The following is a 115343-nucleotide window of genomic DNA, read 5'->3' as shown; positions in this document are numbered from 1 at the left end:
AAGTTCATTTACGGTATGACGAATACATTCTCGTATGCCGGTTTCGACCTGTCGGTATTCTTGCAGGGAAGTCAGGGCAATAAGATTTTTAATGCATCGCGTATTGATATGGAAGGCATGACAGACTTTAGAAACCAGTCGGTTCGTGTGTTGGATCGTTGGAAACGACCGGGTATGATTACCAATGTCCCCCGCGTTGGTAATACAGAGAATAATCATAACTCCTCCCGTTTTGTAGAAGATGGATCTTATCTGCGCCTGAAAACAGTCACTTTATCCTATAATTTTCCTAAGAAATGGTTGAATAAGATACATCTGTCCAGATTGCAGGCTTACGTCACCGGACAGAATCTCTTCACACTGACAAAATACAAAGGATACGATCCTGAAGTAAATGCTTTTGGCGGAGACTCCGTTGCTCAAGGAGTGGACTATGGTACTTATCCTCAATCGAGGGCGGTAATTTTTGGTTTGAATGTTGAATTTTAATAGCTGCGAAAATGAAAAACATAATAAAGTTAGCGTATGTCGTACTCTGTACATTAGTCGTTTCATGCAGTAGTTTCCTGGATGAGAAACCGCAATCGGATTTTATGCAGGAAGGTACCGGAACGGAAGATCAGGAGTCTAAATATGGAAGTCTGGCAGATGCACAGGCCGAGTTGCAGGGTGCGTATGAGAGTTTTAAAGCAGATATATTCCAGTCGGAAAATTATACTATTGGAGATGTGCAGTCCGATAATTGTTATATCGGCGGAGACGGTGTGGCCGAACAGGAGTTTGATTTGTTGAAACTGACCTCTACCAATTATAAAGTAGAACTGGTCTGGGCACAGTATTATTCGATGGCGGGCACTGCAACCAGTGTGATTGAAAATACGAAGATGATGGACCCTGCTTCTACCGTGGCAGAAGAACGCAATCGTGTCATTGCAGAAGCCAAGTTCTTGCGGGCATGGGCGTATTTTGATATTGTCCGTTTATGGGGTGATGCCCCGATGGTGCTGGACTTGATTCCGACCATTACAGCCGAAAACCTCGATAAATGGTATCCGGTGATGTATCCGGAACGTTCTGCCACAGATAAAATATATGACCAGATTCTGGATGACCTGAGTGAAGAAAATACCATTCGTTACCTGGTAAGTAAGAATAAAGGAATTTTCCAGGCAACCAAGGGAGCAGCCTATGCTTTACGTGCCAAAGTGTTAGCAACGAGAGGGGAGAAATCAACACGCGACTATACCAAAGTGGTTGAGGCTTGTGACAAAGTAATAGCAGAAGGCTATACGCTGGTCAGCAATTTTGACGAGTTGTGGCAACCCGACAAGAAATTTTCTTCAGAAAGCATCTTCGAAGTCTATTACACCTCCGATGCACCCAATTGGGCTTACTGGGTATTGCTGAAAGAAGATGACGGATCAGTAACCTGGCGACGTTATTGTACACCTACTCATGATCTGGTTGCTAAATTCGACAAAGAGAAAGATACCCGTTATGCATCCAGTATTCTTTGGAAATCAGTGCCTTATGATACCTATTGGCCGGCAGATAGTTACCCGTTGTCTTATAAGATTCGCGAGAAGACTTCCAATATCATTTTGATGCGGTTGGCAGATATACTGCTGTTGAAAGCCGAAGCACTGGTAGAGTTGGATCGCACCCCGGAAGCCATCCGGATTGTAAACAGCATTAGAGAACGTGCCGGTTTTGCTCCTTCTTCTTTAGATGAAAATATGGGGCGGGCCAGAGGACGCCTGGCGGTAGAGAACGAACGTCAATTAGAGTTGTATATGGAAGGTCAGCGCTGGTTCGACCTGGTACGCAATAATCGTTTGCTGGAAGTGATGCAGAAGCATAAAGACAAAGACGGCAGATTGCTGTTTGCAGGTTTGCAGGCTTTTCGGCAGTTGTGGCCGATTCCTCAAGGAGAGAAAGATAAGAACACCAATCTGACTCAAAATGAAGGCTATTAATGAAAAGAGGAACGTAAAACTTTAAAAGAAAAAATGATGAAACACAATAATCTGTTTTTATGGCTGCTGGGGCTGACTGTTTGTTGGCTGGTTTCATGCAGCGAAGAAGATGGCCGGGTGACGTATCCATATTCGTGTCCCGAAATATCGGAACTGCAATTCTCAACTACCGATCAGACACCTGCTGCCGATTCTCTTTATTTTTCTGTGAAGATTCACGATCCGCAGACTCCTTTGTCTACGCTGGAAGTGAAATTGATGACAGGTGAAACTTTGGTCAGTTCGCAGTCGATCCGTACGAAAGGCACTGATGTCTCGATTGTTGAAAAAGGGATTTATATCCCGTTTGAAGCCGGACTTGAAGAGAATCAGGAAGCGAAGGTGATTCTGACAGCCATTAATGTGGAAGGTAGTGAAGTCACTCAAACATTTGATTTCCATATAACCCGTCCGCAGATTCCCGAAGTGCTTTATCTTCACTATAACGGTGAGGTGGTAGAAATGAACCGGAGTGAGGACAATCCTTACCTGTATCTAACGGAAGTTTCCGATTTGGAAGAGGGGTATCCGATGGAACTATCCGGAAAGATCTCTACCGCAGCATCATTGGATGATGCAAAACTGATCTGGGGAGCTGCCGAAGCAAGCAATACGGCAGTCCTTATTGAAGCGTCGGGACCCAGCTTTGCTTTTGATTACCGGGATTGGTTTGTCGAACAAATCACTTTCAATGTGATGACTTTTGAATTGGGAGTAGTCGGCTACCAAAAGAACCTGAAAATTAAAGAAACCGAGTTGATAGCCAGTGAGGGATTTTTCCGTGCACAGATTAGCTTTACGCAGGGGGAAGAGTTCGAAATGAGTGGATTTGAAGATGTGGAACACGCTTACAATCGCGACTTCTTTAGCTATAATCCGGATAATGGCAAGTTTACCTTCTTGCGCAAATCAGGAACCTGGGAGATTTATTATTCTTCTAAGTATAATTATATCTGGGTGGCACGAATGGGTGATACGGCTCCCACTTGCTTCTGGCTGATAGGACACGGATTTACATGCGCACCCGTCTGGAATGAAGCATATAATAGTGGAGGCTGGAATTTGGAAGACATATCACAGTTAGGATATATTGTGCCAATCGGTGAACAGAAGTACCAGACCACTGTGTATTTGAGTAACACTCATGAATGGGAATCCTTCGAAATCGAAATTTACAGCGGTTTGGAATGGGATAATAAAGATCAAGGCATGCTGCTGCAAGAAGGTTCATTGTCCGGCGACACGGATGGAATCGAACTGTCTACTTCCAATGGAATAACAAGTGGCGACGGTTTCGTTCCCGGTTATTATCGTCTGACTTTCGACGCCTCGCAGGGAGTAGGCAAAGAAACTTTGCACATCGAACGATTGAGTGATTAATACCTAAAAGAATGATATATAGAAAAACAGGAAAGCCTATGAGAAATATGCTATATACAATATGGGGAAGTCTGTGCCTTCTGCTGGTCATTTCCGGTTGTAAATTGACTGACGGGGCGAAAGCCCCCGTGTCATTGACCTGGGAGATGGGAGCTGTGGAAGTACAGCCCGGTTACTATGAGAATTCATTTGTCCTGAAGAACATCTCAGATGTTCCTTTAGGAAAGGATTGGATCATCTATTATTCGCAGCTGCCTCGTGAGATTCTGCAGGAAGAGTCTGCTCCGGTCAAAGTGGAAGTGGTGAATGCGAACTTCTTCCGGATGTATCCGGCAGAAAATTTTCAATCACTGGCTCCGGGAGATTCGCTGACCGTCAAATTCTGTTGTACCAACGGATTGAAAAAAATGTCACATGCTCCCGAAGGCACTTACTGGGTGAGTCAGTCAGGCAGTAAACAAGGTATTCCTTTGCCTGTCGGACTGACCATACAGCCGTTGAAAGGAATGGAGATAGAAGACTGGTATCCCGCACCTGATAAGATATATACTTCGAATTTGGCGTTGGAGACTACAGCCCAGTTGCAGCAAACAGATATTTTTCCGTCAGTGAAAGAAGCGGTACCGGCTATCGGCAAAGAGGGTTTTGCTATAGGAAATAAAGTAAAACTGACTTTCCATCCCGATTTTGCTAACGAAGCTGAATTACTGAAAGAAAAGCTGGCAGCCATCCATGGTCTGGAAGTTGTATCCGAAGCACCGGTAACAGTTCATCTGGATTATTTGCCGGAACGGGAAACAGCAGTGAACGGCGAATATTATCGGATTGATACGGGAAACGGGCTGATAAATATTTCAGCTTCCACTTCACATGGCATTTTCAATGGGACGCAAACCTTGCTCTCCCTGTTGAAAGGTCAGGAAAAGCCGTTTCGTTTGGAAGCTCTCTCCATCCGTGATTATCCCGATTTGCCGTATCGTGGGCAAATGCTCGATATTGCCAGGAACTTTACGACTGTTGAACATCTGAAAAAGCTGGTAGATGTAATATCTTCTTATAAACTGAACGTACTGCATTTCCATTTTTCGGATGATGAAGGCTGGCGTCTGGAGATTCCCGGCTTGGAAGAATTGACCTCGGTTGGCGCACGCCGGGGACATACCACGGATGAACTGGAATGTTTATATCCGGGCTACGATGGCAACTATGATCCGTCTGCAGCTACCTCCGGTAACGGATATTACACCCGTGAAGAATTTATCGATTTACTGCGTTATGCAGCTCAAAGACATGTGCGCGTGATTCCGGAGATTGAGTCTCCGGGGCATGCCCGTGCGGCAATCGTGTCCATGAAAGCGCGCTATCATAAGTATGTGAATACTGCCCCTGAAAAGGCCAACGAATATTTATTAAGTGACGCACAAGACACTTCCCGCTATGTTTCCGCGCAGTCTTATACGGATAATGTCATGAATGTAGCATTGCCTTCTACATACCGGTTTATGGAAAAAGTGATTCGTGAGTTGATAGCCATGTATGAGGAAGCGGAGGTACCTTTGACTACGATTCATTTAGGTGGCGATGAAGTACCCGAAGGAGCCTGGATGGGTTCTCCTGTCTGCCGGACGTTTATGGATGAAAACGGGATGACAAGTGCCCACGAACTGTCTGAATACTATATTACGAAGATGGCAGACTATCTGCAACAACATCATTTGCAATTCAGCGGCTGGCAGGAAGTAGCGTTGGGACATCCGGAAACAACCGATCGGCATTTGAACCAACTTGCAGCAGGAGTGTATTGCTGGAATACGGTTCCTGAATGGGAAGCGGATGAAATACCTTACCAGATAGCCAACAAAGGATATCCGGTGATTCTCTGCAACGTGAACAATTTCTATCTGGATTTGGCCTATGACGCTCATCCCGACGAAAGAGGTCTTTCGTGGGCGGGATATGTCGACGAGTCCAAAGGTTTCTCCATGCTTCCATATAGCATTTATCGTTCTTCGCGTACCGATATGGCAGGCAATCCGGTCGATCCGGACATCGCAGGAAAGGGAAAAACTACTTTGACCGCTTTCGGAAAGGAACATATCCAGGGAGTACAGGCACAATTATTTGCCGAAACCATCCGTGATTTTGAATGGGTGGAATATTACATCTTCCCCAAAATCCTCGGATTGGTGGAACGCGGTTGGAACGCTTTTCCTGCCTGGAGCACTTTAACAGGAGAGAAAGAACGTCAGGCTTTCAATAAAGAACTGGGCCTGTTCTACTCCAAAGTGAGTGAGAAAGAAATGCCTCACTGGGCGTCCCGAAGTATCAATTTTCGTTTACCTCATCCCGGACTTTGCATCAAAGAAGGGCAACTCCACGCCAGTACCCCTATCCGGGGAGGCGAAATACGCTATACGACCGATGGCACGGAACCGACCCTTCGTTCGGAGCTTTGGAAAGCTCCCGTAGCCTGTGATGCTTCTGTTGTGAAAGCGAAACTGTTTTATTTAAATAAAGAGAGTGTAACAAGCACTCTCAAAGTAGATTAATCCACAAAAGTAGATAAGTTATGAACTATGATAAAATAAAAAGAACCGGAATATTGTTCTTGTTGGGAATAGGTGCGATCACATCGTTGTCGTGCAATGATAATGATAACGCGAACTACCCGGAGCGAGTGCCCACCCGCCTGTCGGTGATGCCTTTGCCGGAAAGAGTCGATTATAAAGAATCGGTTGTCTCTCTTCCGCAGAATGTGACTGTCAGCCAGAACATTCCGGCTTCCACGTCGCAACTGTTGAAATCCACCCTGGAAGAGAAACTTTCTCTTTCCGTCAGTGATGCTTCCAACGATCGTGCCTTTATCCGTGTGAAACAGGAATCGGATCTGGCAAAAGAGGCTTACCGGCTCACCGTTACCAAAGAGGGAGCCTGCGTTTATTATTCAACGGAAACCGGACTTCTCTGGGGAATCCAGACATTGAGACAAGCGCTCGAACAAGCAAATTTCTTCACTTCCGGGAGTGCTAAATATCTTCCGATGGTCGATATAAAAGATGCTCCCAAATATGATTGGCGCGGATTTCATATCGATGTAGTCCGCCACATGTTTACGGTTGATTATCTGAAAAAGGTGATAGACTGTTTGTCTTTCTACAAGATAAACAAGCTTCACTTGCATCTGACGGACGATCAGGGTTGGCGCATTGAAGTGAAAAAATACCCGTTGCTGACGCAGGAAGGCAGTTGGCGCGACTTTGACGAATATGACAAGAGATGCGTAGAACTTTCCCAACAGGATTATAACTATGAGATAGATCCCCGTTTCGTGAGAAACGGTTCTCAATATGGCGGTCATTATACGCAGGAAGAGATGAAAGGTTTGGTAAGTTATGCGTTGGAAAGAGGGATCGATATTGTACCCGAAATTGACATGCCAGGTCATTTCTCGGCGGCTATCAAAGTCTATCCCGAGTTGTCGTGCACGGGAGAAGCCGGATGGGGAGAAGAATTCTCTTATCCTATCTGTCCCTCGCGTCCGGAGAACTATCAGTTTGTGCAGTCCATCATTGATGAGATGGTCGAGATTTTCCCTTCGGAATATTTCCATATCGGAGCTGATGAAGTGGAGAAAGATAACTGGGAACAGTGTGAAGTTTGTCAGCGATTGATGCAGCAGGAAGGTTATCAGAAAGTGGATGAACTGCAAAACCGTTTTGTGAAGATCATGACAAGCTATGTGAAAGGTAAAGGCAAGAAAGTGATGGGATGGGACGATGCTTTTCTTGAAAAAGAGCCGCAGGATTTGATTTATACCTATTGGCGTGACTGGCTGCCCGATCAGCCGGGAAAGATTACCCAGAAAGGTTATCCGATTATATTCATGGAATGGTCCCGTTTCTATTTGAGTGCAACGCCTTCAGACGAAGGATTAAGCTCTTTGTATAACTTCGAGTTCGAACCCCAGTTTCCCGGCATCGTGAAGCAAAATGTATTAGGTTTCCAAGCTTGTGTATGGACGGAGATGATTCCTAATGAACGGAAGTTTGGCCAGCACGTGTTTCCCTCTCTTCAAGCATTTTCGGAGTTGGCGTGGGGAAGTAGCCGTAACTGGATTGATTTTACCAATCGCCTGAAATGGCATGTTAAATGGTTGAATGCGAATGGATTCTATTTCACCAAACCGGGATTTCTTTAATCCCGGTACACTAAGAACAATATGAAATCAGAACGTTTACTTTCATTAGATATACTCCGGGGAATCACCATTGTCGGAATGATTTTGGTGAACAACCCCGGAACATGGGAATCCATTTACGCACCCTTGCGACATGCCGAATGGAACGGACTGACTCCGACTGATTTGGTCTTCCCGTTCTTCATGTTTATAATGGGCGTTTCCATGAGTTTTGCCTTATCCCGGTTCGATCATCATTTCAGTCGCAGTTTTATCATCAAACTGGTACGGCGCACGGTGATCTTGTTTTTATTGGGACTTTTTCTTTCCTGGTTCTCGTTGGTGTGCACAGGAGTAGAACAACCTTTCTCGCACATACGTATTCTGGGAGTGCTGCAGCGGTTGGCATTGGCTTATTTCTTTGGTTCCTTGCTGATTGTAGGTGTCCGGCGTCCGGCAAATCTGGCATGGATCTCCGGGATCATTCTGGCAGGTTATTCCATCTTGCTGGCTTTGGGACACGGATTTGAACTTTCTGAACAGAATATTATTGCCGTTACAGATCGCACACTATTCGGAGAAGCCCATTTGTATCGGGAGTGGTTGTCGGACGGCGGGCGTGTCTTTTTCGATCCGGAAGGCCTGTTGAGTACCTTGCCGTGCATTGCGCAAGTGATTATCGGTTATTTCTGCGGAAATATTTTGCGGGAGAAGACTGAAATCCATCACCGGCTGTTGCAGATCTCCATACTGGGTATTGCCCTTTTGTTTACAGGATGGTTGTTGAGTTACGGCTGTCCGTTGAATAAGAAAGTATGGAGTTCGACTTTTGTTCTGGTGACTTGTGGTTTTGCTTCTTTGTTTCTTGTATTTCTCACTTGGCTGATTGATATTCGTAAAAAGCAGAAATGGGGATATCCTTTCCATGTTTTTGGTACGAATCCATTGTTTATTTATATAGTGGCCGGTGTGTTAGCTACTTTGCTGGAAGTTATTACGGTTGGGGGGAGTAGCTTGCAGGAGAAGATTTACACTTCCATTTGGAGCGTTCTTCCCGATGCTCATCTGGCTTCTCTGATTTACGCCCTTCTGTTTATCGGATTCAATTATCTAATTGTATGGGTGCTGTACAAAAAGCAAATATTTATAAAGATATAGATTGGATGAGATAGAATCTATATTGATAATATCAATGAAAAGAGGTGGGTACGGATGAGGTGTTCACCTCTTTATTTTTATTGAGTATGTTTTTGAAATACATCTTATTTCAGAGATAGCGGTATTTAAAAGCCGTCAAATGTTAGGTTAAAAATGTTTTTTTTGTACTTTTGACCATTACAAATCAGATGTAGCATGTTCATAGCAGACGACAATATATTAGGCAGACTGGAAAATGATGAAAAAGCATTTAAAGAATTGGTGGATGCCTACTATACTCCTCTCTGTGTTTATTCGGTACAGTTTACGGATTCTTTGGAAGTTTCGGAAGATCTTGTGCAGGATTTTTTCGTGCGTTTTTGGGAGAAGAAACTTTATCGTACAGTCAATGGCAAATTGAAGCAATATCTGTTTAATTCCATCCGTAATGCTTCTATTGATTATCTGCGTAAACATCAGTCTTTCGTATTTACGGAGATAGAAGAACACGCCTATATTATGGATGTAAATCCGGACGACGAAGTGCCGGAAGAGCAACTTGCACGGTTGCGTCATTATTTGCTGCAACTTTCTCCACAGGAATATAGAATATTGATGGAAGTTGTCGTACATAATAAAAAGTATAAAGAAGTAGCTGCAGAATTGGGGATATCTGTCAATACCGTTAAAACTCATCTTTCTCATGCGTTGAAATATTTGAGAAGTTGCAAGTTTATTACTCTATTTTCACTTTTTTCTCTTTAAAGGCTAAAGTTTTTCACTTTTCCCTCACCCATTTTACAGTCTTTTACGTCATGGTTGTAAAAGAATGAATAAATATGTTATCAGAAGAAGAATTTATAGAATTATGCAGTAAGTACAAGACACACGAATTGACTGAGGCGGAATACCGGAAACTTCGGATGTGGGTGGATGGTTCGGAGGAAAATTATCGCTTCTTTTCGAACTATGTGAAATTATACAAGGCTGAGATGCGTGCGGAAACGTACCGACAGGCGGATTCGTCCAAAGGCTGGCAAGCTATCGAGCGTAAAAGAAGAGCTTATCGTTTGCGGCAACGTCTTTACAGGGTGGTTGTTGCCGCTTGTCTGCTTACTGCTGTTATACTAGGTGCATTCTATTTCAATTCCTACGATGAGACTCCCGTTGTGGAGAAGCCTGTAACTTTGGCGGAGGTTTTTCCCGATCTGCCTAAGAATAAGGTAACATTGACCTTAAGTTCCGGTCAACAGATTGTGCTGGATAAGGATAGTGTGCAGGCTATTTCTGATAACGGTTTGGCAATAGCCAGCGGTAGTAATACCTCTCTTAACTATCAAAAAGTAGCTGCTAATGATGTATCAGTACCCCAATACAATACAGTGACCGTTCCCGAAGGGAGTACCTTTACGCTGACTCTTTCCGATGGAACGCAGGTTACGTTAAATTCCTCTTCTGTCTTTCGCTATCCTGTTGCTTTCAAGGGAGACCGTTGTGTGGAGTTGATAGGAGAGGCCTATTTCGATGTGACACATGACGGAACTTCTTTTGTGGTGAAAGTAGATAATAAAGAAGTGGAAGTACTGGGTACCAGTTTTAATGTTTCCGGATATAGCAAGAAGAGTATGATTACTACTTTGGTGAAAGGAAAAGTAGAGGTGAAAAGTGGCGGGCGTAGGAGACTGTTGTTGCCCGGAGAACAAGCTACGGTGGATGATGAGAAGGGAGTGATTGATATAGCCAGCGTGGATACGGAACTTTACACATCATGGGTGTCCGGTAAATATGACTTTACAGAAACTCCATTGAGCAAGATTCTGAGACAGTTGGAGTTGTGGTACGGAGTGAGAATCGTATATAAAGATCCGCAAGTTCGTGATTTACATTTTGACGGAACTGTATTTCGCAATAAACCTTTGGGCTTCTCGTTAGAAATTATCCGGCAAGTTTCCGATGTTCGGTTTGACAGAGAAGACGGAGTTGTTTTTGTTAGCCTGCACAAATAGCTTCCTTATAAGAAAATACACATAGATATGTTTCACTTATACAATATAGAATAGTATGCAAAAGAATGAGAAAAGAGGTTTTCTGCTATCTGAACAAATCCGGATTCCGGTTGTCGTTTTAGCATTGTTGTTTGCATTTGTATTGCCTTCTGTGGCAAATGTTTTTGATGATGCAAAGCTGATAACCATTGTCAATCGTGACATTTCGGTAAGGGAAGCTTTGGAACAGGTGAAAAAACAGAGTGGAGTGTCATTGATGTTCCAGTCCGGTATTGTGGAGAACAAACCGCATTTGAGTTTGGATTTGCGGAAGGTAACTTTGCAAAAAGCGTTGGATGTGATTTGTCCCGCAGCGGGTTTACAGTATGTGCTGAAGGATGATTACGTACTGATAACGAAAGTGAGAACGGAGAAGCAGGCATTACCCAAACAGAAGATAACCGGTATCGTTACGGATGAGGCGGGAGAACCGTTGATTGGTGCTACCGTTTATGTTGAAAACGGGAATCATGCGAAAGGAGTGATAACGGATTATAACGGTCGTTATGAGATTAAGGCGGCTCTTGACGAAGCGTTGGTCTTTTCGTACGTCGGTATGGCAAAGCAGGTGCTTGCCGTCAGCGGGAATGTGATGAATGTCACGCTGAAAGAGGAATCCAAAATGTTGGGAGATGTAGTGGTGACCGGTTATCAGACGATTTCCAAAGAGCGGGCAACCGGTGCGTTCGACATCATTAAAGAAAAGGCGTTGGAGAAACCTTCGGTGACTATTGCCGACCGTCTGGTAGGTAAAGTGGCGGGTGTGCAGGCTACTACAACTGCTGATGGAGAGATTTCCTTCAAAATTCGTGGTAACGGTACGTTGCAGTCCGATGCGGAACCGCTGATCGTCGTGGATGGTTTTCCTATTTCCACAGGTTTTGCCTCCATCAATCCGAATGATGTGGCGAATATCTCGATTTTGAAAGATGCTGCCGCTGCTTCTATCTGGGGAGCTCGTGCTTCGAATGGCGTGATTGTAGTCACGACGAAGAAAGGAAACAAAGCCAAAGGTCTTACGGTGGAAGTGGATGCTCAGTTGCGCATTGGAAATAAGGTGGATATTGATTATCTGCGCAATATGATGTCCAGTGCGGAAAGTATAGAGTATCAGAAGAAGACTTTCGGCACATATTTGGCTGATCCGGTGAGTCCCTCGTCCACACCGGCTTCATTCCCTGAATTTTCCAGAGCATATCAATACAGATACAATCAGGCTGCCGTACTGTATAATAAGTATTCAAAGAATGAAATCTCCGAAAGCGAATATAACACGGGCCTTTCTTCTCTTGCTGCTTTGGACAATAAACGGCAAATCTCGGATGAACTGCTGAAACGTCCTATTTACCAACAGTATAATGTCACTTTATCTGGTGCTACGGCACGTATGACCAATTATGTTTCCATGCTTTACGCTTATGATACTACCCGCTATCAAGGGTCTGATTCACAGAAATTCCAGTTCGATTATCGGGGAAATATAAAGTTGTTGAAGTGGCTGGAAATGGATGTGTCTGCTATGGCTTTATATCGTAAGAACAACACTTCGGGTGCAACGGCCAGTGATATTGCAGAGCTTGCGCCTTACGATATGGTATTGAATCAAGATGGCAGTTACACTGATATGAGCTATATTATGCAATACGCTGATGGTATAAATCATATGCTCAATCAATATGATTTTCCTTATTCCGATTGGAGCTATAATTTGCTTCGTGAGGTGAATGGGAGTAGTATGTCCAATAAAACCATGAACAATCGTTTTCAAGTAGGATTGAGAGCTACTATTCTTGAGGGATTGTCAGTGAGTACTAAATTCCAATTGGAACACGTGCAAAAAGATTCACGTCAATTATACACGGATGAAACGTATTATGTACGCGATGTAGTGAATCGTTTTACTACACTCGATTTAAAGAAGAAGACAGCTACGGCACACATTGAGAAAGGTAGTATTTTGAATGAAGGTAAATATGCGACAGATGCATATAACTGGCGTAACCAGTTGGATTTTAACCGCACTTTTGCTGAACGTCATGCAATCAATGCGGTAGCAGGTGTGGAAGTGAGCCAGAGTAAAATAAATAACCGTACTTTTGCTCCTATTTATGGTTATGATGATAATTATCTGACCTCCAGACCTATCCAGGAAGTGGTGGTGACGAATTGTTTCAATGAAAGAAAAGTTCCCATTCCGGTAAAGTCGATGTTCCGATATAGCTTGCAACGGTATTTTTCTGCATTTGCAAATCTGGCTTACACTTTTGACGACAAGTATTCGATTTCGGGTTCTTTCAGAACGGATGCTTCCAATTTTATCACAGATGATCCTAAATATCGTTATTCGCCCTTCTGGTCGGTTGGTTTTAGCTGGAACATGATGCACGAAGATTTTATGAAATCTCAGCATTGGCTGGATTATTTAACACCGAGAATTACTTATGGATGCAATGGTAATGCCAATACTACCACTTCTATGGTCCCGTTGATTACGATGGCGGGTGTCAGTGATATTACACAGGAACAATATGCACGTATCTCTTCTTATGGAAATCCGCAAATGAGCTGGGAGCAGACACATGTGGTTAACTTCGGTATCGATTGGTCTATGTTTGGAGGTAAGTTCTATGGTAAAATAGATGTCTATAACAAGAAAGGAACAGACATCATGGCCGATGTGTCTGTCCCTATTGCTTCCGGGCAGCTAAAACCCGGATTTAATATTGTAGACGCTAAGATTACAGCGAACGCGGCAGAAGTGACAAATCGTGGCTTTGAAATGGAATTGGGCAGTAGCCAGGACTTTGGCGCAGGTGTACATTGGGATGGAAATGTAACGCTGGCATATAATAAAAACAAAGTAGACAAACTCTATTTGGGTTATGTTGGTCATGATAAGATGCGTGATCCTATTCCAATAGAAGGTTATGATATCAATGGTTTGTGGGCATATCAGTATGCCGGGTTGAGAGAACGGACTGATGATGAAGCAAATACTTATAAAGTTCCCAATATTTATGTGGATAACGAAGGTAACACAGCTCCGATTGATAACATCTTGGAAAATACGGATGGCAGAAAAGCTATGAAATATATGGGCACTACGGTGGCTCCGTGGACTGTGGGAATGAGTCATTCTTTCGAATATAAGGAGTGGGCATTGTCATTCACGATGATCGGTAAGTTTGGGCATAAGTTCCGCCAGACTGGATTTAATTATGCTGATCCGTTGGTGACTATTCCTAACCGCCAATATACTCAGTTGCAAGATGAGACTGTGATGCCGATGCCGGATAATAAGTTTATCAACTTGTCCCATTATTTCAGCATTTCTCCCTATATGGATTATAATGTAAAGAGTGCTAATCATGTGCGTATGCAAGAATTGACATTGTCTTACTCTTTGCCCCAGGTATTGTTGAGAAAGTGGGGAATTAGCCGTTTGACTTGTTATTTGCAAGGCAACGATCTGTTTACCATAAAGGCTACTGATGAAGATCCGGAATATGCCTATGGTGGTTTTCGTTTACAACCGACCTACACCATCGGAGTGAAATTTGCATATTAAGAATTCTAAAACAAGATAGATTATGAAATATATAGATAAGATAGGTTTGACTTTGCTGGTTACGTTGATTGTAAGCAGTTGTAATGATTTTCTAGATGAGAAGCCTAAGAAAGGTGACGGGATAGAACTGGAGACTTTTGAACAATTGGAGGCTTTGCTTGCCGCAAGGATGGAACCCATAGACCGCTCGGCTATATGGGATTGCAATGCCGCTCAACGTTATATGAGCGATTGTTATGAAATGCCGATGGATATTGCGATGGGAATGGTTGCTTTGGCTGATTATACGGCTTTGGAATTGAATTGCTTCCAACCTAAATATACAGCGGAAATACAATCTTCCAATTCTCTTTGGTTATGTGCTTATAAGAATATTTTTATGACCAATACCGTGCTGGCTTATCTGGATAAAGTAACGGGAGGTACTTCTGCACAACGGACCACTTTAGCGCAACGGGCACATTTTATACGTGCCTATAACTATTATGAACTAGTCAATTGCTACTGTGTGCCTTATTGCGAAGCCAATCTGAAAGAATTGGGAGTTCCTATAAATATCAGTATAGAATATAATGAAAATTATTCGCGTGGAACCTTAAAAGATGTGTATGACCTCATAGAGAGTGAATTGGCACAGGCTTTGCCTCTTTCCGTGCCATTAATAGAAGGTGGTGAACGTAAAATCTGGCGTGAGAATAGCGCAGCCGTCAATGGTTTTGCCGCCCGACTCTATCTGACTATGGGGGATTATGCCAAAGCCAAAGACTTTGCAGAAAAGGCTTTAGCTTGTGATGGTGAATTGGCGGATTATAATACAGATATTGAACCGGTTGAGGAATTTGAAGACGGTAATGGAGAACCTCGTACTGTGACTACATGGTATGACGAATCGACGTTTGATATGACAGGCCTATTACCGGGAATTAATCAGAAGTCTTATTATAGACGTTACCATTTTACAGATTCATGGGCCATTCCAAGTGCTAAATTGCGGGAGGCTTTTGATACGGACAATGACCTGCGTTACAAATATTTTTATTATGAGGAGTATATTTCCTTATGTATAATGGGGATGGGAGTTGAGTATTTTGAAGATGAAGCTCCGGGTTACAGTTATTATAACGGAGATGATTTCGACTCCGGACCTTGTGTCTCGGAAATGCTGCTTATCAAGGCAGAAGCTATGGCTCGTCAGGGACAGTGGAATGATGCGTTGACGTATCTCAATACAAATTTCCGTCCTTACCGGATTTCAAGTGAAGCACCGGCTGACGCCGTTAGTCTGACTGCTGCTAACAAGGATGAGGCGATTGATGTAATATTGAAAGAGCGTATGCGGGAATTTCCGTTTACTTTGCGTTGGCATGATATCCGCCGTTGCAACTTTAACAACGACCCGAATGATGATGTGACTATTACTCGTCGATTCTATAAGTTGAGCTCTACCGGTGCTCATTCTCCTATATTTGATGATGAACCTGTAGAATATACCCTTACCCCGAAAAGTAATAAATATATCTATACAATGGCTATTCCGTCGACAGAAGTAACGGTAAGTAATGGGATGATCGAACAGAATAAATATGAATAATAACATAATAAATAACAGTAATGGTGAAACTGAAAATTTATAAATTGGCTTCAATAGCTTTGACTCTAGGAATAATGGGAGCATGCAAACCGGCTCCGGCTACTCTGACAGGAGAAATAAAGGACTATCGGGGAGGGGTGGCTGAATGTATGATAAAGACAGATGCGGATATTATTGAAGATAGTTTGCAAATGAATGCGGATGGCACTTTCTCTTACACCCGTGATTTCCCCGAAGGAGCCGAGATATGGCTGACATCGGAAGATGCACAGGGATTTGTCCGTCTTTATCTGAAAAATGGTGATAAACAGCATATTATTCTTACTGCCAGTGCCGATTCTATCTATGGCCGTTGCGATGTAACTTTCAGCGGGGATACCAAAAGTTCCGAGTATTTATGGGCATTTGACCATGAATTCGGAAGTTTGACAAAGTGGACTGTCGGGGAAGCCGGTAAATATCAATCATTTAAGGAATATAAAGCGGCTATCGATGCGACTGCCGATCAATTGAGAACACAATTGGAGGCTACGAAAGATGAGAATTTCATAGCATACGAACAGAAGAAACTGAAAAAGAAGCAGTTGGCAATTCCTTTCCGGTTTGCTTGGGCAAAGATGAGCAATAATGAACCGACAGATATGGATATGGACTTTGTTGAATACATTGAAAGTCTGGACTATAACACAATGGAAAGTGCGAAGGCCGGTTTGATAAATATGTATATCAAGTGGTATTTGTCTTGTCATACTGATTCGGTTATGACGCCGGGAGAACAGTTTTTTATAGTTCTGAAGGATAAAGTTTCTGACCAGGCGATTATTGATTATGTGGCTGATAGCTATATGGCCACCTATATGGAAAATGGAGCGGATGCCTATCTTGAGTCTACATTCGAGGCCTATAAAAATACTACGACCCATCAGGATAAAGTAGAGGAACTACAACCTCTATATGATAAGATTATAAAGATTCTGCCGGGAACTACGGCACCTGATTTTGCGTTGCAGGATGTCAATGATAAACCTCTTAAGTTCTCTGATGTGATAGGAAAAGGGAAAGTTGTTTATCTCGATGTGTGGGCTACATGGTGTGGTCCGTGTTGTGCTGAGATTCCTCATGTGGAAGCGTTGGTGAAACATTATGCAGGCAATCCGAATATTGAATTTGTCAGTATTTCGTTGGATGACAACGTTGCCAAATGGAAGAATAAACTGAAAGCGGATAAACCGGAATGGAGGCAGTTTATAACTACTGATGGTATGAAGTCTGATCTGTGTAAGGAATATCAAATAAATGGGATCCCTCGTTTTATGCTTTTTGATAAAGCGGGCAAGATTATAACGACCAACGCTCCACGTGCTTCGGACAGTGAAATTCAGAATTATTTGGATAATGCGATAAAATAACTGATATAATGCAGGAGAGTGTGATTTATACAATAATATTTGCTTAAGAATTATAAAATCAATAACTTTGCGCCTGAATAGAAAAAACATCTCATTTATATGAAATATTTATCTTACATATTGGCTTTATGGGTGCTGTTGTTGTCAACGGCTCCTTGCTTTTTGCAAGATAAATGTTTGTTTCAGTGTGTAAATAATATGGAGGAAACATGTTCGGATGAAGGATGTTCTTGCGCAGATTGTTGTTCTCCTTTCCTGCATTGCAATACTTGTACGGGATGTCCGGTTCCGAGACTTTTTCACTTACCTTTCGTTCTGGAAATCCCGTTGAATGATAATCTCCTTTCGTTTTATAAAGAGAAACTGATTCCTCAGTTTTCTTCTTCCATCTGGCAACCGCCTAAGCTTATTACTCTTTGAGATAATATTTGGGGGATAAAAGTCTTTTTACTACGGAGTTTTTCCCCTCTTTGATTAATTAATTATTTATAGATGAGGTTTCACACTTCATCATAGAATTGTTATCTATTTATTTGTACGGAATAAATAGATAGCGTAAAATTATCAATTACAGAAAATGAGTATAAGATTAGTTATGCTGGCAATATTTGTGTTGTCAGTACAAAGTGTAGTAGCACAAAACATATTTAAGGCAGTTGTAAAAGACGGAGATACAAAAGAAGTGTTGGTTGGCGTAAATGCTATAGTGGAGAAGACAACTTACGGAGCAAGTTCCGATGCGGACGGGACTATTATCATCAAAGATATTCCGGATGGAGTTCAGCGTATAAAATTCAGTTATCTTGGCTATGAGACGGAAACAAAATCCTTTACGTTCCCTTTAGCTTCCGCTACTCCCGTCGAGATCTTCCTGGAACAGGACGAGGAAGCATTGGAAGAAGTTATCATTTCATCTACGCGTGGAACCCGGACCATTCAAAATATACCGACCAGAGTCGAATTTATTTCCAGAGAAGAACTTGATGAAAAGGGGAGCATGAAACCGGGAGATATTCGTATGTTATTGAATGAAAGTACAGGTATTATCACCCAGCAGACATCTGCAACATCAGGAAATGCCGCTATACGTATACAAGGATTGGACGGTCGTTACACCCAGATCTTAAAGGATGGATTTCCGGTCTTTGCAGGAGCAGCAAGTGGCTTGGGACTGTTGCAGACTCCTCCTCTCGACTTGAAACAAGTGGAAATAATCAAAGGTTCCACATCAACCTTATATGGTGGTGGGGCAATAGCCGGATTGGTGAACCTTATTTCAAAAACTCCGGAGGAAAAGAGAGAGCTGAGTCTACACCTTAATGGAACATCGGGGAAAGGTTTGGATGTCAGTGGGTTTTATGGACAGAAGTTTGAGAAAGTGGGTACCACTATCTTTGCTGCATATAACAGAAACTGGGCTTATGATCCGTCAAATACGGGATTTACGGCTATCCCACAATTTGACAGATATGTCTTTAATCCTAAGTTATTCCTCTATTTGACGGAAAATACCGAGATGAGTATCGGGCTCAATACAATGTTTGAGAACCGCTTGGGAGGAGACATCGAGTATATTAAAGGAAAGGGAGATGATGTACATTCTTATTTTGAAGAAAACAAGACGCAAAGACATTCTACCCAACTGACGTTGGAACACCGTTTTAACGAGAAACACAGGCTCGATTTTAAGAATAGCGTGACCTATTTCAAAAGAGAAATAGGAGTGCCGAACTATACTTTTGAAGGTACCCAACTATCCAGTTTCAGTGAATTATCATATACATATACGGAACAAAAAACGGAATGGGTAGCCGGATTAAATCTGTGGACAGATAAATTTGATGAAAAGAAACAGTCTGATTTTCAGTTAAGAGACTATAATCAGACGATTGCCGGAGTGTTTGTTCAGAACAATTGGAATTTGACAAATTGGTTGAATTTTGAAACCGGTTTGAGGACTGATTATGTTGCCGATTATGGGGTAGCTGTGCTTCCGCGTATTTCTGCTCATTTTAAGATAACGGACAAGTTCTCTTCCCGGCTTGGTGGCGGTTTCGGTTATAAGGCACCTACGGTTTTCACGGAAGACAGCGAGAAAAGGCAATACCGGGATGTGCTTCCCATTGATAAAGACAAGAATAAATTGGAAAGAAGTTATGGTTTGAATTGGGATTTTAATTATGTCACTTCGTTTGGCGGAGGTAATGTAACTTTCAGCGTCAATCAGTTATTCTTTTATACTTATCTTGATAGTCCTCTTTTGCTGCAACCTGCAACGGGAGGGATGTATCAGCTTAATAATATCAAAGGTCATACGGACAGTAAAGGGGGAGAGACGAATGTAAAAATAGGATATAAAGATTTTCATTTATATCTGGGCTATACCTATACAGATATCGAAACAAAAGAGAATGCTATAAAATATGAAAACATATTGACTCCCAAACATCGGTTGAACAGTATCTTGATGTATGAAGTAGAAGACCAATGGAAAATAGGATTGGAAGCCTATTATTTCAGTCCGCAGAAACTAGGTGATGGTCTGAAAGGCAAATCATACGTTGTGTGTGGCTTCATGATAGAGAAGATTTGGGAAAAGCTTTCTTTATATGCCAACTTTGAAAACTTTACGGACAGGCGGCAAACCCGTTTTGATACTATTTATACGGGTAGTATATCCAACCCTGATTTTCGTGATATTTATGCACCGCTTGACGGGTTTGTCATGAATGCCGGTATAAAGTTGAGGTTTTAAGCGATAAAAGCTTTTCAGATTGATTTCCGTATAGAAGAAAAACAGGAAAGATGTACATCTGCCGGTACGATCTTGTACTTGAGTGCATACACTCTTGTACTTGACTGTTCCGGCAGTTGTACAATATAGTAGTGGTTGTAGTACTTCTGTTTTTGATTGCTTTTACTCTAATTTGTTCCGAAAAGTCCTTATGTAGTTCGTGTTTAGCCCATCAAGATGTGCTGGAAAGCTTGTACTTTTGCAATGAAATTAAAAAAGATAGTTTATGACTGTAATGAATAAAGAGAACTCAAAAGTATTTTTGCTGATCCTGTTGGGAATGCTGTCGGCATTTGGTCCTTTTGTGACGGATATGTATTTGCCTAGTCTGCCAGCCATGGCAGACTATTTTTCTACCCACTCGTCGATGGTGCAATTGGGACTTACCACCAGTATGATAGGACTGGCATTGGGACAAATCTTTTTCGGACCATTGAGCGATAAATACGGCAGGCGTCCGTTGTTGCTCGTTTCGATGATACTGTTCATCGTGTCCACCGTATTCTGTCTTTTTGCACCGGACATTTATTCGTTTATCACATTGAGATTGATACAGGGAATCGGAGGGGCAGGCGGTATTGTCATATCCCGTTCGGTGGCTACGGATAAATTTTCGGGGAAGGAACTGGCCAAGATGCTGGCCGTGATCGGCGCGATTAATGGAGTGGCTCCCGTGGCAGCTCCGGTAGTCGGAGGGTTGGTGACCGGGACGATCGGATGGAAAGGGATTTTTGTGATATTGCTGTTTATTGGCGTACTGCTGTGGATAGGCTGCATCCGTTTTAAAGAATCACTTCCCGTAGAGAAACGCTCGAAGACGGGAATCGTTTCTACTTTCCGCAACTTCGGTGCAATCGTCCATAACCGCCGTTACATGCTCTATGTCTTGCAACTGGCGTTTGCACAAGGTATCCTCTTTGCTTACATAGCTTCCTCACCCTTTATTGTGCAACAACATTACGGATTTTCCCCCTTTGCATTTAGTATCTGCTTTGCGGTGAATGCGGTAGCTATCGGAGTGGCAGCAGCTATCTCCGTGAAATTCCGCCAACCTGAAAATGGGACGCTGACCGGATGCATCGGTATGTTGTGCCTGTCCGTCTGTGTGATGATTGCCTTGTATAACGGATGCGGCTTCTGGACCTATGAACTGCTGATGTTCGCATTACTTTTCACAATGGGACTGACCTTTACTTCCTCCACCACCTTGGCGATGGATAGCGAACGCCGTTACGCCGGAGCAGCTTCCGCCCTGTTGGGGGCACTCTGCTTTGCGTCCGGAGGTATTGTTTCTCCGTTGGTGGGTTTGGGGAATATTCTTGTATCTACCGGAGTTACATTTGTGGTCTGCGCCATCTGTTCCCTGCTTTGTGCACTATGGGCGATGAGGAAAGTACCGATGAAAGTAGTAATGTGCCGGATTTTCCGTTAAAGTAAGATTGTTTCAAAAAGAAGGTGTGACATGATGAATAATAAAACGCAGATTAACGCAAATTATCGCAGAAATAATTTTATAAGTCGTTGATTGATATTTCAATATAATTGAAATAATCTGCGATAATTTGCGTTAATCTGCGTTTTGACACACTTTCTGATTTACTACCGGTATAATCTTAGCATTATTATTACCAGTACAAACAGACCGGAATAAAACTACAGCTTTATCTCTTCCGTGAATATTTCCCCGAAACGATTCTTAACCACCACCTTGACAAATTTTGCATCTTTGGAAGGCTGTGCACGGAAAAGATGACGTGTGCGATAACCCGTTTTCTTTCCCTTTACCATATTGATATAATCCTGATCCTCATCGTCAAAAGCCTGCATAGCACCTTTCAACACTCCATCCTCGTACCAGTTTACCGTATACGTCCAGTCCCAATCCCAGATATTGGCTACCACATAGTCTTTCTGGCTTTCAAACTCTCCCGGTTGGTAGAGCCGGAACTGATAGTCGGGAGAACACCCTGTTGCCTTGTAACGCCATTTCACATCATCACCTCTCACTTGTACCACCAGGTAACCATTCGGTGCTCCGCAACGATTCACGTGTCCTACCCACCATGCGCCGCAAGCAGCCCCGATATTATGTTCGTAAATGGTAGGAGCGGGCAACTGATTTTCATAAAAGTGCGTGTGTCCGGAGAAAATATGTACTTGGTAAGGCCTCAACAGTTGGAAAAGCGCATTGGCGTTGCGCACATTTCCCCCTGCAGCTACCGTGTTATTAGCTACCGGAGCGTGAACGTTCAGGAACACGATATTTCCTTTGGGCACATAACTTAAATCCTTTCTCAACCAGTCCAAATCTTCCGGCGTGAAGCGTTCCGTGTATTTCTTGTTGCCGTCGTAGTCAATATCCTTCATTGCTATCACATGCACTTTGCCGATATTGAATGAATAGTTGGCCGGGCCGAATGACTGATAATAATTCTGTTCCCCATAACCATCCGCCGGATGATCCGTCTGTGTCATGGATTTGTAGAGCAGGTTGAAGTCGTGGTTTCCCATCAGTTGGAACATCGTCATTCCCAAGTTGGACACCGCTTGACGGTAAGGAGCGTACAGGTTCATGGCATCCCACACCAGATCCCCCAGTCCCATGCCGACGATTTCGAAGTTCTTTAGTGAGTCGGCAGTCTGTTTCAGGTCGGGCACTGTTTCCGTGCGGAAGCGGTCCAGTTGCTTTTCGTTTCTCACTTGCGGGTCGGAAATGGCGATATAGACAAATTCATCCACCGGCTTCTGCCGTTTAGTCAATACGAAGTCACATTGGTTCTCGCTTTTCCCGGCATCCAGATATTGATAGACACCATCGGCTACCCCCTCTTTGGAAGGAAGCTCATACGCTGCCGGAGTAGAGATGTAAACCATCGGATAACGTGCCGGATCAGTGTTCAGAACATAGTTTCCTTCTGCATCAGTCGTATTGAAATGTGCCCCGTCCGTCACCACTACACCGCTGACGGGTTTACCAGTATTATCTTTCACACTACCTTTCACCACCGTCTGACCAGAGGCGGCAACAGCATTCAGCTGGAAAAGTAAGACCGCTGCAAACAGCGTATTTCTAAAATTGATCTTTTTCATTGCTTATAACTTTCTTAAAGTAACCTGATTGAATAATGCGATAATTTCTTCCGGTTCATCTGCCGACTTGAGAGCCTCCTCAAAAGACTTGCTGTTATCATCGAAACACATCACATTGGCACAATCCAGAATATGACCCATGTTGAATGTAGCAACTTCCCGGCTCACCTCTTCTTTCTTCAATGCCTTCTTATAATATTTATTCACCTTATTGACTGCCTTGTAAATAGAAGGCTTCAAGATTTCGACCGAAGAATCCGTAAATCCGATTGTTACATCATACTCATGCGTATAATTCTGGATGAAAGTATTCCATTTTCCGGTAATGTCACTTCCCAGATAATGTTCCGTTTCAAACACCGGTTTGGTAGTCGGGATTTCTCCATACACGTCGAATATAAACGCCGCTTTCGGCTTTTTGCCTACGGGAGTAGCTTCTTTTTCGTTTTTGGAAATATTGTCTTTTCCGGAGATATTCTCGTTCATGGCGAGCTCTCCTTTCTGCGCCATTGCTGCCATCGTTATAACTAACACAACAGCCATACTGATTATTCTTTTCATATTCATTGAATTTTAAAGATTGATTGAAATGATGATTATTGCCGAAATCTTGGTGACCGACACATTCATTTATTGCTGCCACATCAGTCGAATATAGAAGTCATCGCCTCCCATGTTCGCTTTAGCCGCCTGATAATTCTTCAGGTTAGTACGCTGCAGAGCAGACGGATATTTAAAGCGTTTCGGCATTTTGTTATTAGCATTTGCGATGCCGGGCCCCACAGGTAACACAGGAAAACCGGTACGGTTATATTCAAACCACTGCTGATAATCGCAGAAGAACAGTGCGACAAACTTCTGGTTCATGATTCGTTCCAGCGTATCATCATAAGCAGCTTCCGGATTTTCAAAATAATGGTCAGGCATTTTCTGTCCCCACTGTTCGATAGCCGCCTGTACTCCCTTCTGATAAGCCTCTTTGGCAGCGTTGCTTCCTCCATCGATCACTCCTTTTTTCAGTAATTCCGCTTTGATGAATTCCACTTCGGCATAAGGCATCATGGCAAGTTTCATAGGCGCTTTCGCCATTTCCTGATTCAGTCCTGAAGCAGTGATTGAAGGCAACGTCTGATAACCGCTGGGCAAACCCACATAATCTTTAGTCTGGTCGGGGAGAGTAACCTGTGTTGCATACACCTGCAGACGAGGATCGTTCCAACCTTTCAGTAGATTGACAAAGAACTCGGAAATCTGAACATAAGAAGTGAAATCCTGCGGACGGGTGAGCGGAGCTTCCTCCGGATAAGTTCCGCTGATGGCAAGCAGGGCGGCATCATCGTTCGATTCGAATACCGGATAAGTGGCGGGATCAGTCAGCATGGTACGCAGTTCCTGTTTCGCGTTGAATTCCGGTACGTCGATCACCCGGAGCAGTGCACGCAGACGGAGCGAGTTGCAGAACTTCTTCCATTTCAAAATACCGGTTGCATCCCCTTTGGACGTCTTGTACAACATCTCGCCCGATTGGTTGTAGATCAACCCGTTAGCTTTGTCGAACAACTCGTTGGCAGTTTTCAGATTGTCGATAATCTGTTGGTACACCTGCTGTTGGGTGTCGAACTTTGGTGCAAGTATTCCCTCGTCGGCGGAGCAGGCTTCGCTCATCGGAATATCACCGAAGGCATCCGTCAGAATCTGGTATAGCCAACATTGCAAAGTCAGCGATATAGCATCGTAGTTGGGTTGTTTGGAGGCTTCCGGCAATTTTCCGGTGAGGCGCATCATCTCTTTGGCGTTGTTGATCCATTTATAATAAGTAGTCCATGTGCCGTCTCCTTCGCTGTCCGTCATATACCACCATCCCACACCGTTGGTACTGCTGGTAGATACGGCACATTGCATCAGGTCGTAGGTATAGCTGTTGTAGCGTTTCCAGTTGTAGACCGATGTTTCGTATAAAATCGGGTTGAGCAGAGTGCCGGGATTCACCTCATCCATGCGGGTGGGGTCTGTATTGAGTTCGTCGAAGCTGGTGCAGGAAGTCGTGCAGAGAGCTCCGCACAAAGTCATTCCCCATACTATATTTTTGAAAAGTTTACTGGTTTTCATAAGTCAGTGTTTAAAAAGATACGTTAATATTCAGTCCGAAAGTACGTGCCGTAGGCAGTGAGCCCGTCTCCACACCGGTCACCATCGAACTTCCGTTGAGGGCGGCAGATTCGGGGTCGAACAGAGGATAGTCGGTGATACAGAACAGGTTGCGTGCGTAGAGTGCCACCGATGCTTTGCTGAACGGTGTTTTCTTCAGTGTGCTGTTCGGCAACTTGTACTCCAGTCTCATTTCACGTAACTTGAGGAATGAAGTGTCGAACGTGTTAGTTTCCACATTGGCCATCCGGTAGTATTCCTTATAATAACTTTCCACGGTCACCACTTTGGTGTTTGGCGAGTAAGTTCCGTCATCGTTCTTCACCGTTCCCGGAGCAATCATGTACATCCCGTCTTGTGGTGAAAGTCCGGCGGCAGCGATGCGCGGGTCGTCTTTCGACATATAAAATTCCGTTCCCGGCAGACGTCCGTTCAGCGTATGTTGCAGTTTTCCCTGTTCCGTCATTTTGTGGTGCGAGTGCGAGTACATTTTACCTCCCACCTGTCCGTCGAGCAAGACGCTAAGCGTGAAGTTCTTGTAAGAAAATTCATTGTACAGTCCGGCTTTCCATTTCGGATAGGCCGTGCCGACGTATTCGATCTCTCCCGAACGTTCGGGCAATCCGTTGTCGTTGATGACCACATTTCCTTCCGGGTCGCGTACCAGCTTATATCCCCAGAGATCGCCCGTGGTTCCACCCACACGTCCGATGATAGACACACTACCGATACTGCTGATTAACTGGTTCTCATCCGCCCCTTCCGCCAGTGAGAGAATCCGGTTCTCGTTCTTAGACCAGGTGAAAGTAGCGTTCCAGCGGAAATCCCTGCTGACTACCGGAGTAACGTCCAACTGGATTTCATAACCGCGGTTGCGGACGCATCCCGAATTGATGGTAGCTTTGCTGTAACCTGTGGTCGGGTCCATCGGAGCATCCAGAATCTGGTTTTTGGTGCGGTTATAATAGAACGTGAAATCGAGTCCGATGCGGTTGTGAAACATACGGAAGTCGAATCCCGTTTCGTAATTAGTCGAAATCTCCGGTTTGAAATCCTGATTATAGAGCGTAGAAGATACGATGGCCGATCCGGGGAAATCGCTCGTGCCATAATAGGGCGATGTCTTGTAAGGGTCTGTGTCGTTGCCGACCTGTGCCAGCGAACCTCTCACTTTCAACAGACTGATCTGTTCCGGCAACGTGAACCACTCGTTCATCACTGCACTGACGCTGACCGACGGATAGAAGAAAGAACGGTTACTTTTCGGCAGGGTAGACGACCAGTCATTGCGCCCGGTGACATCGAGAAACAGTTTATCCTTATACGAGAAATTGGCCGTGAAATAAAGACTGTTCAACGCTTTCTTTTTGATAACTGTCTGCACGTTCGGGTTGGAAACGCCGTTTGCCAGTTTGTATACTCCCGGCGTAATCAATCCTACCACCGAGGCAGCCAACATATCGTAGCTTTGTTGCATCATGTTTCCACCTGCCGAAGCGTTGACACGCAATCCGTTGGCGAATGAATCATGGTAAGTAAATAAAGCATCGCTGTTTAATTCATAATCGAACACATTCTGCTTCTTGAAAAATCCGTTTCCGAAAACCACGTCACTGATAGGACGATGCTGTTCGCGTTGGTCTGCTGACAACTGGATACCGGACCGGATCATGAAATCGAATTTACTGTTGATGCGCAGATTGGCAGAAACGGATGATACATTACTGTGTTTCTCCGAAGGGTTTTCAGATTCGTACAGAATGACATACGGGTTTCCGATAAATGAACTGTACGGTTGGAGCTGTTTCACGTTTTCCTGTCCGGTACGCCACATCGGACGCAACCAGTCGAGGTTAACATTCGGATTCTGGAAGATAAGGAAGTAGGAGATAGAATTACTGTTATATCCCAGTGCAGGCGTGTTGTTGAGCTTGCGGTACGTATAACTCGACTTGAAATTGATGCGCAGTGCCCTCGAAATCTGCTGTTGGGCGGAAATCATGGCAGTGATACGCTGGAAACCTGTATTGGGGAGAATCCATTCGTTCTTGGTGTGGGTGATGGACGCCCGCACGCTGCCCCGGTCGGATTTTCCGGTCAAGGCTACCGAGTTGGTCAGGGTATATCCCGTCTGAAACAAATCTTTGCGGTTGTTTTTGTACGCTACCCAGGGAGTGGCTACAGAAGCACGATCCTGTGTCACAGGGTCATATTGGTAGAACAACCTGTTGGCGTCGAAGCGTGCTCCGTAGGCGCTACTGGTTCCGCTGGTGCTTGCGTAACTGCCGTCTTCCGCTTTTCCGTAAGAGTAATAGGGCTGGCCTTCGTAGATAGAACCTGCCGGACCGATATTACTCGGCAATCCCTGTCCGAATTCATACTGGTAATCGGGCCATCTCATCACATCGTCAATACTGAAGTTACCGCTGTAAGACACGCCGATACCTTTGGGTGCACCCGCTCCCGATTTGGTAGTCACCATAATCACGCCATTGGCTGCACGCGTACCGTACAAGGCTGTCGCACTGGCTCCTTTTAATACTTGGATGCTTTCGATATCATCCGGATTGATGTCGGAGAATCCGTTACCATAGTCCACGGAAAGTTCGCTGTTTGAACCTGCACCGTAGGCAACACCCGGATTGGTCATCGGACTACTCATCGGTACACCGTCCACTACCACCAATGCGTCATTTCCGTTCTGGTTCAGCGAGATATCCCCCCGCAGCGAGATACGGCTCGAATTGAGCGGACCACCGGAAGAGATAACACTCAATCCGGCTACCTTACCGTTCAGTGCCGTCGACCAGTTGGTGGGCAGGGCGCTCGTAATCATATCCCCTTTCACGGTTTCCGTGGCATATCCCAATCCTCTTTCTTCACGTTTAATCCCCAAGGCAGTCACCACCACATCATTCAGTTGTTGCGACTCTTCTGCCAGTTTAACATTCATCGTGTTGCCTGCATAGTTCTTCTGTAGCGTTTTATATCCTACATAACTGAATACAAGCAAATCCTTTTGAGTCAATGTTTTCTTAGTCTTCAGGGAGTAGTTTCCATCAATGTCGGTCACCGTGCCGTCTGTCGAATTTTTCACAGCTACGGTAGCCCCGATTAACGGTTCCCCACCTTCACTCGTTATTTTTCCTTTCACTGTTGTCTGTGCGTATGCAGAGCCACAGCACAAGAGCCCAATCGACAGAGAAAGCAGCCATTTGTTTCTTTTCATAATCTTTTACCTTGCTTCTTTTAATTTATTAAATGCAATAAAGTTATTCACACCTGTGTTTTGTTTCACGGTGCAAAGGAATACAAGGCAGATTAAGATAGTATTACAGATCTGTTAACAATCTGTGTTGTGTCGTAAACACTAATTAAAGAATCCGAGCCTGATGATATAAGAGAATATTGCAGGAGATTATTACATGGAATACTTACTCTGATATTCCTTCGGCGATATCCCCTCGTGTCGTTTGAAGTATCTCCCTAAATACGACTGGTCGGGAAAACCGAGCCGGTCGGCTATCTCCTGAATGGTCAGTTCGGTAGATTGGAGCAATACTTTAATCTCCAGAATGGTAAAGTCGTCAATGATCTTTTTGGCGGAATCACCAGTGACAGCTTTGCAGATACCAGTCAAATATTTGGTAGAAATGCACAGTTTGTCGGCATAGAAGCTGACTTCCCGTTGAGAGGCACAATGCTCGTGTACAAGCGATACGAAACTTTTGAAGATTTCATCCTGTCGGGTACCACCTTCTATTTTATGCTTGCCGAAATAGCGGTAGCATTTATCATAAATGTCGAACATGAAAGACTGGAGATGGTTTCTGGCTATCTGGTTCCGGAAACGGTTTTCACGGTCGTTATATATCGCTGTTGTGGCTCGTATCAATCCGTTGATGGCTCCGGTATTTTCTTGGGGGAGAACGTAGCAAGGCTGTTCTTTGATGAACCGGAAAAATATAGGCTCAAACCGCATGCAGGCTTCCATGAACATCTCTTTTGGAAATCCGAAAAACGAAGCGGTGAAGTCGCTGCTGCAACCATTGATGCGGATAATGGTACCGGGAAGAAGTACTACCTGTGTGTTTTCTACAATTTCATAATCCTTCAAATCGATTGTGGCGTGTGCCCATCCCTTACGGCAGAAGTAAATGGCACCTCCTTCCAACTTCCATAAATGATGCATGACCGGAGACAGATTTTCGTCGGTTCCGGCAATAAAAGGTTCGCGGAGTATAGCAAGGCTGGAGTTTCTTTCTTTCATACACATTTCTCTTTTCGCGGACAAAAATAGGACTTTTTTACTAAATATTAGCTTTTATATTCCGAAAATGAACAAAACTCAAAACAGTATGACCAGTTTTCTATACTAAAAAGAGCCTATCTTTGCCGCGTTCAAAAATTTAATAGGTAACATAATGAGTAGAAAGATTAGTAAAGTTAAGCAAGGGCTGTTATTGCTCTGCTGTCTGGTTGCTGCTACGGGATGTAAGCAAGCTCCACCTGCACAAATGGAAACAGGATATGAAGTTATGACCGTCGCTCCGGCGGATCGTATGATTCTGAGCACATATTCGGCGACAATTCGCGGACGCCAGGATATTGATATTTATCCGCAGGTGAGCGGAACGCTGACAAAAGTATGTGTGACGGAAGGACAACGTGTAAAAAACGGACAGACATTGTTCATTATCGACCAGGTGCCCTACGAAGCCGCATTGCAGACGGCGGTGGCAAATGTGAAGTCTGCTGAAGCTGCTCTTGCTACGGCACAGCTTACTTATGAAAGCAAAGAGGAACTGTATAAGGAGAATGTGGTTTCCGCATTCGATCTGAGCACGGCAAAGAATTCTCTTCTGGCAGCCAAAGCACAGCTGGCACAGGCGAAAGCACAGGAGGTAAACGCCCGCAATAACCTTTCATATACGGTAGTGAAGAGTCCCAGCGACGGTGTGATAGCTATGTTGCCTTACCGTGTCGGAGCATTGGTAGGACCGAGCATTCCACAGGCTTTGACTACGGTTTCCGACAATTCGGATATGTACGTTTACTTTTCTCTGACCGAAAATGAATTGCTTTCTTTGATTAATCAGTATAAAAACATGGACGAAGCATTGAAGAATATGCCGGAAGTAGAATTAAAACTGATTGACGGTTCGGTGTATGGCGAGAAAGGACGTGTGGAGTCTATCAGCGGTGTGATCAACCGTCAGACAGGAACGGTAGGTGTCCGTGCAGTGTTCCCTAATGCTTCGGGTATTTTGCACAGTGGCGCTTCGGGCAGTGTCCTGGTTCCCAATTCCTACAAAGGTGTTATTGTTATTCCTCAGGAAGCTACGGTGGCAATGCAGGATAAGATTTCCGTATATAAAGTTGTGGACGGAAAAGCGACTTCAACGTTGATTACTGTAGCTGCCATCAATGACGGACGCGAGTATATCGTTCTGGACGGGTTGAAAGTCGGGGACGAGATTGTGTCACAAGGTGCCGGACTGCTTAGAGAGGGAACGCAAGTAAAATAAAGCTGTAAGATACAAAAAATGAAAGGAAATGTATTTATAAAGCGACCGGTGATGGCTATGTCCATTTCCGTGTTGATTATGATTGTCGGATTTATTTCGCTTTTCACCTTGCCGGTGGAGCAATATCCCGATATAGCACCGCCTACGGTGATGGTGTCCGCCACTTATACGGGGGCAGACGCTGATGCGGTGATGAATAGTGTGATTATGCCATTGGAGGAGAGTATCAATGGTGTTGAAAATATGATGTATATCACTTCTAATGCGACCAATTCCGGTACTGCCACTATCCAAGTCTATTTCAAGCAGGGGACAGATCCGGATATGGCTGCGGTCAACGTGCAAAACCGTGTATCGAAGGCTCAAGGGCTGTTGCCTGCCGAAGTTACCAAGATCGGTGTAACGACGAGTAAACGGCAGACCAGCTTCCTGCAGATTAATTCATTGGTAAGTACGGACGACCGTTACGATGAGACTTTCCTTGCCAATTATCTGGATATTAACGTTATTCCGGAAATTAAACGTATCGAGGGAGTCGGTGACGTGATGGAGTTGGGAGATACTTATAGTATGCGTATCTGGCTGAAACCGGAATTGATGGCACAATACGGATTGGTTCCGTCGGATGTGACGGCAATACTGGGTGAGCAGAACCTTGAGGCTCCTACCGGTTCTTTAGGTGCGGATTCTAAAAATGTTTTCCAGTTCACTATGAAATATCGCGGTCGTCTGAAGAGTGTGGAAGAATTTCAGAACACTGTGTTGCGTGCAGAGGATGATGGTTCTACACTTCGTTTGAAAGATGTGGCCGAGGTGGAATTGGGAGCGTTGTCTTACAGCTTTCATGGTAAGACAAACGGACATCCGGGCGTGACGTTTATGGCCTTCCAGGTGGCGGGAGCAAATGCTACTTCGGTAAACGAAGCCATAACGGACAAACTGAATGAAATGTCGAAAGACCTGCCTGCGGGTACGGAATTTCTTTCGATGATGAGTTCTAACGACTTCCTGTTCGCTTCTATTCACAATGTGGTGGAGACATTGGTCATCGCTATCATCTTGGTTATCCTTGTGGTTTACTTTTTCTTGCAGGATTTCAAAAGCACGCTGATACCGTCTATTTCCATCATTGTCTCTTTGGTCGGTACGTTCGCCTGTCTGACGGCAGCCGGATTCAGTATCAACATTCTTACGCTTTTCGCTCTGGTGCTTGCCATCGGTACGGTAGTTGATGACGCTATTGTAGTGGTAGATAGAGGCAGTGCAGGCAAAGTTTGATTCCGGCTACACATCTCCTTATCTTGCCACCAAAGATGCGTTAAGTGATGTGACGATGGCGGTAATCTCTTGTACGTGTGTATTTATGGCGGTATTTATCCCTGTTACTTTTATGGGCGGTACTTCCGGTATCTTCTATACGCAGTTCGGTATCACTATGGCAACTTCCGTTGGCTTATCCTGTATTTGCGCCTTGACTCTTTGTCCGGCATTGTGCGCTATGATGATGCGTCCGGCTTCGGGCACTAAGAGCGCGAAAAGTATCAACGGACGTGTGCGTGCCGCTTATAATGCTTCTTACAATGCTATGCTGGGTAAATATAAGAAAGGAGTGATGTTCTTTATCCACCACCGTTGGATGGTGTGGACTTCTTTGGTTTGCTGTATCGCTTTGCTCGTTTATCTGATGTCGACAACCAAAACCGGTCTGGTTCCTCAGGAAGATCAGGGAGTTATGATGGTGAATGTCAGTGTGGCACCGGGTAGTACACTGGAAGAGACCAACAAAGTAATCGATAAAGTAGAAGCTGTGATAAAGAGCACTCCGGAGGTAAAACAGTATACTACTGTCGCCGGCTACGGACTGATTGCCGGACAGGGTGTTTCGTACGGTACGGTTATTATCCGTCTGAAGGATTGGAGCGAACGTAAGGGCAGCGAACACACGGCTGATGCGGTGATGACACGCCTGAACGGACAATTCTATATGATTAAAGAAGCACAGATTTTCTGCTTCCAGCCGGGTATGATTCCGGGCTACGGTATGGGTAACTCTATCGAGCTGAACCTTCAGGATAAGACTGGTGGGGATATGACTACATTCTATAACAATGCGATGAAGTTCCTCGGTGCGTTGAACCAGCGTCCGGAAGTGGCAATGGCATATACTTCCTACGCCATGAACTTCCCCCAACTGTCGGTAGAAGTAGATCCGGCGAAGTGTAAGCGGGCAGGTATTTCGCCCTCTACGATATTGGATGCACTGGGTAGTTACTGTGGTGGTGCTTACATATCCAACTATAACCAGTTCGGTAAGGTATATCGTGTTATGATGCAGGCTTCACCGGAGTATCGCTTGGATGAGCACGCACTCAAGAATATGTATGTCCGTAATGGTACCGAAATGGCTCCTGTCAGCCAGTTTGTGACGATCAAGAAGGTAATGGGAGCGGAAGTTGCCAATCGCTTCAACCTGTATAGCAGTATTACAGCCAACGTGAATCCGGCTGCCGGATACTCATCCGGTGAGGTTCAGAAAGCCATTAATGAGGTTGCCGAACAGACCTTGCCTATGGGATACGGATACGAGTATGGAGGAATGGCGCGTGAAGAGGCCGGCAGTGGCGGTGCAAAAACGCTTTTTGTGTATGGTATTTGCATTGTTTTGATCTTCCTTATTCTAGCTTGTTTGTATGAAAGCTTCCTGATACCGTTTGCCGTTATCTTTTCGGTACCGTTCGGCTTGATGGGATCTTTCCTCTTTGCCAAGATTTTCGGTTTGGAGAACAATATTTATCTCCAGACGGGTGTGATTATGTTGATCGGTTTGTTAGCGAAGACGGCTATTCTGATTACAGAGTACGCAATCGAACGGCGTCGTAAAGGGATGGGAATTATCGAGTCGGCCTACAGTGCGGCGCAAGCTCGTTTGCGACCTATCTTGATGACAGTTCTTACGATGATTTTCGGTATGTTGCCGTTGATGTTCTCCTCCGGTGCAGGTGCTAATGGTAATTCATCATTGGGTACAGGTGTCGTAGGAGGTATGGCTGTGGGTACATTGGCATTATTGTTTGTAGTCCCGGTATTTTACATTGCATTTGAGTTCTTGCAGGAGAAAATCCGTAAGCCGATGTATGAGGAGGCGGATCAACAAGTAGAATTGGAGAAGGAAAGAAGCTTGGCGGAACGCAGTGTGTTTAACGAAGATAAATAACTCAAATAGAAAAGTAAAGTATGAGAAAAATCATCATATTATCCGCAGCAACACTGGTACTGAGCAGTTGCGGTATTTACAATAAATACAAACCGGTGTCGGAAGTTCCGGAGGGACTTTATGGTAGTGAGCCAGTCGCTGCCGCCGATACGGCAAACTTCGGTAACCTCTCGTGGAGGGAGGTCTTTACCGACCCGTATTTGCAGACTTTGATCGATTCGGCTTTGGTGCGTAATACAGATATGCAGACGGCTCACTTGCGTGTGAAAGAAGCGGAAGCTTCACTCTTGACGTCCAAATTGTCTTATCTACCTACCCTGTTTTTGGCGCCCGAAGGGGCTGTCAGCAGTTTAGACCGTGCGAAAGCCACACAGACCTATTCTTTGCCTGTCACGGCTTCGTGGGAGTTGGATATCTTTGGAAAGGTAACGACAGCCAAACGGCGTGCGAAAGCTGCCTACGAACAGAGTAAGGAGTATGAGCAGGCCGTGAAAACACAATTGGTGGCTGCTATGGCAAATGCCTATTATACATTGCTAATGCTTGATTCGCAATATGAGATTGCTGTTGCTACCGAAGCGGCTTGGAAGGAAAGTGTGAGGACTACCCGTGCCATGAAAAATGCCGGTATGGTGACTGAAGCCGGGTTGGCGCAGACAGAGGCTACCTATTATAATATATGTACGACTGTGCTTGATCTGAAGGAGCAGATCAATCAAGCTGAGAACTCGTTGGCATTGTTATTGGCGGAAGCTCCTCACGAGATTCAGCGTGGAAAACTGGGAAATCAGCAGTTGCCGGAGAACTTCTCAGTAGGTGTTCCTTTGCAAATGCTTGCCAATCGCCCCGATGTTCGTAGTGCGGAATTTTCACTGGCTCAGGCTTTCTACACAACGAATGCAGCTCGTGCTGCTTTCTATCCCTCCATCACTTTGAGTGGTAGTGCCGGGTGGACAAACAGTGCCGGTAGCATGATTATCAATCCGGGACAATTCCTTGCTTCTGCTTTAGCATCCCTGACTCAGCCTTTGTTTAATAAAGGACTGAATATCGCACAACTCAAGATTGCGAAAGCACAACAGGAAGAAGCACGCCTTAGTTTTGAACAGACTTTACTGAATGCGGGCGTGGAAGTGAACGAAGCATTGGTACAGTATCAGACGGCCCGTGAGAAGGCTGCTTTCTATGATAAGCAAGTAGCTTCCTTACAGACGGCCGCGAAGAGCACAAGTCTTTTGATGAAGCATGGCAACACCACTTATCTGGAGGTATTGACTGCACAACAAACGTTGCTTAATGCACAATTGTCTCAAGTAGCCAATCGCTTTACCGAAATCCAGGGTATGATTACTTTGTATCAGGCGTTGGGAGGAGGCCGGATGTAAGGAGGTTGTTATTCTAAATTCTTAAGTATACTCACTGTGATGAGAGGGAATCTCATTGCAGTGAGTATTTTTTTATTCTCTTTTTCTATTTTTCTACGAAAGTATTCAGTGAATGAGGTTGTAAAGTGATATTTAAATAGCGGTTTCCTAATTTAACGGTTATATCTTTCGCTTTTTCGTTGAAGTTTCCGGCTATAACCACTTGTTTCTTTTGAGGAGTCATAACGACCAGTACCGGAGTTTTGTCTTCTTTGCCGGTTTTATAAGCTAAGATTTTTGAACCGGGCGTTATGTAATGGCTGTAATGTTGTACTGCATAATACTCAGGAGTGTAGGTCGCAGTCCCTGTCTTTGAATCCACATGAATCAAAGCATTTTGTTTCCATCCCCATCCGCTGAAACCTCCGTCATACAAAATAGCATTCCAGAAAGTATATTCTTCACAACCATTACCCAGATAATGATTCATTAGTCCGAAAGTGTGTTCGGCCGCTTTCCAGTCGAAAGAGCCCCAACCACATTCACTTTCCGTTTGCACGTACTTGTATTGCGGATATTTGGCACGGAGTTTGGGTAAAATCTGTCCGCCTTCCCATTGGAAGCCAACCCCTTCTATTGTTTCCGGCATTCGTGGGTCGGAAAGTACCTGATCGATCACCTCATAGCGGTTGGTGTTGATCGTCCCTAAATATAATTTTACTTCCGGATGCTGCTTTTTCAGAGTAGGAGCGAGGTACTCTGCATTGAAGCGGATCATACCTTCTGCCGTCCAGGCACAACCCGGATAGTTGGTGTAACTCCATGACTCATTTTGGAACATAATCATGGAGATGGGGATACCTTGTTCCTTGTACGCATCGATGAATTTGCAAAAGTAATTTGCATAGGTTTGCAGGTAACGTGGGTCCTGGATAAAGTAATCATTTACAGCCAACTGTTGTGGAAATACCTGTGTGTTCTTTTCTTTACTATCCTCATAAAGTGCTACATCAGACAGAGGCGACATCTGATTTTGATTACGGTCACTGCGAACTGAATAGTAGTGATTGATTTTCATCCAGGAAGGAGGCGACCATGGCGACATCCAGAAAGTCATACCCGGATTATACTGTTGTGCAGCTTTGATAAAAGGAATCAACGTTGTTTTATCCCGATTGATATTGAAATGTTTCAATTGGAAGTCACCGGATACCTCATCGCAACTGTACCAGTCGCGGGCGTAGTCGTTGGCATTCATGGAGAAGCGTCCCATTGTAAACTTCAGATCTCCTCCGGGAGCAAACAACTGTTGAAGAACAATTTCCTGTTGCTTCCGTGGAAGCATGTTGAGTGCATCCCATCCAAGTTCATTAAAGCACGTCCCCCAGGCCTTGAAGACAGTTCCATTCTCCGAACCGTTGACCTCGAGTAGGGGAGTGCGCCCGGTATTTGTCTGCAACTTGACTTTAGACTGTTGCCATATGTTATTTTCCGTACTGCTAACCCATTCATAGGATTGCGCACTCATAGTCCCCATTGACAGCACAATGGCAAAACTACTTAATAAGGTGGTTTTCTTAATCATGTTTTTCCTGTTCTTATATTTTTTATATTACTGTTTAAACAATCTCATGCGGTACATTCAACTGTGTATCCTTAATCAAGATTGATTTATTAATAAGTCTCTATGACAATAGCCGCTTCCGGCAATCCTTCTGCTGAAACAGTAAGAGTGATCGTCCCTTTTTCTGTATTTGGCTGAACGATAGCAATTGCTTTTCCCCGGAACGTTTTCGGCTTTAAGGAACGAAAGCTTCTCATATCATCCGCACTTCCATTACCTGCGGCAATGACGGACCCTTTTCCGGTAGATTTAATTTCCAAAGGAATGGAACAGTCAGGTATTAACTTTCCATCTTTATCCAATATTTCAACCTTTATATACGAAAGGTCATTTTTATCTGCCTTTATTTTCATACGATCGGCTGTCAAATGTATCATTGCCGGGATTCCGGTTGTGCAAAGTTCAGTCGATATCGTTTCTTTCTTTCCCTTCAAGTTGATAGCCTTCAGTTGTCCCGGTTCATAGGGAACCTCGAAAGAAGCCGTATAGGTATCGGGATTGACTTCTTTTTCTCCCAATAACCTGTCATTCAAATAAAGTCTTACTTTAGGGGAACGACTATACACATGTACTGCCATCGTTTCGCCTTCGTATCCTTTCCAGTTCCAACTAAAGAATTCGTTTTTCCATCCCCAGTAGTTGATATCTTCTCTTTTCCCTTTGGCTACGGGAGGTTGTACTGCTAATGAAATATCACGTCTTTTCCAAAGAATGTCGCGATAATAAGATTGCGGTTTCTTGTCTCCGCAGAAGTCAATGTCACCACACCATGCATTATACCACGGCCATCCCATAAACTGCGGACTGTGTTCTCCCGGAGCAAGTTCGAGAGTATGTGCCAGACCGGCTTCACCCAGATAGTCGAGGGCAGTCCAGACAAAATCTCCAATCAGATAGGAATTCTTGTCGATCAGGTTCCAGTTTTGTGCTGCTTCTTTGGGCACCGATTCACTGCCGTACATAATCCGTTGCGGGAATCGTGCGTGATCTTTTTCATATTCCTTCCATTGATAATTGTAACCGGAGATATCCAGGTTCCGGAAAGCCCTTTCCGAATCTTTCTCCCAACTGAAATCTCTTCTGTCCCAAAACGAGTTAACAGCGGCAGTAGTGGCGCGGCTTGTATCATATTTGTGAATGGTTGCAATCAGTTTCCGGGCTATGATCTCTCCGGTGGGTTCGTCGGCGCGTTCAGCTATTTCATTGCCAATACTCCACATGATAATAGAAGGATGGTTTCTGTCTCTGCGCACCATGGTAGCTATATCGTGTTCGCTCCATTCATCGAAGAATTGGTGATAATCTTGCGGGCGTTTTGCTTGTTGCCATTGATCGAATACTTCATCAATCACTAGCAATCCCAGTCGGTCACATGCCTGTAGAAAATACTCCGATGGCAAGTTGTGTGAACATCTGACTGCATTGAAACCATTTGCTTTCATTAGCTCTACCTTGCGTTCTTCTGCCCTGTTGATAGCTACGGCACCTAATAAACCATTGTCATGATGCAAACAACCACCTTTTAATTTCAGCGGTTTCCCATTTAATAGAAATCCTTTTTCTGCGGAGAATTCGACGGTTCGTATTCCGAAAGGAACGGTTATTTCATCAGATAGCTTCTTCGATTTCACGGATAGATGCGCAGTATATAAACTAGGAGTATCTACCGACCATAATTCCGGCTTTTTTATATCAAAAGTGAGGGAAATGGGGATATTGGTTTCACCGGATATATTGACTGGTTGAGTAGTGGAATAAACCTCTTCCCCTTGTGGAGAAAATATCTGAATTTTCAGATGGGCGGTCACTTTTTCTTTGCCAGAGTTATGTAGAATAGAATGAAGATCAACCGTCGCTTTTTTACCTTCTACTTTGGAAGCATCTATAAAAGTGTCCCATTCGTCTAAATGTACTTTGTCTGTTTTCATTAGCCATACGTGTCGGTAAATGCCGGAACCGGCATACCACCGACTGTTCAGACCTTCATTCACCACTTTGACGGCTATTATATTCGGAATGCCGGGAGCGTTGCAATATGGCTGGATGTCGATTTTGAAAGGGATATATCCATAAGGATTAAAACAGGCTTTCTGCCCGTTTATCCAGACTTCTGTCTGGTTATAAGCTCCTTCAAAATAAAGGGAAATAATCTTATCGGCATCTTCCGGCTGTATGGTGAACTCTTTTCTATACCATCCTTCACCTCCTACGGTTTGTCCGGTATCTGCCCCGCCTACACTCATGCGCGAAAAAGGACCGATTGTTATACCTTCTCTTTGTACGGGCACAGGATCCATGCTCCAGTCATGAGGCAAGTCGAGTACTCTCCATTGAGTGTCTTTGAAAGATGTTTGTTCGGCATTGGCAATGCAACCCCGGTAAAACTTCCAGTTCTCATTCATACTGACTTTGCGTTCCGATGCGGAACTTTCAGCAATAAAACAGGGTATTAACGCTAAAAGAGCGAGTAGCCTAACAGAAGATTCGAAGTAGTTATTCATCATTTCCTATTCTTTGTTTAATAATGGGCAAAGATAGGAGAGTGACAGGTGATGTGCGGAATAGAAATGTAACAAGATGCTGCAACAAATGTATCAAACTGTGTCCGGATATATTTGTTACAGCATTTATCGTATGGAAATAGACCTTTTTAGTTATTCATTTACAGGGATAATCGTATTATTTTTGCGAGTGATATTGTGTAGGCAACACTCCGAACATCTCCTTAAAACATTTACTGAAATAACTCGGTGTAGCGAATCCCACCTTTTCCGATATCTCAATAACGGTCAGTTCCGTATGAGTCAGTAATCCGGCAGCTTTCTTCAAACGGATGCTTCGGATAAATTCTGTGGGTTTCTGTCCGGTGATAATTTGCAGTTTACGGTAAAGATTCATTCGGCTCATACACATGTCGTCACTGAAAGCTTCCACACTATAATCACTGTTATCCAGATTCTTTTCGACCAGTTCGATTGCTTTTTCCAGGAATCGCTCGTCTACTTTGGAGGAAGTGAGATCTTCCGCATTAACCTCAATGCCTGACAAGAATATCTGTTTCCGCTTTTGCTGCAATGCCAGCAGATGCTGGATCCGGTTCTTTAAAATATCCATATTGAAGGGCTTTGTCAGGTAGCAGTCTGCTCCCGATTGGTATCCTGTCAGTTCGTTTTCGTCACCTGTGCGGGCAGTAAGCAGAATAATGAAGATGTGTGAAGTCTTCATATTCTCTTTCAGCCGGAGACATAATTCAAACCCATCCATTCCCGGCATCATGACATCACTCACAATGATATCCACTTCTTTCTCATTGGCGATGGCTTCCGCTTCTTCTCCGTTGGAGGCTTCCCATACCTGATATTCTTGTGATAACTGCTGATACATGAATTGGCGGAATTCTTCATTGTCTTCTACAATCAAAATGGTCTTCCGGGCACCTGATGAGTTCGTTTCAGTTGCTCCGGATTCATCCGGTATGTTCTCCTCTCTCGGTAACAAACGTTTATCAACCAGATTGGTAGGAAGATAGACACAGAATTCAGTTCCTTCTTCCTTATTACTTTCCACTTCTATAAAGCCTTGATGCATGGCGACATATTCTTTCACAATATGCAATCCGATGCCGCTTCCTGCTGTTGCCTGTCTGTGGGTGTTTGCCCCGATCTGATAATAGCGGTCGAATATATGTGGAAGTTCATCTGCTGCTATTTCCTGGCCGGTGTTCTGCACGATGATGCAGACGTACTGTATCCCTCCTCTGTTCTCCACTTTGAAAAACACATCGATTCTTCCTTCAGGAGGTGTAAATTTGAAAGCATTATTGAGTAAGTTGTAGAGAATCCTGTGTACTTTATCCCGGTCAAGATATATATAAAGCGTTTGTTTCAGTGGTATGACTGAAAAGCGAATCTGCTTGTTGCTCGCATACGACTCGAAAGCTTCGCAAGTAGTTGTGACAAATTCACTGATATCTGCATTCGTCAGATTCAGTTTTTCTTCGCTCACTTCCAGTTTGCGGAAGTCCAGTAATTGATTGACTAATTGCAGCAACTCTTCAGCATTGCGATAGATGGAAGATAACTGCTGCTTTAACTTGCCGTCCTGAATCTCCGACAGTAGACTGCTTAGAGGTGTGATAATCAGTGTCAGGGGAGTACGTAAGTCGTGGCTGACATTCGTAAAGAAACGGAATTTCATCTGTGTCAGTTGTTCTTCCAACTGTTCCTGTTGCTTCCGGTGCAGACGGTTGAAGTAGATCTTTATGACTCCTGCCGCTATCAGAATAAAAGAAAGTATATAGAGGGCGTATGCCCACCATGTCTCATACCATGCCGGTAGACGATTGATTTGCAGGCAGGACATGGGCTGTGCCCAACAACCGTGAATGTCCGTCGCTTTAATTTCCAGTGTGTAGTTGCCTTTGGGAAGTTTGGTGAAATATGCAGTGTTTACTCCCGGAGGAAGTGACTTCCAACTTACATCCCATCCTTTCAGACGATAAGCATAACTGATTTGTCCGGCGTGCAAATGCTCCAGCGTAGAAAAGGATATTTCTACATTGATATTATCAGGATTCAATTCTATTTGTCGGGTATTTATACCTGTTATTTGTGTTTTTCCGTCTATTTTGATGGAGGATATAACGGGCTTTATATCGTTGGGAGATTGATCCAGCTCTGCAGATGGGGTAATCAGACAAAAAGCACCGATCCCTCCGAGGCAAATCGCCCCATCTTCCATTTTGCGGATGGAAAGGAAATAATCCACTTGAATGAAGCGGTCGGAATTATACAGTATTCTAAATGAATGATTCGTAGGGTTATACTCTTTTACGTATGGGTCTGCCAATATCCACAAATGTCCCAAGTTGTCTATCTCCATTCCTTTGATAGCATCTCCGTTTGTGTTGCAGGCATTCTCTTCCCGGGTGATAACTTTAGTTTGCGGATGATAGCTGTACACATTTCCTTCCAAAGTAGCTACCCACACTTTACCATCAGGAGCGATGAGGACAGATGAATAGTTTTCTCCTTTCCGAATCGTATGTCTTTCTCCTTCCGGGGAAAAATATTGGAACTCCAATGCTTCTGTAATGCAGAATATCGTTCCGTCCGGGGCAACTGCCAGGTCGTTTATCATATCCGTGCCCCCCTGAAACTTTTTAAGTTCCCCTTTGGAAAGAGAATATTGATAGATGGCATTTTCTGTGCCTATCCATAAGTTTCCCTGATTGTCCTCACTCAATACACGAATCTGTCGGGCATCCGGCAGTTGGATCTCTTTCGTCAGTTTCATCTTCATGCCTTCATGTTGCAGATGCAATAGACACGCATTATCGGATGCAGCCCAGATTCCAGATTGAGTATGACATTTCTCGATACATTTTATGATATTATATTTTCCTGCTTCTTCGGAAAAATCCGATGCAAAAGAAATCTGTTCGGAAGCGGGATGGTAGATGGATAATCCGGTTCTTCCCTGCCATATCCAATAATAGTCTTCTTCTTGAATCGTTCTGTCTGCCATCACCGGATAACCGGTAATAAGGGACATGGCGGAAGTGGGGTAACGTTTGATTTTGTTGGCGTCGAACGAGAGGATAAACGTATGGGGAGAATATCCTGGAACCCATACATTGCCGGCACGGTCTTCAATGATTCTATCCAATATCTTTTTGCCTTTAGGAAGAAAACTTTCCGTATCGACGGGATGCAGCGCATTATCTACAATTCGGTAAGCATATAAATTGTCCATCGCTGAAACCCACAACACTCCCTGCCGGCTGTCTTTAAGTAATCCCAGTATTTGAGTTTTATGCGGTGTCTGTTCGTACCCTTCTAAGGTGGCGGGTTGTAACTTGCAGATTACTTCCTCCGATTGTGGGTTGGAAGAAGGGATTAATTGTACAACTCCTTTTCCCCAAGTGGCCACCCAATAGCATTCATTTTGTACGTCTTCAATCATTTGTATAGGCGATGCGTCACACGTCCATTGATAAGGCGAGAAGCTGTCTGTTGACGGATGATATTGTAGAAGACCTCCCGATCCTTGCAGTACCCAAAGTTGATGTTTTCCATCTTCGTAAAAGTCAGTAACGTTTCGTCTCGTGCCCTTCCATTCTGAAGGATAACTCCCAAGACATTTGCCTTCACTGGAAAAGTGGTAAATCATACCTTCGGCCGAAGTCCAGATAGTGCCGTCATGAATAGCCCGGACAGCATCGACTCTTTGCTTCTTGAGTTCCCCGTCTGTTATTTCGTTGATTTGATAATTAGCTTTATCCAATCTGTATAAACCACGTTTGGTGCCGAACCAGATATGATGTCCGTTGTCTTCTGTTATACAGGTAATGTCGTTGCTGGATAGCAGGTGAGGCGTATTTAAATCCGAACGAAAGACGTTAATCTGATAACCGTTGTCACGGCACAGGCCTCCGCCTTCTGTTGCATACCACATATAACCTTCGCTATCCTGAAGAATCCGGTGAATATGTGCTACCGGTAACAATCTTTGAGTAGGAAGCTCCGTGACGACGACTTGTTGAGACGAAACGGAAAGAGTAGTCATTAGACTGAGAATGAGACTATAATAGTATTTTAAAGTCATGCTTTTTATTTTAATACAGATAGCTATGTTTTTTCCATACAAAGATAGTCTTTTTTTACAAATACTTTATATCTTTGCAAAATAATGGCATATGCCGCGATTTAACCATACCACTGAAAATATGAAAACAAAAACTTTATTAGGCTTCTTTCTTCTTTCTCTCATGGCTTTTGGTATATCAGCCTGTCAAGATGATGCAGAGATTATTTTATTTAGCGGTTCCGAATTAATCGACGAAACGGGAACCTGTACGAACACGATTTCTTCTACAGTCCTGTATCTTAATGGATGGGAAGCGGAGAATATCGGGATAGCTAATGGAAAAGGTGGTTACTCGGCACAAAGCTCCGATGAGACGATTGTGACGGCAACAGTCAACGATAACAGGTTATGGCTTAGCTCACACGGTAAAAAAGGGAAAGTGACGGTTACCGTTAGTGATAAAGACGGCAATTATGTCACGCTGCCTGTTACTGTTTCTTATGGTGTACTGACTTTTACATGTCTCGACCAACCTGAATTCCAAGTTTCCAGACCTAGTGAGGATATGTTGTTATTGTTGGATGCAGAAGATGACTTGCAGGAGAAGGTGAATGTAGCAATGACCCCTTATGCTTTTATTAATAAAGGAGATATCTGTGTGTTACGACCGGATGATGTGTATCGTTTGTCTGAAGAAGGAGAAGGAGGGAAATTCACCTATAAAACAAAGGATGAACAAGTGCTTGTTGAAGGGACATATCGGATAGAACAGGCTTCGCTGGCCGGAAAAAAGAAAAAAGCTTTTGTCTTTACATATACAGGTGAAAATGATGTAGAGAAACAACACACTTTCTTTAATTTTAGCTCGTATTTGGGAACTCAAAGTCTTACAAGAGAAAGAGGCCCGATTACTACAGCATGGTTGGAAGATGTATCTGATTCACCTTATCTCGAAGATATTTTGCTTGTGGATAGAACAGTTGTATATTGGGTGGATACAATGATCTCCAGTTTATCTGCAGAGGAAATCTAAATGAAGCTTTGATAAATAAACAGTCTTTTGTGGAAAATAAGAAGGAGATTTGTCAAAACTCCCCTTTTATCGAGATCACCCTCGCTACAGAATCAAACTGTATTTACGGGGAAATGCTTAAAGATACAAAAAAAGGCAACTAATTCACAATGAAGTAGTTGCCTTATATTTTTTATTTACTGAATATCCCTTTTTAGTTTATGAGAAAAGTTAGAATACCCTCTTCTCTGATGGGTTTATACCTTTATGGTATCCTTATGCGTTTAATGCTTGTTCGATATCAGCAATAATATCATCTGCATTTTCGATACCTACCGATAGACGGATCAAGTCTGGGCGTACACCTGCTTCCATCAGTTGCTCATCCGTCAACTGGCGGTGAGTATGGCTCGCCGGATGGAGCACGCAACTACGTGCATCCGCCACGTGAGTAACGATCGCAATGAATTCCAGTGAATCCATAAACTTGATAGATACGTCACGTCCGCCTTTCAGTCCGAAGGAGATGACTCCGCAGGAACCATTCGGCATATATTTCTGTGCAAGGCTATAATATTTATTGTCCGGCAGTCCGCAATAGTTTACCCAGGCAACTTTCTCATTTTTAGAAAGATATTCGGCTACTTTCTGCGCATTACGGCAGTGTTGAGGCATACGCAGGTGCAACGTTTCAAGTCCCAGATTCAATAAGAAAGAATTTTGCGGGCTTTGGATGCTGCCGAGGTCACGCATCAGTTGGGCAGTTGCTTTGGTGATATAAGCACCTTTGCCGAATGCTTTAGTATAAGTCAGTCCGTGGTATGACTCGTCCGGAGTACAAAGTCCCGGGAATTTTTCAGCATGAGCATCCCAATCAAAATTACCGCTGTCTACGATACAGCCACCTACGCTTGTAGCGTGTCCGTCCATGTATTTGGTAGTAGAATGAACCACGATGTCAGCTCCCCATTCAAATGGGCGGCAGTTGATCGGAGTCGGGAAAGTATTGTCAACAATCAAGGGAACCCCGTGACTGTGTGCGATACGTGCGAACTTTTCAATATCCAGTACTTCAAGAGAAGGGTTGGAAATCGTTTCACCGAATAAAGCTTTTGTATTCGGTTTGAAAGCTGCAGAAATTTCTTCTTCGCTGGCATCCGGATTAACGAAAGTCACATCGATGCCTAGCTTCTTCATGGTCACGCCAAACAGGTTGAACGTACCTCCGTAAATAGCGGAAGAGCAAACAAAGTGATCTCCTGCCTGACAGATATTAAAAATGGCATAGAAGTTGGCAGCCTGACCGCTGGAAGTCAGCATAGCAGCTACACCACCTTCAAGAGCGGCAATTTTGGCGGCAACAGCGTCATTCGTTGGATTTTGTAGGCGGGTATAAAAGTAACCACTGTCTTCCAGGTCGAACAGGCGGGCCATCTGCTCGCTGGTATCGTATTTGAAAGTTGTACTTTGATAGATGGGCAATACGCGTGGTTCGCCTTTTTTAGGCGTCCATCCTGCCTGTACACACAGGGTTTCCGGTTTGAATTGTTTTGCCATAATGTTATCGGGTTTTAATGTTTTATTTCAAAAAATGTTTTAATGCTGCAAAAGTAGGGAAAATAATTGTATTTTTGCCCTGTTTATGAGTGAAATGATACTCTTGCGAAGGAGATAGTTAATGTAGTTATGAAAAATAAACTCTATATTCTTTTATTCTTAGCTTTTCTTTTTTCGGGCACAACTCTTTGGGCACAGCAGAAGGCAACTCCGAAGGCGGGTGAAGGCATCTCTTCTTTTCTGTTGAGGCACAACCGCTCTCCGAAGAAGTATTACGACGATTTTATTGAGCTGAATAAACAGAAACTGGGAAAGAACAATGTGCTTAAAGTGGGCGTGACGTATGTTATTCCTCCGGTAAAGAAATCAGCTTCCGAAAGTTCCGGAACAAAGCAACAATCTCCGAAAGCTAAATCAACAAAAATAGGAACCACCCTCAATGAGCCTTTGTTTGGAAAGCAACTGGCTAATGTGAAAGTAACTTCCAACCGTTTTGCCGGTGCTTGCTTCTATGTGGTCAGCGGACATGGAGGTCCTGATCCGGGTGCTATCGGGAAAGTTGGTAAATACGAATTGCACGAAGATGAATACGCTTATGATATTGCCCTCCGTCTGGCACGTAACCTGATGCAGGAAGGAGCCGAAGTCCGTATCATCATTCAAGATGCTAAAGATGGTATCCGTGATGATTCGTACCTGTCAAACAGTAAACGGGAGACTTGTATGGGCGATCCAATTCCTTTGAATCAGGTGCAACGCTTACAGCAACGCTGCGATAAAATAAACGCCCTTTATCGGAAAGACCGTAAGAACTACTCTTATTGCAGGGCAATTTTTATTCATATCGATAGCCGTAGTAAGGGAAAACAAACGGATGTCTTTTTCTATTATTCGAATAAAAAGGGAGAAAGCAAACGATTGGCGAATAATATGAAAAATACGTTTGAGTCAAAGTACGATAAGCATCAACCCAACCGGGGCTTTTCCGGCACAGTAAGCGGGCGTAACTTATACGTGCTTTCCCATACCACTCCCGCTTCCGTCTTTGTGGAGTTGGGTAATATCCAGAATACGTTCGATCAGCGTCGGCTGGTGATGAATTCCAATCGTCAGGCACTCGCCAAATGGCTGATGGAAGGCTTCCTGAAAGACTACAAGGAGAAAAAATAATATTTTTACTTCTCCTTTCGTGAACAAAATAAAAATCAGAATGTTTTATATATGCAAATCGCCTGATGGCTACTTGTAGGTATGCGAATATATATAGGCTAGTGAATATGCCTCCCCGGCATAACAGGAAGATTGCATAGTAGTTTTGTCGTGTTTTATTTTGTGTTTGTGTTGTGACGGTGCTGCGATGTGAATCGGGGTGCCGTTTTTTTCGTTTCTCTTGAATTCGTTAAAGAGCGCGTTATTTCATTTTCTTATCATATTATTGAATAAAATCTTATCAATCCTGTGAACAAAATCCGGAAACGTATGTTATTTATTGTGCAAATCGCCTGATAAAGCTTCTTATGCGTATGCGAATATAGATAAGTCAAGCAAGATATGCCTCCCCGGCATGACAGGAAGATTGCATAGTAGTTTTGTCGTGTTTTATTTTGTGTTTGTGTTGTGACGGTGCTGCGATGTGAATCGAGGTGCCGTTTTTTTTTCACATATAAAAAAACGGCAGGCTTACAAATAAGAAACGAGCTTACAAATCTCCTAAAGTATATCATAGAATCTCTGCAAGCTCGTTTTATGAGTGGTGCTTTTGCGCACCTTATCTAGTTGTTATAAAGGCATATTGCCATGCTTCTTGGGCGGGTTTGTCTGCATCTTGTTTTCCGTCATTTCCAGTGCCTGAATCAGACGTTTGCGAGTCTGTCTCGGATAAATGATTTCGTCAATATATCCCAGCTCGGCAGCCTGATACGGAGTGGCAAACTTTTCTTTGTAGGCTTCCAGTTCCTTGGCCTTTGTTGCTTCGTCAGCTTTGCGGAATAGGATATTGATGGCGCCGTCCGCACCCATTACAGCAATTTCTGCACTTGGGTAAGCGAAGTTCACGTCAGCTCCGGTCTGCTTGGAGTTCATTACGATATAAGCACCACCGTAAGCTTTGCGGGTAATCACTGTCAGTTTGGGAACAGTGGCTTCTGCAAATGCATAAACTATTTTTGCACCGTGACGGATGATACCATTGTTTTCCTGTGTATATCCCGGAAGGAATCCCGGAACATCTTCGAATGTAATCAATGGAATATTGAAGCAATCGCAGAAACGGATAAAACGGCTTGCTTTGTCGCTGGCGTCAATATCGAGAACACCGGCAAGATAAGCTGGCTGATTCGCTACGATACCTACCGAACGACCTGCCATACGGGCAAAGCCAATGATAATATTCTTAGCAAAGTTCGGCATCACTTCGAAGAAATAGCCGTTGTCTATAATGCGTTCGATAATGTCTTTCATGTCATACGGTACGTTCGGATCTACCGGAACGATGGTATCCAGAGAAGCATCTTCACGGTTTGTTTCGTCAGTGCAAGGTTGTTTCTTGGCTTCATCCATATTATTCTGCGGTAAGAAAGAAAGCAGTTCACGGATGCTCATCAGCAATTCTTCTTCGGTATTGCACATAAAGTGAGTCACACCGCTCTTGCTGCTATGTGTCATTGCGCCACCCAGCTCTTCTTTACTTACTTCCTCATGAATCACAGTTTTTACTACATCCGGACCAGTCACAAACATGTGGCTTTTTTCTTTCACCATAAAGATGAAATCGGTCAGGGCAGGAGAGTAGCAGGCACCTCCGGCGCAAGGACCCAGGATTGCCGAAATCTGTGGAATCACACCGCTGGCCATTGTATTCTGATAGAAAATATCAGCATAACCGGAAAGGCTCTCGATCCCTTCCTGGATACGTGCACCGCCCGAATCATTCAAAGCGATAATCGGGGCACCGTTCTTCAATGCAAGTTGTTGTACTTTCACAATCTTTTTAGCATTGGAAGCTGACAGTGAGCCGCCATATACCGTAAAGTCATAAGCGTAAACAAACACTTGGCGACCGTCCACCTTTCCGTAACCGGATACGATACCATCTCCCGGAATTTTGTTCTTATCCATTCCGTAGTTCGTACAACGGTGAACCATCAACTTATCCAGTTCAACGAAAGTACCCTTATCGAGCAACATCTCGATACGTTCGCGGGCAGTCATTTTACCGCTTTCATGTTGCTTCTCTATTTTATCAACGCCTCCGCCAAGAGAAGCGATGCGGTCACGTTCCTCGAACGTGGCGTATGCTTTATTTATTTCTTCCATAATGCAATCCGTTCTTATATTATGCAATCGGTTCTAATGTTATTAATGTCTGTTCGCCGGTTATGCTATCACCTTCTTGAACCAGAATTTCTTTAATGCGGCAATCCGAAGTTACTTTGTAGTTGCTCTGCATCTTCATTGCTTCGACAACGATGGCAGTATCTCCCGCTTTCATTTCCTGACCGGCTACAACAGGTATTTTCACCACCTTGCCCGGCATCGGAGAAATGATGCAGTCGTTCTGTTCCTCTTCCCCTTTCTTGCGCATCCGCAGATATTTCGCCTGACTGTCCACAATTTCTACATTGAAACTGCTATAATGCGTATTCACTTTATAGCTTTTCCCGTTATCACGGCGAATCAGCTGTGCATTCGAACTGCGTCCGTCCATCAAGATGTTGCAAGTGCCGTTTTCCGCCATCACTACGTCTGCTTCAAACGGTTTTCCATCAATGGTAAGCACCACCTTGTTATCTTCCTTGCTGACCAACTCTACTTCGGCCACACGGTTTCCTATATGAATTTCCATAATTGAATTCTCTTTGTTAAAATTAGATTCTCAACACTCCCTTGTGCAGTCCGAACTCTTTCCATTTGCTGATAGGACGGTTGTCGGTAGCCATACCGCTGTTGTTCTCTTCGAGGTTCATCAAGTAGTCCATATAGGCGGCAATCAAAGCAATATTTTCGGAATGTTCGCTGGTGCGCATGATGCGTTGTTGCAGATATTCGCCGTTCTTGGTGATGAATCCTGTATCATAGTGACCTTCCACGAAATCGGGAGTGTCCATGATGGCACGCAGATAGCTGATATTGTTTTTCACACCGGTCAACTTATATTCGTGGAGTACGCGGCGCATCCGCTCGATAGCGTATTCGCGGTTGGTAGCCCATACAATCAGTTTACCGATCATCGGGTCGTAGTAGATTGGAATTTCATATCCCTCGTACACATAACTGTCGATACGTACACCGATACTGTTCGGCTCTGTAATCTGTTTGATGATACCCGGGCTCGGCATAAAATTCATTTCTGTATCTTCGGCACAAATACGACACTCAATAGCGTGTCCGCGTTGCTGAATATTTTCTTGTTTCAGCTGAAGCACCTGTCCGTCGGCAACTTTAATCTGCTCTTTCACCAAATCTACCCCAATCACTTCTTCCGTAATCGGATGCTCCACCTGTAAACGGGTGTTCATCTCAAGGAAATAATAGTTGCGGTGTTTGTCAACAAGAAATTCGATAGTACCCGCACCGATGTAGTTCACCGCTTTAGCCGCAGCTACCGCCTTTTCACCCATATCTTTCCGCAGTTCGGGAGTGACGAAAACCGAAGGAGTCTCCTCTACGATTTTCTGGTTACGGCGTTGCACGGAACATTCGCGTTCGCATAGATGAATGACATTTCCATGTTTGTCACCAAGAATCTGGAACTCGATGTGATGAGGCTCTTCAACGAACTTCTCCAGATAAACCGTGTCGTCGCCAAAAGAAGACAACGATTCGCTCTTGGCAGTGGTATAAGCTTCTTCCACTTCTTCGGCACTGTGGATGAGGCGCATACCCTTTCCACCACCGCCCATAGAAGCTTTCAGCATCACCGGATATCCGATCTTATTGCAAAGCTCTATGGCTTCTTCCACACTTTTCAAATTGTCTTGTGTGCCGGGAACAACGGGTACTCCCGCCTCGATCATTTTGATACGGGCAGCAATTTTATCCCCCATGGCTTCCATTGTTTCCGGATTAGGTCCGATAAAGATGATTCCTTCTTCCTGACATCGACGGGCGAAGGTAGCATTCTCGGACAAGAAGCCGTAACCCGGATGGATGGCGTCCGCATGAGCTGCTTTCGCCACTTCGATGATTTTTTCTATATTCAGATAACTCTCTTTGGATGCTGCCGGCCCTACGCAATAAGCTTCGTCTGCATAAAGCACGTGCTTCGCGGTCCGGTCTGCTTCGGAAAAGATAGCGATACTCGTTATCTCCATCTCCCGGCAGGAGCGCATCACCCTTACGGCAATTTCACCGCGATTGGCTACTAAGATTTTTTTTATCATACTTTTTTCAATTAAGTACATACTTATTAATGTCTTCCTATCTAATGGACATACTCCACCCGACGAAAAACAGTATTTTTTTGATTTGGGGCTTAACAAGTGATGCTCTTTCTCCTAACCCACGAGGAGGGGAGCGTCTTACACAAAATGGCAGGTCTTCTGACTGACTCTTGTCTTATTTGCCTTCCCGATAAACATCAGTGGCGTTAAATTAGTTCAATTATAAGACATTGAACAGAGCTTCACAGCAGCGGGACTGTCCGGGATTTACACTCGGTTCCCTATTAATCATCGTCCGTTGGATACGGATTCTGAACCATTTCGGGGGGCAAAGATAAATAAATATTGAATAAGATGTTCCTTTTTTGCACGAAAGTTTCATTTTTGTGCAATGCTTATCTTTAAAACGGATTCTTTAATTAGTGTGTAACCTTGCTACTTTTCTAAACTATATTTCTCCTGATATTGTTAGGTTGATAGTAATTAATAAAAAAGGAGATATTCGTATGAAAGAAAAGAAAATAGCTCGTGAAGAAAGAAATCAGGAGAAACTGGCTAACGGTGATTGGGTCATGGCAGAGTTTTATGCAACGTGGTGTCCTCATTGCCAACGTATGAAACCGGTTGTTGAAGAATTTAAGAAACTGATGGAGGGAACATTGGAAGTGGTATTGGTAGACATCGACCAGGAACCTGCCCTTACAGATTTCTATACGGTTGAGTCGACTCCTACCTTTATTCTTTTTAGAAAAGGACAACAGCTTTGGAGACAATCCGGCGAATTACCTTTGGAAAGACTGGAAAGAGCAGTGAAAGGATTCAAATCCTGAAAGGTTTGGATCTGATTGCCATAGCTTTTATTACTATAGTCACAGATAGTATAGAATAAGAACATACCTGCAGCATTTTTTTATTAATACTGCTATGAATAGAGTTGTGTTGATTAAGGTGATAGCAAGTTTTATCTACTAGCTTTCGGACTTTGGCCAAGTTTGATAGAATTGCTATCATTATATCCACTTTTTTAGTGTATTCTGAAAAAAACTGCTATCTTTGTACTGTCGTAATAAGTAGAGAAATGGTTATTGAGTTTGAAAAGGAATATCTTTCAGAACTTTATTATGAAGGTAAATGTAGCGATAAGAAGCATCGTTTTCAACCTCAAGTAATAAGGAATTATGTGAAGCGAATTGTCATTTTGGCTGAAGCGTTGAATGTAGAAGCACTTTATCCTTTGAATTCGTTGAATTATGAAGTCTTGACGGGAGTTAAAAAAGGTATTTCATCTATTCGGATCGATAAACAATATCGGCTGGAATTTAAAATATCGACTACGGATTCCGAACCCATCATAACTATTTGTTCTATAATCGACATAACGAATCATTATAAATAAGAATAGTATGTCTAATTTAGGGTATTCTTTTGTTCCAGTACATCCAGGAGAGATTATAAAAGAAGAATTACAATCTCGTGGAATATCGCAGAAACGATTTGCAGAGGTGGTAGGAGTGTCGTATACGATGCTGAATGATATATTGAATGGGCGTCGTCCTGTATCTACGGATTTTGCTTTGTTGATTGAAGCTGCTACCGATATAAATGCGGAGTTGCTGGTGAACATGCAGACGAGATATAATATGCAAATTGCCCGAAAGGATAAGAATGTTATGGCGCATTTGGAGAATTTACGGAAAATATGTGCAACATTGTTATAATTTAGTTGAGTCGTAACTCATACAGGCAAGCCTGTACCTCTTCAAGACTGCCGGTATGTTTTCCTTCATCATCAGACAGTTTGATACATTCTCTCCATTCCTGATTGACATTCATCTTACATTGTGTCAGTTTCATCACGATGTTCGAAGGCTCGAATCCGGTATCATTGGTAAGGTTGGTACCGATTCCGAAAGAGCAGTGTATTTTGTTCTGGCAGTATTCCTGAATATCCAATGCCTTTGTAAAGTCGAGGGCATTGCTGAAAACGATGGTTTTGGTCGTCGCATCAATTCCCAACTCTCTGTAACGGGCAACCAGCTTGTCGATAAACTCAAACTCATTACCGGAATCGCAACGCACTCCGTCAAAAAGTTTAGCCTGTTTGCGGCTAAGGTTACTAAGGAAGATACCGGAAGTATATGTATCGGAAAGTGCGATACCCAAATCTCCGTCATAAACATTCACCCAGTTTTCGAGTGCCATATAGTTCGCATGTTTATATCCGAACTGTGCTCCGTGAAACATAAACCATTCATGTGGATGAGTCCCCATCATTTTCATTCCATATTTCATTGCAAAGTTACAGTTGGAAGTTCCGGTGCAATAATGTGCCGTCTCATTCAGCTTCTTGATAACCGTTTCCTGCACATCAATGGAGAATCTTCTCCGTGTGCCGAATTCGGAAAAGCGGAGCTGATGTTGATTCGATAATTCTATTTTCTCCGACAGCTTGCAAAGAATCTCGTTCATGTCTGCTACATTGCCAAAGAAACGGTTTTTGATTTCAGAGACAATCGCGAGCAAAGGCACTTCATACAGCGTCACTTTATAGAGCAAATCAGTCACCTCAATGTGAAGATGACAGGCTTCATCCAGATGAATATCAATCTTATTCGGGTCGAAACGAAAAGAAGATAACCACTCCCAGTAGACCCTCGGAAGGAATCTGCAGTTTTTCGTCATATATTCCAGCTCCTCTTCCGTAAACCTCAACTGACTAAGATTCATAATCTCTGTTTTGAGTGCCTTCAGGAAATCTTCGGTATATTGAGTTTCATTCCGGTCGTTGAAACTAAACGTGCCCATTGCATAGGGAAACAGTTTGATATAAGCATACGATGTGGTAAACTTATAAAGATCTGTATCTAATAGTGTCTTAACAATCATGACATTCGTTCTTTATTCTAATCTCCATACGTTTTAGTTGTTGGTCACAAAGATATGTTTCCTATCGGTAACATCAAGGAAAAAGAGATTATTTTTTGTAATGGTTGCCGGTTAATAACCTATCATCTTTACCGATAATACGTTATCCGGTCGTTTTATGATAACGCCACTGTCGGATTATGAACGGTCAGTCCGCCATCCACCACAATCGTTTGTCCGGTGATGTATCTGGCATCGTTCGAAGCTAGAAAAGCGATGGTAGCTGCAACATCCTCCGGTTCTCCCAGATAAGGAGTGGCACATTGACCGAGGAAGATATTACGTACATCCTCATTCAGGTTGTCCAATGCAGCGGGAGTAAGTACCAGTCCCGGAGCTACGGCGTTGCAACGGATGTTTTTCTTTCCCATTTGAGTAGCGATATATTTCGTCAGGTTGATGACACCCGCTTTGCTGGCGCCGTATAAAGTACCGTTGGCATCAGCCGTAAGTCCGCTTATGGAAGCTACGTTGACAATGTTTCCGCCGCCATTGGCAGTCATGATAGGAATGACCTGTTGGGAAAGATACATCGTGCAGCAGAGATTCAGGTGGAATGCTTCGTCAAAGTAGTTGATGTCCAGCTTTTCGATGCTAAGGTCACGTTTGGGATCAGTTCCTCCTACATTATTAATCAGTACGTCTATTCTTTGATATTCATTCATGGAAAAATCAATCAACTCTTTGCAACTCTGGAGTTCGGTGGCGGAAAAATAGACATGACGCACGTCAGCCCCTGCGTGCGTGAGTTCGTTGGCAAGCTGCTCCGCTCTTTTCTCGGAATGGTCAGCGATGACTACTTTGCCTCCTTCGGAGACAATGCGGCGTGTGGTTGCTTCGCCGATACCACCGGCGGCACCGGTGATGACAACTACTTTATTTTCGAATCTGTTCATATAATGGGAATTTGATGGTTACCTTCTATTAGAAACAGCTGGCAGAGGAATTTGTTAGCCCTCATAAACTCTCTTTAATAAGATAAGGTGTTCGATTCGAAAACTTTTGCATCTTTTCCAGTTTTACGCTCTGATTATTTAAGAAAACTGTTAAATGTTAATGCCTGGCCACTCATTTGTTAATACGGCTCTGATTCTATTAAACCATGTTATAAGATACGCTGCTTTGGCCTCAAAATTTGGAGATAACCGAAAAGTCCGTATCTTTGTACTGTGTTTTTCATAGTATTAGATTTAAGGTTAACAAAAGATTGGCTGTCTGGGATAGATAGCCTTTTTTTATGCCTGTAAGTCAACTGCAGACCGAAGAGATTAAAACAACGAATATTGGTTATCCCGCAGGCTTTTCATCTCCCGTTCCTTTACGATATCATCTTCGGATAAATGGCCGATGAGTAGCGGTGAGTTTTTATCATGTTTCCTCCTATTATATACTGCCGTGTTATAATTGCCTTTGATAGCATAACAATAAATACATCCGTTCAGGCAACTTTCATAAGTTCCGATATCAATGCTTTCAATGCAGTTGCAGATGTTACGCTGGTTTTTATCCTTTTGGGCGAGGATAGGATAACCGATGATCTTTTCTATCAGATCCTTATCAATACACAGGCCGCTCGGAATACCTAAATGTCTTAAATCCACTTTTACAGTACAAGTATCCAGCTGTATGTCGGGATAAACGTCGATTGTTTTTTTAAAGGAGACAGCCATTTCTTCTATTTCCTCTTGAGTCAGCGGATGGATGTTGAATGACCGTACAGAGTTCCGGATATGCTGGTAATGATCTATGAATCCCAGCATACATTTGGCAGTGTGGTCTTTGAGTCCGTCGGCAATCCGGGCAAATGCTTCCTGGTGGAAAGAAACATTATATTCCTCGTTCGTCAGTATCGGATCATATCTCCAGATCACCCTTTCCCTGCCGATTTTATCAGCCAGCTTTTTAAAGCTATCCATTCGTTTATCGATGGAGGGCAAATGATTTTCCAGCTTTTCTCCGTAGGGGTTAAGTGTAAATTGGAAGTAATAGTTGTAATCCTGCAATTTCTCCAGTTGGTTGAGCATAGGTGCCGGGTTCTTGGTCCAGAAAACAAAGCAATCTACTACAGCAGGAGATAGAGAGATCTTGCTAATCATTTTCGGATGATATGGATTGGGCACTAATACATATCCTTCTTTAATCCGGTTGAAAAACCACTGGGAATAGAATGCCGGAATATCTGTCCGGCGGCTGGCACTGATTATCATAGTTCAAAGTTACAAAAAAAAGACGATGTTGTTTCAATGATTCCCTCTTTTTTGTATTCTTACTTACCCAAGAAGTAACTTGTGTGAATGAATATGTTAAATGTTAACGTGTGAAGTCTGAAATGTTAATACGCTTCCCAGAGTATTAAACCCTGTTATAATATGGGCTGTTTAGGCTCTAAAATTTGCTATTTACCTGAAATATGGTACCTTTGTACAGTGTTTTTTTCATAAGTATTAGATTTAAGGTTAACAAAAGATTGGTTGCTCGTGATGAGTAGCCATTTTTTGTTTTTATACACTATGATTGTTTATTCCTTAATCATAGTCAACAGCATCTTAAATCTCTCCACTGCTGTAAGGGCATGCGGCGCATTCGCCGGAAATACGATACTTTCTCCTGCTTTTACGGTGAACAGAGTTCCGTTTACAGTAATATTCGCTACCCCTTCCAATACCTGCACGAGCGCATCAAACGGGGCACGATGTTCGCTTAACCCTTCTCCTTTGTCGAAAGAAAATAAAGTGATATTTCCTGCCGGACTTTTGATTAACTGTTTGCTGATAACGCCTCCTTCAGTATATTCAATGAGAGAAGCCAAATGGAGCACAACTCCTTTTTGAAATGATTGTTCCATATTTGTTTTATTTTTAAGTTAATATCATATAGAGAACACTTTTCGAATATGCATTGTTTGTCTATAACAAAAAACGATTTTTATTGTTATAGTACGAAAGACTCAATAAACTAACCATTATTATGAAGAAGAATATCTTATTATTTGGAGCACTGATAGGTGCTTTCTTAATGGTTTCCTGTTCGGGAGGAAACAAGAAACAGGCTGCGTCCTCCGTCACTCCGGAGGAATTGGATAATGCCAGTAAAGTGATAAACTATTATCATACATCGCTCATCGTGTTGAGGCATGTAGCTAATGCAAAAGACGTAAATGCGGTCTTGGGATATATGGAACAGACAGGAAAAGTTCCTGAAGTATCTCCGATAGCACCGCCTGAAGTATCTGCCAGAGACACTGCGGAATTGATGGATCCGGGAGATTACTTTAATATACAAGTCCGTCAGAATCTGAAGCAGAGTTATAGAGGACTTTTCAGTGCACGGGCGCAATTCTATGATAATTTTAATAAGTTTCTCTCTTACAAGCAGGCCAAAGAGACAGCCAAGGCTGGCAAGCTCTTGGATGAAAACTATCGGCTAAGTGTAGAAATGTCCGAATATAAACAAGTGATTTTTGATATTCTAAGCCCTCTCATGGAACAGGCTGAAAAAGAACTTCTTGCCGACGAACCGTTGAAAGATCAAATCATGGCTATGCGTAAGATGTCCGGCACTGTGCAAAGCATAATGAATCTTTATTCCCGCAAACATGTACTGGAGGGTGCTCGCATTGATGTGAAGATGGCAGAATTGAAGAAAGAACTCGAAGCTGCAAAGAAACTTCCTGCTGTCACAGGCTATGATGAAGAGCAAAAGAATTATTATAGCTTCCTGTCTTCTGTGGAATCGTTTATGAAAGATATGCAGAAAGCAAGAGACAAAGGCGCATATTCCGATGCAGATTACAATGCGATGTCGGAAGCCTACGAATATGGACTTTCCGTTATCTAAAGAATTCTTCCTCTGTTTGAATGAGTTGCAATCATGCTTCTTCAAGCAGAGGATGCTTTTTTAATTAAGTAAAGAAGTCCTTTTTTTACTATCCCCTTTTAAACAGGAGTTTTACTTTTGCATTTGGATTAAGAAATAATATCTTTGTTATATGCAATCATTTCAATTGATAAAACCCTGTTTTGCCCTGGCTCCCTATATACGGCATTACTGGATATTGCAAGACGACTCAATAGCTCCTGTCTCCGAACGGACTCTGCCTATTGGCTGCATGCAACTGGTATTCCATAAAGGGAAACAACTTCTTTTGTTTGGCGAGTCGGAGCTGCAACCCCAATCCTTTATTTCCGGACAATCGGTCGGTTTCTCGGATGTGATGTCTACAGGCAGGATAGAGATGATTACTGTTGTTTTTCAACCTTATGCGGTGAAAGCATTGTTTCACATACCCAGTCATCTGTTCCGCGGGCAGACTGTAGATACCGATGCGATGGAAGATGTAGAACTGTCGGATTTAGTGAAACAGGTCACGGATACTTCTGATAATGCAGTTTGTATTCGGTTGATAGAGCGGTTTTTTCTTCGTCGTTTATACACTCTTCCCGAGTATAATCTCAAGCGGATGTCTGCTGTCTTTCATGAAATAAACCTCCGGCCGCAAATCAACATTTCTCATTTGTCGGAAACAGCCTGTTTGAGCAGTAAGCAGTTTGGGCGTATCTTCGCCGATTATGTCGGCACTACTCCCAAGGAATTTATTCGTATTATCCGTATGCAACGGGCGTTATCCATGCTGCAACAGGATGCTACCATCCCTTTTGTACAAGTGGCTTATGAATGTGGCTTTTCCGATCAGTCTCACATGATAAAGGAATTCAAACTCTTTTCCGGTTATACCCCTGCGGAGTATCTTTCTGTATGCGCCCCTTATTCCGATTATTTCTCTGAACTCTAAAGATGTCTCTTTTTTCCTATCGGGCTTCCTCGTGTTACCCTACTTTTGCAATGTCTTTGCAAAGGCTTAGTAGTAACTATAAAAAAGAAACGAGATGAAAAAATTAATTGCATTTTTTGAGATTCCTGCTACCGATTTCCGTCGGGCTGTCGATTTTTACGAAACTGTGTTGGGGGTGCAACTTCCGACTTTTGAATGTGAAACAGAGAAAATGGCTTGTTTCACGGAAGAAGGTGAAACTGTCGGTGCTATTTCTTATGCTTCAAATTTCGACTTTCTTCCTTCAACGCATGGCGTACTTATCCATTTCAACTGTGAGGATATTGAACAAACGTTGGAAAAAGTGCTTCTGAAAGGAGGGAAAGTTGTCATTCCCAAAACAAAGATTGAGGCAGACGATAAAGGATGGTTTGCCGTATTCACGGATAGTGAAGGAAACAGGATTGGCGTCTATGCTGAAAAATAACAGGTAGGGAAGAGGGAACAGCCTGTCTGAAAGTGACTACTGTTCCTTCGTCCCCTTATCCGGATTATTCTACCGGAATATAGATCTCCGTCAACAACTCTTCGGGGGGAGTGTCACATGGATTGTTCAGATAGCGTTCAGCACTGGCTTCATCACGTATCGTACATTCCATTTCGGGCAGATACTTTCCGTAAATCGTATCGTATACAGCTTGCAGATTGTCATACGGGCCTTTATAAAGGAAAATAGCATAACGTCCGGCTGGGATAACCTTGAATCCCACATCACTTTTGGGGGCAACCTTTACAGGCATTACCATGCATACGTCTGTACGCAGTTTCTCGGCTGGCGTCACTTTCGGATCATCGTGGTAGATGCAAAGCGGGCTGAAATCTCCCATCGGCAGTTTTTGTTCTTTGATGAATTGGAATAAACGGCCCCAAGTGCCACCATAATCATTCAGTTTGTAGTCGCCTGTAAGGCGGATATAAATCACATTCCGTTCGGAGACATTTCTGATCTCTTTTTTTAGTTCCAGGTCTGGCCTGATAATCGCTGGTTTCATAATTACAAAGTTTTTATTGTTTCTATATTCTAAAGGTGAAATGCCATAAAATTGCTTGAACACTTTCGATAATGAAGAAGGGGATGCGTAACCAATCCGGTAGGCGATGTCAGCAATCGGAATATCCGAGTAGCGGAGTAGGCGTGCGGCAGCTTCTGTCCGCGTCCGGACAATAAACGTACCAATCGGTTCACCGAGAAAAGCTTTCATGATCCGGTGAAAGTAAAAAGGAGAAAAGTTTGAAATTCTGGCCAGAGATTTTAAATCAATATCTTCTCCTAAATGTTGGATGATGTATTCCACTACAACATTTACGCACTTTTGATATTCCTCTTTCGTTGTTTTTTTCTGTTGCATAACTAATTTTGGTATTTCACTTCGCAAAGGTATTGGTAAAAAAGCGAAATGACTTGTCCGATATTGCGGAAATGTCAACTTTCTATTTTCTTTCTATGGTTGCCCTATACCTGTTTTGAGAATTTATTTTGATATATAATGTACCTTACAGTGGTGTTATGGTGTGAACCATGACCAAATTTTTAACCGTTAATTGCGAAATTGATTTTCTTGTTTTAAATAATGTCAAAAACTAAAATAAAAAAGCCGGTTTTGTTATAAACTATTATTAAAATGATTATATTGTAACCGAATTATTAATAAAAATAGCCATGGATAAAACAATTGTAGGGAACAATGCCGGAAAGGTCTGGTATGCCCTGAAAGAAATTGGTGAAATTTCAATACCTGAATTGGCGAGAAGATTAAACCTAAGCGTAGAAAGTACAGCATTGGCCGCCGGTTGGTTGGCACGAGAGAACAAAATTTGTATCCAACGGAAAAATGGATTAATTGCTTTATCTGATGAAAGCGCTTTTCCCTTCAGCTTTGGATAAATGAAAGTTTTTGAATGCATAGTTTTGGAGTGTCCTTAACTTATAAAGTAAAAAATGTCGATATAAAACATCTAAGTTAAGTTTACGTCTGATAAGTTTTATATCTAAAAGAGTTACTCAAGAAAAATTGGGTAACTCTTTTGACGTATAATGAATGTATAAAAATATCTGTTTATTATGTGGAATAGATAAAATATATATACTTTTGTACCCGGATTATAACTGCTTAATGGATAAAGAAGAAATTTATGGGTAAATTTTTGCTTATATTGGGACGGGGAGTGGGTCAGGTAATGTTTCAGAATAATGCACTGTCGGGGGCATTGATGTTAGTTGGTATTTTGCTAAACTCCTGGCAGATGGCTTTATTAGCTGTAGCAGGTAATATAGTAGGTACATTGGCTGCTTACTTGTCCGGTTATAGTCGCGAAGATATTGAAAATGGTTTGTATGGGTTCAATGGGACTCTGGTGGGGATTGCGATAGGGGTATTTATGCCGATAACTTTGCCTTCCTTGCTATTATTGATTGTTGTTTCTTGCCTATCCACGTGGATTGCATGGCTTTTTAGTTTGCAACGTTTTATCTCCGGATTTACGGCTCCTTTTATTCTATCTGTATGGATACTACTGTTTGTCTGTTCTTGCTGGTTTCCTTCTTTACTATTGAAATCCGAGAATTCTGCGGGAACGCAAGCATTCGCTTTCTTACAGTCGTTTAGCCTGAATATTGGACAAGTGATGTTTCAAGGTGGCGTTATATTGACAGGCCTGTTTTTTCTTTTAGGCATTTTGGTTAATTCTCGTGTGAATGCTGTCTATGCGGTGTTGGGAGCATTGTTGCCTATTCCTATAGCTCTGTTGGCAGGAGTCGAATCTGCGGTATTGAATGCAGGGCTAATAGGATATAATGGTGTGTTATGCGCTATCGCTTTGGGAGACAAGACATGGAGCGGGGGAGTGTATGCCGTATTCTCTGTGTTATTATCTGTTTTTCTTCAACTTTTGGGAATGAATGTCGGGATTACTACACTGACTGCTCCGTTTGTTCTTTCTGTATGGATTACGATAGGAATACGGTATCTGTTGCTTACCCTGTTTCCTGCTAAGCAGAAAGTTGCCTGAAAAATTGTTGTGATAATAAACGGATGACTTTGAAATGACTGAAGATATAAAGAACAAGCTATTGATGTGTGCGGAAATTTATCATTGTGCCGGTTTTATAGAAAGTGATCCGGTGCAGTTCCCTCATCGTTACACACTGAAACAGGACATTGAAATTAGCGGTCTGCTGACGGCGATAATGAGTTTTGGTAATCGTAAGCAGATACGGAAGAAAGCAGAGGAGTTACATGGATTAATGGGAGGTTCGCCTTACCGATATGTATTATCATGCCGTTGGAAGGACGATTTCCCTGCGGGAGCGAAGAATAGTTTTTATCGAATGCTGTCATATGATGATTTTTATGGATATTTTCAGCGTTTGTATACAGCTTACTCCTGTTTTGACAGTTTAGAGGAAGCTTTAAATGTGTATACCGGAATACCGATGGAAAAGTTATGTGCTTTTCTTGAGGTTTCTGCAAAAAGTCCACAGAAAAAACTGAATATGTTTTTGCGTTGGATGATTCGTCGGGATTCGGAAGTTGATTTTGGAATCTGGGATAGTTTCGACCAGAAAGATCTGATCGTTCCTTTAGATACACATGTTTGCCGGGTAGCTCATTATTTAAATTTGACGGATTCGGAAACTTTCTCTTTGAAGAATGCCCGTCAGATTACTGTTGCTTTGGCAGAGGTATTTCCTGATGATCCTTGTTTGGGGGATTTTGCATTGTTTGGGTTAGGAGTAAATGGGGAAATATAAATCAGTCGGTAATGTAAAAATCGATTATAACAGAAAAAGTAAGGGTTTAGGTACTTACCTTTCAGTTATAATCGAAGAAAGAAATATTAGAACGTTCTTATTTTGTCTTTAAATTCTTCCCATCCATTTGCCGATTTATATTTTTCCGCTGTTCCGGAAGGAACACGAATGGTTGCTATGTTTTTAGGAAATCCATACCATACCTTTTCAAATACTTGTGGCGGAGTTGTTGCTTCTACTTTCACTTCCTGAATACCTGTATTATCGAATGCTGAGAAATTGATTTGGATGACATTCGAAGGAATGGTCAGATGAGTCACTTTCTGGTTGCCACCAAGTAGTCCTTGGCCTAATATCCGGATGCTTTGTGGAATTTCAAAGCGAGTTAATTGTGGACATCCTTCAAAACAGTATGCTTTGATTATGGCGTCAGGGGTGTCACTGACAACAGGTCCGTAAGTTAGTACTTCTGTTAATTCCGGGCAATAGTAGAAAGCTCTGCCTTCTAAAGTTATAATTCCGTTTGGTAATTTTGCTATTGTAATACCACTCTCACGAAAAGCTTCTATCTCGATTATCTTTACATTTTCAGGGATTCCAATTCTTCTCAGCTTTGAAGTTCCAAGAAACGCTTGTGCTCCGATTTCCTTTAGTGTTAGAGGCAGTTTAATTTCTTCGATACCAGAGCGAAAGAATGTGCTGGCAGGAAGTGTGGTGATCTTTGTCTGACTTAGGTCTACACTCTTCAAGTTCTTACAATAGTAAAATATGTCTGCTTCAAGTTTTTCTAAAGTTGAAGGAAAAACGATTTCTTGAATGCTTGAATTGAAGAAAGCTTCTTCTCCAATAGCCACAAGTCCTTCATTGAGTATTACTTTACTTATTTTTCTACCATAAAACACTTTTTTCGCAATTGATTTTACATGATTGGGCAACGTGATTGTTTCATAACCGTTCACTACTTCCGTTAATACACCATTTTCTATACGTATAGGGGCTATTTGCACAGCAAATGTCTTTTGCTTCCCCTCTATGGTAACTGTAACCTCTTGTTTTTCAACGGGAGTTGAAGAGGAAAAGCCGCTGATTTGTTCCAAAGTTACATTTACAGGTCGTCGTTGACCGTCATCGTAATTGCCTATCACTTTAATTCCGGTTAAATCAATCTTTTCACCTAGCGTATAGATCGTTTTTTCGGGAAGCTGTTCTATTGAGAAACTTTCGAGCAAAGCCTCCGATATATCGGATGATTGCCCAATGGATGGTGAATTGTTTTTATATTCATCACTTTCTTTTCCGCATGCTACCATAAAAAGCATGAGATTTAATAACATAACAATCTTTTTCATAATTTTCTTCTTTTACAAGTTTTCCGCTTGCAAAAGTAGCGAGATTTTGCCTTTTTAGAGTTACAATGCAGTCCCGCATTTCTAACACTCTTGATTGGTAAACTCTGATATTCAGTTGTTTGTAGGAATGGATACTTGAATTTTCTAACACTAGCCTAACGACTATTCAAAAAGTGATAGAAACAGGTCTTTGTTGGCTGTTTCCGCAGATTTTATGCGTGACTTTAGACGTGATTTGCGGGCGTAGACATTGGCTACTGTATCTTTCATAAACAGACTGATAACTTGTGGTGAGAAGCCGACAAAGATGTAACAAAGTAACCGTATGTCTGTTTCCTTCATTGTAGGAAAATCATTCCGTAGTTTTTGCATGGCATTATCATGGCAGGTATTAACAATTAGTTCTAGTTCTTGCAACATTTCTCCGTTTTCTGAAAAGTCAGTGATGATTTGTTTTACTTCTTGGAACATGGCAGCTTGCTGTGACGAAGTGTTCTCCCGCTCATAGTAGGTCTTGCCTAGTTTATCGATGATGTCGAAACGGGAGGCAATCAATCCTTTCAAGTGATTTTCGGTATTGCGCTGTCCCTCCATGCGTTCTGTCAAAGCTTTATATTCGGAATTAGCTTCTTCTACCAATAGTAGATAGCGATCTGTGCGTTCACGTTGTAAACGCATACGTTGTCGGATTATGTACCAAGCTATACCTGACAACAGAATGACTATAATTATGGATGAAATCTCTAGAATAGTACGATTTTTCATGCGATATTCCGCGAAAGCCGATTGTTCCTGGAAATACTCTCGTTCGACCATACCGGCAGAAAATTGCATATTCGAGCGCGTCAGGGAATCAGTCAGATATATGTAGCGGTGTATATTTTCTGTTGCTTTTTCAAAGTTTTTGGATTGAGCTTCGATCCGATAAGCAGTATAGTATAAGTTTGCCATGTCACGAATGTCGGTTGTATGTGTTTCTGCCAGTTTTAGATAATGACGTGCACTGTCCATGTGATTCTTTAGGAGTTGCACGTCAACCAGTGTATGATAACCGTATAATGTATCTTTTCGTGCGGAAAGTTCAATTCGTAGCAATAGGTCATGAGGTATTTGTTTTTTTCCGGATATTACATAGAGAGAAGCTAGGTTGGTCAGACTGGATTTGGCCAGTTTATCACTTTTTTGTTCATCAGCCAAATCAAGTGCGGAGGAGTAGAGTCGTATTGCTTTCTCAACATCCTTTGAGTGATAAGTAGCAGCAGCCATATCAAGTGTAGCTTCTGCTTCTTCACGTAGATTTTCGGATTGACGGAAGTTATTCCGAGATTCCCGGAAATAATGATAAGCCCGGTTATAGTTCATCTGTGCATAATATACTTCACCGATCTGGCTATATAAGAGTCCTTTATAATAGGGCTCATTAGTGTCTTTCAACTTTTTCTCAATCTCTAGAAAAAGGCGTAGTGCTCCAGCTTTATCATTTGCACGTAATTTGATACGTCCCCAATAATAGAGAGTTGTGCATTGGTTACGCAAATCTTTCGGATGATGCTTATAGTAATTCCAAGCTTTTCGGATAAGGGAGTCACTTGTTGTTTTGATATGGTTCTGATCCAAAGCGGCAGAATAAAGTAAAGCGTATTTGGCCTGTTCCGCTTGTTGGCTTCCCGGCGTAAATTGCTGTAATATACTCAAAGCACTGTCCGGCTTATTTTGCAACAAAGCTTCCGCTTCATTAAGGAGGGAATTTTGCTCTCTGTTATAGCATCCTGTAAAAGAGAAAATTATCAATATTTTAAGTATTATCTTACTTTTCATTCTGTAAATTGTAGTTTAGGGGATCATATATTTACCAATCTATCTCCTTTATTCCCTTGCTCTGTAAGAAAGCGTTCGCTTTGCTAAAATGTTTGCAGCCAAAGAAACCATATTCTGCTGAACGGGGAGATGGATGAACAGTTGTCAATACTAGATGCTTGTTGGTATCTATCAAGGATAGTTTCTCTCTTGCGTAACTTCCCCAAAGCATGAAAACTAGATTTTCTCGTTTATCACTTAACTTTCTGATAACTGCGTCTGTGAATATTTCCCATCCCATATTTCGGTGTGAACCTGTTTCGTGTGCACGTACGGTAAGAACGGAATTCATGGGAAATACCCCTTGTGTTACCCAACGGTCCAAATTGCCGGAGGTAGGGATTGGTTTTCCCAAGTCTTGATTTATCTCTTTAAAAATATTGGCTAATGATCTGGGAATGGCTACTCCATCCGGAACGGAAAAGCAGATTCCATAATATTGTCCTGGATTGGGGTATGGATCTTGTCCAAGAATAACGACTTTGACTTTCTCGAAAGGGCAGGAATTGAATACATGGAATATTTGATGTCCGAGAGGAAGGATATGTGCCCGTTCATATTCACTTTTGACGAATGCAACCAGCTTTTCAAAGTATGGTTTGTTGAATTCTTCCTGTAATTGTTGTCTCCAACTTTCTTCTATTTTGACATTCATTGGTCACTGAAAAATTGTACAATGACAAAGGTAGGCATATTATGATAAAATATCAAGAATAAGGTTATGGCATTTCTCCATTTGATACCAATTGCGTGCTAATAAATGATAATAAACGTCTTTCTTATAAAAAAGAATGGATGTAAACGTACTTATTTAATTTATTGCATTACCTTTGTACGCAGAGTTTGAGTTACGAATTGTTATCGTATAGTTCTTCTTTTAATATAATGTTAGTAAGTAGTCCTCTTCTTTAATTATCCTCCTCACTCCAATTTAGTATTTATTTTAATAAAAGTTTTTAGATGAACATTTACATTGCAGGTTTAAGTTATCGCACAAATGATGCGGACTTAACAAATTTATTTGCAGAGTTTGGAGAAGTTTCTTCAGCTAAAGTTATTATGGATAGAGAAACCGGTAAGTCCAGAGGATTCGCTTTCGTGGAAATGACAAGTGATGAAGAAGGGCAAAAAGCAATAGACGAATTAAACGGCGTTGAATACGACCAAAAGGTTATTTCGGTAAGCGTTGCACGTCCTCGCGCTGAAAAACCGTCATACGGTGGAAGCCGTGGAGGTTATAGTAACTCCAGAAGATATTAATATCCGGACTTTAGGAAAGCGGAAGAATATATTTCTTCTGCTTTCTATAAAGTCTTTGTATCCGCCTTTATGATTTATCTGCGGAGGCTTTTATAAAAACAGATAGCCGGAAAAGAAAATCATCTAACAATTAAGTTCTGCTAATTCTCACTCCTCCGTGTAGTGTAATAAGGATATCCTAAATCCTGATCTTTTCATGTCTAAAGAAGAATTATTAGGCTTTACTACAAATTTTAAAAAATTCTATTTATGACATTTAGAGATTTAAATATAATCGAACCGATTTTAAAAGCAATTGAAGAAAAAGGATATACTGTCCCAACATCTATTCAAGAAAAAGCAATTCCTGCCGCATTGGCGAAAAGAGATATATTAGGTTGTGCGCAAACAGGAACAGGAAAGACCGCTTCGTTTGCAATTCCTATTATCCAGCATTTGCAGGCAAATAAAGAGACAGATAAACGTCGGGGTATCAAAGCGCTGATATTAACGCCTACCCGTGAGCTTGCTTTGCAAATCAGTGAGTGCATTGATGATTATTCAAAATATACCCATGTGCGTCATGGAGTTATTTTTGGTGGTGTGAATCAACGTCCTCAGATTGATATGTTACACAAAGGAATTGATATTCTAGTGGCAACTCCGGGCCGCTTGCTTGATTTGATGAATCAAGGGTATATTCATCTGACTAATATAGAATATTTTGTGCTTGATGAGGCAGATCGTATGCTCGATATGGGTTTTATACATGATATCAAGCGAATATTGCCGAAACTTCCGAAAGAAAAGCAAACGCTGTTTTTTTCAGCAACAATGCCAGATAGTATTATTGTTTTGACAAAATCTCTATTGAAGAATCCGGTGAAGATTTATATAACACCAAAGTCGTCAACAGTAGATTCAATCAAGCAAATTATTTATTTTGTGGAGAAGAAGGAAAAAAGCCAGCTATTAATTTCGATTCTGCAAAAGGCGGAAGACCAGTCAGTGCTCATCTTTTCACGAACAAAGCATAATGCTGATAAAATTGTTAGAATATTAGGTAAGGCAGGGATTGGAAGTCAAGCTATTCACGGAAACAAAAGCCAAGCAGCGAGACAGTCTGCATTGGGGAACTTTAAATCGGGAAAGACGAAAGTAATGGTGGCTACCGATATTGCTTCCAGAGGTATTGATATTAATGAATTGCCGTTGGTTATTAATTATGATCTTCCTGATGTTCCCGAAACTTATGTACATCGTATCGGTCGTACGGGAAGAGCTGGAAATGAAGGTACAGCACTTACGTTTTGCTCGCAGGAAGAGCGGAAACTGGTTAATGATATTCAGAAATTGACAGGGAAGAAACTGAATAAAGCTGATTTTGCTATTTGAAATCAGCAATTTACAATCCTTTAAAATATAAATATTAAATTAAATATAGATTCTATGGCAAAATCCATGACAGTTGGTAAACGTGAAAATGAAAAGAAAAGACTCGCTAAACGGGAAGAAAAACTCAAGAAGAAAGAAAGCAGAAAATTATCAGGTACCAGTAGTTTCGATGATATGATTGCTTATGTAGACGAGAATGGAATGATAACTTCAATTCCGCCCACTGATGATATTAAAAAGGAGGAGATTAATCCGGATGAAATAATCATAGCAACTCCAAAGAAAGAGGAAACAGAGCCGGTAATTTTGAAAGGTCGAGTTGAATTCTTTAATGAATCGAGAGGCTTTGGCTTTATAAAGGACCTTTCAGGAGTTGATAAGTACTTTTTTCACGTGAACAATGCTGCACCAGGTATTGCCGAAAATGATATTGTGACATTCGATTTGGAACGTGGGGTGAAAGGGATGAATGCGGTTAATATTTGCTTGGAAAAGCAGTAAAACTTTATCTTTCCCGACTTGTAATTAGGAATATTCGATAAACACCATTTGGGGTGACCTACAAAAGAGCAAGCTTTCCTTTTCAAGAGGAACTTGCTCTTTATTTTTTCTTAATATTTGATTCCTGTTTTGCTGAAAATGTGGAAGCTTGAGGAAAAAAGAAAATCCCTAAAATGCTTAATTTTCAGGGATTTATCAAATTTGAAGTCTTTTAAAAGTGGTGTCACCAGGAATCGAACCGGGGACACAAGGATTTTCAGTCCTTTGCTCTACCAACTGAGCTATGACACCAAGATAGTTAACTTAATTCAGTTATTTCTCTTTTGCGGTTGCAAAGGTAGTGAAACTTTTGGAATACACAAATCTTCTGGAAATAAAAAACACTGATAAAAAGTTAGTAACCTTATTATCAGTGTTATATGGAATGAAAATAATTTTGTTATATACAGAGGTTTCTTATTTCTCCTCCTTTAAAGGATTCCATCCTTGTGCTTTTAATTCAAATTCTTGTCCATCGCGGGTAATCAATGCACAACCTAGTTCCGGTTTGGTGATATGACCTATGAGACGGACACCTTCCATTTGCGAAACCTTCTCGTGGTCGGCGATAGGTACGGTGAAGAGAAGTTCATAATCTTCACCTCCATTCATAGCACATGTAGTCAGATTCATATTGAATTCTTCAGCCATCACAGCTGTTTGATAATCGATAGGGATGTGTTCTTCGTAAACACGGCAGCCGGCATTACTTTGTTTGCATATATGCATAAGCTCCGAAGATAGACCGTCAGAGATGTCCATCATGGAGGTCGGGACAATATTTGCAGAAGCAAGTTTCTCAATGATGTCTTTGCGGGCTTCCGGTTTTAACTGACGCTCCAATAAATATTCTTTGCCGGAGAAATCAGGTTGTATGTCCTTTTCACCTTTCAAAACATTTTTTTCCCGTTCCAATAGTTGTAATCCCATGTAGGCGGCTCCCAAATCTCCACTGACACAAATCAAATCTGTTTCTTTAGCCCCGTTGCGGTATACAACTTTATCTTTGTCTGCATCACCAATACAGGTTATGCTGATGGTAAGTCCGGTGAGGGAAGAAGTCGTATCCCCTCCGACAATGTCGACATTGTATTGCTGACACGCAAGTCGGATACCCGAATAAAGCTCATCCATATCTTCTACGCTGAAACGCTTAGAGAGACCGAGTGATACTGTTATCTGTCGGGGAGTGCCATTCATGGCATAGATATCGGAAAAATTGACTATGGCAGCCTTATATCCTAAATGTTTCAAAGGGACGTATGTCAAGTCAAAATGTACGCCTTCCAGAAGCAGGTCTGTGGTTATCAACACCTGCTTTTCGGAAGAGTAGGAGAGAACGGCGGCGTCGTCGCCCACTCCATATTTGCTGGATTCATTTTTCAGTTCGATTCCTCCGGTGAGACGGTCTATCAGGCCGAACTCACCGAGAGATGCTATTTCAGTTCTCATATAATTCGGGATAGTTGTTTAGGCACGGTTAATAAGTTCACGCATGATTGTAGTCATTTTCGGTTGAGCGGCGTCGGCGGCTTTCTGAACTTCTTCGTGCGTTACTTCAACGATTTTTCCTTCTACTCCCAAATCGGTAATGACAGAAATACCGAATACTTTGATACCACAATGATTGGCTACAATCACCTCCGGAACGGTGGACATACCCACAGCGTCAGCACCGAGAATGTGGAATAGCTTATATTCGGCTGGAGTCTCAAAAGTAGGACCTTGTGTACCGATATACACCCCATGCTGAACTTTGATTCCTTTTTCTTTAGCGATTTCGTCCGCTTTACGAATCAGTTCTTTACTGTATGCTTCACTCATATCCGGGAAACGGGGACCATAAGGAATATTCTTTCCGCGAAGCGGATGTTCGGGGAAATAATTGATATGGTCAGTAATAATCATCAAGTCACCGATTTCGAAATCTGCATTGGTACCACCACTCGCATTAGATACAAACAAGGTTTTGATACCCAATTCACGCATTACACGTACAGGGAAAGTTACTTCCTTCATAGAATAACCTTCATAATAGTGGAAACGACCTTGCATGGCCATAATATCTTTATTGCCAAGTTTGCCGAAGATCAGTTTGCCACTGTGCCCTTCGACCGTAGATACCGGAAAGTTCGGGATATCCGAATAATTGATTTCATACTTCTCGGTAATTTCATTGGCTAGACTGCCAAGCCCGGTGCCAAGTATGATGGCGGTTTCGGGACTGGTATGCATCTTACCTTTCAGATAAGCTGCGGTTTCTTGTATTTTCTCTAACATAGTCAATAATATGTTGGTTAAATTTATCTTGTTGATTCTGTAAAATCTCTATTTCAATAGGCAAGGCATAGATATATGGTTTTAAAGCCTCGTCCAAAACCGGATGATTGATAAGGCGTGTCGCATCCTTCTCGGTAGTGATAATCAACCGATGTTCCCCTTTCAGTTCATTGAACCGTTCTTTGATGCGCTGCATATCCCGGCTACTGAAATCGTGATGATCATTGAACTCCAGTAAGTCTATCTGCTTAGTACAGCCTTTCAGCTTTTCGAGGATAGAAACGGGTGAAGCGATACCGGTCATCAATAATACATTCGTATCCGTTAATGCGGATAATGGAATCTCTTTGTTCACCGAAGCCATCTCTGCATCCGATGTCTGGGCCGGAAATACCGGTTGCAGATTACCATATCGGAACGAAGAAAAGAATAACTGCTGGTAGGGGTAAAGGTTCAGACGTTTTGCAATAATATTGTAATCAATGGGCTTGATATCCTGCGGACATTTGGTCACAATGACGATTTGTGCCCGGTTTTTGCCGCCGACAGGCTCACGTAACCTACCAGCGGGAAGTAATGTGTCATCACAGAATAAGCGATGATAATCAGTTAATAGAATGCTTAGTCCCGGCTTGACATAACGGTGTTGGAAAGCGTCATCCAGCAGAATGACATCTATTAAAGGCTTTTCCAATGCAAGCAACTCTTCTATGCCATGACAACGTTTTTCATCGACCGCTACTGTGACGGATGGAAACTTCTGATGTATCTGGTAAGGCTCATCACCGATACTTTCTGCTGTACTTTCCGGAATGGCAAGCACATAACCTTTCGTGTGCCGTTTATATCCCCGACTCAATACAGCTACATTATATTGATTACAAAGAAGCTTTATCAGATATTCGGTGTGGGGAGTTTTTCCTGTTCCTCCTACGGCTAGATTACCTACACTGATGACAGGTATATCGAAATTCTTTGATTGGAAAAAATTCCAGTCAAAAAGCTTGTTTCTCACCCTTACCGCCATTCCATAGAGCCAGGAGGCAGGATAAAGCCATTTGTGTATCTTGATAAAGTGATCGTCCATGTTTGCGTTTTATTTAATATTCAGTTCAAAAGGAACACGTGCCTGAATCATAGATTGTTCTTTCAGGTTCGTTAGCAGACCGAATTGCCGGTAATATTCGCCTAACTTACTTTTCAGTAATTGTGATTCTACGTAATTAGTCGGCTTCGTATCAAGCAGAGAAGACAATACGTCTTTTTTCTCCGGATAAGACACAATGGTGTATCCTCCGACTCCGGCTTTGGCAACAGCAATCTCCAATGCTTTATCGATTCCCCCCAATTCATCTACTAATCCCAGTTCTTTGGCGGCCTCACCTGTCCATACACGACCTTCAGCGATCTTTTCTATTGCCTCTTTGGTTGTATGGCGTCCTTCGGCACACCGGGTTATGAAAGTGTCGTATCCTTCGGCTACCATCATTTGGAGCAATGCTTTTTCACCTTCACTGAACGGACGCATGATATTGCCGAAATCCGCATATTTATTCGTTTTCACTACGTCATAGCTTAAACCGATTTTATCGGTCAATTCTTTTACATTGGGAACTATACCGAAGATTCCGATGGAACCGGTCAGCGTTGTTGGCTCTGCTACGATTGTGTCGGCACCACAAGAAATGTAATAGCCTCCTGATGCGGCATAGTCACTCATGGAAACAATTACCGGCTTCTTTGTTTTCAGTTCTTTCACCGCATACCAGATTTGCTCGGAAGCAAAAGCACTTCCACCCGGTGAATTGACGCGGAGAACAACGGCTTTCACATCATCATTATCTTTCAGCTTGCGAAGGTCGCGAATGACTTTGGAACCGACAATACCCTCTTCTGAGGTTGCAGAGCCCGGATAATCCGTAATTTCACCACTGGCATAATAAACAGCTATAATATTCCCGCTTTTATCTTTCGGCACATTTTTCCTTACGTTTATCATATCGCCCAATCCTAATAAAGAAAGATTGTCGTCTTCGTCTATATCTACCAACCTTTTAAGATAATCGCGTACATCATTGCGATAAACCAACGTATCAGCCAATCCACATCTGACGCTCTCTTCTGCCGGATAGAACATTAACATACGGTCGGCATAGGCATTTAATGAATCTATGGGAATATTTCGGGAAGCGGAAACGCCTTCGGTAACCTGGCTCCAGATAGAATTGATAAATGCCGTGACCTGTTCACGGTTAGCCGGACTCATCTCTGTAGCGGTGAACGGCTCTACGGCGGATTTGTATGTTCCTACCTTGAATACTTGCATTTCTACTCCAATTTTCTGCAATAAGTCTTTGTAGAACAAAGGGGTGGAGGCAATACCCCGCCATTCAATCATTCCTTTAGGATTTAGCAGAACCTTGTCGGCTGCACTGGAAAGATAATAAAGCCCTTGAGTGTAAGAGTCGGCATAAGCGATGACAAATTTGCCACTTTCCTTGAAGTCGAGCAGCGCATTACGAATCTCTTGTAGAGAAGCGTATGATGTCCCCAACGAATTTGCCTGCAGATAAATCCCTTTGATATCCTCATTTTCTTTAGCTTTCTTGATAGACGAAAGAATGTCGTCCAGTCCATACGTGTTGGAATCGTCGTTGAATAACTGTGATAAAATTCCTAGTGGGTCTTCTTGTGTGCGTTCCACCAACGTTCCGTTCAGGTCGAGTATCATAACGGAGTTCTTTTTGACTATCGTTTCCGTATCCGAAGCAGCCATGATACCAAACAGCGTTACCATGCCGATTATAAATAATACAATACTTGACAAAATGATACCTGTCACTGTGGCAAGTGTAAATTTCAAGAAATCTTTCATTATACTAATTGTTTTTTCGCCAGCTTGTTATTAAGCTAACAAAGATAAATAATTGAGTTGATATTTATTCAATAAGTCGTGCGAATTTTTGTTTTATCACAATGAATCTGTATAAATCGGAGTTTCTATCCTTTGAAATTTAAGTATATTTGTCTGTATCCTGTCTTCCTAAATGGGAATAATTCTTTATTTTTGCAACATTACTTTTAATGCGACATTAACTTAACATTATATTTACCATGAAAAGAAAAGCCCCCTTTATGGCTATAGCTTTAACAAGCTTGTTTTTGTATTCTTGTACACCAACAGAAAAACAGGAAGTCAAGGATTATACTCAGTACGTTAATACTTTTATTGGTGCCGCTGATAATGGGCATACCTTTCCCGGAGCCTGTTGCCCTTTCGGAATGATACAGACTAGCCCCGTGACGGGAGCAGTCGGTTGGCGGTACTGTTCGGAATATGTTTATGAAGATTCTCTGGCATGGGGATTTACACAGACACATCTGAATGGAACCGGATGTATGGACTTGGGAGACATTCTCGTCATGCCGGTAACAGGTACACGTACTCGTGCATGGGATGCTTATCGTAGCCGCTTCTCTAAAGATAAGGAAGCTGCTACTCCGGGTTATTATACAGTTGAACTTTCCGATCCTCAAGTGAAAGCGGAGCTGACCGCTTCTATCCATGCAGCCCTTCACCGTTATACTTATCATAAAGCCGATTCCGCTTCTATTCTGATAGACTTGCAGCATGGTCCTGCATGGAGAGAAGAACAATATCACTCACAGGTCAACAGTTGTGAAGTAGACTGGGAAGATTCGCAGACACTGACCGGGCACGTCAATAACACAGTATGGGTGGATCAGGATTATTTCTTTATCATGAAATTCAATCGTCCGGTAGTCGATTCGCTTTACCTGCCGATGGGAAAGACAGAAAAAGGAAAACGCATCATTGCGACTTTCGATATGCAACCGGGAGATGAGCTGATGATGAAAGTAGCCCTTTCCACTACCGGTATAGAAGGTGCCAGAAAGAACTTGGAGGCGGAAATTCCCGCTTGGGATTTTGAGGGAGTGAAAACTGCCGCTCATGATGAATGGAATAATTATTTGAGTCGTATTGACATAGACGGTACGGATGATGAAAAGACAAACTTCTATACCTGTTTCTATCATGCATTGATTCAGCCTAACCAGATTTCGGATGTAGACGGTATGTATCGCAACGCTGCCGATTCAATAGTAAAAGCGGGAACGGGTGCTTTCTATTCTACCTTCTCTTTGTGGGATACCTATCGTGCTGCCCATCCGTTCTATACATTAGTGATCCCCGAACGTGTGGATGGTTTTGTCAATTCGTTGATCGAACAAGGTGAAGTGCAGGGGTTCTTGCCTATTTGGGGATTATGGGGTAAAGAGAATTTCTGTATGATTGGTAATCACGGTGTATCAGTCATTGCCGAAGCCTATCGTAAAGGATTCCGTGGCTTTGATGCTGAACGTGCTTTCAATATAATAAAGAAGACGCAGACGGTGTCTCATCCGTTGAAATCCAATTGGGGAGTTTATACAAAATATGGCTATTTCCCGACAGACCTGATAAAAGCTGAATCTGTATCTTCTACTTTAGAGTCGGTATATGATGATTATGCAGCTGCCGATATGGCACGTCGTATGGGTAAAGAGGAAGATGCGGCATATTTTGCAAAGCGTGCTGATTATTATAAAAATTTGTTCGATCCGCAGACGAAGTTCATGCGTCCCCGTAAGGCTGACGGAACTTGGAAGGCTCCATTTAATCCAAGTGCGTTAGGACATTCTGAAAGTATCGGTGGAGATTATACAGAAGGAAATGCATGGCAATATACTTGGCATGTACAACATGATGTGCCGGGACTGATCAGTTTGTTGGGTGGTGAAGGACCTTTCCTGAATAAGTTAGATTCATTGTTTACCGTTAAGTTGGAGGGCGAAAGTCTGTCAGATGTAACCGGACTGATCGGTCAGTATGCTCATGGTAATGAGCCTAGTCATCATGTAACTTATTTATATGCACTGGCAGGTCGTCCGGAACGTACACAAGAACTGGTTCGTGAAATATTCGATACTCAATACAAGAACAAACCTGATGGACTTTGTGGAAACGATGATTGCGGACAGATGTCTGCCTGGTATATGCTTAGTGCGATGGGATTCTATCCGGTAGATCCGGTGAGTGCAGAATATGTATTCGGTGCTCCACAATTACCCAAAATGACCTTACATTTGGCCGATGGCAAGACTTTCACAATCATTGCAGAGAATCTATCGGAAAAACATAAATATGTAGATAGTATAACATTGAACGGTGAACCTTATACGAAGAAAACAATCTCACACGAAGATATTGTAAAAGGTGGTACACTGGTGTATAAGATGAAATGATAAATGTGTTTCTGTATAGTTATTGGGTGATTATTTTTTTGTATTTGGGATATCTTCCTCAACCTGGATACATGAGGATTAATTTTAATTATCAGTTGAATATGAATACATTCGTAGTATTGCGTTTTTATTAAATTTTTCATATTTTTGCAGGGTATTTTTTGAATATTTGTGAAGATATGAATCGTTTTGTAAAAATGAAAAGGCTTTTGTTGTTTATACTCCTTTTCATTAATGCTACTGTAAGCAAAGGGCAGATTTATAAGTACATAGGACTGGAAGATGGTTTGAATAATCAGAAAATATACCATATCCAGAAAGACCGAAGAGGATATATGTGGTTTTTGACCCAAGAAGGGGTCGACCGTTACGATGGCAAACATATCAAGCATTACACCTTTTCAGACGATAGCATGAAGTTGGATTCGCGGATTGCCTTGAGTTGGCTTTATATGGATAGAAGGGATGTCTTATGGGTGATTGGTCAAAAAGGGCGGATTTTCAAGTATGATTCGAAACATGATAAATTCGACTTGACATATGTACATCCGGAGCTGATTAAAAATAAGTCGCAGGCGTTTCTTAATTACGGCTATTTGGATAGGAATGACCATATCTGGCTATGTTATAAAGACGTCCTTACTTGGTATGATATCCGTACAGGAAAAACACTACATTTGTCAATGCCGGTTCATGAGGAAATAACTGCTATTGAACAGACGGATAGTCACCAGTTCTTTATCGGTACGGGAAGCGGTTTGTTTCGTGTTAGAGTAGAAGGGGACGAACTGAAGCTGGTTGCTGATGAAGTAGTGAAAGGTATTGCTGCACCTGTACATGAGCTTTATTATCATGCCGTTTCACAACAGCTGTTTGTGGGAACTTACAAAGAGGGAATACTTATGTACGACATGGTTGGAACAGGAAAAATCATTCCTTGTCAATCCCCCAATAATGTAGAGGTTAACCAAATTGTAGCTTTGAACGCTCATGAACTCCTGATAGCTACAGGTGGAAAAGGAGTATACAAACTGGATGTGAATACAGCCATGAGTGAACCCTATATAACGGCTGATTATAGTAGCTATAATGGGATGAATGGAAACAATATCAATGACATTTATGTGGATGAAGAAGAACGTATTTGGCTTGCCAATTATCCCACAGGTATCACAATCCGTAATAATCGTTATCAGAGTTATGACCTTATAAAACATTCCCTCGGCAACAACCGGTCTTTGGTGAACGATCAAGTACATGACGTGATGGAGGATAGTGACGGTGATCTTTGGTTCGCAACCAGTAATGGTATCAGTCTCTATCAGACTAAAACAAAAGAATGGCGCTCTTTTGTAAGTTCGTTTGATCCGGTCATGGAAGATGAGAATCATATCTTTTTAGCACTCTGTGAGGTCTCTCCAGGTGTGATATGGGCTGGTGGTTTTACCTCCAATATTTATAAGATAGAAAAAAAGGGGTTTAAAATAAGTTGTTTTTCTCCTGCTTCTATTGCGGGAATACGTCCTGACCAATATATTTTTGATATTAAAAAAGATTCGAACGGTGATATTTGGTCCGGTGGATATTATCATTTGAAACGCATCAATCTTGAGAGTAAAAGTGTGCGTTTGTATTCAGGAATAAGCTCCATTACTACCATTTTGGAGAAGGATGTCCGGCGGATGTGGATTGGTACAAGAATGGGGCTCTATCAGCTTGATAAGCAATCTGGAATTTATCAGTACATTGACCTGCCCATTGAATCTCTTTATATATGTGCATTATGTCAAAGAGAAGACGGCATTTTGTACATTGGCACTCGTGGAGCTGGACTTCTGGTTTATGATAGCAATAAAGGAAAATTTGTGCATCAGTACCGAACTGACAATTGCGCGTTGATTTCCGACAATATTTATACGATTCTTCCACGTCAGGACGGTAAACTCTTGATGGGGACGGAGAACGGCATTACGATCTATTCTCCCGAGGAACATTCTTTTCGCAACTGGACGCGGGAGCAAGGATTGATGAGTGTTAATTTTAATGCAGGCTCTGCTACTGCTTATAGTAATAGTACGCTTGTTTTTGGAGGTAATGATGGTGCTGTTAGTTTTTCGACAGATATACAGATACCGGAGCCCCGTTATTCGCGTTTATTACTACGTGACTTTATGATAGCCTATCATCCTGTATATCCGGGTGATGATGGATCTCCTTTGAAGCAGGATATTGATGAAACTGACCGGTTGGAATTAGCCTACGGACAAAACACATTCTCCCTTGATGTAGCTTCTATCAATTATGATTATCCTTCCAATATTCTTTACTCATGGAAAATTGACGGTTATCATAAAGAATGGAGCCGTCCGAGCTATGATAATCGAATTCTTGTCAGGAATTTGCCTCCCGGCACTTATACGTTACAGATTCGTGCCATATCTAATGAGGAGAAATATAAAACTTATGAGACGAGGAGTATTCAGATTATTATTACGCCTCCGGTATGGGCTAGTGTGTGGGCCATGGTGGGGTATGCAATTCTGTTGGTGCTGGTTATGATTATCATATTCCGTATTATCATGTTGCACAAACAAAAGAAGATATCGGATGAGAAGACACGGTTCTTTGTTAATACGGCCCACGACATACGTACACCGCTTACATTGATAAAAGCACCGTTGGAGGAAGTTGTAGAAAATCATTTGGTGGCTGAAAAAGCGTTGCCACATATGAATATGGCTCTTAGAAATGTGGATACATTGCTTCAACTGACGACCAATCTGATAAACTTTGAGCGAATTGATGTTTACTCTTCTACCCTTTACGTCTCTGAATATGAGTTGAACTCCTATATGAATAATGTTTGTGCCACTTTCCGCAAATATGCCGAAATGAAACATATCAGATTTGTTTATGAAAGCAACTTTAACTATCTGAATGTATGGTTTGATAGTGATAAGATGGGGTCTATTCTGAAAAATATTTTATCCAATGCATTGAAATACACACCGGAAAACGGTAGCGTGTGTATTTATGCTTCTGAGGAAGGGACCACTTGGAGCATTGAGGTAAAAGATACGGGAATTGGTATTCCTTCATGTGAGCAAAAGAACTTGTTTAAGAACTATTTCAGGGGCAGTAATGTTGTCAATCTGAAAGTGACGGGCAGTGGAATCGGGCTTATGCTGGTATATAAACTGGTCCGGTTGCATAAGGGAAAGATCCAAATTCAAAGTGCCGAGCAGCAAGGAACTTGTGTGCGGATAATGTTTCCGAAAGGAAATAAACATTTTCGTAAAGCTAAATTCGTTTCTCCTAAAAAGATGGATGAATGTCCGGAAACTATCATGTCGGGTGAGGTCTCGAACTTGCCTACCATGAAATCTTCACAGATGAATAAATCTTCACAACGTGTTTTAGTGGTAGAAGATAATGATGAATTGCGCAATTATCTTGTTGGTATGCTTACTGCTAGTTATAACGTTCAGTCTTGTTCTAATGGAAAGGACGCACTTGTCATTATACGGGAATTTAATCCGGATCTTGTCATATCTGATATAATGATGCCGGAGATGAGTGGGGATAAACTATGTTCAACTATAAAGACTGATATTGAGATGTCTCATATTCCAGTTATTTTGCTGACTGCACTAGGGGATGAGAAAGATATACTCGGAGGACTGGGAATAGGAGCAGATGCTTATATCACCAAACCTTTTAGTGTGGGAATACTCAAGGTTACTATAAAAAACATACTTGCGAATCGCGCTTTGCTTCGTCATGTTTATAATAGTATTGAAGATGAAGAAGAGGATTTGCCAGCTAATTGCTCTAATACCTTGGATTGGAAATTTATAGCTTCAGTTAAGGAATGTATCGAGAAGAACATGGGGGATTCGGACTTTAATGTGGAGATGCTTAGCAGTCAGCATCATATGAGCCGTACGAGTTTCTACAATAAATTAAAGGTATTGACCGGTTATGCCCCGGCTGATTATATCCGGATGATACGTTTGCAACATGCTGCACAATTGCTAAAACAGGGTGGACATACGATAACGGAGGTTGCTGATATTGTTGGATTCTCGGATGTCAAATACTTCCGTGAAGTATTTAAGAGGTATTATGATGTAAGTCCAAGTAAGTATGCAGAAGTGGGGAAAGAGGTGTCTTCTTCGACAACTGATGATATGGAATAGTATATGGGAGAGAATAAACATTATTTTATCTCTGGTTGTTATGTGTTGCAAATAGAAACAAATAATGCCGGATGAAAGCGATAATGAATCCTAATAGTACATAGCGTGACTGTGTTCCGAAAGGTCGCAGCATGACACGTGCTAACAATACGTCCAGTCCGCTTTTAGTTGCTGCGATGGCAAGTATGAACCCACCTATAAATAACATAATGATAGGATCGGCAAAGCAGTGCATAATGGACTTATATTTGACTGTCTGCCCTAACTCATCAGCTGAAATATTTTGCGTGAGGAACCATAAGCTACTGTCTGAAACGGTAAGTAATAGTAATACAACAATCAATACGGAGGTTGTCCATGCGGGGATAGCTTCGAATACCCACATCAGTGTGGCAAAAATAAAGATGGAAATAAGTCTTTGTTCTATGACGGTTAATCCTTCTATTCCAAATGTATCAATAGGGAGGAACCATAAAATAAGGGAGAGAGTAATAGCCACGGTTAACTTTATGCATCGGGTTACCGTCCGGTTTTTTGCCAACCGTTTGGCTTTTTTCAAATCCTGATAAGCTTCCACTAAATGAAAGCCGTGAAAATCTTGTACATAATATTAGATTAAGATAAAATTAAAGAACGGTGCAAAAATAACTTTTTATTCCATATATAGTTATTCGGAGATAATTTTTTTCTTTATTTTTCTAGTTGAAGTGTCCGGCAGATATATCAATATAGATAATTAGGTCGTTTGCAACAAATTCTCTAAATTTGTGCCATTAACTTGACTAATACATTTATGGAGCATACTGAAACTTTAATAGTGGAGCAGTTGAAGACAGGCAATGAAGATGCCTATCAATACATCTATGACCGTCATTATGCCCTGCTGTGTCATGTCGCAAATGGCTATGTAAAAGATCACTTTCTTGCGGAAACCATCGTTGGGGATACAATTTTTCATTTATGGGAGATTCGTGAAACGCTGGAGATTTCCGTTTCCATCCGTAGCTATTTGTTGAGAGCCGTCCGTAACCGTTGTATTAACTATCTTAATTCAGAATGGGAAAAGCGTGAGATTTCGTTTTCATCTCTAATGCCCGATGAGATAACAGACGATAAAATGATGATATCCGATTCGCATCCGTTGGGAACATTGTTGGAACGTGAACTGGAAGAGGAAATATATAAAGCCATTGATAAATTGCCGGACGAGTGTCGTCGCGTATTCGATAAGAGTCGTTTTGAAGGAAAATCATACGAAGAAATTTCTCAAGAGTTGGGTATCTCTGTCAATACGGTTAAGTATCATATAAAGAATGCATTAGCATCTTTACAAAAGAATCTGAGTAAATATCTGATTACTCTACTTTTATTTTTTTTCGGGTAAAAACGAAAAAGGTCATATTTTGACTACCCTCAATTAAAAATCTACTGTCTCCTTTATAGAATGCAGAAAAATGGAAGAAGAAAAGAAACATATTGATGAATTGATTGCAACCTATCTGACCGAAGGTTTGGACAAAAATGCTTTAGCCGAACTGAAAGCATGGATAGCTGCATCACCTGAAAATGAGGATTATTTTATTCGGCAACGGGAAGTCTGGTTCTCTGCCGTGAGCCGTGAAGCCGCGTCGAAATACAATAAAGACAAGGCATTCGATACATTTAGGAATCGTATCGGGAGCCGGAAGCAAGTAGAGAAAGCTCCTCGCCGGGAATTCCGTTTGTCGACGTTGTGGCGTTATGCCGCGATTATCGCAGTCATACTTGCAGTAGGATGCTTCTCATATTGGCAGGGAGGAGTGAATGTAAAAGACACTTTTGCAGATATATCCGTAGAAGCTCCTTTAGGATCGAAGACCAAACTTTATTTGCCTGATGGTACATTGGTATGGCTGAATGCAGGTTCACGAATAATCTATTCACAAGGCTTCGGGGTAGATAACCGTAAAGTAGAATTAGAAGGCGAAGGATATTTTGAAGTCCGGCGGAATGAGAAACTGCCTTTTTCCGTTAAGACCAGAGATTTACAGTTGCAAGTATTAGGCACAAAATTCAATTTCCGCAATTATTCTGAAGATCATGAAGTTGTCGTTTCTTTGCTGGAAGGCAGGGTAGCGTTGAATAACTTACTGAAAAGTGAGAAGGAAACTTATCTTGTCCCTAATGAAAGAGCCGTGTTAGATAAGTCGAACGGGCTTATGAAAGTAGAGTCGGTAACGGCTTCCAATGCTTCGCAATGGACGGACGGTTATCTGTTTTTTGATGAAGAACTCTTACCGGATATTGTGAAAGAATTGGAACGTAGCTACAATGTGAATATCCACATAGCTAATGATTCATTAAATAAATTCCGGTTCTACGGTAACTTCGTCCGTCGGGAGCAAGGCATTCAGGAAGTATTGGATGCGTTAGCATCTACAGAGAAAATACAATATAAAATTGAAGAGCGCAATATAACTATCTATTAACCGGTTACCAGAGATTTATAATACTATGATTGTTTAACCTTGTAAATTTAAGAATATGAGTAAAGAAAATAATACTGAATAGTCTTTATCGAAATGAAAGGAGAGAAAATATAAAAAACCGGAAGATCTCGAACATCTTCCGGCCCCTGAATCTCCTTTTCAACAACTTTCAAGTGTGAATATGTTTTCAAGAGAGATGGTGCAAAGTTAGCAAAATACATCTCTTTTAAAACGGGTTATTCGAGTTTTAATTAAATAATTTGTTTATTTTATGAATTACAGGAAGAAGGCCATATTAATGGTCGTGGCTCTCTTTTGCCTTAACGTAGCAATGCTGGCCCAAGCTATTTCATTGAAAATGAATAACGTTTCGGTGAAGGAGGCGATGACTCAATTGAAAAATAAGAGCGGATATTCTTTCGTATATAAGGTCGGTGATCTGGATACCCGAAGGATTGTGAGTGTAGAGGCAAAACAGTTGAATGAAGCTGTTGATCAGATTTTGTACGGACAAAATGTTGTCTATGAGATAAAGGGTAAAAATATAATAGTTCAGAAAGGACAATCCCGTCAGAATACTTCAAAAGACAATAAAAAACATCGGATTACAGGTATTGTGAATGATATGAACGGTGAACCCATTATTGGTGCCACAGTGAAAGAAAAGGGAAGTTCCAACGGAACGGCAACCGATTTGGATGCAAGATTCTCGTTGGAAGTATCACCGGATGCAATATTGGAAATTTCCTATATCGGTTATCAAACACAAGATGTCAGTGTGAAGAATCGGAGCAACTTGATAATCACGTTGAAAGATGATACGCAGGCACTGGATGAGGTGGTTGTGGTTGGGTTTAGTACGCAAAAAAAGATAAACCTGACAGGTGCGGTAGAGAATGTATCATCAGATGTATTTGAAAATCGTCCGGTGGCTAATGTCACACAGATGTTGCAAGGAGCTGTCCCTAATCTGAATATTTCGCTTGCCGACGGTAAGCCTAATCAGTCCGCTTCGTATAATATTCGTGGTGTGACATCCATCGGAGCAGGTGGCAGCGCACTGGTCTTGATAGACGGTGTAGAAGGCGATCCGGCCATGCTAAACCCGAATGATATAGAAAGTGTGTCCGTATTGAAAGATGCGGCTTCGGCAGCCATTTACGGTTCACGTGCCCCGTATGGTGTTGTCCTGATTACAACAAAAGATCCCTCGAAGCAAAAAGATAAGTTCACTATCAATTATACGGGAAACTTTTCTTATGAAACTCCGTATGCAGTGCCGGATGTGGTCGACGATGGTTATGTTTGGGCATATCTGTTCCGTGAGGCAGAATTTAATTATCGCGGGATAGAACCTACCAGTATTAATAAGTCGCAGCCTTTTTCAAAAGAATGGCTGGAAACTTTCCGGCAGAGGAAATTAGCGGGTAACACATTGCAGACAGCAGTGGGACCTGACGGAAAGTACACATATTATGGAAATGAAGATTATTATGATGCGCTTTATAAAGACCACACATTTGCTCAGTCACATAACGTATCCATTAGTGGTTCTAATGGAAAAATCAGTTACTACACTTCCGCCCGTTTGTACGATTACGATGGTCTGTTCAATTATAACTCGGACACCTACCGTACAATGAATATGCGTACCAAAGTCAGTGCACAAGTATTCGACTGGTTGAAAATTTCTAATAATATAGATTATACTCATGACAAATATTCTCAACCGTTAGGGTACATCGGGCAGAATGAAGGTCTGGTATGGAAAGGTATCAATATGGAAGGGCATCCGTCCGAGCCGATTTTTAATCCTGACGGAACTTTAACCCATTCCGGAGCGCGTTCTGTTGGCGGATTAGTGACGGGGGACAACTGGATAAAGCGTACGACGAAAACTTTAAAGAATACAACTACCCTGAACGTAACGCTGCTGGACAATAAATTGCGGTTTACGGGTGACTTTTCTTTTCGTACAAAAGATTTTATAGAGGATAAGAAAACAACCGCTGTCCCGTATAGCGATTATGAAGGGGTAATTAAGTATTTGGGAACACCGGAGACCGATGATGAAATGTCGGAGAAAGTGCAACAGACCACTTATATATCCACCAATGTGTATGCTGAATATGAGAATACATTTGCAGGCAAACATTATTTGAAAGCTTTGGCCGGATATAACTATGAACAACAGGATTATAAAGCAATCTCTTCGGAGCGGAATGGATTGTTAATGCCTGATGTGGAAAATATCAACTTTGCTATGGGAGACAATATGTCTATAAAAAGTGATGGTAACCGTTGGCGATATGCCGGGGCATTTTTCCGGTTGAACTATTCTTATGATAACCGTTATCTATTCGAGGTGAACGGACGTTACGACGGCTCGTCGAAGTTTCCCAACAACTCGCAATGGGGATTTTTCCCTTCGGCTTCGGCAGCATGGCGTTTTTCGGAAGAAAAGTTCTGGAAAGTAAATCCTGATATTGTTTCCAATGGAAAACTGCGTGTCTCTTATGGTGCATTAGGGAATAGCAATGTGAAACCGTATTCTTATCTGGAAAAGTTCACATTGAAGACTTATTCTACTACCGGCTCTTCGAGTGAGGGACGTTACCTGGACGGTAAGGCACAACTACGTTATACGCTCAATCCGGATCAAATCCCAGATAATATCGGTTGGGAGACTTCACGAACCATAGACGCAGGTATTGACTTAGGATTTTGGAACAACAAGATTACGCTGTCCGCCGATTATTATGTACGTAAGACTGTTAATATGTATACGGTGGGTCCGACGCTTCCCGATACGTTCGGAGCGTCATCACCCAAAGGAAACTATGCCGATATGAGTACCTACGGCTATGAAATTTCATTGGGGTATAATGATTCGTTCCGTTTAGCGGGCAAACCATTCAGTTTCGGTGTTAAGGCAACCCTTGCCGACTATCATTCGGTGATAGATAAATACAATAATCCAAAACGTGACCTCGATGATTACTATGTTGGCCAACGTATCGGTGAAATTTGGGGCTTTGTTTGTAATGGCTTGTTCCAGTCTCAGGAAGAAATTGATGCAGCCTTTGACGGAAAGGGCTACAAAAACAATCTGATGCAGACATCTGTCAATTACATCACTTATCTGGGTGATATGCGCTTCGAAGACTTGAATAATACAGGCACTATTGATAATGGGGCTAATACGGTAGACTCGCCGGGGGACCGGAAGGTTATAGGGAACACTGAACCTCGTTACATATACACAATCTCGCTCAGTGCCGACTGGAATAATTTCTTCTTGTCAGCCATGTTTGATGGTGTGGGGAAACAAAATTGGTATCCCAGCGGTGAGAGTTCTTTCTGGGGACAATACAACCGCCCTTACAATCAGGTTCCGTTATGGCATTTGAACAATTATTGGACAAAAGATCGGCCGGATGCCTATTTACCTCGCTATTCGGGCTATTATAATCCGTTGTATAAAGGTACGGCTAATACACGCTACTTGCAGGATGTATCTTATTTCCGGCTTAAAAATCTGCAGTTCGGTTATAACCTGCCAAGGAAGTGGATCGCAAAAGCAGGTTTCTCTAAAGTTTCCGTTTACTTTTCGGGTGAAAATTTATGGTCGTGGTCTCCACTCTATCGCCACACGAAAGATTATGATGTGACGGTTGTTACGAAAGGATCGGATACCGACCTTACCTCCGGATCAAAGGGGGATGGTTTTAACTATCCGACGATGCGGAATCTCAGTTTAGGAATATCTATCACTTACTAAATGGAAATAAAGAAGATATGAAAAAAATAAGTAATATACGTACTATCCTACTTCTCTGTGCTACGCTATTATTGGGAAGTTGTGACTTGACCGAGACGATGCAGGTGGAGGCTGACAAAGCTATGATTTTCGGTAGCGAGTCGGGGTTGCGTCTCTATGCCTATTCTTTCTACCGGGCATTACCAACACTCTCTACGGGTTACAATCAAGACGAAATGTGTGATATTGCTGCTGTCCGGCAGACAGATGTATTTGTACAGCAGAATGCATATAATGCGGAGACAGCTACCAGTTGGAGTTGGGGTACGCTTCGGAACATCAATTATTTTATTGACGGCTGTCATTCAAAGGAATGTACGGTAGACGCTGCTACCCGTGATAATTATTTGGGTATTGCCCGTTGGTTCCGTGCTTGGTTCTATTACAATAAGTTGACCCAATACGGAGAAGTTCCTTGGTTTGGTAGTGAAATCCAGTCCTATCAGTATGATATCATGTATAAAGAACGTGATAGCCGCGACGTTATTATCCGGAACATGATTGAAGACTTGGATTTTGCTTATGAACATATTCAGGCAACTTCTTCCGTCAACAGTTCTACGTTGACTAAGTGGGCAGCCGCCGCACTCAAATCCCGTGTATGTCTGTTCGAAGCCGCTTTTCGTCGTTATCATAAACTCACAGGGCTCGAAATTACTGCGGAAGAACTCTACGCGCAGGCTGCCGGTGCTGCCAAGCTGGTGATGGATAATAGCGGACTATCATTGAATATGGCGACAGGTACTAAAGGAGCTTACCGTGATTTATTTTACTTGGAGACCCCGATAACATCGGAAATCATTTTGGCGGTATGTGCCAATAGTGCATCGGGTATCTACGGAACCCAAAACTACTGGTATAACTCTCTTTCGTATGGTAAAGGTTGGAGCCTGGTTCGCCCGTTTGTCAATACATATCTGAATTTGGACGGTACTCCGTTCACTTCCGGAACCGGTTATGAAACTAAAAGCTTTGCTGCAGAAATGAAAGACCGTGACTTGCGGTTGGCTCAGACGGTTCGTGGATTGGGTTTCAAACGGGATGGAAAAGCGACTGTAGCCGATATGACCGTTTGCCTGACCGGTTATCATGTGATAAAGTATTCGCTTGATGATACTAAGTATGATAATAATGAAAAGAATAACAACAGTATTCCGTTGCTGCGGTATGCCGAAGTCTTGCTCAACTATGCCGAAGCACAGGCCGAACTGGGTAAACTTACCGATACTGATTGGAACAATACTATCGGTGCTTTGCGTCGGCGTGCAGGGATCACAGGCGGAACGGAAAAACTGCCTACAACCGCAGATACCTATTTACAGCAAACGTTCTATCCGGATGTCGCAGATCCTGTATTGTTGGAAATCCGTCGTGAGCGTGCTATAGAATTGGTAGCGGAAGGAATGAGATTTAATGATCTACGTCGTTGGAAATGCGGTGAGTTGATTGAACAACTTCCTTGGACGGGGATGCACATCACAGCATTGAATACGGATATTGACTTGAATGGTGATGGTACTCCAGATTGTTATTTTACCGACAACGGTACACAGTCGTCTAATAAAGACTGTAAAACGGTCAACGTGAAAAATGAAACAGGACTCTACGTTACTACGGCTCCTGCCGGTGGTTATGATTTGCAATACAATCCCGGTACGGGAAACCGCATCTGGTATAGTGACGACCGTCAATATCTCTATCCTATCCCGGCACAAGTAATCCGTGACTATGAAAGTGCCGGATATAAACTTTCACAAAATCCGAATTGGAATTAAAATAATAAAAGATTTACTATGATGAAATTTAGCCAAATATTGCCTGTGGTTGCTATTTATTTTATAGCATTAGGCGGATGTAGTAATACCGCCCCCGATTATTCCGAGTTTTATAGAGACCCTGAAACGGTCAAAGAAGAAGATCCGTCTTTGAATGACAATCAGATTAAGATTATGTCGTTCAATATACGTTATTATAATGCCAATGATAAGGAGGATAAAGCTTGGGATGTCCGTAAAGCTGCTTTCATACCGATGATTGCCGAACAAAGGCCGACAGTGATAGGCGTACAGGAAGCTCGTCCTCCACAACTGAAATGGTTGGAAGATAATTGGAAAGACTATGCATATATAGGCAAGGGGCGTCGTAACAATAATTCCAACACGGATGAATTTGTTCCTATCTTTTATCGGAAAAAAGCAGTTGAGTTGATCGATTGGGGGTGTTTCTGGCTTTCCGAGACACCGGATGTTGCGGCTTCTCAGGGGTGGGACAGCACCGTTCCCCGTGTTGCCACATGGGCAGTTTTCAAACACCTTGCTTCCGGTAAGAGATTCTTCTTTATTAACACTCATATTGATGTGGAGTCTAAAGTGGCACCGGTCAAGTCGATGGAAGTGATTATAAGTAAAATGTCGGAACTGAATCCCGAAAACTTGCCGATGTTGTTGACAGCTGACTTTAATAAACAGATTGACAGTAATATTTTTGACGGAGTTAAAAAGTTTATGACTAACGTACGCTTGTCGGCTCCGGTCACCGACTCGAAACACTCATATACAGGATTCGGAACAGCTACTCCTTATATCGTAGACCATATATTCTGTACCGGTTTCAAGCCTTTGAAGTTTGAAACGATAGATAAAGTCTACGAAAAAATCACCTATATCTCCGATCATTATCCTATCGTCGGCAAATTGGAATATGTAAAGTGATGAATTGTTCATATTAAAATTACAGAAACGCAATGAAAAGAATATTATATGTAGTAGTCGCTGCAATCTGTTTGTTGACAGGCTGTGCTCCTGATGATGAATCTTGGGTACAGGCCGGATTTACCACAGACAAAGAATCTTATGAGATTGGCGACCAGATAACTCTTACGAATACCTCGACAGCCGGAAACGCCCAGATTGCAGTCTGCAAATGGGAGTTTATGGGTAAGGTGATGTATGACCTGGCTTCTCCTGCGCCGTTTTATGTGAATGAAGGAGGGGAATACTTGTTTCGCTTGACTGTTACGTCAGATCGTGGAGCTATCAAGTCGGTTTTTGAAAAGACAATAAAGATAATAGATGACGGTATCCGTCCCATTGCCGATTTTAGCTGGTCGCCCGAACAGATTGTGGCAGGTGAGGAAATCACATTTACCGACCAGTCGAAAGTAGTGGAAGGACGTGAGATTGTTGCGAGAGAGTGGACGTTCGGGGCTATTCTTTCAACGGAAGAAAACCCGAAAATAACTTTTGGCTCGCATGGGAAAATTAACGTTTCACTGACTGTAACGGATAATAAGAAACGGAAAGATACCAAAACGGTTACAGTAGAGGTAGCCAAGAGTGCCGGTAGTCTTGGTGTGTTGTGGTCACATCCGTATGATGAGCAGGGAACGGTTATACATACTTCGCCGGCAACAAGTTCGGACGGGCAGTATGTTTATGTTTCATCCAGTAATTACAATCTGGTTTGTTTCTCTAAGTCTGGTGACCAACTTTGGAAATTTGATTGCGGACAGAATAATGAACCTAATAGAGGTTCTTCCTATCAGCATCCGACTCCTTCTGTTGACTCTGATGGAACGGTTTATGTGGCTGTCGGGGATAACACTTCTGCTCCAGACAAATATAAGTCGGCCAGTCTTTATGCTATTGCAGGTGGTGCGGATGGAGGTGCGCAGAAATGGTTTACTCCGATTGGGGCTAAGTCGAGTATGCGTCCATTCGGTGCTCCGGTGGTTACAGACCGATACGTGATGATTTTGACAAATTCAGCTCCAAGTACCGATGGTAAGCATTTTCGTATTTATGATAAGACATCCGGTAGTTTGAAGTATGCCGAAAAAACATCTTCCGGAACCTACGGTGGCTGTGTCGGATTGAAAGATGGCAGGATACTTGTCAATACTGGTCAGAGTGGAGGTCGTTCATACGGTACTCATATATTTTTCCCGAATGGTGGTAGTTGGGATAAATCGACCAATGAACAGGACTATGCTCCAAGCGATCAGCCTAATGGAAGTCAGTTAGCTGTTGGCGCAGATGGAAAAGTCTATGTCCTTTGCCACAACCTGGGAGCTAAATTGCCGACAACTGATACGCAAGCGTTGGTTTATTGTTATGATACAAAGAAGACGATCAAAGGGGAGGTGCCTACGCCTGAGTGGTATACGGCTGTCAAAGGAAGTAACAAACAAACTGGTTATGGCTTGGTAGTCGATGCTAAGGGAGTGGTGTACGTTGCTACGGACCAATATATAAGTGCGATTTCTTCTACCGGCTCCATCCTTTGGGAAACGGCAGTAGCAGGTACTGCTTATGGTGTTCCGGCTATAGATAATGAAGGATACATTTATTATAATGATACGGATAAAGGCTCACTTGTGAAACTCGAACCAAGTACCGGACAGGCGATAGCTTCACTTCAATTGGGTACAGAATTGAAGTCTTCTCCGACCATCTCTTCAGATGGTGTTATCTATGTGACCGGTATGCTGGACGGAAAACCGACCCTATTCGCTGTTGAAGGAGCGGCAACCGGCTATGCGGCTAATGCGTGGTCGCAGATGGGCGGTAATCCAAGTAAGAACGGATATATGTATTAGTTTTTTTATCCATACAGACTTTTAGTTAGCGTGTTTCTTTTTTCGTCGGAGCGGGCTTTGCCTTGCTCCGATGAGAAAAGACTGGCTATGCATTCATAAGAAGCTTATAAATACAGATAAAATGAGAAAAAGGAACTTTTTAATATTCCTGCTGTTGGGCGGGTTGTGGCCTGTTATTGGTCTGTCCGCACAAGATGCCTGGAAAATTACTGCAGAACAAATTGCCCCCCAATCCTATTATGGAATAACTGTAGCTAATGGAATGTTGGGGTTAGTCTCTTCTCCCGAACCTTTGAAGATTTCCCGCGTCGTGTTGGGAGGAGTTTATGATATCTATGGTAAAGGGAGAGTCAACAATTTCCTGCATGGCATCAATATGCTTGATACGGAATTGCAGATAAACGGCTCTACGGTGAGGGCTTCCCAGATATCCGGTTACAAACAGACTTTGGATATGCGTCGGGGAGTGTTTTGTGGAGAATTTGATTATAAATCACTGGCCCGTGTTGAATATCAATATACATCATTGCGTCATTTGCCTTATTCATGTTTGTTGCGTGTGCAGATCATTCCGAAAGAAAACATAGAAGTATCCGTAGCGAATATAATGACGGTACATGAGTCACTGCGTAATCCGCAGGAATATTACAACCGGATTTTCAATGGAAAGACAGCGATTGACCTCTGCACGTCAGTAGTAAAATCTCCGGTCCGGGAATTTGAAATCGGGGCTTGTTCGTCGTTTGTCTTCGATGACTCCTTTCCTCGTCCGGAAGTCTGTCATCGAAGTGCACGGGGAGTCGGGGTACATACGCAAGAGTTTACGGTCCGTTTACAGGCAGGTCAACCTTATACTTTTTCGATTATAGGGACGACGCTTTCCTCTGTCACTCATGCCGATGTCAGAAATGAGGTGGAACGGCTGACGGCATTTGCTGCGGTAGAAGGTGTCGAACGGTTATGGAGTAAGCACGAGGCTGCATGGGATAAACTTTGGGAAAGTGATATAGTGATTGAAGGCGATCTCCAGTCGCAACAAGATATTCACAGTATGCTTTATCATACGTATGCTTTTGTGCGTGAAGGATCGGGATTATCCTGTTCTCCGATGGGACTTTCGGGCTTTGGCTATAACGGACACGTGTTTTGGGATGCTGATATGTGGATTTTTCCGGCTTTGTTACTTCTTCATCCCGAATTGGCGGAATCAATGATAGAGTATCGTTATCAACGTCTGGACGCAGCCAAGCATAATGCTTTTATGCACGGTTACAAAGGAGCAATGTATCCATGGGAAAGTAGTGATAAGGGAAACGAGGATAATACGGTAACCAACATCTATGGTCCTTTCGAAAATCATATTACAGGGGATGTGGCTATGGCAACCTGGCAATATTATTCTGTGGTGCAGGATTTGGAATGGCTTCGCCAAAAGGGATTTCCCATCATTAGTGCCGCTGCCGATTATTGGGTGAGCCGTTCGGAACCGAATGAAGCAGGAGAGTATGAAATCAGGAATGTGATTGGAGCGGATGAATGGAATCAGAATCCTCAAGGGGGAAAGAATGTGAATAATAATGCTTATACAAACGGTATCGCAAAATCTACTTTGGAAGCTGCCTGCAAAGCTGCCAAACTGCTGAATATGAAATCGGACCCGATGTGGGCGACTGTTGCGGGAAAACTCCGTTTCCGGCAACTGGCCAATGGAGTAACGGCAGAACATGATACGTATGACGGAGCTATAACGAAGCAGGCCGATGTTTGCCTGTTGGCTTTCCCTTTAAAGCTTGTTACGGATAAAGAGCAAATCCGAAAAGATCTCGAATACTATCTTCAGACTGTTCCGAGAAAGAAAACACCAGCCATGTCGAAGTCCATTTACTCCATTTTGTTTACTCGATTGGGAGATCGTGAACGTGCATGGCATTATTTTAGGGATTCCTACTGTCCCAATCTGAATCCGCCATTCCGGGTGATAGCCGAATTTGACGGTGGTACGAATCCCTATTTCCTGACAGGGGCTGGCGGTGTGTTGCAGTCGGTATTGATGGGATTTGGCGGACTGGATATTACGGATAAAGGGATTGTTGCCGGAAAAGGAACGCTTCCTGACGCTTGGAAATCAATTACCTTGAAAGGCATAGGAAAGGAAAAGAAAAATTATACGATCAAATGATGCGAAGGATATTTATTTTTATAGGAATGATATTGGGTGTGATAAACGTACCTGCTAAAGTCGTTTTATCTTCCCTCTTTACCGATAATATGGTTTTGCAACAGCAGACAGAGGTACAAATTTGGGGTGTGGCGTCATTGGGCGAAACGGTATTTATCTGTCCCTCTTGGGATAAGAAAACGTACACAGCCCGTACCGATGCGACGGGTGTATGGCGTGTGAAGCTACAAACACCAGTAGCCGGTGGTCCTTATTCCATCCGTTTTAGCGAACGTGAAACGGGCTTGAATGAGGAAGAAACATTGACACTTCATGATATCCTTATTGGTGAAGTGTGGTTTTGTGCCGGTCAGTCGAATATGGAAATGCCGTTAAAAGGAAAAGCCAACCAACCTATTGATGAAGCGGTGGATATGATTGCTCATGCCCGTCCCTCACGGCCTATACGGATTTGTACTATTGGGCAGGAAGGGGCGCGGACGCCACAGAAAGAGTGTCAGGCACGTTGGTTGAAAAACACTCCGGAGGTAGTTGCGGAAACCAGCGCAACCGCTTATTTCTTTGCAAACTATCTTCAGGAAGTACTTGATGTGCCTGTCGGCATTATCATTTCCTCGTGGGGTGGAACGGCTATTCAAGCTTGGATGAACCGTGAGACGTTAACTTCTTTCGACACCTTCGATCTTGCTTTTCTTGACGATACAGCATTTATTGAACATCCGAAATATCAGCCTTGTATGCTTTACAATGCTATGATTGCTCCTGCCGAACGGTATACCATCAAAGGATTTCTGTGGTATCAGGGTGAATCCAACCGCAAAAATCCCGGTTTATATCGTAAGTTACATCCAGCCTTTGCCAAGATGTTGCGTGAGAAGTGGGGGCAAGGTGAGTTACCGTTTTATTATGTGCAGATCGCTCCTTTCGCATACGAAGGTGAAGAACTGGTCGGGAGTGCCTTGCTACGTGAGGCTCAGTTGCAAAACCTAAAAGAGATTCCGAACTGCAATATGGTGGTAACGATGGATATTGGAGATCGTGGCTGTATTCATCCGGCTCGGAAACGTAGAGTGGGGGAGCGGTTGGCGTTGCTGGCTCTTTCCGGCAGTTACGGGTTCGGGGGATTTGTGCCGGACACGCCTGTTTGCCAATCAATGGAAGTGAGTGAAGGTAAAGCATACCTTACTTTTGATTGCGGTATCGAAGGACTTGCACCGTTGGGGGCTACTTTCTCAGGTGTGCAAGTGGCTGGAGATGATCGTGTCTTTTATCCCGCTACTGCACAAATTGAAAAATACACAGGACGTCTGGAGGTGAGTTGTGACAAAGTTCCTTTTCCTGTGGCAGTCCGCTATTGTTTTCGAAATTATGAGAAAGGGACACTTTACAGTCGTTATGGCATACCTGTTTCTTCATTCAGGACTGATACTTGGGAGATAGAAGAATAGCTTTTTGCGTTACTTATATTTTTAGTATCTGTCTCGATATTTTAAAGAATATTCTTCTCTATGATTGAGTAACCGAATCTTTTAACTTGCCAGGATAGAGAATTCTATTTAAAATATATATCTTTGCAAGAAAGGTTTCTTTGTTATAATAAAGAAGAGAGTATGAGCAATAAAATTTATCCGATCGGTATTCAGAACTTTGAAAGTCTTCGTCAGGATGGCTATTTTTATATTGATAAGACGGCATTAATGTATAAGATGGTAAAAACCGGGCGTTATTACTTTCTGAGTCGCCCGCGACGTTTTGGAAAGAGTCTGCTCATCTCCACCCTGGAAGCATACTTTCAAGGTAAGAAGGAGCTTTTTGCGGGGTTGGCGGTAGAAAAGCTGGAAAAAGACTGGATAAAATATCCCATCTTGCATCTGGATCTCAATATAGAGAAATACGACACTCCGGATAGTCTGGATAAAATATTGAATGATAATTTGGAATATTGGGAGAGCCTGTACGGAACTCGTCCGTCCGAGACTTCTTTCTCCCTGCGTTTTGCCGGTATCATTCAGCGTGCTTGTGAAAAGACCGGACAACGTGTAGTCATTCTTGTAGATGAATATGATAAGCCTATGTTGCAGGCTATCGGTAACGAGGAGTTGCAAGCGCAATTCCGGAATACCTTAAAACCGTTTTACGGAGCTCTGAAAACGAAGGATGGTTGCATCAAGTTCGCATTTCTTACCGGTGTGACGAAATTTGGTAAAGTCAGTGTTTTCAGTGACTTGAATAATCTGGATGATATATCGATGCGAAAGGATTATGTTGAGCTTTGCGGTGTCAGTGACCGTGAACTTCGTGATACTTTAGATGCTGAGCTTCATGAATTTGCTGATGTACGTGGCGTGACGTATGATAAACTCTGTGCGGAATTGAAAGAATGTTATGATGGCTATCATTTTACACACAATTCAATCGGTATGTACAATCCTTTCAGCCTTCTCAATGCTTTCAAGTACAAGGAGTTCGGTAGTTACTGGTTTGAAACGGGCACGCCTACTTATCTGGTGAGTCTGCTGAAAAAGCATCATTATGATTTGGAACGTATGGCACACGAGGAGACAGATGCCCAAGTGCTGAACAGCATAGATTCGGAATCCACCAATCCCATTCCTGTGATTTATCAAAGCGGATATCTTACCATCAAGGGATATGATGAAGAATTTGGAATCTACCGTTTGGGTTTCCCGAACCGTGAAGTGGAAGAGGGTTTTGTCCGTTTTCTGCTTCCTTATTATGCGAATGTCAATAAGGTGGAGTCCCCTTTTGAGATTCAGAAGTTTGTCCGTGAAGTACGTTCCGGTGATTATGATTCTTTCTTCCGCCGCCTGCAGAGTTTCTTTGCCGATACCACCTACGAGGTGATTCGCGACCAGGAATTACATTATGAGAATGTCCTTTTCATCGTATTTAAGCTGGTCGGCTTCTATACCAAAGTGGAATATCATACGAGCGAAGGTCGCATAGACCTTGTCTTGCAGACGGATAAATTCATTTATATCATGGAATTTAAATTGAATGGGAGTGCTGAAGAGGCTTTGCGACAGATAAAGGATAAGCATTACGCCCTTCCTTTCGCTACGGATGGACGGAAGCTCTTTCAAATCGGGATAAACTTCAGTGCGGAAACCCGCAATATTGAAAAGTGGATTGTGGAAGCTTGAGTGTGCCTGCTCTTTTGATGGTGTATTGCATTAATAAACGGTACCCAGTTCTCGCCATCTATTTTTTTGAGTATTCCTCGATAAATAATACATTGTATTCTCCTCTCTATGAGTTTGAATGGACAAATCATCTGTCATCCTACACCAATTGCACCTTATGTTGTTGAATATTAGTATATTAATAGTGTGTAGGATAGTGGTGTAGGATGGTTGCAGATGCGGTGTATCCTACACCTTTCCCTCGCTCATCCTTATGCCTTGCTTTACTTATCCTTACACACTTTTCTTTGCCATCCTGCTTTTCGCCAATTGTTTCCTGCGTATGTGTCTTGTTTTAAAAAAGGTTGACTCCTAAAATCCCAATTATGGAAAAGGATCAAACATTACGTCTGTCATCTGCCTTGGAGCGGGTGAAAATGCATCATCACATCTATGAGATGTATTATGTCAACAAAAAATCAAAAGCGGATATTTTTCAGGAAACAGGTCTTTCCCGTTCTTCTTTCTATCGAGTTCTTCGTACCTTTGAGTCCTGTAATCCCCAAATCGCTGAAGAGATGAAGAAACAAAGCAAGGATGTCACTCCGGCAGATTATGACAAGCTCAAGCAGGAAGTGGCATTATTAAAGAAGCGACTGGCAACAGAGAAGCTGCGTGCCGACTTCTATGAAGAGATGGTCAACTTCGGTAAGGAAGTATATGGCATTGACTTAAAAAAAGCTGGCACCAAGTAGTCAGCAGGCTTCACACACGCGATGTCAGGGTTTATCCTGTGACGTCGCTGTGTGGACTGCTTGGTAAGAGCAAACAAGCCTATTACAAACATGTGGACACCCTGATGTCCAGACTGGCCGAAGAGGCTTTCTGCGTGGAGTATATCAGGGAAATCCGCGGTAAAGATCCCGGTATAGGCGGGGGCAAGCTATGGGAGATGTACAACAAGAAGTTTGGTAAGGATCACGGTGTGGGCTACAATCATTTCTACGACATCGTCGAGAAGTACAACCTCAAGGTACGCAAGAAGAATCGCCGCGCCCGCACCACGAACTCCGATCATGCCTATCCTACCTATCCCGACCTGACGCGACGGCTCATCCCTGAGTCCTCCAACCAGTTATGGGTAAGCGATATTACCTATATACCATTCTGGACTGTACCGGAAAAGGGTCTATATGATTTCTGCTATCTGTCACTGGTTACAGATTGTTACAGCAAGGAGATTGTCGGTTACAGCGTTGGCGCAACATTGGAAACTCTATACCCGATGGAGGCTCTGGAGATGGCCCTGAGACGTATAAAGGATGTCAAAGTCCTGAAAGACTCTCTCATCCATCATTCTGACCGTGGCGTGCAATACGCCAGCTACGAATACACCGGTCGCTTGAAGAGCCTCGGCATCAAGATCAGCATGACTGAAACTGGGGATCCGAAGGACAACGCTGTGGCCGAGAGGGTAAACAATACCATCAAAAACGAACTGCTCAAGGATATGGAATTTTTCAGCATCCACGGGGTGAAAGCTGCTGTCGAAGCCGCCATAGACTTCTACAACAACGAACGGCCTCACATGAGTCTGGATGGAATGACGCCGACAGAGGCGGGCAAGCAGGTTGGAGAAATAAAAAAAAGATGGATCAGTTACCGCGAGAAAGCCATCAAAGAGGTTGCAACTTAGGGAAATATCACTAACTTGGGGGCGTAAAATAAACTGTGTCATGCTCTATTTTCCTTTCAAACTCATCGGTCGGGGAGCGGCCAGCGCCAAGGGGCGGGACCACCCGTCCCGACGAGCGTAAAATTACAATAATTTAAATCTATCTCCAAACTTTATCGCTAATTGCCCAGCGATGGCCGCCCAATTAGCAATGGGCATGGTCCATTTCTTGCGTATGTTGCGGTAAGCGAGGTAGACAAGCTTCTCAAGGGCGGTATCATTAGGGAATACGCCCTTGTTTTTTGTAACTTTCCGTACTTGGCGATGATAGCCCTCGACAGTATTGGTGGTATATATCATGCGGCGTATATCCGGTGTAAACTGGAAGTATTCAGCAAGCCTTTCCCAGTTGTCCTGCCATGACCTGATGACAATCGGATATTTCTCACCCCATTTCTCATCCAGATTAAGAAGCTCTGTTTCCGCGGCTTCCTTGCTTACAGCGCCATAGACACGTCTCAGGTCTTTCATGAACTCTTTTTGATGTTTGCTGCCGACATACTTGACGGAATTGCGTATCTGATGGACGATACAGAGTTGGACGACGGTATTGGGGAACACGCTTTGGATGGCATCGGGGAAGCCTTTCAAACCGTCGACACAAGCTATGAGGATGTCACGCACGCCACGGTTCTGTAAATCGGTCAACACATTCAGCCAGAAGTTTGCGCCCTCATTTTTAGAGATATACATGCCAAGTAAGTCCTTACGTCCTTCCTTGTCTATAGCCAGGACATTGTAGATCGCACGGCTGACGGCACAACCTCTGTCATCCATTACCTTGTAATGAATGGCGTCGAGCCAGACTATCGGATAAACCGGGTCCAGACTCCGGGAACGCCATGCCTTTATCTCCGGAAGTACACGGTCGGTGATGGAACTGATTGTCTCGGCAGATACACGGTTACCCAGATTCTCTTCCATCCAGTCGCTTATCTCACGTGTGCTGTTTCCCAAAGCATAAAGCCCGATGATGCGGTCTGCAACACCCTCGGCAAGAATGGTCTCACGCTTCTTTATAAATTGAGGCTCAAACGTGGCATTGCGGTCACGCGGAGTAGATACGGTCACTTCACCCATGGAAGTCTGTACCTGCTTCCGCATCTTTCCGTTACGACGATTGCCACTCATACGCTCTTCATCGGAGAGATGGGCATCCATCTCGCCTTCAAGGGCCGCATTTAAAATACTCTCCAATAAGGGAGCAAACGCTCCATCCTTTCCCAACAAGGGCTTACCGGCTTTTAGCTGTTCGATGGCCTTGTTCTTGATACTTTCAAAATCAAATTCTTCGCTCATAAATAAACTGTGTTTGCAAAGTTAATATTTTATTCATTCCCTTTGTTGACACAGTTTAATTTACAACCTCCACTAACTTTGCATTGACCCACAAAGAATGTCCTACACAACCGCAGGGAGAGAGGAATCATATCCTAAGATAATCTCCTCGCTATTGTTTGATATTTTTTAAAGTCAACCTTAATAGCAAATAGCGAAAAAGAGCGTCAACTTGTAATAAAAATTAAGTATTAACTGAGTCAACCGACTTTGAAAATAAGCTTTAAAGTGGTCAACTAAAAACATTAAACCACAATGAACTTTAGTTTCCCCCGCTTGAAACTCTAGTTTCATCTGCCTGAAACTTTAGTTTCCCCTGCTTGAACCTTTAGTTTCATTTGCTTGAACTTCTAGTTTCCTGTGGTGAAACAACATTTTCTGTTACTTGAAACTGTCTGTTCTACCGCTCTCTTTCGGCTCTTGATACTTGCTTTTCAGTCATTACTGCCTGTCTTCTTAGTCATTAATAGCCTATGTATTGAGTATTAACACCCTGTACGTAGGTTGTTAATATCCTATATGTGAATTATTAATATCCTATATATTGGTTATTCCTATCCCGTATTTAGTCTGTTAATATCCTGTATATCTATTGTTTATTGTTCCCCTTCATCGTCTTCCGTCGGGTGATAGGTGACAGGTGTGGTGATAGGTTGACAGCAACCTATCACCATGCCTTAAACCCCGATGAACAGGGACGCTTATGATTACAGGTGATAGGTGATAGAGGAAAGTGCGAAAAACTTCTGTGTGTATCCGTCCTGCCCGCTTCCTTCTTTTTCCCCTTCGCACACACATACGCACGCATGAATATAATAATGTATCCTTTCCCTCGCTTCCTTTGTCCTTTTCTCCCGCTGTTGAAAAAATATGTTCTGTAACATCGTTATGATTCAGCTAGTTAGCATATATCTTCCAAAAAACTTCAAAAAAACAGTGGAATATATTTGGAGTATATCCGAAAAGCGAGTACTTTTGCACCCGCTTTCCAGGAGAGGAGAGCCTTGCGGAATTGACATGATGACAAAGCGTAGGACCTCTTAACTATAAGAACAAAAAAGATCCGGAAAAGTTTGGATCATAATAAATAAAGTTCTTATCTTTGCAGTCCGATTCGCAAAGAAACGCGGTTTAGCGTTTTTCGTTTTCGTCCCTTCTTTCCCTTTCGCCAAGAGAGCCTGAGAAACGAACCGAAAAAGAAAAACGAAAAAAAACTTCCGAAAAGTTTGGCAGTTAAAATAAAACCCCTTACCTTTGCACCCGCTTTTGAAAACGAAGCGCAAGTTCTTTGAAATATTGATAAACAATACAAGTAGTACAAGTTAAAATAGAACCGTCAATGCTTATATAATATAGGTATAGGTAATAGAGTCAATAAATTGTACGGCATCCTGAACAGAGCAAAATGCTATCCTATGGGATAGATGAAAATACTTTTACAATGAAGAGTTTGATCCTGGCTCAGGATGAACGCTAGCTACAGGCTTAACACATGCAAGTCGAGGGGCAGCATTTCAGTTTGCTTGCAAACTGAAGATGGCGACCGGCGCACGGGTGAGTAACACGTATCCAACCTGCCGATAACTCCGGGATAGCCTTTCGAAAGAAAGATTAATACCGGATGGCATATGATTATCGCATGATAATCCTATTAAAGAATTTCGGTTATCGATGGGGATGCGTTCCATTAGTTTGTTGGCGGGGTAACGGCCCACCAAGACTTCGATGGATAGGGGTTCTGAGAGGAAGGTCCCCCACATTGGAACTGAGACACGGTCCAAACTCCTACGGGAGGCAGCAGTGAGGAATATTGGTCAATGGACGGGAGTCTGAACCAGCCAAGTAGCGTGAAGGATGACTGCCCTATGGGTTGTAAACTTCTTTTATACGGGAATAAAGTTATCCACGTGTGGATTTTTGTATGTACCGTATGAATAAGGATCGGCTAACTCCGTGCCAGCAGCCGCGGTAATACGGAGGATCCGAGCGTTATCCGGATTTATTGGGTTTAAAGGGAGCGTAGGTGGACAGTTAAGTCAGTTGTGAAAGTTTGCGGCTCAACCGTAAAATTGCAGTTGATACTGGCTGTCTTGAGTACAGTAGAGGTGGGCGGAATTCGTGGTGTAGCGGTGAAATGCTTAGATATCACGAAGAACTCCGATTGCGAAGGCAGCTCACTGGACTGCAACTGACACTGATGCTCGAAAGTGTGGGTATCAAACAGGATTAGATACCCTGGTAGTCCACACAGTAAACGATGAATACTCGCTGTTTGCGATACACAGTAAGCGGCCAAGCGAAAGCGTTAAGTATTCCACCTGGGGAGTACGCCGGCAACGGTGAAACTCAAAGGAATTGACGGGGGCCCGCACAAGCGGAGGAACATGTGGTTTAATTCGATGATACGCGAGGAACCTTACCCGGGCTTAAATTGCATTTGAATAATCAAGAAATTGGTTAGTCGTAAGACAAATGTGAAGGTGCTGCATGGTTGTCGTCAGCTCGTGCCGTGAGGTGTCGGCTTAAGTGCCATAACGAGCGCAACCCTTATCTTCAGTTACTAACAGGTCATGCTGAGGACTCTGGAGAGACTGCCGTCGTAAGATGTGAGGAAGGTGGGGATGACGTCAAATCAGCACGGCCCTTACGTCCGGGGCTACACACGTGTTACAATGGGGGGTACAGAAGGCAGCTACACGGCGACGTGATGCCAATCCCAAAAACCTCTCTCAGTTCGGATCGAAGTCTGCAACCCGACTTCGTGAAGCTGGATTCGCTAGTAATCGCGCATCAGCCATGGCGCGGTGAATACGTTCCCGGGCCTTGTACACACCGCCCGTCAAGCCATGAAAGCCGGGGGTACCTGAAGTACGTAACCGCGAGGAGCGTCCTAGGGTAAAACTGGTAATTGGGGCTAAGTCGTAACAAGGTAGCCGTACCGGAAGGTGCGGCTGGAACACCTCCTTTCTGGAGCGATGCCGTAATAAGTTGAGAGTTGAGAGTTGAGAGCCAGGAGTTTACTCCCATTATCTGGACTTGCTTTCTCACTGAAAAAAATGATGACTTTAAAGGTTCTGTTTTTGTACTACTGGTACTTGTTTATTTATAGATATAGATCAACCATCTATAGAAGTATAGATAGAGATAAACAAGAGAAAAAGAAGCCGAGTCTAACTCAACAGGTAGACAAGGTTGAACTAGTCCTATAGCTCAGTTGGTTAGAGCGCTACACTGATAATGTAGAGGTCGGCAGTTCAACTCTGCCTGGGACTACCAAGCTCAAGAACGACAGTAATTCTTGATAACCTCTTGGGGGATTAGCTCAGCTGGCTAGAGCATCTGCCTTGCACGCAGAGGGTCAACGGTTCGAATCCGTTATTCTCCACGATCTCTGAAAAGAGAAACGATCTTTGACATGATGATACAAAAAGTAAAATTTTAGTAAGAGCTAAAAGTATATATCGAACCGTACGTTTCCGGTATACAGGCTAGCAATAGTCTAATATACAGGGAAGTCAGTTTGAAAGAAAGTAAGCAAGGGCGCATGGCGGATGCCTTGGCTCTCGGAGGCGATGAAGGACGTGATAAGCTGCGATAAGCTTCGGGTAGGTGCAAATAACCCTTGATCCGAAGATTTCCGAATGGGACAACCCGACATTCTGAAGGAATGTCATCCATCCTAGATGGAGGCTAACACAGGGAACTGAAACATCTTAGTACCTGTAGGAAAAGAAAATAATAATGATTCCCCAAGTAGTGGCGAGCGAACGGGGATCAGCCCAAACCAATGTTGTTACGGCAATATTGGGGTTGTAGGACCACGACATCGCAAGAACTTTAGTGAGAAGAACCCTTTGGAAAATGGGACCATAGACGGTGATAGTCCGGTATTCGAAGCTAAACGAAGCGTAGTGGTATCCTGAGTAGCGCGGGACACGAGGAATCTTGCGTGAATCTGCCGGGACCATCCGGTAAGGCTAAATACTCCCGAGAGACCGATAGCGAACCAGTACTGTGAAGGAAAGGTGAAAAGCACTTCGAACAGAAGAGTGAAATAGTCCCTGAAACCATGCGCCTACAAGCGGTCGGAGCTGCGCAAGCAGTGACGGCGTGCCTTTTGCATAATGAACCTACGAGTTACTTTTTCCGGCAAGGTTAAGCATTTCAAAATGTGTAGCCGAAGCGAAAGCGAGTCTGAACAGGGCGACCAGTCGGAAGGAGTAGACGCGAAACCAAGTGATCTACCCTTGGTCAGGTTGAAGGTTAGGTAACACTAACTGGAGGACCGAACCGATAAGCGTTGAAAAGCTTCCGGATGAACTGAGGGTGGGGGTGAAAGGCTAATCAAACTTGGAGATAGCTCGTACTCCCCGAAATGCATTTAGGTGCAGCCTTGTGAGTTACTAATGTGAGGTAGAGCGACTGATAAGATGCGAGGGCTTCACCGCCTATCAAGTCTTGATAAACTCCGAATGCGCATTAGTCCTATCACAGGAGTGAGGGCATGGGTGCTAAGGTCCATGTCCTAAAGGAGAAGAATCCGGACCATCAGCTAAGGTCCCCAAATAGATACTAAGTTGAACTAACGAAGTCAGATTGCTAAGACAGCTAGGATGTTGGCTTGGAAGCAGCCATTCATTTAAAGAGTGCGTAACAGCTCACTAGTCGAGGAGTTTGGCGTGGATAATAATCGGGCATTAAGTATCTTACCGAAGCTATGGGATGTGTAAACATCGGTAGGGGAGCATTCCACTCTGCGTCGAAGGTGAGGCGTGAGCCTTGCTGGAGCGTGTGGAAAAGCAAATGTAGGTATAAGTAACGATAAAGGGGGTGGGAAACCCCCTCGCCGAAAGACTAAGGTTTCCTGATCAACGCTAATCGGATCAGGGTTAGTCGGGTCCTAAGGCTCAGCCGAACGGTGAGGCCGATGGCAGAACAGGTTAATATTCCTGTACTACCTTAAGGAGTGACGTGGAGACGGAGGAGTGACAACGCCGCGGACTGACGGAATAGTCCGTTGAAGGGTGTAGATGCTGATTATCCCAGGCAAATCCGGGATAAGAGTCGAACCTGATAGTATACCAAATTCTTCGGAATAAGGTAATAGTGCGTGTAAACATACTCCCGAGAAAATCCGCTAAACTTAATCTTTAAGGTACCCGTACCGCAAACGGACACACGTAGTCGGGTTGAATATACTAAGGCGCTTGAGTGATTCACGGTTAAGGAACTAGGCAAATTGACCCTGTAACTTCGGGATAAAGGGTCCCAACGAGAGTTGGGCGCAGAGAATAGGTCCAGGCAACTGTTTAACAAAAACACAGGGCTGTGCCAAATTGAAAGATTACGTATACAGCCTGACACCTGCCCGGTGCTGGAAGGTTAAGAGGAGATGTCATCGCAAGAGAAGCATTGAATTGAAGCCCCAGTAAACGGCGGCCGTAACTATAACGGTCCTAAGGTAGCGAAATTCCTTGTCGGGTAAGTTCCGACCTGCACGAATGGTGTAATGATCTGGACACTGTCTCAACCGTGAGCTCAGTGAAATTGTAGTATCGGTGAAGATGCCGATTACCCGCGATGGGACGAAAAGACCCCGTGAACCTTTACTATAGCTTAACATTGAATTTGGGTAATTGATGTGTAGGATAGGCCGGAGACTTTGAAGCGCAGACGCCAGTTTGTGTGGAGTCGCTGTTGAAATACGGCCCTTTGATTATTTGAGTTCTAACTCGTAGAAACGAGGACACTGTTTGGTGGGTAGTTTGACTGGGGTGGTCGCCTCCAAAAGTGTAACGGAGGCTTCTAAAGGTGCCCTCAGGACGATTGGTAACCGTCCGCAGAGTGTAATGGCATAAGGGCGCTTGACTGGGAGACATACAAGTCGATCAGGTAGGAAACTAGAGCATAGTGATCCGGTGTTTCCGCATGGAAGGGACATCGCTCAAAGGATAAAAGGTACTCCGGGGATAACAGGCTGATCCCTCCCAAGAGCTCATATCGACGGAGGGGTTTGGCACCTCGATGTCGGCTCGTCACATCCTGGGGCTGGAGAAGGTCCCAAGGGTTGGGCTGTTCGCCCATTAAAGTGGCACGCGAGCTGGGTTCAGAACGTCGTGAGACAGTTCGGTCTCTATCTATCGTGGGCGTATGAAATTTGCGTGGCTCTGACACTAGTACGAGAGGACCGTGTTGGACTGACCTCTGGTTTACCAGTTGTGCCGCCAGGTGCATTGCTGGGTATCTAAGTCGGGATTGGATAAGTGCTGAAAGCATCTAAGTACGAAGCCAGCCACAAGATTAGATTTCTTAGGGTCGTCAAAGACGATGACGTTGATAGGATGCAGGTGTAAAGGTGGTAACATCAAAGCCGAGCATTACTAATTGCCCGTCCACTTTCTTTCGGACTTGTACGGATCGCGATATATACGTTTAGCGGATTACCCCGGAAACGGGTAATACACTGAGATTTTACTTTTCATCATGTCATAACCTTATTCAGGTGGTTATAGCACGAGGGTTCCACCTCTTCCCATTCCGAACAGAGAAGTTAAGCCTCGTCACGCCGATGGTACTGCGTAACAGTGGGAGAGTAGGTAGCCGCCGTTTTTGAAGAAGCCCCTTGATTCAGCAATGAGTCAAGGGGCTTTCTGTTTTCTGTCGCTTCTGAAAATCACCCGGCTAACGTAGCTTTCTCTACTACCTATCAGTGATATATTTTAGGTAATATCCGCTTTAAACTTATGAAATGAAATTTTATCTGATAAAAAAGTAACGTTTTATTTGGTGGTAACGAAATAATCTATACCTTTGCACCGTCAAACAATAAAAGAGACGAAAAATGAATCAGATGTTTATACATATTCTACTATGCGGTATTATTATTCTACTATCAAAGGTTAGTGGAAGTGAGTGCTGCGCGTAAATGTGTATAATGAAGATATACGAAAGCCTTTCTCACTTCCATGTGTGAAAGGCTTTTTTAATGCAAATAATTACATAATATAAAAAGAATATGGACAATAGGTTATTTATTTTTGATACCACCCTGCGGGATGGCGAACAGGTTCCGGGTTGCCAGTTGAATACAGTGGAAAAGATTCAGGTAGCAAAGGCATTGGAAGCATTGGGGGTAGATGTGATTGAGGCAGGATTCCCTATATCGAGTCCGGGTGATTTTAATTCGGTAATTGAGATTTCTAAAGCAGTGACTTGGCCTACGATTTGCGCTTTGACCCGTGCTGTTCAAAAAGATATTGATGTAGCTGTGGATGCACTGAGATTTGCAAAGCATAAACGTATTCATACGGGTATCGGTACTTCCGATTCACATATTAAATATAAATTCAATTCGAATCGTGATGAGATTATCGAACGTGCGGTAGCAGCTGTAAAATATGCACGCCGCTTTGTGGACGATGTGGAATTTTATGCAGAAGATGCGGGTCGTACGGATAATGAATATTTGGCACGTGTGGTGGAAGCCGTAATCAAGGCAGGTGCTACTGTGGTAAATATACCGGATACGACGGGTTACTGTTTACCATCGGAATATGGTGCTAAAATCAAATATTTGATTGACCATGTAGACGGTGTTGACAGAGCCATTCTTTCAACTCATTGCCACAACGACTTGGGAATGGCAACAGCCAATACGATCGCCGGTGTTTTGAATGGCGCCCGTCAGGTGGAAGTGACTATCAACGGTATCGGTGAACGTGCCGGAAATACAGCACTTGAAGAAATAGCAATGATCATCAAGAGCCATCATGAAATAGATATCCAGACAAATATCAACACGCAGAAGATTTATCCGACCAGCCGCATGGTTTCCAGTCTGATGAATATGCCTGTACAGCCGAACAAGGCTATTGTTGGCCGCAATGCTTTTGCGCACTCTTCGGGTATTCATCAGGATGGCGTATTGAAGAATGTTCAGACTTATGAGATTATCGATCCGCATGATGTGGGTATCGATGATAATTCGATTGTATTGACTGCTCGTAGCGGACGTGCTGCATTGAAGAATCGCCTTGCTATTTTGGGGGTTAACTTGGAGCAGGAGAAACTAGATAAGGTATATGAGGAATTCTTGAAATTGGCTGATAAGAAAAAAGATATCAATGATGATGATATCTTGGTATTGGCAGGTGCCGACCGTAGCCAGAACCATCGTATTAAATTGGACTATTTGCAAGTGACGAGTGGTGTTGGGGTTCGTTCCGTAGCTAGTTTGGGGCTGAATATTTCCGGTGAGAAATTTGAGGCTTGTGCCAGTGGCAACGGTCCGGTAGATGCAGCTATCAAAGCATTGAAGAAGATTGTGGATCGGCACATGACACTGAAAGAATTTACTATTCAGGCTATTAGTAAAGGAAGTGATGATGTAGGTAAAGTTCACATGCAGGTGGAATATGATCATCAGGTGTATTACGGTTTCGGAGCCAATACAGATATTATCGCAGCTTCGGTAGAGGCCTATATTGACTGTATCAACAAGTTCAAGTCGTAAAGAAGAGATTAACTGAAATATAAATAGTAATTAGTAAAATAGTAAATAAACAGATGAATACGTTATTTGATAAAATATGGGATGCCCACGTGGTGACTACTGTGGAAGACGGTCCTACCCAGCTTTATATAGATCGTTTGTATTGTCATGAAGTAACGAGTCCGCAGGCTTTTGCCGGGCTGCGCGAACGTGGAATCGGAGTGTTGCGTCCGGAAAAGGTGTTTTGTATGCCCGACCATAACACGCCGACTCATGATCAGGATAAACCGATTGAAGATACTGTTTCCAGAACTCAGGTGGATACTCTGACAAAGAATGCGAAGGACTTCGGTCTGACGCATTATGGCATGATGCATCCGAAGAATGGCATTATCCACGTGGTAGGTCCGGAACGTGCTTTGACCCTGCCGGGAATGACGATTGTCTGTGGCGACTCACATACGTCTACTCATGGTGCAATGGGAGCTATCGCTTTCGGCATCGGAACGAGTGAGGTGGAGATGGTACTGGCTTCGCAATGTATTCTCCAGTCGAGACCGAAAACAATGCGCATTACTGTGGATGGTGAGCTCGGTAAAGGAGTGACTGCAAAGGATGTGGCTCTGTATATGATGTCTAAAATGACAACAAGTGGTGCTACAGGTTATTTTGTGGAGTATGCGGGTTCGGCTATCCGCAATCTGTCGATGGAGGGGCGCCTTACTCTTTGTAACCTTTCTATCGAAATGGGTGCACGGGGAGGAATGGTTGCTCCGGACGAGGTGACTTTCGAATATATCAAAGGCCGTGAGAATGCTCCGCAGGGAGAAGAATGGGAGAAAGCGGTAGCGTATTGGAAGACTTTGAAGAGTGATGATGATGCAGTGTTCGATAAAGAGGTTCGTTTTGATGCAGCCAATATCGAACCGATGATCACTTACGGAACGAATCCGGGAATGGGTATGGGAATCACTCAGCATATTCCCACGACCGAAGGCATGGGAGAAGCTGCTCAGGTTTCTTTCAAGAAATCATTGGATTATATGGGATTCAAACCGGGTGAGTCTTTGTTGGGAAAGAAAATAGATTATGTATTTCTAGGTGCCTGTACGAACGGACGTATTGAAGACTTTCGTGCATTTGCCTCTATCGTGAAGGGACGTAAGAAAGCGGATAATGTAATTGCCTGGTTGGTGCCGGGATCGTGGATGGTGGATGCGCAGATTCGTAAGGAAGGTATCGACAAGATATTGACTGAGGCCGGTTTCGCTATTCGCCAACCGGGATGTTCCGCTTGTCTGGCGATGAATGACGATAAGATTCCTGCCGGAAAATATTCGGTGTCTACCAGCAACCGTAATTTTGAAGGCCGTCAGGGACCGGGTGCACGTACATTGCTGGCCAGTCCGCTGGTAGCGGCTGCTGCGGCAGTGACAGGGGTGATTACCGATCCGAGAGGACTGATGTAGTTTCAACCGTAAATAGTAAATTGTAAATCGTTAAATATAAATGTAAAGATGGCTAAGACAAAATTCAATATAATAACAAGTACTTGTGTACCTCTTCCTTTAGAAAACGTAGATACCGACCAGATTATTCCGGCCCGTTTCCTGAAAGCGACTACTCGTGAAGAAAAATTTTTCGGTGATAACCTTTTCCGTGATTGGCGTTACAATGCTGACGGTTCTCTGAATAAGGATTTTGTACTGAACAACCCTATTTATGGTGGACAGATATTGGTGGCTGGAAAGAATTTCGGTTCCGGTTCGAGCCGTGAACACGCCGCATGGGCAATTGCCGGGTATGGCTTTCGGGTTGTGGTATCCAGCTTCTTTGCCGATATTCATAAGAATAATGAGTTGAACAACTTTGTACTTCCGGTGGTTGTCACAGAAACGTTCTTGCAAGAGTTGTTCGATTCGATTGAAGCCGATCCGAAGATGGAAGTGGAAGTTAACCTTCCTGAGCAGACCATCACCAACAAGGCTACGGGCAAAAGTGAACATTTCGAAATCAATGCTTACAAGAAACATTGTTTGATGAATGGATTGGACGACATCGATTTCTTGTTGAGCAATAAAGATAAAATAGAAGAATGGGAAAAGAAGGCGTGAAAATAGAAATCATGGACACAACGCTCCGTGATGGTGAACAAACCAGCGGAGTGTCTTTTGTGCCTCATGAGAAGCTAATGATCGCCCGTTTGCTATTGGAAGATTTGAAAGTAGACCGGGTGGAGGTTGCTTCGGCACGGGTATCGGAAGGCGAGTTTGAAGCCGTGAAGATGATTTGTGACTGGGCAGCCCGTCGTAATCTGCTTCATAAAGTTGAGGTACTGGGATTTGTTGACGGTCATACTTCGGTAGATTGGATACAGCGTACTGGTTGCCGCGTTATCAATCTTCTGTGCAAAGGTTCGTTGAAGCATTGTACGCAGCAATTACATAAGACTCCGGAGGAACATTTGGCGGAGATCATCGATGTGGTGCGCTATGCTGACGAGCAGGATATAACCGTCAATGTCTATCTGGAAGACTGGAGTAACGGTATAAAGGATTCTCCCGAATACGTATTCCTGTTGATGGATGGATTGAAAGATACGGGTATCAAGCGTTTTATGTTGCCTGATACATTGGGTATCCTGAATCCGTTGCAGGTGATAGAATATATGCGGAAGATGAAAAAACGTTATCCGCAGACCCATTTTGATTTCCATGCGCACAATGACTATGATTTGGCGGTAAGCAATGTACTGGCAGCAGTGTTGAGTGGCGTTAAAGGGTTGCACACAACGATAAACGGACTGGGCGAGCGTGCGGGAAATGCCCCTCTCGCAAGTGTGCAGGCAATCTTGAAAGATCATTTTAATGCTGTGACCAATATAGACGAGAGTCGTCTGAATGATGTCAGCCGGGTGGTTGAATCTTATTCGGGAATCGTGATACCTGCCAATAAACCGATTGTGGGAGAGAACGTCTTTACACAAGTGGCAGGGGTACACGCCGACGGAGATAATAAGAATAATCTTTATTGCAACGACCTGCTTCCCGAACGGTTCGGACGGAAACGTGAATATGCGTTGGGGAAGACAAGCGGTAAGGCGAACATTCGCAAGAATCTTGAAGATCTCGGGTTGGAGTTGGATGAAGATGCAATGCGGATGGTGACGGAACGCATTATCGAGTTGGGCGATAAGAAAGAGTTGGTCACACAGGAAGATTTGCCGTACATCGTGTCTGATGTGTTGAAACATGGAGCGGTAGGTGAGAAGGTCAAGTTGAAGAGTTATTTTGTAAACCTGGCTCACGGACTGAAACCGATGGCGACGCTGAAAATAGAAATCAACGGAAAAGAGTACGAGGAGAGTTCGAGTGGCGACGGCCAGTATGATGCGTTTGTGCGTGCACTGCGTAAGATATATAAGGTAACGTTAGGACGTAAATTCCCGATGTTGACCAATTATGCGGTGACCATTCCTCCCGGTGGACGTACGGATGCTTTCGTGCAGACGGTGATCACATGGAGTTATGACGAACAGGTGTTCCGTACGCGCGGACTGGATGCAGACCAGACGGAAGCTGCCATCAAGGCCACTATGAAGATGTTGAACCTCATAGAGGATAAAATTAACGATTAACGTAATAAACTAAATAATATGGATTTTAAAATAGCTGTATTAGCGGGCGACGGTATCGGACCGGAAATCTCTGTACAAGGTGTGGAGGTGATGAGTGCCGTTTGTGAGAAATTTGGTCACAAAGTAAGTTATGAATATGCGATTTGCGGTGCGGATGCAATTGATAAAGTAGGCGATCCGTTTCCGGAAAAGACCTATCAGGTTTGTAAAGAGGCGGATGCGGTCTTATTCTCTGCCGTAGGCGATCCGAAGTTTGACAATGATCCTACTGCCAAGGTACGTCCGGAGCAAGGGTTGCTGGCTATGCGTAAGAAACTAGGACTTTTTGCCAATATCCGTCCGGTGCAAACATTCAAATGTCTGATTCACAAGTCTCCGTTGCGTGCAGAATTGGTGGAGAACGCGGACTTTATTTGTATCCGTGAACTGACCGGAGGTATGTATTTCGGTGAAAAATACCAGGATAATGACAAGGCATACGATACGAACTATTATACCCGTCCGGAAATAGAACGTATTCTGAAGGTTGCTTTCGAGTATGCAATGAAGCGCAGAAAGCACTTGACAGTGGTCGATAAGGCGAATGTTCTTGCTTCGTCTCGTTTGTGGCGTCAGATTGCACAGGAGATGGCTCCGAACTATCCGGAAGTAACTACCGACTATATGTTTGTGGATAATGCTGCGATGAAGATGATTCAGGAACCGGCATTCTTTGACGTGATGGTAACGGAAAATACTTTCGGGGATATCCTGACCGATGAAGGTTCTGTCATCAGTGGCTCTATGGGGTTGCTTCCTTCCGCCTCTACGGGTGAAAGTACTCCGGTATTTGAACCGATTCACGGCTCATGGCCGCAGGCGAAAGGGCTGAATATTGCCAATCCGTTGGCGCAGATCCTTTCTGTGGCTATGTTGTTCGAGTATTTCGACTGCAAAGAAGAGGGTGCATTGATTCGTAAAGCTGTAGATGCTTCTTTGGATGCAAATGTGCGTACACCGGAAATCCAGGTTGCCGGTGGTGACAAGTACGGAACGAAAGAAGTAGGACAGTGGATTGTTGATTATATCAAGAAGGCTTGATAAATCCGGATGAAAAGTAAAAGCCTGGCATCGGAAACGGTGTCAGGCTTTTACTTTCGTTTGAAATAGTGTTATTGTGTTCTACCAGCTTTTAATAGTGGAATAGATAATGATTCCGAGTACGGTCAGTAATCCTACATAAATAGTGACTGACCATTGTTTGAGTTCTTTTCTCTTCATACGGGTAGAAGGTTCCAGATAGATGGTTGCTTTATGGGCAATGGTAGCGAACAGCCATCCGCCGAATCCGCCGATAATTCCTCCGACAAGCAAATCACCCGGATAATGTACCCCTAGATATACGCGTGTGTAACAATTGAAGAGAGCCCATACGATAATGAAAATGCTTAGCCAGCGTTTGCGGAACATGAAGACCACGTACATGGCAAGACCGAATGAATTGGCTGCATGGCACGATGGGAAACCGTAGCTTCCACCACGATAATTGTTGACGATATATACCATATCTACAATGGGACTTTCCGGATTGGAAGGGCGCAGACGTGCCACGACCGGGCGGATGATACTGCTGCACATTTGGTCGGCGAAGGTGATGATAAGTGCAATAGCGGCTACATAACACAGAACGGCTTTCCAATGGAAGTTCTTTAGTAATATGTATAGGATGGTGGCGTACATCGGTACCCAAATTATTTTTCCTGTAAAGGAAGTCATGAAATAGTCCCAAAAGGGAGAGTGGATACCATTGAAATATAGGAAGACATTTGTATCTATCTCCGAAAGATATTGGATGATGTCAGTATGTACCATCTGGTTCTGTTTTTATATTTTTACTGTGATTATTCAGTTGTTCTCCGGCTTTATCGTTTGGCAAGGTCATCGTAGAGCTTTTGGAGGAAAGCTTTTCCCTTCTCCAGATTGGCACCTTTCTCTGTACCTTCGTCAAGTTGTACGGTATTTGCATCCAAGTTGTATACCAATTGGTTTTCGGGAGTAACCATGCCGAAGAAGTTCGGTCGGGTAAAATATCCGAAATGCGGAGATGACGGGTTCAGTATGTTTTTGCTGAACGTAAAGTCGTCGTGTGGCAGCCCCAGCTGTGCGAGCAAGGTGGCGGCAATGTCAATTTGTGAAGCATACGTATCTATTACACGAGGCTCTTTGATTGCTCCGCCAAGCAAGATTAACGGGATGGTCTGCCCGTCCAGCGGATTCTCTATCGGATACGGATAAGCTCCCTGATGATCGGGAACAAGTACAAACAGGGTGTTTTTCCAAAGCTGCGTCTCCTTATATTGTTCTACGAAATCTCCCACGCAACTGTCCGCATAGGCAAAGGCATTGAGTATTTTATCGTCCAGTCTGTGGAACGGAACTTCAAAAGGTTCATGACTGCTTGAGGTTTGCACGAGTTTAAGAAAAGGCTCTTGCTGTTTTTCCTCCTTGATGTCTTTCATCAGACGTTGGAATAATACATGGTCCTGCGCTCCCCATTTTCCGGTACGTTCGGACAAAGGAAAATCCTTATCGCATACAATTCTCTCAATGCCGGAGGATACCAGATAAGAACGCATATTCGTAAAGTCGGCGTCCCCTCCG

The 115343-nt window shown here is 43.0% G+C and carries 73 protein-coding genes, 3 tRNA genes, 3 rRNA genes, 3 pseudogenes and 1 riboswitch (2 of these 83 only partly in view); of the genes and pseudogenes, 53 read left to right on the top strand and 29 right to left on the bottom strand.

Annotation, left to right across the window (positions count from 1 at the left end):
- From ACNOGP_RS21035 to ACNOGP_RS20975, 13 genes are all read left to right on the top strand, one after another.
- On the top strand, positions 1 to 489 hold the 3' end of the coding sequence (locus ACNOGP_RS21035) for a TonB-dependent receptor (RefSeq protein ID WP_287663895.1). 2754 nt of this gene lie to the left of the window's left edge; only the last 489 of its 3243 coding nucleotides appear in the window; the start codon falls outside the window, past its left edge; its stop codon occupies positions 487 to 489.
- A gap of 11 nt (positions 490 to 500) precedes the next feature.
- Positions 501 to 1976, top strand: coding sequence for a RagB/SusD family nutrient uptake outer membrane protein (locus ACNOGP_RS21030; protein ID WP_418213650.1), 1476 nt, complete (start codon positions 501 to 503; stop codon positions 1974 to 1976).
- A gap of 33 nt (positions 1977 to 2009) precedes the next feature.
- On the top strand, positions 2010 to 3395 hold the full coding sequence (locus ACNOGP_RS21025; RefSeq protein ID WP_418213649.1) for a DUF5016 domain-containing protein: 1386 nt from the start codon (positions 2010 to 2012) through the stop codon (positions 3393 to 3395).
- A 38-nt stretch (positions 3396 to 3433) separates the two neighbouring features.
- Entirely contained in the window at positions 3434 to 5944 is a 2511-nt protein-coding gene (locus ACNOGP_RS21020) for a family 20 glycosylhydrolase (protein ID WP_418213648.1), read from the top strand.
- A gap of 20 nt (positions 5945 to 5964) precedes the next feature.
- Positions 5965 to 7593 (top strand): beta-N-acetylhexosaminidase, encoded by a 1629-nt coding sequence (locus ACNOGP_RS21015; protein WP_418213647.1) that lies wholly within the window; start codon positions 5965 to 5967, stop codon positions 7591 to 7593.
- 21 nt (positions 7594 to 7614) lie between these two features.
- On the top strand, positions 7615 to 8730 hold the full coding sequence (locus ACNOGP_RS21010) for an acyltransferase family protein (RefSeq protein WP_418213646.1): 1116 nt from the start codon (positions 7615 to 7617) through the stop codon (positions 8728 to 8730).
- A 195-nt stretch (positions 8731 to 8925) separates the two neighbouring features.
- The gene (locus ACNOGP_RS21005; RefSeq protein WP_418213645.1) at positions 8926 to 9474 is read left to right on the top strand and encodes an RNA polymerase sigma factor; all 549 of its coding nucleotides are present in this window, start codon (positions 8926 to 8928) and stop codon (positions 9472 to 9474) included.
- Positions 9475 to 9548: 74 nt separating this feature from the next.
- Entirely contained in the window at positions 9549 to 10715 is a 1167-nt protein-coding gene (locus ACNOGP_RS21000) for a FecR family protein (RefSeq protein ID WP_418213644.1), read from the top strand.
- 55 nt (positions 10716 to 10770) lie between these two features.
- Positions 10771 to 14322 (top strand): SusC/RagA family TonB-linked outer membrane protein, encoded by a 3552-nt coding sequence (locus ACNOGP_RS20995; protein ID WP_418213643.1) that lies wholly within the window; start codon positions 10771 to 10773, stop codon positions 14320 to 14322.
- Between the two features lie 22 nt (positions 14323 to 14344).
- Positions 14345 to 15913 (top strand): RagB/SusD family nutrient uptake outer membrane protein, encoded by a 1569-nt coding sequence (locus ACNOGP_RS20990; protein ID WP_418213642.1) that lies wholly within the window; start codon positions 14345 to 14347, stop codon positions 15911 to 15913.
- Positions 15914 to 15933: 20 nt separating this feature from the next.
- Complete coding sequence (locus ACNOGP_RS20985; protein ID WP_418213641.1) at positions 15934 to 17322, top strand: TlpA family protein disulfide reductase; 1389 nt, start codon at positions 15934 to 15936, stop codon at positions 17320 to 17322.
- A gap of 577 nt (positions 17323 to 17899) precedes the next feature.
- Positions 17900 to 20077, top strand: coding sequence for a TonB-dependent receptor (locus ACNOGP_RS20980; protein WP_418213640.1), 2178 nt, complete (start codon positions 17900 to 17902; stop codon positions 20075 to 20077).
- Between the two features lie 265 nt (positions 20078 to 20342).
- The gene (locus tag ACNOGP_RS20975; RefSeq protein WP_418213639.1) at positions 20343 to 21548 is read left to right on the top strand and encodes a multidrug effflux MFS transporter; all 1206 of its coding nucleotides are present in this window, start codon (positions 20343 to 20345) and stop codon (positions 21546 to 21548) included.
- 221 nt (positions 21549 to 21769) lie between these two features.
- On the opposite strand, the gene ACNOGP_RS20970 is transcribed toward ACNOGP_RS20975, so the two are convergent.
- The 5 genes from ACNOGP_RS20970 to ACNOGP_RS20950 all read right to left on the bottom strand — a co-directional run bounded on the left by ACNOGP_RS20970 (position 21770) and on the right by ACNOGP_RS20950 (position 29624).
- Positions 21770 to 23206 (bottom strand): calcineurin-like phosphoesterase C-terminal domain-containing protein, encoded by a 1437-nt coding sequence (locus ACNOGP_RS20970; protein ID WP_418213638.1) that lies wholly within the window; start codon positions 23204 to 23206, stop codon positions 21770 to 21772.
- Positions 23207 to 23209: 3 nt separating this feature from the next.
- Positions 23210 to 23767, bottom strand: a complete 558-nt coding sequence (locus ACNOGP_RS20965; RefSeq protein ID WP_418213637.1) for a hypothetical protein — start codon at positions 23765 to 23767, stop codon at positions 23210 to 23212.
- Positions 23768 to 23836: 69 nt separating this feature from the next.
- Entirely contained in the window at positions 23837 to 25315 is a 1479-nt protein-coding gene (locus ACNOGP_RS20960) for a SusD/RagB family nutrient-binding outer membrane lipoprotein (RefSeq protein ID WP_418213636.1), read from the bottom strand.
- 10 nt (positions 25316 to 25325) lie between these two features.
- The gene (locus ACNOGP_RS20955) at positions 25326 to 28583 is read right to left on the bottom strand and encodes a SusC/RagA family TonB-linked outer membrane protein (protein ID WP_418213635.1); all 3258 of its coding nucleotides are present in this window, start codon (positions 28581 to 28583) and stop codon (positions 25326 to 25328) included.
- Positions 28584 to 28775: 192 nt separating this feature from the next.
- Positions 28776 to 29624 (bottom strand): helix-turn-helix domain-containing protein, encoded by an 849-nt coding sequence (locus tag ACNOGP_RS20950; protein ID WP_418213634.1) that lies wholly within the window; start codon positions 29622 to 29624, stop codon positions 28776 to 28778.
- Between the two features lie 154 nt (positions 29625 to 29778).
- On the opposite strand from ACNOGP_RS20950, the gene ACNOGP_RS20945 reads away from it, so the two are divergent.
- The 3 genes and pseudogenes from ACNOGP_RS20945 to ACNOGP_RS20935 all read left to right on the top strand — a co-directional run bounded on the left by ACNOGP_RS20945 (position 29779) and on the right by ACNOGP_RS20935 (position 35481).
- Positions 29779 to 30882 (top strand): efflux RND transporter periplasmic adaptor subunit, encoded by a 1104-nt coding sequence (locus tag ACNOGP_RS20945; RefSeq protein WP_186967342.1) that lies wholly within the window; start codon positions 29779 to 29781, stop codon positions 30880 to 30882.
- An 18-nt stretch (positions 30883 to 30900) separates the two neighbouring features.
- Positions 30901 to 34096 (top strand): annotated as a pseudogene (locus ACNOGP_RS20940) (efflux RND transporter permease subunit).
- Positions 34097 to 34116: 20 nt separating this feature from the next.
- Entirely contained in the window at positions 34117 to 35481 is a 1365-nt protein-coding gene (locus tag ACNOGP_RS20935) for a TolC family protein (RefSeq protein WP_418213633.1), read from the top strand.
- A gap of 85 nt (positions 35482 to 35566) precedes the next feature.
- Here ACNOGP_RS20935 and ACNOGP_RS20930 read toward each other — a convergent pair whose 3' ends face one another.
- From ACNOGP_RS20930 to ACNOGP_RS20920, 3 genes are all read right to left on the bottom strand, one after another.
- Positions 35567 to 37045 carry a glycoside hydrolase family 30 protein gene (locus ACNOGP_RS20930; RefSeq protein WP_418213632.1) on the bottom strand — a complete coding sequence of 493 codons (1479 nt, stop codon included), beginning with the start codon at positions 37043 to 37045 and terminating at the stop codon, positions 35567 to 35569.
- An 89-nt stretch (positions 37046 to 37134) separates the two neighbouring features.
- Positions 37135 to 39588 carry a glycoside hydrolase family 2 TIM barrel-domain containing protein gene (locus ACNOGP_RS20925; protein ID WP_418213631.1) on the bottom strand — a complete coding sequence of 818 codons (2454 nt, stop codon included), beginning with the start codon at positions 39586 to 39588 and terminating at the stop codon, positions 37135 to 37137.
- Positions 39589 to 39763: 175 nt separating this feature from the next.
- Positions 39764 to 43690 carry a response regulator gene (locus ACNOGP_RS20920; RefSeq protein ID WP_418213630.1) on the bottom strand — a complete coding sequence of 1309 codons (3927 nt, stop codon included), beginning with the start codon at positions 43688 to 43690 and terminating at the stop codon, positions 39764 to 39766.
- Positions 43691 to 43781: 91 nt separating this feature from the next.
- On the opposite strand from ACNOGP_RS20920, the gene ACNOGP_RS20915 reads away from it, so the two are divergent.
- A complete protein-coding gene (locus ACNOGP_RS20915) occupies positions 43782 to 44705 on the top strand; it encodes a hypothetical protein (protein ID WP_418213629.1) in 924 nt (307 codons plus the stop codon).
- Positions 44706 to 44960: 255 nt separating this feature from the next.
- Here ACNOGP_RS20915 and ACNOGP_RS20910 read toward each other — a convergent pair whose 3' ends face one another.
- Positions 44961 to 46241, bottom strand: a complete 1281-nt coding sequence (locus ACNOGP_RS20910; protein ID WP_004306892.1) for an O-acetylhomoserine aminocarboxypropyltransferase/cysteine synthase family protein — start codon at positions 46239 to 46241, stop codon at positions 44961 to 44963.
- Between the two features lie 129 nt (positions 46242 to 46370).
- On the opposite strand from ACNOGP_RS20910, the gene ACNOGP_RS20905 reads away from it, so the two are divergent.
- Entirely contained in the window at positions 46371 to 47411 is a 1041-nt protein-coding gene (locus ACNOGP_RS20905; protein ID WP_418213628.1) for an N-acetylmuramoyl-L-alanine amidase family protein, read from the top strand.
- Between the two features lie 609 nt (positions 47412 to 48020).
- On the opposite strand, the gene ACNOGP_RS20900 is transcribed toward ACNOGP_RS20905, so the two are convergent.
- The 3 genes from ACNOGP_RS20900 to accC are packed head-to-tail and all read right to left on the bottom strand — an operon-like array spanning position 48021 to position 51622.
- The gene (locus ACNOGP_RS20900) at positions 48021 to 49556 is read right to left on the bottom strand and encodes an acyl-CoA carboxylase subunit beta (protein WP_418213627.1); all 1536 of its coding nucleotides are present in this window, start codon (positions 49554 to 49556) and stop codon (positions 48021 to 48023) included.
- Between the two features lie 19 nt (positions 49557 to 49575).
- Positions 49576 to 50085, bottom strand: coding sequence for an acetyl-CoA carboxylase biotin carboxyl carrier protein subunit (locus ACNOGP_RS20895; protein WP_008998723.1), 510 nt, complete (start codon positions 50083 to 50085; stop codon positions 49576 to 49578).
- A gap of 22 nt (positions 50086 to 50107) precedes the next feature.
- Positions 50108 to 51622 carry an acetyl-CoA carboxylase biotin carboxylase subunit gene (accC, locus tag ACNOGP_RS20890; protein ID WP_022199080.1) on the bottom strand — a complete coding sequence of 505 codons (1515 nt, stop codon included), beginning with the start codon at positions 51620 to 51622 and terminating at the stop codon, positions 50108 to 50110.
- Positions 51623 to 51753: 131 nt separating this feature from the next.
- Positions 51754 to 51958: riboswitch (cobalamin riboswitch) on the bottom strand.
- A gap of 170 nt (positions 51959 to 52128) precedes the next feature.
- Between accC and ACNOGP_RS20885 the strand changes: the two genes are divergently transcribed.
- The 3 genes from ACNOGP_RS20885 to ACNOGP_RS20875 all read left to right on the top strand — a co-directional run bounded on the left by ACNOGP_RS20885 (position 52129) and on the right by ACNOGP_RS20875 (position 53340).
- Positions 52129 to 52452, top strand: a complete 324-nt coding sequence (locus ACNOGP_RS20885; RefSeq protein ID WP_004296832.1) for a thioredoxin family protein — start codon at positions 52129 to 52131, stop codon at positions 52450 to 52452.
- A 248-nt stretch (positions 52453 to 52700) separates the two neighbouring features.
- Positions 52701 to 53018: a type II toxin-antitoxin system RelE/ParE family toxin gene (locus ACNOGP_RS20880; RefSeq protein ID WP_007766544.1), complete on the top strand. Its 318-nt coding sequence runs from the start codon at positions 52701 to 52703 to the stop codon at positions 53016 to 53018.
- A gap of 7 nt (positions 53019 to 53025) precedes the next feature.
- Positions 53026 to 53340: a HigA family addiction module antitoxin gene (locus tag ACNOGP_RS20875; protein WP_143865074.1), complete on the top strand. Its 315-nt coding sequence runs from the start codon at positions 53026 to 53028 to the stop codon at positions 53338 to 53340.
- A 1-nt stretch (position 53341) separates the two neighbouring features.
- Here the strand turns inward: ACNOGP_RS20875 and pncB are convergent, their stop codons facing one another.
- The 4 genes from pncB to ACNOGP_RS20855 all read right to left on the bottom strand — a co-directional run bounded on the left by pncB (position 53342) and on the right by ACNOGP_RS20855 (position 57392).
- Positions 53342 to 54508, bottom strand: coding sequence for a nicotinate phosphoribosyltransferase (gene pncB, locus ACNOGP_RS20870; protein WP_418213626.1), 1167 nt, complete (start codon positions 54506 to 54508; stop codon positions 53342 to 53344).
- 155 nt (positions 54509 to 54663) lie between these two features.
- The gene (locus ACNOGP_RS20865; protein ID WP_004296838.1) at positions 54664 to 55443 is read right to left on the bottom strand and encodes an SDR family NAD(P)-dependent oxidoreductase; all 780 of its coding nucleotides are present in this window, start codon (positions 55441 to 55443) and stop codon (positions 54664 to 54666) included.
- Between the two features lie 372 nt (positions 55444 to 55815).
- Positions 55816 to 56754 carry a DUF1848 domain-containing protein gene (locus ACNOGP_RS20860; protein WP_418213625.1) on the bottom strand — a complete coding sequence of 313 codons (939 nt, stop codon included), beginning with the start codon at positions 56752 to 56754 and terminating at the stop codon, positions 55816 to 55818.
- A gap of 311 nt (positions 56755 to 57065) precedes the next feature.
- Positions 57066 to 57392, bottom strand: a complete 327-nt coding sequence (locus ACNOGP_RS20855) for a cupin domain-containing protein (RefSeq protein WP_008998716.1) — start codon at positions 57390 to 57392, stop codon at positions 57066 to 57068.
- A 122-nt stretch (positions 57393 to 57514) separates the two neighbouring features.
- Between ACNOGP_RS20855 and ACNOGP_RS20850 the strand changes: the two genes are divergently transcribed.
- The 3 genes from ACNOGP_RS20850 (at position 57515) to ACNOGP_RS20840 (ending at position 59805) form a co-directional block, all read left to right on the top strand.
- Positions 57515 to 58384, top strand: a complete 870-nt coding sequence (locus ACNOGP_RS20850; protein WP_418213624.1) for a DUF6845 domain-containing protein — start codon at positions 57515 to 57517, stop codon at positions 58382 to 58384.
- Positions 58385 to 58535: 151 nt separating this feature from the next.
- Positions 58536 to 59339, top strand: a complete 804-nt coding sequence (locus tag ACNOGP_RS20845) for an AraC family transcriptional regulator (RefSeq protein ID WP_418213623.1) — start codon at positions 58536 to 58538, stop codon at positions 59337 to 59339.
- 94 nt (positions 59340 to 59433) lie between these two features.
- Positions 59434 to 59805 carry a VOC family protein gene (locus tag ACNOGP_RS20840; RefSeq protein WP_004296844.1) on the top strand — a complete coding sequence of 124 codons (372 nt, stop codon included), beginning with the start codon at positions 59434 to 59436 and terminating at the stop codon, positions 59803 to 59805.
- 64 nt (positions 59806 to 59869) lie between these two features.
- Here ACNOGP_RS20840 and ACNOGP_RS20835 read toward each other — a convergent pair whose 3' ends face one another.
- The gene (locus tag ACNOGP_RS20835) at positions 59870 to 60727 is read right to left on the bottom strand and encodes an AraC family transcriptional regulator (RefSeq protein ID WP_004296845.1); all 858 of its coding nucleotides are present in this window, start codon (positions 60725 to 60727) and stop codon (positions 59870 to 59872) included.
- Between the two features lie 311 nt (positions 60728 to 61038).
- Between ACNOGP_RS20835 and ACNOGP_RS20830 the strand changes: the two genes are divergently transcribed.
- The 3 genes from ACNOGP_RS20830 (at position 61039) to ACNOGP_RS20820 (ending at position 63129) form a co-directional block, all read left to right on the top strand.
- Entirely contained in the window at positions 61039 to 61263 is a 225-nt protein-coding gene (locus ACNOGP_RS20830) for a winged helix-turn-helix domain-containing protein (RefSeq protein ID WP_004296847.1), read from the top strand.
- Positions 61264 to 61511: 248 nt separating this feature from the next.
- Positions 61512 to 62387 (top strand): urea transporter, encoded by an 876-nt coding sequence (locus ACNOGP_RS20825; protein ID WP_418213622.1) that lies wholly within the window; start codon positions 61512 to 61514, stop codon positions 62385 to 62387.
- A gap of 34 nt (positions 62388 to 62421) precedes the next feature.
- Positions 62422 to 63129 (top strand): TIGR02757 family protein, encoded by a 708-nt coding sequence (locus ACNOGP_RS20820; RefSeq protein WP_195474926.1) that lies wholly within the window; start codon positions 62422 to 62424, stop codon positions 63127 to 63129.
- 86 nt (positions 63130 to 63215) lie between these two features.
- Here the strand turns inward: ACNOGP_RS20820 and ACNOGP_RS20815 are convergent, their stop codons facing one another.
- The 3 genes from ACNOGP_RS20815 to ung all read right to left on the bottom strand — a co-directional run bounded on the left by ACNOGP_RS20815 (position 63216) and on the right by ung (position 66990).
- A complete protein-coding gene (locus tag ACNOGP_RS20815; protein ID WP_418213621.1) occupies positions 63216 to 64478 on the bottom strand; it encodes a leucine-rich repeat protein in 1263 nt (420 codons plus the stop codon).
- A gap of 162 nt (positions 64479 to 64640) precedes the next feature.
- On the bottom strand, positions 64641 to 66296 hold the full coding sequence (locus tag ACNOGP_RS20810) for a tetratricopeptide repeat protein (RefSeq protein WP_418213620.1): 1656 nt from the start codon (positions 66294 to 66296) through the stop codon (positions 64641 to 64643).
- 31 nt (positions 66297 to 66327) lie between these two features.
- Positions 66328 to 66990 (bottom strand): uracil-DNA glycosylase, encoded by a 663-nt coding sequence (gene ung, locus ACNOGP_RS20805; protein WP_418213619.1) that lies wholly within the window; start codon positions 66988 to 66990, stop codon positions 66328 to 66330.
- Positions 66991 to 67295: 305 nt separating this feature from the next.
- Here ung and ACNOGP_RS20800 point away from each other — a divergent pair, with 305 nt between their 5' ends.
- The 3 genes from ACNOGP_RS20800 (at position 67296) to ACNOGP_RS20790 (ending at position 69470) form a co-directional block, all read left to right on the top strand.
- Complete coding sequence (locus ACNOGP_RS20800) at positions 67296 to 67595, top strand: RNA recognition motif domain-containing protein (protein ID WP_007766506.1); 300 nt, start codon at positions 67296 to 67298, stop codon at positions 67593 to 67595.
- Between the two features lie 249 nt (positions 67596 to 67844).
- A complete protein-coding gene (locus ACNOGP_RS20795; protein ID WP_418213618.1) occupies positions 67845 to 68969 on the top strand; it encodes a DEAD/DEAH box helicase in 1125 nt (374 codons plus the stop codon).
- Between the two features lie 54 nt (positions 68970 to 69023).
- Entirely contained in the window at positions 69024 to 69470 is a 447-nt protein-coding gene (locus ACNOGP_RS20790) for a cold-shock protein (protein ID WP_007751279.1), read from the top strand.
- A 218-nt stretch (positions 69471 to 69688) separates the two neighbouring features.
- On the opposite strand, the gene ACNOGP_RS20785 is transcribed toward ACNOGP_RS20790, so the two are convergent.
- From ACNOGP_RS20785 to sppA, 5 genes are all read right to left on the bottom strand, one after another.
- A tRNA-Phe gene (locus ACNOGP_RS20785) sits at positions 69689 to 69761 on the bottom strand.
- Positions 69762 to 69926: 165 nt separating this feature from the next.
- A complete protein-coding gene (thiL, locus tag ACNOGP_RS20780) occupies positions 69927 to 70961 on the bottom strand; it encodes a thiamine-phosphate kinase (protein WP_186967311.1) in 1035 nt (344 codons plus the stop codon).
- 18 nt (positions 70962 to 70979) lie between these two features.
- On the bottom strand, positions 70980 to 71789 hold the full coding sequence (locus ACNOGP_RS20775; RefSeq protein WP_007766496.1) for a purine-nucleoside phosphorylase: 810 nt from the start codon (positions 71787 to 71789) through the stop codon (positions 70980 to 70982).
- Positions 71746 to 72876, bottom strand: coding sequence for a tetraacyldisaccharide 4'-kinase (lpxK, locus tag ACNOGP_RS20770; RefSeq protein WP_418213617.1), 1131 nt, complete (start codon positions 72874 to 72876; stop codon positions 71746 to 71748). The genes ACNOGP_RS20775 and lpxK overlap by 44 nt, the downstream gene beginning before the upstream one ends.
- 9 nt (positions 72877 to 72885) lie before the next feature.
- Positions 72886 to 74664, bottom strand: a complete 1779-nt coding sequence (gene sppA / locus ACNOGP_RS20765) for a signal peptide peptidase SppA (RefSeq protein WP_418213616.1) — start codon at positions 74662 to 74664, stop codon at positions 72886 to 72888.
- Positions 74665 to 74924: 260 nt separating this feature from the next.
- Between sppA and ACNOGP_RS20760 the strand changes: the two genes are divergently transcribed.
- On the top strand, positions 74925 to 77096 hold the full coding sequence (locus ACNOGP_RS20760) for a GH92 family glycosyl hydrolase (protein WP_418213615.1): 2172 nt from the start codon (positions 74925 to 74927) through the stop codon (positions 77094 to 77096).
- Positions 77097 to 77275: 179 nt separating this feature from the next.
- Entirely contained in the window at positions 77276 to 81295 is a 4020-nt protein-coding gene (locus ACNOGP_RS20755) for a hybrid sensor histidine kinase/response regulator transcription factor (protein ID WP_418213614.1), read from the top strand.
- Positions 81296 to 81338: 43 nt separating this feature from the next.
- Here ACNOGP_RS20755 and ACNOGP_RS20750 read toward each other — a convergent pair.
- Positions 81339 to 81872, bottom strand: a pseudogene (locus ACNOGP_RS20750) (anion permease); the annotation flags it as partial.
- Between the two features lie 216 nt (positions 81873 to 82088).
- Between ACNOGP_RS20750 and ACNOGP_RS20745 the strand changes: the two are divergent.
- From ACNOGP_RS20745 to ACNOGP_RS20695, 11 genes and pseudogenes are all read left to right on the top strand, one after another.
- Positions 82089 to 82679, top strand: coding sequence for an RNA polymerase sigma-70 factor (locus ACNOGP_RS20745; RefSeq protein WP_143868720.1), 591 nt, complete (start codon positions 82089 to 82091; stop codon positions 82677 to 82679).
- Between the two features lie 70 nt (positions 82680 to 82749).
- On the top strand, positions 82750 to 83763 hold the full coding sequence (locus tag ACNOGP_RS20740; RefSeq protein ID WP_418213613.1) for a FecR family protein: 1014 nt from the start codon (positions 82750 to 82752) through the stop codon (positions 83761 to 83763).
- A gap of 298 nt (positions 83764 to 84061) precedes the next feature.
- The gene (locus tag ACNOGP_RS20735; protein WP_418214786.1) at positions 84062 to 87544 is read left to right on the top strand and encodes a TonB-dependent receptor; all 3483 of its coding nucleotides are present in this window, start codon (positions 84062 to 84064) and stop codon (positions 87542 to 87544) included.
- A 17-nt stretch (positions 87545 to 87561) separates the two neighbouring features.
- Positions 87562 to 89358 (top strand): RagB/SusD family nutrient uptake outer membrane protein, encoded by a 1797-nt coding sequence (locus ACNOGP_RS20730; protein ID WP_418213612.1) that lies wholly within the window; start codon positions 87562 to 87564, stop codon positions 89356 to 89358.
- A gap of 18 nt (positions 89359 to 89376) precedes the next feature.
- Complete coding sequence (locus ACNOGP_RS20725) at positions 89377 to 90294, top strand: endonuclease/exonuclease/phosphatase family protein (RefSeq protein ID WP_418213611.1); 918 nt, start codon at positions 89377 to 89379, stop codon at positions 90292 to 90294.
- A 32-nt stretch (positions 90295 to 90326) separates the two neighbouring features.
- Complete coding sequence (locus ACNOGP_RS20720; RefSeq protein WP_418213610.1) at positions 90327 to 92180, top strand: PQQ-binding-like beta-propeller repeat protein; 1854 nt, start codon at positions 90327 to 90329, stop codon at positions 92178 to 92180.
- Positions 92181 to 92301: 121 nt separating this feature from the next.
- Positions 92302 to 94359, top strand: a complete 2058-nt coding sequence (locus tag ACNOGP_RS20715) for a glycoside hydrolase family 65 protein (protein ID WP_418213609.1) — start codon at positions 92302 to 92304, stop codon at positions 94357 to 94359.
- Positions 94359 to 95807 carry a sialate O-acetylesterase gene (locus ACNOGP_RS20710; RefSeq protein ID WP_418214785.1) on the top strand — a complete coding sequence of 483 codons (1449 nt, stop codon included), beginning with the start codon at positions 94359 to 94361 and terminating at the stop codon, positions 95805 to 95807. Before ACNOGP_RS20715 ends, ACNOGP_RS20710 begins: the two co-directional genes overlap by 1 nt.
- 162 nt (positions 95808 to 95969) lie before the next feature.
- Positions 95970 to 97523, top strand: a complete 1554-nt coding sequence (locus ACNOGP_RS20705) for an ATP-binding protein (protein WP_418213608.1) — start codon at positions 95970 to 95972, stop codon at positions 97521 to 97523.
- Positions 97524 to 97888: 365 nt separating this feature from the next.
- Positions 97889 to 98257, top strand: a complete 369-nt coding sequence (locus ACNOGP_RS20700) for a hypothetical protein (protein ID WP_418213607.1) — start codon at positions 97889 to 97891, stop codon at positions 98255 to 98257.
- A gap of 32 nt (positions 98258 to 98289) precedes the next feature.
- Positions 98290 to 99198, top strand: a pseudogene (locus tag ACNOGP_RS20695) (IS3 family transposase); the annotation flags it as partial.
- 123 nt (positions 99199 to 99321) lie between these two features.
- On the opposite strand, the gene ACNOGP_RS20690 reads toward ACNOGP_RS20695, so the two are convergent.
- Positions 99322 to 100536, bottom strand: a complete 1215-nt coding sequence (locus ACNOGP_RS20690; RefSeq protein WP_121765586.1) for an IS256 family transposase — start codon at positions 100534 to 100536, stop codon at positions 99322 to 99324.
- Positions 100537 to 102013: 1477 nt separating this feature from the next.
- On the opposite strand from ACNOGP_RS20690, the gene ACNOGP_RS20685 reads away from it, so the two are divergent.
- The 10 genes from ACNOGP_RS20685 to leuB all read left to right on the top strand — a co-directional run bounded on the left by ACNOGP_RS20685 (position 102014) and on the right by leuB (position 113783).
- Positions 102014 to 103542 (top strand): 16S ribosomal RNA (locus ACNOGP_RS20685).
- 232 nt (positions 103543 to 103774) lie between these two features.
- Positions 103775 to 103851 (top strand) — tRNA-Ile (locus ACNOGP_RS20680).
- 35 nt (positions 103852 to 103886) lie between these two features.
- Positions 103887 to 103960: transfer RNA gene (locus ACNOGP_RS20675), tRNA-Ala, on the top strand.
- 139 nt (positions 103961 to 104099) lie between these two features.
- A 23S ribosomal RNA gene (locus tag ACNOGP_RS20670) occupies positions 104100 to 106979 on the top strand.
- Positions 106980 to 107073: 94 nt separating this feature from the next.
- Positions 107074 to 107184, top strand: a 5S ribosomal RNA gene (gene rrf, locus ACNOGP_RS20665).
- Together the 16S, 23S and 5S rRNA genes with 2 tRNA genes alongside form the textbook arrangement of a ribosomal RNA operon.
- A 406-nt stretch (positions 107185 to 107590) precedes the next feature.
- Entirely contained in the window at positions 107591 to 109087 is a 1497-nt protein-coding gene (locus ACNOGP_RS20660) for a 2-isopropylmalate synthase (protein WP_270489023.1), read from the top strand.
- Positions 109088 to 109140: 53 nt separating this feature from the next.
- Positions 109141 to 110535 (top strand): 3-isopropylmalate dehydratase large subunit, encoded by a 1395-nt coding sequence (gene leuC, locus ACNOGP_RS20655; protein WP_186967087.1) that lies wholly within the window; start codon positions 109141 to 109143, stop codon positions 110533 to 110535.
- A 48-nt stretch (positions 110536 to 110583) separates the two neighbouring features.
- A complete protein-coding gene (gene leuD, locus ACNOGP_RS20650) occupies positions 110584 to 111180 on the top strand; it encodes a 3-isopropylmalate dehydratase small subunit (RefSeq protein ID WP_195477171.1) in 597 nt (198 codons plus the stop codon).
- Complete coding sequence (locus ACNOGP_RS20645; protein WP_418213606.1) at positions 111162 to 112703, top strand: alpha-isopropylmalate synthase regulatory domain-containing protein; 1542 nt, start codon at positions 111162 to 111164, stop codon at positions 112701 to 112703. Before leuD ends, ACNOGP_RS20645 begins: the two co-directional genes overlap by 19 nt.
- An 18-nt stretch (positions 112704 to 112721) precedes the next feature.
- On the top strand, positions 112722 to 113783 hold the full coding sequence (gene leuB, locus ACNOGP_RS20640) for a 3-isopropylmalate dehydrogenase (protein ID WP_007758461.1): 1062 nt from the start codon (positions 112722 to 112724) through the stop codon (positions 113781 to 113783).
- A gap of 81 nt (positions 113784 to 113864) precedes the next feature.
- Here leuB and ACNOGP_RS20635 read toward each other — a convergent pair whose 3' ends face one another.
- Both ACNOGP_RS20635 and ACNOGP_RS20630 read right to left on the bottom strand, forming a co-directional pair.
- Positions 113865 to 114554: a phosphatase PAP2 family protein gene (locus ACNOGP_RS20635; RefSeq protein WP_418213605.1), complete on the bottom strand. Its 690-nt coding sequence runs from the start codon at positions 114552 to 114554 to the stop codon at positions 113865 to 113867.
- Between the two features lie 50 nt (positions 114555 to 114604).
- On the bottom strand, positions 114605 to 115343 hold the 3' end of the coding sequence (locus ACNOGP_RS20630) for an LTA synthase family protein (RefSeq protein ID WP_418213604.1). It continues 1097 nt past the right edge of the window; the window shows 739 of its 1836 coding nt (coding positions 1098–1836); its start codon lies beyond the right edge, outside the window; it ends in the stop codon at positions 114605 to 114607.

The sequence above is a fragment of the Bacteroides difficilis genome, from assembly GCF_048319815.1.
Classification (GTDB): Bacteria; Bacteroidota; Bacteroidia; order Bacteroidales; family Bacteroidaceae; genus Bacteroides; species Bacteroides zhangwenhongii.
The sequence above is the reverse complement of the archived record's forward strand: the minus strand, read 5'-3'. Positions and strand labels throughout refer to the sequence as shown.

What these genes read in the sequence shown, in the direction of transcription:
- ACNOGP_RS21030 (WP_418213650.1), top strand. Translation starts at nt 501, where the DNA reads ATGAAAAACATAATAAAGTTAGCGTATGTCGTACTCTGTACATTAGTC.
- ACNOGP_RS21025 (WP_418213649.1), top strand. Translation starts at nt 2,010, where the DNA reads ATGATGAAACACAATAATCTGTTTTTATGGCTGCTGGGGCTGACTGTT.
- ACNOGP_RS21020 (WP_418213648.1), top strand. Translation starts at nt 3,434, where the DNA reads ATGAGAAATATGCTATATACAATATGGGGAAGTCTGTGCCTTCTGCTG.
- ACNOGP_RS21015 (WP_418213647.1), top strand. Translation starts at nt 5,965, where the DNA reads ATGAACTATGATAAAATAAAAAGAACCGGAATATTGTTCTTGTTGGGA.
- ACNOGP_RS21010 (WP_418213646.1), top strand. Translation starts at nt 7,615, where the DNA reads ATGAAATCAGAACGTTTACTTTCATTAGATATACTCCGGGGAATCACC.
- ACNOGP_RS21005 (WP_418213645.1), top strand. Translation starts at nt 8,926, where the DNA reads ATGTTCATAGCAGACGACAATATATTAGGCAGACTGGAAAATGATGAA.
- ACNOGP_RS21000 (WP_418213644.1), top strand. Translation starts at nt 9,549, where the DNA reads ATGTTATCAGAAGAAGAATTTATAGAATTATGCAGTAAGTACAAGACA.
- ACNOGP_RS20995 (WP_418213643.1), top strand. Translation starts at nt 10,771, where the DNA reads ATGCAAAAGAATGAGAAAAGAGGTTTTCTGCTATCTGAACAAATCCGG.
- ACNOGP_RS20990 (WP_418213642.1), top strand. Translation starts at nt 14,345, where the DNA reads ATGAAATATATAGATAAGATAGGTTTGACTTTGCTGGTTACGTTGATT.
- ACNOGP_RS20985 (WP_418213641.1), top strand. Translation starts at nt 15,934, where the DNA reads ATGGTGAAACTGAAAATTTATAAATTGGCTTCAATAGCTTTGACTCTA.
- ACNOGP_RS20980 (WP_418213640.1), top strand. Translation starts at nt 17,900, where the DNA reads ATGAGTATAAGATTAGTTATGCTGGCAATATTTGTGTTGTCAGTACAA.
- ACNOGP_RS20975 (WP_418213639.1), top strand. Translation starts at nt 20,343, where the DNA reads ATGACTGTAATGAATAAAGAGAACTCAAAAGTATTTTTGCTGATCCTG.
- ACNOGP_RS20970 (WP_418213638.1), bottom strand. Translation starts at nt 23,206, where the DNA reads ATGAAAAAGATCAATTTTAGAAATACGCTGTTTGCAGCGGTCTTACTT.
- ACNOGP_RS20965 (WP_418213637.1), bottom strand. Translation starts at nt 23,767, where the DNA reads ATGAAAAGAATAATCAGTATGGCTGTTGTGTTAGTTATAACGATGGCA.
- ACNOGP_RS20960 (WP_418213636.1), bottom strand. Translation starts at nt 25,315, where the DNA reads ATGAAAACCAGTAAACTTTTCAAAAATATAGTATGGGGAATGACTTTG.
- ACNOGP_RS20955 (WP_418213635.1), bottom strand. Translation starts at nt 28,583, where the DNA reads ATGAAAAGAAACAAATGGCTGCTTTCTCTGTCGATTGGGCTCTTGTGC.
- ACNOGP_RS20950 (WP_418213634.1), bottom strand. Translation starts at nt 29,624, where the DNA reads ATGAAAGAAAGAAACTCCAGCCTTGCTATACTCCGCGAACCTTTTATT.
- ACNOGP_RS20945 (WP_186967342.1), top strand. Translation starts at nt 29,779, where the DNA reads ATGAGTAGAAAGATTAGTAAAGTTAAGCAAGGGCTGTTATTGCTCTGC.
- ACNOGP_RS20935 (WP_418213633.1), top strand. Translation starts at nt 34,117, where the DNA reads ATGAGAAAAATCATCATATTATCCGCAGCAACACTGGTACTGAGCAGT.
- ACNOGP_RS20930 (WP_418213632.1), bottom strand. Translation starts at nt 37,045, where the DNA reads ATGATTAAGAAAACCACCTTATTAAGTAGTTTTGCCATTGTGCTGTCA.
- ACNOGP_RS20925 (WP_418213631.1), bottom strand. Translation starts at nt 39,588, where the DNA reads ATGATGAATAACTACTTCGAATCTTCTGTTAGGCTACTCGCTCTTTTA.
- ACNOGP_RS20920 (WP_418213630.1), bottom strand. Translation starts at nt 43,690, where the DNA reads ATGACTTTAAAATACTATTATAGTCTCATTCTCAGTCTAATGACTACT.
- ACNOGP_RS20915 (WP_418213629.1), top strand. Translation starts at nt 43,782, where the DNA reads ATGCCGCGATTTAACCATACCACTGAAAATATGAAAACAAAAACTTTA.
- ACNOGP_RS20910 (WP_004306892.1), bottom strand. Translation starts at nt 46,241, where the DNA reads ATGGCAAAACAATTCAAACCGGAAACCCTGTGTGTACAGGCAGGATGG.
- ACNOGP_RS20905 (WP_418213628.1), top strand. Translation starts at nt 46,371, where the DNA reads ATGAAAAATAAACTCTATATTCTTTTATTCTTAGCTTTTCTTTTTTCG.
- ACNOGP_RS20900 (WP_418213627.1), bottom strand. Translation starts at nt 49,556, where the DNA reads ATGGAAGAAATAAATAAAGCATACGCCACGTTCGAGGAACGTGACCGC.
- ACNOGP_RS20895 (WP_008998723.1), bottom strand. Translation starts at nt 50,085, where the DNA reads ATGGAAATTCATATAGGAAACCGTGTGGCCGAAGTAGAGTTGGTCAGC.
- accC (WP_022199080.1), bottom strand. Translation starts at nt 51,622, where the DNA reads ATGATAAAAAAAATCTTAGTAGCCAATCGCGGTGAAATTGCCGTAAGG.
- ACNOGP_RS20885 (WP_004296832.1), top strand. Translation starts at nt 52,129, where the DNA reads ATGAAAGAAAAGAAAATAGCTCGTGAAGAAAGAAATCAGGAGAAACTG.
- ACNOGP_RS20880 (WP_007766544.1), top strand. Translation starts at nt 52,701, where the DNA reads ATGGTTATTGAGTTTGAAAAGGAATATCTTTCAGAACTTTATTATGAA.
- ACNOGP_RS20875 (WP_143865074.1), top strand. Translation starts at nt 53,026, where the DNA reads ATGTCTAATTTAGGGTATTCTTTTGTTCCAGTACATCCAGGAGAGATT.
- pncB (WP_418213626.1), bottom strand. Translation starts at nt 54,508, where the DNA reads ATGATTGTTAAGACACTATTAGATACAGATCTTTATAAGTTTACCACA.
- ACNOGP_RS20865 (WP_004296838.1), bottom strand. Translation starts at nt 55,443, where the DNA reads ATGAACAGATTCGAAAATAAAGTAGTTGTCATCACCGGTGCCGCCGGT.
- ACNOGP_RS20860 (WP_418213625.1), bottom strand. Translation starts at nt 56,754, where the DNA reads ATGATAATCAGTGCCAGCCGCCGGACAGATATTCCGGCATTCTATTCC.
- ACNOGP_RS20855 (WP_008998716.1), bottom strand. Translation starts at nt 57,392, where the DNA reads ATGGAACAATCATTTCAAAAAGGAGTTGTGCTCCATTTGGCTTCTCTC.
- ACNOGP_RS20850 (WP_418213624.1), top strand. Translation starts at nt 57,515, where the DNA reads ATGAAGAAGAATATCTTATTATTTGGAGCACTGATAGGTGCTTTCTTA.
- ACNOGP_RS20845 (WP_418213623.1), top strand. Translation starts at nt 58,536, where the DNA reads ATGCAATCATTTCAATTGATAAAACCCTGTTTTGCCCTGGCTCCCTAT.
- ACNOGP_RS20840 (WP_004296844.1), top strand. Translation starts at nt 59,434, where the DNA reads ATGAAAAAATTAATTGCATTTTTTGAGATTCCTGCTACCGATTTCCGT.
- ACNOGP_RS20835 (WP_004296845.1), bottom strand. Translation starts at nt 60,727, where the DNA reads ATGCAACAGAAAAAAACAACGAAAGAGGAATATCAAAAGTGCGTAAAT.
- ACNOGP_RS20830 (WP_004296847.1), top strand. Translation starts at nt 61,039, where the DNA reads ATGGATAAAACAATTGTAGGGAACAATGCCGGAAAGGTCTGGTATGCC.
- ACNOGP_RS20825 (WP_418213622.1), top strand. Translation starts at nt 61,512, where the DNA reads ATGGGTAAATTTTTGCTTATATTGGGACGGGGAGTGGGTCAGGTAATG.
- ACNOGP_RS20820 (WP_195474926.1), top strand. Translation starts at nt 62,422, where the DNA reads ATGACTGAAGATATAAAGAACAAGCTATTGATGTGTGCGGAAATTTAT.
- ACNOGP_RS20815 (WP_418213621.1), bottom strand. Translation starts at nt 64,478, where the DNA reads ATGAAAAAGATTGTTATGTTATTAAATCTCATGCTTTTTATGGTAGCA.
- ACNOGP_RS20810 (WP_418213620.1), bottom strand. Translation starts at nt 66,296, where the DNA reads ATGAAAAGTAAGATAATACTTAAAATATTGATAATTTTCTCTTTTACA.
- ung (WP_418213619.1), bottom strand. Translation starts at nt 66,990, where the DNA reads ATGAATGTCAAAATAGAAGAAAGTTGGAGACAACAATTACAGGAAGAA.
- ACNOGP_RS20800 (WP_007766506.1), top strand. Translation starts at nt 67,296, where the DNA reads ATGAACATTTACATTGCAGGTTTAAGTTATCGCACAAATGATGCGGAC.
- ACNOGP_RS20795 (WP_418213618.1), top strand. Translation starts at nt 67,845, where the DNA reads ATGACATTTAGAGATTTAAATATAATCGAACCGATTTTAAAAGCAATT.
- ACNOGP_RS20790 (WP_007751279.1), top strand. Translation starts at nt 69,024, where the DNA reads ATGGCAAAATCCATGACAGTTGGTAAACGTGAAAATGAAAAGAAAAGA.
- thiL (WP_186967311.1), bottom strand. Translation starts at nt 70,961, where the DNA reads ATGAGAACTGAAATAGCATCTCTCGGTGAGTTCGGCCTGATAGACCGT.
- ACNOGP_RS20775 (WP_007766496.1), bottom strand. Translation starts at nt 71,789, where the DNA reads ATGTTAGAGAAAATACAAGAAACCGCAGCTTATCTGAAAGGTAAGATG.
- lpxK (WP_418213617.1), bottom strand. Translation starts at nt 72,876, where the DNA reads ATGGACGATCACTTTATCAAGATACACAAATGGCTTTATCCTGCCTCC.
- sppA (WP_418213616.1), bottom strand. Translation starts at nt 74,664, where the DNA reads ATGAAAGATTTCTTGAAATTTACACTTGCCACAGTGACAGGTATCATT.
- ACNOGP_RS20760 (WP_418213615.1), top strand. Translation starts at nt 74,925, where the DNA reads ATGGCTATAGCTTTAACAAGCTTGTTTTTGTATTCTTGTACACCAACA.
- ACNOGP_RS20755 (WP_418213614.1), top strand. Translation starts at nt 77,276, where the DNA reads ATGAATCGTTTTGTAAAAATGAAAAGGCTTTTGTTGTTTATACTCCTT.
- ACNOGP_RS20745 (WP_143868720.1), top strand. Translation starts at nt 82,089, where the DNA reads ATGGAGCATACTGAAACTTTAATAGTGGAGCAGTTGAAGACAGGCAAT.
- ACNOGP_RS20740 (WP_418213613.1), top strand. Translation starts at nt 82,750, where the DNA reads ATGGAAGAAGAAAAGAAACATATTGATGAATTGATTGCAACCTATCTG.
- ACNOGP_RS20735 (WP_418214786.1), top strand. Translation starts at nt 84,062, where the DNA reads ATGGTCGTGGCTCTCTTTTGCCTTAACGTAGCAATGCTGGCCCAAGCT.
- ACNOGP_RS20730 (WP_418213612.1), top strand. Translation starts at nt 87,562, where the DNA reads ATGAAAAAAATAAGTAATATACGTACTATCCTACTTCTCTGTGCTACG.
- ACNOGP_RS20725 (WP_418213611.1), top strand. Translation starts at nt 89,377, where the DNA reads ATGATGAAATTTAGCCAAATATTGCCTGTGGTTGCTATTTATTTTATA.
- ACNOGP_RS20720 (WP_418213610.1), top strand. Translation starts at nt 90,327, where the DNA reads ATGAAAAGAATATTATATGTAGTAGTCGCTGCAATCTGTTTGTTGACA.
- ACNOGP_RS20715 (WP_418213609.1), top strand. Translation starts at nt 92,302, where the DNA reads ATGAGAAAAAGGAACTTTTTAATATTCCTGCTGTTGGGCGGGTTGTGG.
- ACNOGP_RS20710 (WP_418214785.1), top strand. Translation starts at nt 94,359, where the DNA reads ATGCGAAGGATATTTATTTTTATAGGAATGATATTGGGTGTGATAAAC.
- ACNOGP_RS20705 (WP_418213608.1), top strand. Translation starts at nt 95,970, where the DNA reads ATGAGCAATAAAATTTATCCGATCGGTATTCAGAACTTTGAAAGTCTT.
- ACNOGP_RS20700 (WP_418213607.1), top strand. Translation starts at nt 97,889, where the DNA reads ATGGAAAAGGATCAAACATTACGTCTGTCATCTGCCTTGGAGCGGGTG.
- ACNOGP_RS20690 (WP_121765586.1), bottom strand. Translation starts at nt 100,536, where the DNA reads ATGAGCGAAGAATTTGATTTTGAAAGTATCAAGAACAAGGCCATCGAA.
- ACNOGP_RS20660 (WP_270489023.1), top strand. Translation starts at nt 107,591, where the DNA reads ATGGACAATAGGTTATTTATTTTTGATACCACCCTGCGGGATGGCGAA.
- leuC (WP_186967087.1), top strand. Translation starts at nt 109,141, where the DNA reads ATGAATACGTTATTTGATAAAATATGGGATGCCCACGTGGTGACTACT.
- leuD (WP_195477171.1), top strand. Translation starts at nt 110,584, where the DNA reads ATGGCTAAGACAAAATTCAATATAATAACAAGTACTTGTGTACCTCTT.
- ACNOGP_RS20645 (WP_418213606.1), top strand. Translation starts at nt 111,162, where the DNA reads ATGGGAAAAGAAGGCGTGAAAATAGAAATCATGGACACAACGCTCCGT.
- leuB (WP_007758461.1), top strand. Translation starts at nt 112,722, where the DNA reads ATGGATTTTAAAATAGCTGTATTAGCGGGCGACGGTATCGGACCGGAA.
- ACNOGP_RS20635 (WP_418213605.1), bottom strand. Translation starts at nt 114,554, where the DNA reads ATGGTACATACTGACATCATCCAATATCTTTCGGAGATAGATACAAAT.